86 protein-coding genes and 2 pseudogenes (2 of these 88 cut by a window edge) are annotated in these 115343 nt (G+C 67.1%); 37 read left to right on the top strand and 51 right to left on the bottom strand.

The window, feature by feature from the left end; translation table 11 throughout:
• The 8 genes from JQX13_RS15705 to JQX13_RS15670 form a co-directional block, all read right to left on the bottom strand.
• A protein-coding gene (locus JQX13_RS15705; protein WP_239014770.1) for a carboxypeptidase-like regulatory domain-containing protein crosses the window boundary here: on the bottom strand, positions 1–92 show its beginning. 529 nt of this gene lie to the left of the window's left edge; only the first 92 of its 621 coding nucleotides appear in the window; its start codon is at positions 90–92; its stop codon lies beyond the left edge, outside the window.
• A gap of 51 nt (positions 93–143) precedes the next feature.
• Complete coding sequence (locus JQX13_RS15700) at positions 144–551, bottom strand: hypothetical protein (protein WP_203409823.1); 408 nt, start codon at positions 549–551, stop codon at positions 144–146.
• 560 nt (positions 552–1111) lie between these two features.
• Positions 1112–2632 carry a hypothetical protein gene (locus JQX13_RS15695; protein WP_203409822.1) on the bottom strand — a complete coding sequence of 507 codons (1521 nt, stop codon included), beginning with the start codon at positions 2630–2632 and terminating at the stop codon, positions 1112–1114.
• Positions 2633–3036: 404 nt separating this feature from the next.
• On the bottom strand, positions 3037–3675 hold the full coding sequence (locus tag JQX13_RS55930; RefSeq protein WP_343211151.1) for an ISL3 family transposase: 639 nt from the start codon (positions 3673–3675) through the stop codon (positions 3037–3039).
• Positions 3648–4271 carry a helix-turn-helix domain-containing protein gene (locus JQX13_RS55925; RefSeq protein WP_203409821.1) on the bottom strand — a complete coding sequence of 208 codons (624 nt, stop codon included), beginning with the start codon at positions 4269–4271 and terminating at the stop codon, positions 3648–3650. The genes JQX13_RS55930 and JQX13_RS55925 overlap by 28 nt, the downstream gene beginning before the upstream one ends.
• A 149-nt stretch (positions 4272–4420) precedes the next feature.
• Positions 4421–6517 carry a hypothetical protein gene (locus JQX13_RS15680; protein WP_203409820.1) on the bottom strand — a complete coding sequence of 699 codons (2097 nt, stop codon included), beginning with the start codon at positions 6515–6517 and terminating at the stop codon, positions 4421–4423.
• Positions 6514–7005, bottom strand: a complete 492-nt coding sequence (locus JQX13_RS15675; RefSeq protein WP_203409819.1) for a hypothetical protein — start codon at positions 7003–7005, stop codon at positions 6514–6516. The genes JQX13_RS15680 and JQX13_RS15675 overlap by 4 nt, the downstream gene beginning before the upstream one ends.
• Before the next feature lie 26 nt (positions 7006–7031).
• On the bottom strand, positions 7032–7658 hold the full coding sequence (locus tag JQX13_RS15670; RefSeq protein ID WP_203409818.1) for a peptidoglycan-binding domain-containing protein: 627 nt from the start codon (positions 7656–7658) through the stop codon (positions 7032–7034).
• Positions 7659–8382: 724 nt separating this feature from the next.
• On the opposite strand from JQX13_RS15670, the gene JQX13_RS15665 reads away from it, so the two are divergent.
• Together JQX13_RS15665 and JQX13_RS15660 are read left to right on the top strand one after the other, a co-directional pair.
• Positions 8383–9054 (top strand): hypothetical protein, encoded by a 672-nt coding sequence (locus tag JQX13_RS15665; RefSeq protein ID WP_203409817.1) that lies wholly within the window; start codon positions 8383–8385, stop codon positions 9052–9054.
• Positions 9055–9789: 735 nt separating this feature from the next.
• Complete coding sequence (locus JQX13_RS15660) at positions 9790–11118, top strand: cytochrome P450 (RefSeq protein ID WP_203409816.1); 1329 nt, start codon at positions 9790–9792, stop codon at positions 11116–11118.
• 287 nt (positions 11119–11405) lie between these two features.
• Here JQX13_RS15660 and JQX13_RS15655 read toward each other — a convergent pair whose 3' ends face one another.
• Both JQX13_RS15655 and JQX13_RS15650 read right to left on the bottom strand, forming a co-directional pair.
• Positions 11406–12008 (bottom strand): alpha/beta fold hydrolase, encoded by a 603-nt coding sequence (locus tag JQX13_RS15655; RefSeq protein ID WP_203409815.1) that lies wholly within the window; start codon positions 12006–12008, stop codon positions 11406–11408.
• A 22-nt stretch (positions 12009–12030) separates the two neighbouring features.
• On the bottom strand, positions 12031–12963 hold the full coding sequence (locus JQX13_RS15650; protein ID WP_203409814.1) for a LysR family transcriptional regulator: 933 nt from the start codon (positions 12961–12963) through the stop codon (positions 12031–12033).
• Between the two features lie 73 nt (positions 12964–13036).
• On the opposite strand from JQX13_RS15650, the gene JQX13_RS15645 reads away from it, so the two are divergent.
• Complete coding sequence (locus JQX13_RS15645; RefSeq protein ID WP_203409813.1) at positions 13037–14038, top strand: aldo/keto reductase; 1002 nt, start codon at positions 13037–13039, stop codon at positions 14036–14038.
• A gap of 211 nt (positions 14039–14249) precedes the next feature.
• On the opposite strand, the gene JQX13_RS15640 is transcribed toward JQX13_RS15645, so the two are convergent.
• On the bottom strand, positions 14250–15071 hold the full coding sequence (locus tag JQX13_RS15640; RefSeq protein ID WP_203409812.1) for a hypothetical protein: 822 nt from the start codon (positions 15069–15071) through the stop codon (positions 14250–14252).
• 541 nt (positions 15072–15612) lie between these two features.
• Here JQX13_RS15640 and JQX13_RS15635 point away from each other — a divergent pair.
• The 3 genes from JQX13_RS15635 (at position 15613) to JQX13_RS55385 (ending at position 19664) form a co-directional block, all read left to right on the top strand.
• The gene (locus JQX13_RS15635; RefSeq protein WP_203409811.1) at positions 15613–16620 is read left to right on the top strand and encodes an Rpn family recombination-promoting nuclease/putative transposase; all 1008 of its coding nucleotides are present in this window, start codon (positions 15613–15615) and stop codon (positions 16618–16620) included.
• 425 nt (positions 16621–17045) lie between these two features.
• Entirely contained in the window at positions 17046–19511 is a 2466-nt protein-coding gene (locus JQX13_RS15630; protein ID WP_430384179.1) for a discoidin domain-containing protein, read from the top strand.
• A gap of 21 nt (positions 19512–19532) precedes the next feature.
• The gene (locus tag JQX13_RS55385) at positions 19533–19664 is read left to right on the top strand and encodes a hypothetical protein (protein WP_275424998.1); all 132 of its coding nucleotides are present in this window, start codon (positions 19533–19535) and stop codon (positions 19662–19664) included.
• 31 nt (positions 19665–19695) lie between these two features.
• Here JQX13_RS55385 and JQX13_RS15625 read toward each other — a convergent pair whose 3' ends face one another.
• The 9 genes from JQX13_RS15625 to JQX13_RS15585 all read right to left on the bottom strand — a co-directional run bounded on the left by JQX13_RS15625 (position 19696) and on the right by JQX13_RS15585 (position 34397).
• Positions 19696–22602, bottom strand: a complete 2907-nt coding sequence (locus JQX13_RS15625) for a LamG-like jellyroll fold domain-containing protein (RefSeq protein ID WP_203409809.1) — start codon at positions 22600–22602, stop codon at positions 19696–19698.
• A gap of 74 nt (positions 22603–22676) precedes the next feature.
• Positions 22677–25538: a beta-L-arabinofuranosidase domain-containing protein gene (locus JQX13_RS15620; protein WP_203409808.1), complete on the bottom strand. Its 2862-nt coding sequence runs from the start codon at positions 25536–25538 to the stop codon at positions 22677–22679.
• A gap of 89 nt (positions 25539–25627) precedes the next feature.
• Complete coding sequence (locus JQX13_RS15615) at positions 25628–26326, bottom strand: L-ribulose-5-phosphate 4-epimerase (RefSeq protein WP_203409807.1); 699 nt, start codon at positions 26324–26326, stop codon at positions 25628–25630.
• Positions 26327–26371: 45 nt separating this feature from the next.
• Complete coding sequence (gene yjfF / locus JQX13_RS15610) at positions 26372–27484, bottom strand: galactofuranose ABC transporter, permease protein YjfF (RefSeq protein WP_203409806.1); 1113 nt, start codon at positions 27482–27484, stop codon at positions 26372–26374.
• Complete coding sequence (locus tag JQX13_RS15605; protein ID WP_203409805.1) at positions 27484–28536, bottom strand: ABC transporter permease; 1053 nt, start codon at positions 28534–28536, stop codon at positions 27484–27486. The genes yjfF and JQX13_RS15605 overlap by 1 nt, the downstream gene beginning before the upstream one ends.
• Positions 28533–30068: a sugar ABC transporter ATP-binding protein gene (locus tag JQX13_RS15600; RefSeq protein WP_203409804.1), complete on the bottom strand. Its 1536-nt coding sequence runs from the start codon at positions 30066–30068 to the stop codon at positions 28533–28535. The genes JQX13_RS15605 and JQX13_RS15600 overlap by 4 nt, the downstream gene beginning before the upstream one ends.
• A gap of 33 nt (positions 30069–30101) precedes the next feature.
• On the bottom strand, positions 30102–31073 hold the full coding sequence (locus JQX13_RS15595; protein WP_203409803.1) for an ABC transporter substrate-binding protein: 972 nt from the start codon (positions 31071–31073) through the stop codon (positions 30102–30104).
• 94 nt (positions 31074–31167) lie between these two features.
• Positions 31168–32670, bottom strand: coding sequence for an L-arabinose isomerase (gene araA / locus JQX13_RS15590; protein ID WP_203409802.1), 1503 nt, complete (start codon positions 32668–32670; stop codon positions 31168–31170).
• Positions 32671–32717: 47 nt separating this feature from the next.
• Positions 32718–34397, bottom strand: a complete 1680-nt coding sequence (locus JQX13_RS15585) for a ribulokinase (protein ID WP_203409801.1) — start codon at positions 34395–34397, stop codon at positions 32718–32720.
• 297 nt (positions 34398–34694) lie between these two features.
• Here JQX13_RS15585 and JQX13_RS15580 point away from each other — a divergent pair, with 297 nt between their 5' ends.
• The gene (locus JQX13_RS15580) at positions 34695–35684 is read left to right on the top strand and encodes a LacI family DNA-binding transcriptional regulator (protein ID WP_203409800.1); all 990 of its coding nucleotides are present in this window, start codon (positions 34695–34697) and stop codon (positions 35682–35684) included.
• A gap of 7 nt (positions 35685–35691) precedes the next feature.
• Here the strand turns inward: JQX13_RS15580 and JQX13_RS15575 are convergent, their stop codons facing one another.
• Positions 35692–37068, bottom strand: a complete 1377-nt coding sequence (locus JQX13_RS15575; protein ID WP_203409799.1) for an iron-containing alcohol dehydrogenase — start codon at positions 37066–37068, stop codon at positions 35692–35694.
• 501 nt (positions 37069–37569) lie between these two features.
• Here JQX13_RS15575 and JQX13_RS15570 point away from each other — a divergent pair.
• Both JQX13_RS15570 and JQX13_RS15565 read left to right on the top strand, forming a co-directional pair.
• On the top strand, positions 37570–38760 hold the full coding sequence (locus JQX13_RS15570; protein WP_239014769.1) for a glycoside hydrolase family 43 protein: 1191 nt from the start codon (positions 37570–37572) through the stop codon (positions 38758–38760).
• Between the two features lie 23 nt (positions 38761–38783).
• Complete coding sequence (locus JQX13_RS15565) at positions 38784–40208, top strand: family 43 glycosylhydrolase (protein ID WP_203409797.1); 1425 nt, start codon at positions 38784–38786, stop codon at positions 40206–40208.
• 276 nt (positions 40209–40484) lie between these two features.
• Here the strand turns inward: JQX13_RS15565 and JQX13_RS15560 are convergent, their stop codons facing one another.
• Together JQX13_RS15560 and JQX13_RS15555 are read right to left on the bottom strand one after the other, a co-directional pair.
• Positions 40485–40886 (bottom strand): mannan-binding protein, encoded by a 402-nt coding sequence (locus tag JQX13_RS15560; RefSeq protein WP_203409796.1) that lies wholly within the window; start codon positions 40884–40886, stop codon positions 40485–40487.
• Between the two features lie 223 nt (positions 40887–41109).
• Positions 41110–41667 carry a TetR/AcrR family transcriptional regulator gene (locus JQX13_RS15555; protein ID WP_203409795.1) on the bottom strand — a complete coding sequence of 186 codons (558 nt, stop codon included), beginning with the start codon at positions 41665–41667 and terminating at the stop codon, positions 41110–41112.
• A gap of 89 nt (positions 41668–41756) precedes the next feature.
• On the opposite strand from JQX13_RS15555, the gene JQX13_RS15550 reads away from it, so the two are divergent.
• The 4 genes from JQX13_RS15550 (at position 41757) to JQX13_RS15535 (ending at position 50307) form a co-directional block, all read left to right on the top strand.
• Positions 41757–43271 carry an MFS transporter gene (locus tag JQX13_RS15550; protein ID WP_203409794.1) on the top strand — a complete coding sequence of 505 codons (1515 nt, stop codon included), beginning with the start codon at positions 41757–41759 and terminating at the stop codon, positions 43269–43271.
• Positions 43272–43489: 218 nt separating this feature from the next.
• A complete protein-coding gene (locus tag JQX13_RS15545; protein WP_203409793.1) occupies positions 43490–44671 on the top strand; it encodes an efflux RND transporter periplasmic adaptor subunit in 1182 nt (393 codons plus the stop codon).
• 11 nt (positions 44672–44682) lie between these two features.
• The gene (locus JQX13_RS15540) at positions 44683–47817 is read left to right on the top strand and encodes an efflux RND transporter permease subunit (protein WP_203409792.1); all 3135 of its coding nucleotides are present in this window, start codon (positions 44683–44685) and stop codon (positions 47815–47817) included.
• A 147-nt stretch (positions 47818–47964) separates the two neighbouring features.
• Positions 47965–50307 carry an acylase gene (locus tag JQX13_RS15535; protein ID WP_203412038.1) on the top strand — a complete coding sequence of 781 codons (2343 nt, stop codon included), beginning with the start codon at positions 47965–47967 and terminating at the stop codon, positions 50305–50307.
• Between the two features lie 137 nt (positions 50308–50444).
• Here the strand turns inward: JQX13_RS15535 and JQX13_RS15530 are convergent, their stop codons facing one another.
• The 3 genes from JQX13_RS15530 to JQX13_RS15520 all read right to left on the bottom strand — a co-directional run bounded on the left by JQX13_RS15530 (position 50445) and on the right by JQX13_RS15520 (position 58269).
• Positions 50445–51719, bottom strand: a complete 1275-nt coding sequence (locus JQX13_RS15530; RefSeq protein ID WP_203409791.1) for a hypothetical protein — start codon at positions 51717–51719, stop codon at positions 50445–50447.
• A 560-nt stretch (positions 51720–52279) separates the two neighbouring features.
• On the bottom strand, positions 52280–56401 hold the full coding sequence (locus JQX13_RS15525; RefSeq protein ID WP_203409790.1) for a protein kinase domain-containing protein: 4122 nt from the start codon (positions 56399–56401) through the stop codon (positions 52280–52282).
• Between the two features lie 242 nt (positions 56402–56643).
• Positions 56644–58269 (bottom strand): hypothetical protein, encoded by a 1626-nt coding sequence (locus JQX13_RS15520; protein WP_203409789.1) that lies wholly within the window; start codon positions 58267–58269, stop codon positions 56644–56646.
• A 188-nt stretch (positions 58270–58457) separates the two neighbouring features.
• Between JQX13_RS15520 and JQX13_RS15515 the strand changes: the two genes are divergently transcribed.
• Both JQX13_RS15515 and JQX13_RS15510 read left to right on the top strand, forming a co-directional pair.
• Positions 58458–58667 (top strand): hypothetical protein, encoded by a 210-nt coding sequence (locus JQX13_RS15515; protein WP_343211096.1) that lies wholly within the window; start codon positions 58458–58460, stop codon positions 58665–58667.
• The gene (locus tag JQX13_RS15510) at positions 58621–59715 is read left to right on the top strand and encodes a phosphotransferase (protein ID WP_343211150.1); all 1095 of its coding nucleotides are present in this window, start codon (positions 58621–58623) and stop codon (positions 59713–59715) included. The genes JQX13_RS15515 and JQX13_RS15510 overlap by 47 nt, the downstream gene beginning before the upstream one ends.
• A gap of 11 nt (positions 59716–59726) precedes the next feature.
• Here the strand turns inward: JQX13_RS15510 and JQX13_RS15505 are convergent, their stop codons facing one another.
• Positions 59727–61424, bottom strand: a complete 1698-nt coding sequence (locus tag JQX13_RS15505; protein WP_203409788.1) for an RICIN domain-containing protein — start codon at positions 61422–61424, stop codon at positions 59727–59729.
• 153 nt (positions 61425–61577) lie between these two features.
• Positions 61578–61900, bottom strand: a pseudogene (locus JQX13_RS15500) (RCC1 domain-containing protein).
• Between the two features lie 222 nt (positions 61901–62122).
• On the opposite strand from JQX13_RS15500, the gene JQX13_RS15495 reads away from it, so the two are divergent.
• Entirely contained in the window at positions 62123–64207 is a 2085-nt protein-coding gene (locus JQX13_RS15495; protein ID WP_203409787.1) for a M16 family metallopeptidase, read from the top strand.
• Between the two features lie 51 nt (positions 64208–64258).
• Here JQX13_RS15495 and JQX13_RS15490 read toward each other — a convergent pair whose 3' ends face one another.
• Positions 64259–65824, bottom strand: a complete 1566-nt coding sequence (locus tag JQX13_RS15490) for a phytase (RefSeq protein WP_203409786.1) — start codon at positions 65822–65824, stop codon at positions 64259–64261.
• 347 nt (positions 65825–66171) lie between these two features.
• Between JQX13_RS15490 and JQX13_RS15485 the strand changes: the two genes are divergently transcribed.
• Together JQX13_RS15485 and JQX13_RS15480 are read left to right on the top strand one after the other, a co-directional pair.
• Entirely contained in the window at positions 66172–66972 is an 801-nt protein-coding gene (locus JQX13_RS15485; RefSeq protein ID WP_203409785.1) for a gasdermin, read from the top strand.
• 44 nt (positions 66973–67016) lie between these two features.
• Positions 67017–69272, top strand: coding sequence for a CHAT domain-containing protein (locus tag JQX13_RS15480; protein WP_203409784.1), 2256 nt, complete (start codon positions 67017–67019; stop codon positions 69270–69272).
• On the opposite strand, the gene JQX13_RS15475 is transcribed toward JQX13_RS15480, so the two are convergent.
• Positions 69249–70196, bottom strand: a complete 948-nt coding sequence (locus JQX13_RS15475; protein WP_203409783.1) for an alpha/beta hydrolase — start codon at positions 70194–70196, stop codon at positions 69249–69251. The genes JQX13_RS15480 and JQX13_RS15475 overlap by 24 nt on opposite strands.
• Before the next feature lie 199 nt (positions 70197–70395).
• Here JQX13_RS15475 and JQX13_RS15470 point away from each other — a divergent pair, with 199 nt between their 5' ends.
• Positions 70396–73599 carry a lantibiotic dehydratase gene (locus JQX13_RS15470; RefSeq protein ID WP_203409782.1) on the top strand — a complete coding sequence of 1068 codons (3204 nt, stop codon included), beginning with the start codon at positions 70396–70398 and terminating at the stop codon, positions 73597–73599.
• Entirely contained in the window at positions 73596–74831 is a 1236-nt protein-coding gene (locus tag JQX13_RS15465) for a lanthionine synthetase C family protein (RefSeq protein WP_203409781.1), read from the top strand. Before JQX13_RS15470 ends, JQX13_RS15465 begins: the two co-directional genes overlap by 4 nt.
• 164 nt (positions 74832–74995) lie before the next feature.
• Here the strand turns inward: JQX13_RS15465 and JQX13_RS15460 are convergent, their stop codons facing one another.
• The 6 genes from JQX13_RS15460 to JQX13_RS15435 form a co-directional block, all read right to left on the bottom strand.
• Positions 74996–75937, bottom strand: coding sequence for a DUF455 family protein (locus JQX13_RS15460; RefSeq protein ID WP_203409780.1), 942 nt, complete (start codon positions 75935–75937; stop codon positions 74996–74998).
• Positions 75938–75960: 23 nt separating this feature from the next.
• Entirely contained in the window at positions 75961–77943 is a 1983-nt protein-coding gene (locus JQX13_RS15455) for a carbamoyltransferase family protein (RefSeq protein WP_203409779.1), read from the bottom strand.
• 18 nt (positions 77944–77961) lie between these two features.
• Positions 77962–78936: a hypothetical protein gene (locus tag JQX13_RS15450; RefSeq protein WP_203409778.1), complete on the bottom strand. Its 975-nt coding sequence runs from the start codon at positions 78934–78936 to the stop codon at positions 77962–77964.
• Complete coding sequence (locus JQX13_RS15445; protein WP_203409777.1) at positions 78933–80153, bottom strand: lanthionine synthetase LanC family protein; 1221 nt, start codon at positions 80151–80153, stop codon at positions 78933–78935. The genes JQX13_RS15450 and JQX13_RS15445 overlap by 4 nt, the downstream gene beginning before the upstream one ends.
• Before the next feature lie 78 nt (positions 80154–80231).
• Complete coding sequence (locus JQX13_RS15440) at positions 80232–80414, bottom strand: hypothetical protein (protein ID WP_203409776.1); 183 nt, start codon at positions 80412–80414, stop codon at positions 80232–80234.
• A gap of 97 nt (positions 80415–80511) precedes the next feature.
• The gene (locus JQX13_RS15435; protein ID WP_203409775.1) at positions 80512–82308 is read right to left on the bottom strand and encodes a carboxypeptidase regulatory-like domain-containing protein; all 1797 of its coding nucleotides are present in this window, start codon (positions 82306–82308) and stop codon (positions 80512–80514) included.
• Between the two features lie 314 nt (positions 82309–82622).
• Between JQX13_RS15435 and JQX13_RS15430 the strand changes: the two genes are divergently transcribed.
• Complete coding sequence (locus tag JQX13_RS15430) at positions 82623–84218, top strand: LVIVD repeat-containing protein (protein WP_203409774.1); 1596 nt, start codon at positions 82623–82625, stop codon at positions 84216–84218.
• Positions 84219–84268: 50 nt separating this feature from the next.
• On the opposite strand, the gene JQX13_RS15425 is transcribed toward JQX13_RS15430, so the two are convergent.
• From JQX13_RS15425 to JQX13_RS15415, 3 genes are all read right to left on the bottom strand, one after another.
• Positions 84269–84739, bottom strand: a complete 471-nt coding sequence (locus tag JQX13_RS15425) for an NUDIX hydrolase (protein ID WP_203409773.1) — start codon at positions 84737–84739, stop codon at positions 84269–84271.
• 22 nt (positions 84740–84761) lie between these two features.
• A complete protein-coding gene (locus JQX13_RS55920; protein ID WP_343211095.1) occupies positions 84762–85739 on the bottom strand; it encodes a DUF2380 domain-containing protein in 978 nt (325 codons plus the stop codon).
• A gap of 788 nt (positions 85740–86527) precedes the next feature.
• Positions 86528–87397 (bottom strand): SDR family NAD(P)-dependent oxidoreductase, encoded by an 870-nt coding sequence (locus tag JQX13_RS15415; protein WP_239014768.1) that lies wholly within the window; start codon positions 87395–87397, stop codon positions 86528–86530.
• Between the two features lie 62 nt (positions 87398–87459).
• Here JQX13_RS15415 and JQX13_RS15410 point away from each other — a divergent pair, with 62 nt between their 5' ends.
• Entirely contained in the window at positions 87460–88416 is a 957-nt protein-coding gene (locus JQX13_RS15410; RefSeq protein ID WP_239014767.1) for a GlxA family transcriptional regulator, read from the top strand.
• Here the strand turns inward: JQX13_RS15410 and JQX13_RS55380 are convergent.
• The 3 genes from JQX13_RS55380 to JQX13_RS15400 form a co-directional block, all read right to left on the bottom strand.
• A complete protein-coding gene (locus tag JQX13_RS55380; protein ID WP_275424997.1) occupies positions 88399–88533 on the bottom strand; it encodes a hypothetical protein in 135 nt (44 codons plus the stop codon). The two genes, JQX13_RS15410 and JQX13_RS55380, sit on opposite strands and share 18 nt — an antisense overlap.
• Before the next feature lie 231 nt (positions 88534–88764).
• Positions 88765–89067, bottom strand: coding sequence for an Mpo1-like protein (locus JQX13_RS15405; RefSeq protein WP_203409772.1), 303 nt, complete (start codon positions 89065–89067; stop codon positions 88765–88767).
• 258 nt (positions 89068–89325) lie between these two features.
• The gene (locus tag JQX13_RS15400) at positions 89326–90210 is read right to left on the bottom strand and encodes a LysR family transcriptional regulator (protein WP_203409771.1); all 885 of its coding nucleotides are present in this window, start codon (positions 90208–90210) and stop codon (positions 89326–89328) included.
• A gap of 174 nt (positions 90211–90384) precedes the next feature.
• On the opposite strand from JQX13_RS15400, the gene JQX13_RS15395 reads away from it, so the two are divergent.
• From JQX13_RS15395 to JQX13_RS15345, 11 genes and pseudogenes are all read left to right on the top strand, one after another.
• Entirely contained in the window at positions 90385–90981 is a 597-nt protein-coding gene (locus JQX13_RS15395; protein ID WP_203409770.1) for an NADPH-dependent F420 reductase, read from the top strand.
• 44 nt (positions 90982–91025) lie between these two features.
• Entirely contained in the window at positions 91026–91841 is an 816-nt protein-coding gene (locus JQX13_RS15390; protein WP_203409769.1) for an SDR family NAD(P)-dependent oxidoreductase, read from the top strand.
• Positions 91838–92278, top strand: a complete 441-nt coding sequence (locus JQX13_RS15385; protein ID WP_203409768.1) for an ester cyclase — start codon at positions 91838–91840, stop codon at positions 92276–92278. Before JQX13_RS15390 ends, JQX13_RS15385 begins: the two co-directional genes overlap by 4 nt.
• Positions 92279–92557: 279 nt before the next feature.
• Positions 92558–93064 (top strand): annotated as a pseudogene (locus JQX13_RS15380) (DUF2169 family type VI secretion system accessory protein); the annotation flags it as partial.
• A gap of 59 nt (positions 93065–93123) precedes the next feature.
• Positions 93124–93483, top strand: a complete 360-nt coding sequence (locus JQX13_RS15375) for a DUF6484 domain-containing protein (RefSeq protein WP_239014766.1) — start codon at positions 93124–93126, stop codon at positions 93481–93483.
• 4 nt (positions 93484–93487) lie between these two features.
• Positions 93488–94804, top strand: coding sequence for a TIGR02270 family protein (locus JQX13_RS15370; protein WP_203409767.1), 1317 nt, complete (start codon positions 93488–93490; stop codon positions 94802–94804).
• Between the two features lie 32 nt (positions 94805–94836).
• On the top strand, positions 94837–95865 hold the full coding sequence (locus JQX13_RS15365; RefSeq protein WP_203409766.1) for an AHH domain-containing protein: 1029 nt from the start codon (positions 94837–94839) through the stop codon (positions 95863–95865).
• A 32-nt stretch (positions 95866–95897) separates the two neighbouring features.
• Positions 95898–96494 (top strand): imm11 family protein, encoded by a 597-nt coding sequence (locus JQX13_RS15360; RefSeq protein WP_203409765.1) that lies wholly within the window; start codon positions 95898–95900, stop codon positions 96492–96494.
• A 5-nt stretch (positions 96495–96499) separates the two neighbouring features.
• The gene (locus JQX13_RS15355; protein WP_203409764.1) at positions 96500–97285 is read left to right on the top strand and encodes an immunity 49 family protein; all 786 of its coding nucleotides are present in this window, start codon (positions 96500–96502) and stop codon (positions 97283–97285) included.
• Between the two features lie 42 nt (positions 97286–97327).
• Entirely contained in the window at positions 97328–98419 is a 1092-nt protein-coding gene (locus tag JQX13_RS15350; RefSeq protein ID WP_203409763.1) for a hypothetical protein, read from the top strand.
• A 72-nt stretch (positions 98420–98491) separates the two neighbouring features.
• On the top strand, positions 98492–99088 hold the full coding sequence (locus tag JQX13_RS15345) for an imm11 family protein (RefSeq protein WP_203409762.1): 597 nt from the start codon (positions 98492–98494) through the stop codon (positions 99086–99088).
• 20 nt (positions 99089–99108) lie between these two features.
• Here the strand turns inward: JQX13_RS15345 and JQX13_RS15340 are convergent, their stop codons facing one another.
• From JQX13_RS15340 to JQX13_RS15325, 5 genes are all read right to left on the bottom strand, one after another.
• A complete protein-coding gene (locus tag JQX13_RS15340) occupies positions 99109–104379 on the bottom strand; it encodes a trifunctional serine/threonine-protein kinase/ATP-binding protein/sensor histidine kinase (RefSeq protein WP_203409761.1) in 5271 nt (1756 codons plus the stop codon).
• A gap of 185 nt (positions 104380–104564) precedes the next feature.
• Entirely contained in the window at positions 104565–104750 is a 186-nt protein-coding gene (locus tag JQX13_RS56300) for a hypothetical protein (protein ID WP_430384206.1), read from the bottom strand.
• Between the two features lie 53 nt (positions 104751–104803).
• A complete protein-coding gene (locus JQX13_RS15335; RefSeq protein ID WP_203409760.1) occupies positions 104804–106120 on the bottom strand; it encodes an aminotransferase class V-fold PLP-dependent enzyme in 1317 nt (438 codons plus the stop codon).
• Between the two features lie 145 nt (positions 106121–106265).
• Positions 106266–107258 carry a cytochrome-c peroxidase gene (locus tag JQX13_RS15330; protein ID WP_203409759.1) on the bottom strand — a complete coding sequence of 331 codons (993 nt, stop codon included), beginning with the start codon at positions 107256–107258 and terminating at the stop codon, positions 106266–106268.
• Between the two features lie 3 nt (positions 107259–107261).
• Entirely contained in the window at positions 107262–108065 is an 804-nt protein-coding gene (locus tag JQX13_RS15325) for an MbnP family protein (protein WP_203409758.1), read from the bottom strand.
• A gap of 653 nt (positions 108066–108718) precedes the next feature.
• On the opposite strand from JQX13_RS15325, the gene JQX13_RS15320 reads away from it, so the two are divergent.
• Both JQX13_RS15320 and JQX13_RS15315 read left to right on the top strand, forming a co-directional pair.
• Positions 108719–109489, top strand: a complete 771-nt coding sequence (locus JQX13_RS15320; RefSeq protein WP_203409757.1) for a zinc-dependent metalloprotease — start codon at positions 108719–108721, stop codon at positions 109487–109489.
• Positions 109490–109630: 141 nt separating this feature from the next.
• Positions 109631–110263, top strand: a complete 633-nt coding sequence (locus JQX13_RS15315; protein WP_239014765.1) for a trypsin-like serine peptidase — start codon at positions 109631–109633, stop codon at positions 110261–110263.
• A 28-nt stretch (positions 110264–110291) separates the two neighbouring features.
• Here the strand turns inward: JQX13_RS15315 and JQX13_RS15310 are convergent, their stop codons facing one another.
• The 3 genes from JQX13_RS15310 to JQX13_RS15300 form a co-directional block, all read right to left on the bottom strand.
• Positions 110292–111299: a DUF3089 domain-containing protein gene (locus JQX13_RS15310; protein ID WP_203409755.1), complete on the bottom strand. Its 1008-nt coding sequence runs from the start codon at positions 111297–111299 to the stop codon at positions 110292–110294.
• A 5-nt stretch (positions 111300–111304) separates the two neighbouring features.
• Complete coding sequence (locus JQX13_RS15305; RefSeq protein ID WP_203409754.1) at positions 111305–112321, bottom strand: hypothetical protein; 1017 nt, start codon at positions 112319–112321, stop codon at positions 111305–111307.
• Between the two features lie 209 nt (positions 112322–112530).
• Positions 112531–112836, bottom strand: coding sequence for a hypothetical protein (locus tag JQX13_RS15300; protein WP_203409753.1), 306 nt, complete (start codon positions 112834–112836; stop codon positions 112531–112533).
• A 333-nt stretch (positions 112837–113169) separates the two neighbouring features.
• Between JQX13_RS15300 and JQX13_RS15295 the strand changes: the two genes are divergently transcribed.
• Complete coding sequence (locus JQX13_RS15295; RefSeq protein ID WP_203409752.1) at positions 113170–113889, top strand: hypothetical protein; 720 nt, start codon at positions 113170–113172, stop codon at positions 113887–113889.
• A gap of 179 nt (positions 113890–114068) precedes the next feature.
• Positions 114069–114722: a hypothetical protein gene (locus JQX13_RS15290; RefSeq protein ID WP_239014764.1), complete on the top strand. Its 654-nt coding sequence runs from the start codon at positions 114069–114071 to the stop codon at positions 114720–114722.
• Positions 114723–114977: 255 nt separating this feature from the next.
• On the opposite strand, the gene JQX13_RS15285 is transcribed toward JQX13_RS15290, so the two are convergent.
• Positions 114978–115343 carry the end of an immunity 52 family protein gene (locus JQX13_RS15285; protein ID WP_203409751.1) on the bottom strand. The gene runs 393 nt beyond the window's last position, so the window shows 366 of its 759 coding nt (coding positions 394–759); its start codon lies beyond the right edge, outside the window; its stop codon occupies positions 114978–114980.

Genomic DNA, 115343 nt, shown 5'->3' with positions numbered 1-115343 from the left:
ATACGTTCTCCCCTGGCGCTCGAGCCACGAAGGATGACGTAGTCGGAAAATCGCCCAGGTACTCGCCAACGCGAGTGAAAGATGTGCGCCATGAGAGCCCCCCTCGTTGCGAACTCTACGCCGGATTCGGCTCCTTCGCTCCCCTATTTCTCCTGGAGCAGCAGCTCATGCGCGAAGACGAGCAGTGGCTGCATCGCAGCTCGAGGGAAATGCTCGCAGTAGGGTTTCAGGTCATCAGTTGAGACGTTGAACCCTGGTGCTGCGAGGTCCAGCGAACGCTCGTGCAGGAGACGATCCTCCTCATCCGCATCGGCTGGAGGAGGGCAGGGGCGCGCGATGAGCGCGGTAGCCTCCGCACGTACGGGCGCGAAGTCCTGCGTGTCACAACGCGGCCCCTGGTCTCCCTCGGGAGCGGTCACCTGTTCGACGAAACGGGCGAGGAGATCTTCCAACCGCAGCAGCGCGAGCGTCTCCCGCTGGTCGTAAACGAGGTCTTTTCGCGGGCTACACTGCTCGCGCAAGTTGTAGAGGGTACTGATGAAGGCTTGCATCCGGGGGCGGACAGCATCCACCCAACGACGTTCCTGGCGCGGTAGCCTGGCAAGCAGAGAGCGGTACCCTTCGACCCGGCATTTCTTGTAGTAGGCAGCAATGTCTCGCTGCACGTCGAGCAGATAAGGCCGCCCCCGATAGGGGGGGTGTAGCGGATAAGGAAGCCCTCGGGCCCGAGTTGTAGCACCTGCTCACAGGGCACGGACTCGATCCGGGCTTTCACCGCGAAGTAGCTTGACGGAGGATCATATGGGTCAGCGACCAGGTCGCGAACTCCCGCGCCCCAGGCGCCGATGTCAGCGGGCTTCGCGGGCGCTGGAGGCGCAGTCTGTGCCTGTGGGGCTGGCGCTGCGCCCACACACGCACCGGAAGGAGCGGTCTGAGTGACCGCAGGCGTCGGTGCAGTAGGGGTGGATGGCGTTTTCGATGAGGCATCCGCTCCCCGGCAAGCCCCGATCGCTACGAGGAGCAACACCCCAGGTAGAGACGGCGTACGAGACCAGCTCGACATTGTGGACCTCTCTTGCGTTCGGCTCGCCGGCATGGCCCGGCGGTGGTGTCAGTTGCCGGCCCCACCAGCCAGCGGTGGGGGGCGGGCGGCGGACTTTGCACGCTCGGGTAGTTCAGCCTTGGTGCTCTCGTTTTCAAGCATGAATCCGATGACGCCACCGCCCTTTATTTTGCCCAACTCGTCGCCCTCAGCGAAGTCCATGCCTCGGCTGAGATAACGGCGGGGGAGGATATCACGCAGGGGGAGGGCTGGGGCCGAGAGGACCGGGTATCCGTAGCCAATCTCGGTAAGCAACTGGCCCCAGGGCGTCCGGTTGGCGTGCTCAGTCTCATAGTGCCACCACTCGAGAGCTCGGCCGATGCCCGGCGTCGGGATCTCAAGCAAATCCCCAGGGTTGAATGTGAGCGCACCGACCTTCGCCTCGTTGTCCTCGAGCAGTTCCGGCGTGAGTACGGTCTCGGCGCCGGGAGGTGGGCTGTCCAGGTCGAAGTAGGGCTGGAGCACGAACGTCCAATCATCCCGCAACCGGGGAGCGGACTTGAACGGTTTCACCCGACGCTCGGCCTTCTTGCCGGCCTTGCGTGCTTCCTTCTCCTTCTGTGCCTCTTCCTCGCGGGCATCAATAGTCGAGATGAATTTGGCAAGAGCCGTCTCGAACTGAGCAAGCACCGTCTGCCCCTCTATTACATCACTCACATCGATGCCTTCCACGCTGCGCCCTACGCGAACGAGCTTGAAGCGCTTGCTTGAAAATGTATTGAGCAGTGTACGCACCTGCTCCTGCTCGTCTTCACGCATTGAGAGGCTACATACCATCCTCGCACTGATGAACATTCCCGCAGGCTCTGGATAGATGGCCGCTGGCTCCCGAGTCCTCTTTTGTCTGACTTTAACCTCGCTCGCTTTTTTGAGCGTACGCGCCCACATGAGGAGAAAGGACCTGTCGACTGAATGTACCCAATGCGCGACTCGCCCCTTTTTGGACGTAACGAAGAAGAAATCGTCGTCACCGTCAGTCCCTTCCGAGCCCATGCGCTCGATGATGCCTGCAAGTGGACCAAGATGCCCATCCACGCGAATTTTCTGGAAGGGCGTTTTGACCTTGGCCCCCGGGTCGGTGCGAGGATCGCGCCAGCCGCCACGGTTGGCCCCGATGCGCAGCAACCCGCACATGAAGCCGAGCGCTGTCAGGTTGAGGAATGAGCACGCCTTATCAGGGACGCCCGCGCGCTTGAGCACCTCCGTCTGGTCAAAATAGTCGAGCACGCCGTTCTTGATGTCCGCCGAGGCTTCCACCTTGGCCCCATCATGTCCGCCATCCGCCTCGAACGGGTTGTAGACGAATTGCGTCACGTTCAACCGGAAGAGAGCGCGCAGGACGCCTTCACCCCCCATATCGACGAGCGCCTCGGCCACCTCGCGGCAGCGCTTGAGTTCGGGTCGCGAGACGATAGCTACCTCGACCAACTCTTCCCATGAGGCGGTCTCCCGTCGCGCGAGTTCCTCGGTATCGGGCACCGGCTCCACGCACTCCGGCAACATGGGGCCACCCCACAGTTCATCGGCCACGGAGCTCTTGTCGGGCGGTAGGCTGTAGTTCTCTGATGGCCCGAGAAATGCTTCGCCAGAGATACGGGCTTCAAGCTCAGGAGAAGGCTCCGGTACGTAGCTACGCAGCACCTGACGGAATCTGGGTCTTCGGTACGTCGAGTGGGCAGGGTCGAGGAACCGAGGCCGTGCGCACGGGGAGGACTTGGGGTTCAAGGGTGTGCGGAGCCGCGCGATGGCCATGGGACGCAAGTCCCCGCGAGAGTTCGAGGCATGAATGAGACAGGGGCACGACCTGGGGTGCCAGAAAGCCGCGGCTGTGCATGACAGGGCGCCTGGCTCCGCTGCCCTGCTGGCCGGGTTGCAGTCGAATCTGTCGGCGCTCCGGAGCTCGGTCCCCAGCTGCCTGCTTCTACTGCGAGGGGCTACGCCGCTACTGGCAGGGGCGGAGTGAACTCCATGCCTCCGCAGCACAGCAGTATCATCGCCCTGAATGCCTTGGGATTGCGGAAGCCATAGGCGCGACGGATGAGGGCTCGAATCTTGTTGTTGATTCCCTCCACCACTCCGTTGCTCAGCCCCGTCTCGACATAGGCGAGAATGCCGTCCTTGTGCCGCTGGACTGTCTTCGCCAGCTTCGCGAAGGGGGCGAGCCTGGAGTGGCTGGCCCACTGACACCACTTGTCCAGGTGCTCCGAGGCCCGCTTGGGCTGCACGTAGTCCATGCCCCGTGCCAGGCTCTCCTTGAGCAGATAGGCCCGGTAGAGCGTCTGGTTCGTCTTCTTCAACTCGCTGAGCTTCTCTCCCTGGCGCACCGTCAGGTTCCACGGATTCTTCAGCAGCGCCCAGCGGCTGTGCTTGAGCGCCTTGCCCTCCTGGCTCCCCGCCTGCTCCCGCACCTGCTGCCGGCGCACCGTGTCCAGCGCTTCGTTCGCCAGCTTCTGCACGTGGAAGCGGTCGAACACCTTGCGCACGTGTGGGGCCCGGTTGCCCACCGCCTTGCTGAAGGCCGCCGACAGGTCCATCGTCGCGTGCGTCAACTCCTTCGTCCTCTCCTCTCCCAGCTCGTCGAAGAAGCCGTTGAGCGTCTCTTCGCTCTTCCCTCCGCCACCCAGACGACTCGCGAGCGCAGGTGGTCCACCACCAGACTCACGTACTGGTGCCCGGCGCGCCAGCCCAGCTCGTCCACCCCAATGACTTGCAGCCCCTCCAGGCGCCCAGGCGACAGGCGCTCCTCCACCAGTCGCTCGATGATGGTGCCCACCGTGCGCCAGTTGATGCCCAGCAACCGGCAGATGGACGACTTGTCCAGACGTTGCGCCTGCCAGGCCACCAGCTCCTCGAAGGCGTGCGTGAAGCTCGAGCCGTGCGCCGCCCAGGGCACCCGCTCCACCCTCACTCCATGCTCCCGGCAGCGCACCCGGCGCGGGGCGTACCGCAGCCAGAAGATGGTTTCTCCCAGCGCCAGGTGCCGCCACAGTCGTCCAGGTTTCGTGTCGTAGCCTGGGGCGGGCCGGCCGCACACTCCACAGCGCGGCTTGCGCTGGCGGGGGCGCACCTGCACCACCAGTCCCCCGGGCCGCATCTGCACCCCGCGCACGCTCATCCCCTGGATGCGCAGCACGCGCCCCATCACCTCCCCCACACTCGGCCCCGCCACTCCCCGCCTCCCCGCCAGCACTCGCAGGGGCGGCACGCACTGCAACTCCGCGACCAGGGCTCTTGCGAGAGTGACAGCCACCTCTCCGCACTGCCCCTCTCCTGTCTCTCACCGGAGACCCTCCGTCCATCCTGTCGCGCCCACCTCAGCTACAGAAGATCCCGGAATCTCTCCTCGATCTTCCACAAGATGGTTGGGTCTGCCCGCAGTTCCACGGGTGGAGCGCCGAGTCGATTCTCCACCTCCTGGGCAAGCTGTGCCGGGTCAGCCAGATAGCGGAACGGGTTGAAGATGGAGTGACCGTAAAGCCGCCAGCTGATGCGGTAGGCACTGCGGACCGGAGTGTCCGTCTGCTGAGCGCGGTCAAACTGCTCTTTCGCTACTTTCAGCCGAGCCTCCGCCGCCCGGACTTTGACCACCTCGGGTAGCTCCGGCTCCCCTGGTACCGCTGCTCCCAGTGCCCCTTTTTCCAACGTGGTGGAGATTCGCTCGAGGTGGGCAAGCCGGGTCTCGCACATCTCCAGGTGCGACTGGAGGCCGGCTGCGTCCAGCCAGACCTGGGTTCGCCTTGGCCGGAGGTCGTCCTTGAAACGAGGGACCTTCACCTTGCGCCCGGCTCCCTCCACTTGCTTCGCGGACGCATCCGCGATGTCCTGCCGGGTGTTGGTGATCCGCGAGCGCAGGGCCTTGCTCGCGCCAGTCCTCGCAGTCTCGAGTTTCTTTCTAGCCCCGTCGAGCTCGCGTTCGAGCCTACCGATGGCAGAGCGGGCATCCCAGTTCCAACTCGCCTCGAAGCGGATGGGGAAGTGGGCCGCCGGCAGCGAGAAGTCGACCACGTTGTCGTTGCCACCGACGAGTGTGCCCTTGACAGCAAGGTCGACGGCATTGCCAGTCTTGTGGATGGAGCACTCGGCACGGCCTACTCCACCGGCTGCCTCGGCGTTGCGGAACACGTGGGTGAAGGACAGGCCGTACTCGCAACCCAAGGACTGCGAGAACTCGCGCCACAGCTCAAAGGCGAACGCGAGTTCGGGCCGGGCCCAGTCAACCCAGCGTGCGCCGCTAGCCTTTTCATCCGTTGCGGGAAGTTCGATAAGCACCACGCCGGGCTTGCGCAGGCCCTCCTCCAGCCACGTTCGGATGGCCGTCGACGTAGCCACGTCCACCACCCCTTGCTCGTATCCCCGTTCGTCCAGCACTGGGGCGCGCTTGACCGTGGAACCAATGAGGTATGCCCAGCTGTTCTTGGGCTTCTTGCGATCGCCGCTGCGCGAGGGTTCGAGCGCGAAGGCATAGGCGAGCGCCTTGTCCGCGAGCTTGAAGGCCCATGGGCCGGACGCGTCGTACTGGAAAGCCGTGACGGCGGAGGCACAGACCAGGTCGAAAGTACCGCGATTGGCTGATGCGATCCTGGCACCGCCTTTCGACTTCCAGCCTCCGTAGGGCGAGTTTCCGCCCACCGGGTAGCGCAGCCGACCGAGGTCGTCCTTCAGACGACCCACCGCCTCCTGTACCGAGGGAAGGGAGGCGTGCGGCATGTCGACGTAGAGCGTCCAACCGCCATAGCGCTTGGGGCCGGGTGGGAAGTAGTCGGCGGGCTCGCTGGTCAGCCCGTCGAGGTTCAGGGCATCGACGGCGGTGTCCTGCTTCGTCTCGAGAGTACGCAGCAGCGTCTCCGGTTCTCCCCACTGAGCGAAGCCGTACTCGTGCGGGTCCTCACCACCGCTGAGCCAATCGCACAGGGCCCGCGCGAGGTGGGCGCTGGGATGACGGATGAGACACGCCTGCATCCGGGTGCCCAACGACAGCTTGACGCTGTCGGGATTGCGGTTGACCGGAGGGAGGGGAGGCGGCGGCACGCCCCGGTTCTGCTTCTTGGCGTTCCATTGCTTCTCGTGGCGGGCTTGTGCCTCGGCCTTCGCCTGCAACGCTGCGTGGATTTCGTACCAGGGGTTGACGTTGGTGACAGGCTGCAGGAAGCCGTCGGGGTCCACGAACGCGAGGCTGAACTCCTTCTCCGCGCGTTCGCGGGCAGAGCGCTCCTCCGCCCACTCGTCGGGGGCCGCGTACGCCAACTCCACCACCTTGTCCGTGGGTGAGCCACTCCCGGCCGGTGGCAGCACGCGAAAGGCCATGAAGAGCCCGGTGAGTGGCTCACCACCAGACAGGGCGCGTACCGCGTACTTCATACCCAGGTAGAAGCGCTTGGGCGTGAACGCCTCGGACCAGCAACTCGACTGGCTCACAGGTCCTCCTGGTCGAGATAGACCCCGCCATCTTGCGGCAGCAGCGCAAGCGCAGGCTCCTCCGAGGGTTGGGTTGGCGAGGACTCCGAAGGCGCGGGGGGCACGGAGGGCGGTTGGCGTGCCGTCCAGGACGAGGCCAGCTTCTTCCCACCGAGCAGCACACCCTCCCGACACACCACGAGACCGCGAATGGCATCGTAGAGTTGATCCCCCACCTTCACCGACACCGTATAGACGCCAAAGGGGACGTCGCGGAATCCGAAGAAGAACAGCCGCTGTTCTTCGTTGCGCTCCACGTCCGGATCATTCGAGTAGAGCACCTGGACCACACTGCCGTCGGCCCGGCGCAACCACACCTCGTCGTCCTGGAGCGGGTCGTCATCGAGGTCCATCTCGAGCGGGACGACCACATCCATCCCACCCAGCACGAGCACATTGCCGGCCGTGTCTCCGGGCGCCCCCACCATCACGTCACGTACATCATCCACTGCACTCCCCCTCTCACTGCGTTGAATCAACTGGTGTGCAGCTCCTCGAGCTTGCGGAGCGTCACATCGTCGGGTTTGCCAGTCACCTCGAGACCCTGGTCGGCCTGGAAGAGCGCCAGCGCCGCGCGTGTGGACGGCCCCATGCGCCCCTCACCCGTGCCTCCGTCATAACCGAGGTTCCGCAACCGGGCCTGTACACCGCTGAGGTTCCCCTCCGGTATGTCCCGCAGGGGGTTGAGGTGGGACAGCCTCAGTCCCACCTTGAAACCGCCTGTCGCGAGCACGACCGACCGCGCACCCACCGGCACAGGCACCTTGAGCAAGCCTTCGCCGTCCGTGGTCCAGGCCTCCTGGCCCTCGGGTGGAGGCCAGGAGCGGCCGTCCACCTCCAGTTCCACATGAGCGTTTTCGAAGGGCTTGTCGCGCACGTCGCGCAACGTCAGGCGGAGCTCCTTGCGCGGCAGCGTCACCTGAAAGGTATGCGTACGGCCGGTGACGCGATTGACCGTCTTCGGCTTTGGGTCCGGAACGACGACTACGTCGCCAGGGAAGAGCACGTTGGGGTTGGGCCGATTGCGGCGCAGCGTCTCGTTGTCCGGGTGCTCGTAGAGGGTGCGCCAGTTCGCGAGGCCGTACTGGCGCGCGATACTCACGAGACACTCCCCCTGCTGCACGATGTGCTGTCTCGGCACGGTGCCCCCCTTCCGGCGCTCGACCGCGGCACGAGTGGTCAGGCCGTCACTTCAACGAGGGGGGAATTCGTACCCCACGGAGTGCCCTTTCGCCACCCCCACCTCGTGGGCTCAGGACCCGGGCAAGGACCGAGGGGGCTCGCTCCCGGAAGACCACCGCAGCGCAGGGGACACCTCGAGCGAAGGGCTGGTGCCCCAAGAGAAATATCATCTCTCGAGAAAGCATCATCCCGGGGTCCTACGCCGCCGAAGGAGGCAAAATCATTTCAGAGAACGCTTGGATGTCCGGGAATTCAGGAGCAAGCTCGGCTACCACCACAGCACGGACGGAATAATGAACCCACTGAAGAAGAGCCTGCCACTGTGTGCACTCCTGGCCCTCGCGGCGTGTGGGCCTCTCGAGGATGAGGTGCCGTTCTCCGGAGACGAACTCTCCACCCGGGAACAGGAAGCGCTCTCCGCGTGCCAGGCGCCCGCCGACGCGAAGTGCTGGGCGATGCTCCCCACGGACACCAACTTCGGTGGAAGGACGACGTCCTGGAACCGTCCCCACTACGCGCTGCGCCCCAACACCCCCACCAAGAGCAACCTGGTCGTGATGCTCCACGGAGCGGGCTCGAGCGCCGGTAATTTCTATCACATCAACGAGTACACCACCGCGCAGACCAGCTTCTTCGCGAGCGCCGTGAACAAGGGCTATCGCGTGGTTGGGATTACCCACCGGAACTCTCCGAACATCCGGGAGGTGTGCGGCACGAACGTGGATTGCCACCTGCCCACGCGCCGCACCTTCATCACGGGCGTCGTGCAGCCGGGCTCCGCCGTGACGGATATGGGCTACTACGACGGCATCGAGGCCCGCCTCATCCGGCTGCTCGTGTTCATGCGGGACAGCCAGGATCCGGCCGGGGGATGGGGCGCCTACCTCACGCCCTCCAACTGTACGGGAACCAAGAACACGGCCATTCCCTGTGGCATCGTCTGGAACAAGCTCATCGTCGCGGGGCACTCCCAGGGCGCGGGGCATGCGGCAGTCATCGGCAAGGATCACCTGGTGGACACGGTCGTCATGCTGGCGGGCCCGACGGACCGCACCCCCGTGCAGACGGTCCCCAGCTACACGCTCTCCTCGAGCGGACTGGCGACGCCCGCGGGTGGAGGGAACTACCGGGGTCTGGTCCATACGAAGGACAGCTTCCTGACGGCGTCGACCACGCATTGGGGCGCCACCCGGTTGAACGCGGGCTCCTACGGGAAGACGACCTCGAGCACGGACGTCCGCTGCGTCGAGTCCCCCCACACCTGCGTCATCGATAGCGACTCGTTCTACACGACCTGGCAGGGCTTCTGGCCCTAGTGAACAGGGAGTTGTGGGTCGTGGCCGCGCCAGGCTCAACACCACGCCTGCTGGGGTGACCCCTGCCCCAGGGCCCGCTTCGCAGGCCGCGTAGGCAGCCCCAGGTGCTCCACAATGGCGCGCCCCCGATGGGTGCTGTCACACCCGGCGCATGCCTCCACACCCGGCACGGAATGCCCTCCATCAGGCAGGCAATTTTTCGTTCGTGGCCAGACAGGAACAGCCGTTCGGCCCACGCGGCCAGCGGCTCTGACGTGTCAGCCAGCACCGCTGACGCGTCAGCCCTTGTCTTTTGACGTGCCAATCATGCGGCACGAGGGAGTGCCTGGCACGGCATGGGCTCTGCATCGATAGGCGCACTGTCTGGACGCGAATATCTGGAGAGACCTCATGCCTCCTCTCGGTTGGCTTGTCTTTGCTTGCTCGTTGTCTTCGTGGCGCAAGCCAATGAGGCATTGACAGACATGACAGACCTGGCGCTATCATCCTGGCGGGCTGAACAACTTCAAAGCCCAAACAAGGAGGATCGATCATGAAGGCTTTCTTCTACATCGCGGTGGCGCTGGGCTTGTCCAATCCGAAGAAGCTGACGCGCCAGTACCAGGCCATCACGCCTGGCGGCGGGTACTGAATCAGCGGCAGAAGTCATGACTCGAATCGGCCAGCGGCGAGCTCATGCTTCTGGCCGATTCTCATCGCGTGAGCGCCGGCTGTCGGTGAGAGGGGAATTTTCGCATGACTACGCTTCATGGAGAGCCTCCCGGCCCCGAGGGTGCATGGGGCATCGCCAATGTCGCGGACTTCCACGCCGACCCGCTCAGGTTCGTGACCCGGTGCGCCCGGGAGTTCGGGGATGTCGTTCGGTTGGGCCAGGACAACTATCTCCTCTGCCATCCCCGCGACATCGAGCACGTCTTCGTCAACAGCCAGCGGAGCTTCGCGAAGGAGACCGGGCAGAAGCCAACCTGGGCCAAGACCGGCTCGTATCACTATGCGCTGATGCACACGGACGGGAAGGATTGGCTCTACAAGCGCAGGCTCCTCCAGTCTTTGTTCAAGCGTGATCGCGTCGACACCCGCGCGGAGCCGATCGTCGAAGCCGCCGAGGAGATGATCGCTTCCTGGCGCCCTGGGAAGGTGCGCGCGCTCGAGGGCGACGTCGCGCCCCTCGCGGCCCAGGTGGTCGGGCGGTTCCTCCTGGGTTCGGACCTCAGCGCCAACGAGGTCCGGCGGGTCACTTCCTTCCTGGCGTGGAGTTTCCGGCCGCTCCCGATCCGGATACCGCGCTGGCTCCCCACGCCGCAGAACCTCCGGTTCAGGTGGTCGGTCTGGCAGTTCGACCGGGCGGTCTACGGGCTCATCGAGCGACTCCGGGAGCGGAGCCGCGGCTCGTCCAACCTCCTCGAGCTGGTGCACCAGGCTCGCGATGGGGAGGATGGATGCCTGGCCCCCCCGTGGTACCCCCGCGACGAAGTGGCCATCATGCTCCTCGCCGCACACCAGCCGACGGCCATCGCGCTGGCGTGGACGCTCTACCTGATGGCGCTGCACCCGGAGGTGGATGCGCGTGTGGCAGCCGAGGTGGAGCAGACGCTGGGCGGCCGGCGCGCCACGGTCGAGGATTCGGACCGCCTGGTCTACACGGCGGCGGTCATCAAGGAGTCACTGCGGCTCTACCCCCCTGTATGGATGACGGCCCGGGATTCCCTCCAGGAAGGAGAGCTGGGCGGCTATCGGATTGCCGCGGGCGTCAGCCTGGCGCTGAGCCCCTGGGTGACCCACCGGGACCCGCGGTGGTTCGTGGACCCTGAAGCGTTCCGCCCGGAGCGCTGGCTCGATGGCTCGCTCGAGCGGCTCCCCAAGTTCGCGTACTTCCCCTTCGGGGGTGGCCCGCGCCTCTGCATGGGCGCCTCGCTCGCGAAACTGGCGCTGGTGCTCGTCATCGCGACGGTGACCCGCCGTTACCGCCTCACGCTCGCGGCAGGCGCGAAGGTCTCTCCCTTCGCGGCGGCTTCCTTCCTCATTCCTCAGGGTATTCGCCTGGTGCCAACAGCTCGGACCTGAGGCGAGCAGGGGCCCACATCAGCCGCGGGGTCGTCCGCGCCCGGTTGAACCGGGCGTGGGCGTTGGCGGGGTAACGCGTCCCGCATGCCCTGCGAGACCTTGGCGCCCGGCCGGTTGGCACCAAAGAAGGGCACGCTGAGGTCCTTGAAGAACTGCGAGCGATCGGCGACGACATGGGCCCGGATGCCGTCGAAGACTGACGTGCACAAGGGATGAATCGTGATTCGAGGGTCCCTGGAGGCGCCTCCCGGTGGGTGTCGGCGTCGTTGCCTCCGGGCCCGGCTCGGTCACGCGCGGAGATGCTCCGTGACCCACGTCACAATCTCGTCCGCGCGCTCTCGGGCGAACATGTGGTCCCCACCCGCGAGCACCCGCAGCCGGGCCCTGGGCAGCAGTTGCTCGAGACGACAGCCGACCGCCACGGGACTGAGGGGATCCGCATCGCCCCAGAGCAGCAACGTCGGGATGGAGATCCGGTGGAGCTCCGCCGAGAGGTCCGTCCGGTCGTTCAGGAGCCAGTCCGCCGCCTTCGGGTACTCCGCGCGATAGGGACCGCGCCAATCGCTGGCGCCGAGGCTCGCGACATCGATGCCGCCGGAGGTGGCCGTCAGGACCAGATGGCTGATGCGCTCCGGATGGGTGAGCGCCAGCCGCACGGCGACGACGCCGCCCATCGACTGCGCCACGACCACGCTCGGGCCTTCCAACCCGCGGGAGGCATGGGCGACCGCATCGTCGAGGCTTCGCACCGACGGGTCATGCGGCTCGAGGCCGAGGCCCGGCCAGCTCAGATAGGTCTTGCGCCAGCTCGCCGGCAGCAGCGCGCCGAGCGGATGCCAGAAGGACGCGGCACCTCCAGCGCCAGGAAGGAACAGGATGTGAGGGCTCATGGGGCTGACGACCATGCCATGCTCAATCAGCCAGGTGCACCGTCTTCTCCTTCGCCACGCGGACCACCAGGCCGCGGATGAAGCGGATGGCCTCGTCGTCCTCGACCGTATTCCGCCAGAGAAGCTCCATCGGCGCGCTCCCCAGGCCCAACGGCACCGGCAGGGGCGCTGTGCGGAGGTTCGGACGCAGCGACGTGAGCTCCCGAGCGACCACGATGGGAATCGTGGCGAGCAGGGCACTGCCCTCCACCAGGGCACCGATGCTGTGGAACGTCGGCACCGACACCCGGACGCGCCGTTGGATGCCCAGCATGTCCTCGACGATGCCTCGCAGGTCCGCGTTGTACGAGACGATGACGTGCTCGTGCTCGAGGTAGCGCTCCATCGTCAGGCGCTTCCCCAGCCGGGCGTGCCGGGGGTCGTAGAGACACACGAAGCCTCCCGTGTAGAGCGAGAGGCGCCGCGTATCGGCCGGCAACTCGTCCGCCACCGTCACCGCGAGGTCCACCGCCGAGGAACCCAGCGCCTCGGCGATGGTGCGGAACTGCACCGGAATCACGATGAGCCTCATGCGCGGAGCCTCCTCGGCGAGCACCCGGAGGAGCGGCGGGAGGAGCCACGTCTCGTTCACGTCCGACAATCCGAGCCGCACCGTCCGCTCGCTCGTCTTCGGGTCGAAAGTCCCTGGAGAGACAGCCGCCTCGACGAGTGCCTGGAGGTGCGGCCGGGCCGAAGCGAACAGACGCTGCCCGCGCGCCGTGAGCGCCAGCCCGCGCCCCGCTCGGACGAACAGGGGCGCCCCCACCGCCGACGTGAGACGCCTCAGCGCCGCGCTCACCGCGGGCTGCGTGAGATAGAGACGACTCGCCGCCTCCGTGACGCTGCCCGCTTCCGCCACGACGACGAAGACACGGAGCAGGTTGAGGTCGAGATCCTTTTCATAGACGCCGTGCATGATTCGGATACATCCTATTCATTGGATTTCAGCGTGTCGATCCATAGTCTTTGCGCAGAAGGAGAGACGAACGATGAGCACGCACGAAGCGAAGAAGACGCAGCGGACGGTGAAGCTGGGCGCCACGGGACCCGAGGTATTCCCGCTGGGGCTTGGCTGCATGGGAATGTCGGGCATGTACGGCGCGACCGATGACGCCGAGAGCATCCGGACCATCCAGGCCGCGATCGATCGCGGCGTCACGTTGATCGACACGGGTGACTTCTACGGAATGGGCCACAACGAGCTCCTCGTGGGGCGTGCCATCGCGGGCCGGAGGAACCAGGTGCAGCTCTCCGTGAAGTTCGGCGCGCTCCGAGGACCGGATGGGAGCTTTGGCGGGAATGACACGCGCCCGGTCGCCGTGAAGAACTTCATCGCCTACAGCCTGACCCGGCTGGGGGTGGACGTCATCGACATCTACCGCCCCGCCCGGTTGGACCCGTCCGTCCCCATCGAGGACACCATCGGCGCGATCGCGGATCTGGTGAAGGCGGGCTACGTGCGCCACATCGGGCTGTCCGAAGTCGGCGTCGAGACCATCCGCCGCGCCCACCGCGTCCACCCCATCGTCGATCTGCAGATCGAATACTCACTCGCGAGCCGCGGCCCCGAGGCGGAGATCTTCCCCGTGCTCGAGGAGCTCGGCATCAGCGCGACACTCTACGGCGTCTTCTCGCGAGGCCTGCTCACCGGCAGCAAGCCGCGGGGACCCAGGGACTTCCGCGCCCACCTCCCCCGCTTCAGCGGCACGAACCGGGAGAAGAACGAGGAGACCGTGGCCGCCCTTCACCGCTTCGCCCAGGAGCGCGGCATGACGCCTGGGCAGCTCGCGGTCGCGTGGGTGCTCGCACGCCAGCCGGCGTTCGTCCCCGTGGTCGGTGCGAAGACCCTCATGCAGCTCGAGGACTCGCTCGGCGCCCTGGACCGGCCGCTGTCGAAGGACGATCTCACGGCGCTCGATGCGCTCGTGAAGATCTCCGGCGAGCGCTACTCACCGGAGCAGATGAAGCACCTCGACAGCGAGCACGGGTGACGCGCCCGCCCTCCCGTGGCAACTCGCGCAACCTACTTCTCGTGGGACTCCAGGGAGTATGACGACCCCCTGGACGCGGAGTAGGTGCGGACCTCGTGGAACGCCCGAAGTCCCGCGGGCCCTCACCGACACTGCCCCAAGCGTGGGCTCGTACTGTCGGCGTCGATGTCGTCAGCCTCGATGCCGGAGAAGAGGGCCTGCGGGCGGCAGTTCATGGTCCAGCGATCTCAGCACTCCACCGGCCTCCGCTCTTCTCGATGAGCCGCAAGAGAACTTCATCTCCAGCCGATAGATGCCTGGCCCCCATGGGAGCTTCCGCATACCCGTGTCCAGAGGGAAACGAGATCGTGAAGATCGCCCGATGGCCTTCCACGCGTTTGAGCGCGGCCCAGACCAGGTCGTCAGCGCGTGACCAGGAAGAAAGCCAGGAAGCGTCCTTCTTGAGAAGGTTTCCCTGCGCTCCCATCGCCAGGTCAGGGGTTGCATCCATGCGCGGCCAAAGGCTCACAACAACAGCCGGTCTTCCGCTCGCCCCCCATTCGCCGCGAATCCCCTGGTGCCCCTCGGGGCGAGGCAGGCGAAGGAAGCGAACGCCGTAGAGGCCTGCCCGCACGGAAACCTCGGCCATGGGTTCCTCCACGGCGTAGGCCCTACGTGCACACAAATATCCCGCCTCGACAACAACGACATCGCCTGATGGTAGGCGAAGACTTCCCCCACCCGAAGCCAGACCATCCGGCATGGACGTGCTACCCACCTGCTCCACCTCCACCCCACCCCAAAAACGTCCGGGGCCCATATTGGCAAACCAAAGCCCGCCCGCCGTGCACAGTTCCCTCAAGCGGAGCGTTTCCCTGTCATAGACGTGCTGCCAGGAAACCCCGGGGTAGTCGAACGCCAACTCCGACGTCCCCTGTTCGTCGAGGGCGACCATCATCGAGAACAGGTCTTCGTCTGACAACGCATTCAGCGTCTCCCGATCAGCAACGACCAGACCCCCATCCACCTCGCAATCCGCCTTGAACTCGAGCACTGGCCACCTCACATGGGCCGGAAGGTTACCACCGGGACGTGACCTTCGAAGCCCCTGGAGCATGGAAAGGAGAGCAGAGAATGGGCGACGGCCCGGTTCCCTCCGAGGGGAAGGCCCTGCGCTTGAAGCATCGCTCACAGACAACCTCGAGGTCGTCGAGGATGCCGTGATACTCGCGCGTCTGCTCGGTTTCGCTGAGCTCCCGCTCCGGAACTGGGAGCCCCCTTCGCGCAACACATTCGTGGCAGAAGTAGAGGACCAGCCAGACCTCGGGGGAGGGACCGTCCATCAAGAGCGGGTACTTCGCGAAGGCTGGGAGCTCGGACCCCACGTCGACCGCATGGCGAAGATGCTCGCAGACGTGCTCGATTCCGCGCAGGCCATGGTCCTCGCAGCGCATGATACCCATGTCATTCCTCGTGATGAGGGTTTCCCCGCGTCAAATACTCCCGAGCAGGGGGCCGTCGAGTGGCGAATCCGTCACTTACGGGGAAGGTGTCCGACTCCCTTGGCCCGCCGCATGCTTGGAGTGGGGCTCGCCATGTCTGGACCGCATGACCTCTTCGCCCGCTACACCTTCGGCCACCCCGAGCGGGCCGCCGCCGAGCTGCGCGCCGTGCTGCCCTCTCATGTCGTCTCCGAGGTGGATTGGGCGTCCCTCCGGCGAGAGCCCGGCAGCGTGGTGGACCCGGAGCTGAGGGAGACAGAGAGCGACCTGCTCTTCACGGCTCGACTGCGCACGGGCCACCCGCTGCTGCTGTATGTACTGCTGGAGCATCAGTCCTCGGTGGACAGGTGGATGGCGCTGCGCATGCTGCGCTACGTGATGCGCCAGGTGGAGCACTGGCGCCAGGAGCACCCGGAAAGCGCGCAGCTTCCCCTCATCATCCCACTCGTCATGTACCACGGACCGGATGGAGCCTGGACCGCGCCGCGCCGAGTGGAGGATCTCTTCGAGTTGCCGGAAGGGGAGGAGGAACATCGGGCGAGGTGGCGAGCGCTAGTGCCGCGCTTCGAGTACCTGCTGGATGACCTGACGGTGGAGCGGGAGGAGGCGTTGAGAGCGCGCCCAGGACCACCGCTGGCCCGGCTGGCCTGGCTGGTGTTGCGTTACGGACGCACCGACGAACTGGCCCGGAGGCTGCCGGACTGGGTGGCGCTCTTCGCGCAGGTGCAGGCAACGCATGAAGGGGCCGAGCACCTGGTGGTGCTCATCCGTTACCTGCTGTGGGTCGGGGACGCGGCCGTCCATGAAGCGACCGGGCGGATGTTACATTCGGTACTGGATGAGCAACGAACGGAGGAACTGATGCGGAGCTATGGCGAGGAACTCATCGAGCGCGGACGCCAACAGGGCCGGGAGGAGGGACAGACCCTGGGGCGTGCCGAGTACGTCCTGCGGATCCTCACCGCGAGGGGTCTGCACGTCGATGAAGCGGCCCGGCAGCGCATTCTCACCTGCACGGATCTGGCGACCCTCGATCGCTGGTTCGACCGCGCCCTGAACGCCGCCACCCTGTCCGACGTGCTGGACGACCTGGCACAGTAGAAGACCGGGCGACCCGAGGGAGGCCTCGGGACTCCTGTGTGTACTGGAAGACGTCGTCCCGCGGACGAAGCGCCTTCCCGCGGCCCCGCCGATTCGCCCCTCCAGGGGCGGCTCCTTCCTCATGAGGCATTCATGACGTGGCACGTCGGAAGACGCGTGTCCGCGCATGTCCCATGGGAACTTCGGGCACCAGGGAAGCGTGTCCCCGTCCCCACCTGGGCCGTCATGACGCATCGCATCGCCCCCCTCTACTCCCAGTGCACGTTCCCCAACACGCCGGGTCTGTCGCATCGCGTCAAGCTTTTCGCGTTTCCCAGGGCTGGATATTGGTATAAGACATTTTTTTGCTCGATTTACTATTTCTTCTCGTATTCGAGCGCTCCCCCCTGGAAGGACATGCAATGCTCAGAAGAGTCGCATCGACGATGTCCGTGATTGCCACCGTGGCAGGCGGTATCGGCTCACTGATTCCGGGTGTATCCCTCGCGGCAACACCCATTTCGCAGGCGAACACCACCCTCTTCGGTCCCCGGGTCTATGTCTTCGATCCGACCATGGCGGCCTCCGACATCAACGCGCTCGCCAACTCCATCTTCGCCCAGCAGGAGGCCAATCAGTTCGGCGAGGAGCGCTATGCCCTGCTCTTCAAGCCGGGCTCGTATGCCGTCGACTTCAAGGTGGGCTTCTATACCCACGTCGCCGGTCTGGGGCAGAACCCCGACGACGTGAACATCAACGGCGGCGTGAACGTCAATGCCGCCTGGATGCCGAACGCCAACGCCACCTGCAACTTCTGGCGGGCGCTCGAGAACTTCGCGGTCACCCCGTCGAATGGCCAGACACGGATCGCCGTCTCCCAGGCGGCCCCCCTGCGGCGTCTGCACATCAAGGGTGAGTTGCACCTGTTCGACTTCGACTCGAACTGGAACGCCGGCTGGGCCAGCGGCGGATTCCTCGCCGACTCCGTCGTGGACGGTCAGGTCGTTCCCGCGTCGCAGCAGCAATGGCTCTCGCGCAACAGCAAGTGGGCCAGCTGGGGCAACGCCGTCTGGAACATGGTCTTCGTGGGTGTCAACAACGCGCCGACGGGACAGTTCCCGGAGCCGCCCTATACGGTCATCGAGAAGACGCCCATCATCCGGGAGAAGCCCTACCTCTATGTCAACAGCGCCGGCCAGTACAACGTGTTCGTCCCGGCCCTGCAGACCAATACCCAGGGCGTGAGCTGGGCCAATGGCCCCACCCCGGGTCAGTCCATCTCCATTGATCAGTTCTACGTCGCGCGGCCGGAGACGGACAGCGCGGCCAGCCTCAACAACGCGCTGAGCCAGGGCAAGCACCTCTTGTTCACCCCCGGCATCTACCGGCTGAACGACACGCTGCGCGTCAACAATGCCAACACCATCGTCCTGGGCATCGGCCTCCCCACGCTGATTCCGACCAGCGGACAGCCGACCATCTCGGTCGCCGACGTGGACGGCGTGAAGCTCGGCGGTCTGCTCCTCGAGGCCGGTACGGTCAACTCGCCTTCCATCCTGGAGGTCGGTCCCACGGGCAGCTCGAGGGACCACTCGGCCAACCCCACCTTCCTCTACGACCTCACCGTCCGGACCGGTGGCGCCTTCGCCGGCCGGAATGACGTGGGCATCAAGATCAACAGCCACAACGTCATCGGCGATCAGCTCTGGCTGTGGCGCGCGGACCACGGAGAGGGAGCCGCGTGGACGACCAACCCGACCAAGAACGGCCTCGTCGTCAATGGCAACAACGTCACCATCTACGGCCTCTTCAACGAGCACCACAACGAGTACCAGACGCTGTGGAACGGCAATGGCGGCCGGGTGTACTTCTACCAGTCCGAGATTCCCTATGACGTCCCCAACCAGGCGTCATGGATGAGCAAGAATGGCACGGTGAACGGCTTCGCCTCATACAAGGTCGCCGACACGGTGACGAGCCACGAGGCGTGGGGCCTGGGCGTGTATTCGTACTTCCGGGACGCGGCCGTGAAGTCGGAGAACGCGATCGAGGCGCCCAATGTGCAGGGCATCAAGTTCCACCACATGACGACCATCTGGCTCAACGGCACCGCCGGCAGTGAAATCACCCACGTCATCAACGGGCTCGGTGGCCGGGTCTACGCGAACTCTCCCGCCGAGGCCATGCGGCAGACCGTCACCGAGTACGCGGGGACGGGGACGCCTTCCACGGGCGATACCCAGGCGCCGACCGTGCCGGCCAACCTGACGGTCGCGTCGGCGACGAGCAGCCAGGTCACCCTGAGCTGGACCGCCTCGACGGACAACGTGGGCGTCACCGCCTATGACATCTACCGCTTCGGCATCATCATCGGCTCCACGTCGACGACCTCGTACACCGACTCGGGTCTGTCGCCCTCGACGCCCTACAGCTACACGGTGAGGGCGAGGGACGCGGCCGGCAACGCCTCGGCGGCCAGCAGCACCGTCAGCGTCACCACGCCGAGCGGCAACACGGGAGCGGCGCTGTCGCGGACCGGCTGGACGGCCAGCTCGTCGCCGTCGAGCAGCGAGCCCGCGTCGAACCTGCTGGACGGCAGCATGTCCACGCGTTGGACCACGGGAACGCCGATGGCCAATGGCCAGTCGCTCACCATCGACATGAAGGCCACGAAGACCTTCAACAAGATCACCATGGATTCCACCGGCAGCGACGGGGACTATGCCCGTGGCTATCAGGTGTTCGTGTCGAACGACGGAACGAACTGGGGCACGGCGATCGCCACCGGAACGGGCACCGGACCGGTCATCACCGTGAGCTTCACGGCGCGCTCCGCCCGCTACATCAAGGTGGTGCAGACCGGCACGAACTCGTCCTGGTGGTCCATGCGCGAGTTCAACGTGTACAACTAATCCTCCTCAGGGAAATGACGGATGCACCCTCTCCCCCCGGGAGAGGGGAAGTCTTCGGCGCATGGGCCCATGTCCGTCTCGGGCTCGGCGCTCTCGAGCGTTGGCGACACCGGGTACGTCCAGGGACCGTGGATGCTCGTGGCCGCCGCGTAGCCGACGCGGTAGTTCTCCGAGCGGGTGTCGTCTATCGGCTGGCATTCGCGACGGCCGTCTTGTTACCGGACAGCACCAGCACCTCGGACGCGCTCAGCGCCCGGTTATAGAGCGCGAATTCACGGTACTGGCCGACGAAGTACTTGTCGGCGTTGTACAACGACCTGCCCAGGTAGTTGGACACCGTCATGCCGCCGCCGATGTCGCCGGGCTCTATCGTCACACCGGTCTTGACCGCGACCACCTGGCCATTCAGGTAGAGGGTCGCCGTCGAGCCCTCGAGCGTGTACACGAGGTGCACCCACTGCTCGCGCGGCAGCGGGGCGCTGCTCGCCGCGGTCTGCTCGGTCTGGTAGTTGCCGGTCGTGATGCTCGCCCGGTAGACGGAGTTGCCGGTTGCGAAGAGGTAGCCCTTGCCAGCACCAGCGGCGTCCGTGTTGCCGAGGCCATACACGAAGTACGCGCCCGATTGTGAGGCATCCAGGTAGACCTCGGCTTCCACCGTCACATCCGTGACGCCCGCGAGAAGGTTCCGCGGCATCTTCACGTAATCGTCGACGCCGTCGAACCGGAGGGCGCCACTCGCCTGCCACGTTGCGCCACCGACGATCGTGCCATCCTGGCCATTGCCCGAGACATCGTGAAGCACGCTGCCCGCGCCGTCCTCGAAGTTGTAGCGCAGGATCTCTCCAGCCGCGTTGACCGGCGCGGGCTCCGGGACGCCAGCGGTCAGCGCCTCCAACTCCGCGCGAGTGACCGGGATGACGGTGCCATGGCGAGGGCTCGCCGGCAGGTCGTAGTCGTCGGGGACCACCCACGCCGGCTGCGAGATGTCACTCGTCGCGAGCGGGATGTAGCCGCGGCCCGAGTACTCGTCGACGAAGAGGTAGTAGGCCGCTCCGTTCACGTCTCCAGGGTTCGCCTTGAAAGCGGTCGGACCTTCCACGGCGCCAGTCCCCGCGCCGCGCCCGATGCAACTGGCGATGGTCGTCCAGGCCGCCGACGGCGAGAAGGCGCGGAGGTCGGTCGACTTCTCCTGGATGATGTCACTGCAGCCCGTCGAGCGCCCCTCGTCCTTCGTGAACCGGTAGTACGTCTCTCCCTCCTTGAGGACGGTCGAATCGATGACGGACATACCGGGGTCCTGCCACAGGCGAGGCTCGCTGAAGGTCACGAAGTCCCGGGTCGTGGCGTACAACATCCGGTTGTAGGACGTTCCCGTGTGATTCGTATCGCTCGGGTCGTAGAGCTTCGATGCCCAGAACACCACGTAGGCGCCGATGCTCTCGTCGTAGTACGCCTCCGGCGCCCAGGTGTTGCCTGCCGTATCGGGAGACACCTTGACGTGGCGTTGCTCCGACCAGGTGACGAGGTCGTGAGACTCCCAGACCTCGATGTACTTGCTCCCCGTGCGCTGGGCCGCATCCCACGACGTGCCGCTCCCGATCGAGAGGTCCGTGGCGATCAGGTAGAACGTGTCTCCCTCGGGTGAGCGCACGATGAACGGGTCTCGGAGGCCCTTCGTGCCGAAGCTCGAGGTGAAGACCGGAAGCCCGCCATGGAGCTCCGTCCACCGTAGAGCGTCATTGCCCTGGCTCGCCGCGAAGAAGATGTTCTCCCCCGCGAGCGAGCTGCCCGTGAAGTACGCGAAGGCATACCCCTCGAAGGGAGCCAGCTTGACGGCGGCCCGTACGGTCGCGGTGAACACGCGCTGGGCCCTCGCCCCGTTGTGGACGAGCGTGGCCGTGAGGCGCACCTGGGTGTCAGCCGTCTGCCGGTGGACCTCACCGGTGGCCGACACGATCGAAGGGTCGGAGCTCCGCCAGGACACCGGAATTCCATCCTGTGTCGTGGGCAACGTGAGATTGCCGCGCACGTCGTCGACGTTGACCACCCGGAGCGCCGCGGCGGCGGCGTCGACGAGGCCCTGGTCACCCGGAAGCGCGAGCACCGTGACGGTGAAGTCCCTGCGAGTGCTCGCGGCTCCCCGCGTGAGGGTGGCGGACAGGGTGATGGTCGCGTTTCCTTCGCCGACGTCCGGCCGCGTGACGTCACCCGAGGCACTGAGCACATCCGGGTCACTCGACGTCCAGGTGATCGCCGCGCCATTCGGCCCGGACAGGGGAAGGATCAGGCTGCTCTCGACGGCCGAGAGGTCTCCGAGCGTGAGCGCGGCGGCATCCCGGTCGACCCGTGTCTGCTCGCTCGCGACGAGTCCCGCCACATCGGCCGCGCTCAGCGCCGCGTCGTAGATGCGAAAGTCGCGGACGTTGCCGAGGAGGTACGCATCGCTCGCGTACACCGAGCGCCCGATGTAGTTGGCCGTCGTCGTACCGCCGCCGATGCTCGCGGGCGTGACGGAGACCCCGGTGCGCTGGGCGACCTGCTCTCCATCGAGGTAGAGCGTCGCGACACCACCGGACAGCGTATAGGTCAACGTCTTCCACACGCCGCGAGCGAGAGCGACATGGCTGTTCGCGTCCTGCTCTCCCACCTGGTTCGAGCCGGTGATCGCCGTGCGGTAGTCATTGCCCGTGGTCGACAGGTAGCCGGTTCCCTGGGAGCCCGTGACCGGGTTCCCGAGCCCCCAGATGAGGTACGGCGTGGTCTGAGCCGGCTTGATGAGGACCTCCGTGCTCACGGTGATGGAGGTCAATCCGCCGAGAACGTCATTCGGGAGCTGGACGAAGTCGTCGACACCGTCGAGCGCCAACCCCTCGCTGCCCTGCCAGGCGGCCCCTCCACTGACGGTGCCGTCGCGGCCATTGCCGGAGCTGTCGGTTGCGACGGTGCCGGAGGTCTCGTTGAGGGCGTAGTGGACGACGAGTCTCGGGTCCGGTTCCGCCGCGGGAGGCTCTGCCTTGCAACCGAACAGCATTGTGCCGAGCAGAACCGATGTCACCGACGCAAGGGTGGAGCGAGCCTCGTTCCGTATCATGACGCCACCTTTCTTGAATGCCGGCCGCTTCGACCCGCCGGACAGGGTTCCGGCCGCCCTGGCAGCCCCCAGCGTCATGGCAACACCCGCGCCCTGCCCGCCGTCGTCAGGAGTTTCTGGTGGTCCGCATTGCTGATGAAGCCGCCGGCGAGCCATGCCGCCGAGGTCTGTCTGACGTGCTCGACCCAGTCTCCCTTCGAGGCAAACGGCGCGTTTCGCCAGACCGCATCCAGCAGCCGCAGCCCATCCGCCCCCCGCACGTTGCCGACACCGCTGTCGAGGCCGGCGAACACGACGGTCGGTGTGACGTTCTTGACGTATGAGTGGAACGGATCGGTCGTTCCCTCCAGGAACGGCACGAATTCCGTATCGCCCACGGTGAAGTGGAGTGCCTTTCCGGCCACCGGCGCGAATGCATCCACGAGATCCCCAGACAGCCGGGTGAGCCGGTCCAACGAAAAGGACAGCGTCGTCGTGGACGCAGCCCGGGCCACCAGATGGATGGGGCCGTAGAAGACCGCCCGCAGGTCCGGGTCGTCAGGAGTGGCCTCGACCCGGAAGCTGAACGGCATGTCGACCGTCACGGTGTCCCCGTCGGACCAGACCCTGTCGATCGAGTGATACGAGCCGGGGCGGGTCGCGGACGTGTCGACGACCGTGCCGTTGACACGCACCCTGTAGCCCGTGGTCGCCCAGGCGGGCCTGCGGAGCCGGAGCGAGAACCCACCAGAGCCAACGATGGTCAGTGTGGTCCCCTGCTCGACCGGGAAGCCCGTCGTCTGGGTCACGGTGATGCCCTTCGTGTCCCAGCGCAGCACCGAGGGGCTGAAGAGATTGACATAGAGGGCATCGTCGCCCGCGGTCCGGAAGTAGACCGAGTCCTGATACTTCGTGGCACTCTCCATGCCGGTGCCCTCGCAGCAGGTGGTGCCGGACTTGGGAGTGAAGTCTCGTTGTGACCCCGCGGCCAGGCCGATGAAGTAGGTGACCAGGGGGTACTCCGAGTCGGCCTTGTCCTGTTTCGACCCCAGGATCTGGTTGAACAAGGTGCGCTCGTAGAACTCCATGTAGCGCGGATCCTGCTCGTGAAAGAAGAGCAGGCGCGAGAGCTTCAGCATGTTGTGGGCACAGCAGGTCTCGGCATTGACCGAGGTGAGGGTGCTGGCGATCGCGTCCCGGGCCTTCCAGAACTCGCCATCGCTGGTCCCACCGATGCTGTAGGTCCTGTGCTCGGCCACCATCGGCCAGAAATTCCGGGCCGCCGTGAGGTAGCGCTCCTCTCCTGTCTCGTCGTAGAGCCGGACGAGGCCGTTGAAGATCGGGATGTGCTGGTTCGCATGCAGCCCGTTCAGGATGTCGGTGTTGCTCGCGCAGGCGTCGATGAGTGAGCTCAGCTGGAAGAAGCCGGCCAGTTCCAGGTGCTCCCGCTTCCCGGTGAGGGAGTAGGTGTCGACGATGGCCTCGACGATGCCTCCGAACTCGCCACTCGAGAAGAGGCTCCACATGCGCTGGCGAACCGCCTGGCTCAGGCGGCTCAGCCGGGAGTGCATCCAATCGCAGAGGCCAGACGCGAGCTCCAATGCCTTCGCCCGGGTGCCGGCGTCATCGCTGTTGAGATGTGCGTCGACCAGACCTTTGAGTATCTTGTGCGCGGTGTAATAGGGCGCCCACACGACCTGGTAGTTGCTGGCCGTCATGGACTCGAGGGTGATGAACTGCGTCTCCGGATACGCCGCGAGGAAACCGGGATGACTGGGGGCGCCCCAGGTACGCCGTAGGCCCGCGTGGCGGCCTGCCCCGGAGGAGTCCGCGATCGTCGCCGTGTCGGTGTCATCGAAGTCGTACGACGCCAGGTCGCCGCGACCGACGGGACCCGAGGCCGCTGGAGCCCACTGCAGCTCGGCCACCTCTTCGGCCGAGAGCGCCCGGCTGTAGAGGTTGAGCTCGTCGATACCTCCGACGTAGAGCGGGTCGGCGCCGTAGTGCGACCTGCCGATCCAGTAGTCCCGCAGGGTTCCCAGCGCCGCGGGGGTGAGGCTCACCGCGCTGTTGGAGCCCACCAGGACACCGTTGACGTACAGATGCGCCGCGTGTCCATCCAAGGTGACGGCGATGTGGCTCCAGGTGTCGAGCGGCAGTGGCGCGCTCCCATTGACTGCCTGCTCGCCGCCGGCCCCGCTGGTGGTGATGGCGAAGCGCGGAACGCCACTGCCGTTGCGCTGGGCCAGGTAGAAGTACCTCGTCGTGTCGTTGCCGGCATCGAAGAGCCTCGCCCATGCGTCGGAGCGAGTGGGGCGGACCCACATCGACAGGGTCAGTTGGTCCGCTGTCCCGACCGCCGCGGGCGGTAGCGTGACGTACTGATAGGAACCGCGAACATTCTCGATGGCCCCGCCAAACCGACCGGGCACGCTGAGGACCCAGGGGTTCGTCCGTGCCAATGCCTCCCGGCACGCGTGAAGACCCGCCACCATCGCGGTGAGCTTGTCATTGAAGACCGCCTCGCCGGTACTCGCGTAGGCCTGGGCGAGCATCGAGAGGAAGTGGCCTCCATAGTGGCCGCGCAGGTTGCCATTCGCTTCGCCATCGAGCCCTTCCCACCCCCCGGGAGCCACCGCCCGCCCGGGATCCAGCCCGGCATTCGCACGAAACACCGAGAGCAGGCGGTTGACGTCGTATCCCCGCCCGTAGTCGAGCATCAGGTCGCGCTTGCGTGAGAAGACCCCATCCGCCAGCGCGACGTTCGCCAGGGGAAAGGGAAGCAGCCTCTCGGTGGTCGGCGGCATCGACATGCCCTGGGACAGCGCCGGCACGGCACCCGCCGCCCTGCTCCTGAATGCGCCAAGGCCCGCGGCCACCCCTGCCCAGGCCGTGTAACGAAGCACGCTACGGCGATCAATCCGCCACGTCGAACGCCAGGAGGTATCGGATTTCATCGGGCCCCTCTCTCGGGACAGAAGGGATGTTAACGTTCACATTCGGAAGCAAAAAAGAAGAAGCCAGCGGCCAGGAGCCGGCTGAGAGACTATTTCTGGCCGTAGTACGCGTTCTGGCCGTGCTTCCTCTCGAAGTGCTTGCGGATGAGGCGGTCGGAGAGGCGGGCCGCGTCGGGAGAGAGGCCGCGGGTGATGAACGCCATCTTCGCGAGCTCCTCCAGGACGGCGGCGTTGTAGACCGCCTTCTCGGCGGTCTCACCCCAGGCGAAGGGCGCGTGCCCGGCCACCAGGACCATGGGGGTATGCAACGGATTGCGGTTCCGGAAACACTCCAGAATCTGGTTCCCGGTCTCCGTCTCGTAGTCGCGTCCCACCGCCTCGTCGGACATGAGCGCCGTGCAGGGGACGTCTTCGGCCAGGTGGTCCGCGTGGGTCGTCCCGTAGATGGGAATGGGCATGCAGGCCTGGGCCCAGCCCGTGGCGTAGGTCGAGTGGGTGTGGACGATGCCCCCGAGGCCCTTCAGGTTCCGGTACAGGACGACATGGGTCCTCGTGTCGGAGGAGGGGCGGAGCGTGCCCTCGACGATCCTCCCCTCGAGATCGACCACCACCATGTCGTCCACCTGGAGCTTCTCGTAGGCGACCCCGCTCGGCTTGATGGCGAAGACGCCCGCCCCGGCATCCAGGGCGGAGACATTTCCGAAGGTGTAGATGGCGAGCCCGCGCCGGGGGATCTCCATGTTCGCGGCCCAGGCTCGTTCCTTCAATTCACGGTATTTCGATTCCATGAGACCTCGCTGCGGTTCAGAGCTGTGCTCGAGAGTGTTCGCGGCCTACCCGCCGGCATGGGCCGTCCGCTCGGTGGACGCGGACGCGGGGAGCTGCTGCCCGTTGACCTCCCGGGTCGCGGGGATGGGCCCCTTGCTCCGGGGACCACGCGCCAGCGCCTTCTGCAACAGACAGAAGACGAGCAACAACAGACCAATGACGATCTTCGTCCACCAGGAGCTGAGACTGCCCTCGAACATGATGAGGGTCTGGATGGTGCCGTAGATCAGCACGCCGACCAGGGTGCCCACGACATAGCCCGAGCCCCCGGTGAGCAGGGTTCCACCGACCACCGCCGCCGCGATGGCGTCCATCTCCATTCCCTGCGCGTGCAGCCCGTACCCGGACAGCATGTAGAAGGTGAAGGCGATTCCCGCCAGGGCGGAGCAGAAGCCGCTGAACGTGTAGGTGAGGATCTTCGTCCTCGCCACCGGAAGGCCCATCAGCAGGGCGGACTGTTCGCTCCCGCCAATCGCATAGAGGGTCCTCCCGAAGCGCGTGTAGTGAGCGAGGTAGATCGCCACCACCAACATCCCCAGCGCCATGACGACGTTGACGGAGATGGAGGTATCGAATGGCAGCGGGATTTGAACCGCGGAGATATCGCTGAAGAACGGATTCGTGATGGAAATCGAGTCGATGCTGATGAGGTAGCAAAGCCCTCGCGCGAGGAACATGCCCGCCAGCGTGACGATGAAGGGCTGGACTTCGAAGTATTGGATGACGACCCCGTGGACCAGGCCGATGGCCGCCCCCATCAGCAGGACCAACGGAATGACCAGCGCGGGGCTCCAGCCCCGGTTCTCGACCAGGGTCGCCAGGACCATGGTCGTCAGCGCGATCACCGAGCCCACCGAGAGATCGATGCCTCCGGAGATGATGACGAAGGTCATCCCGATCGCGGCGATCAACAGGAAGGCGTTGTCGACGAAGAGGTTGAGGAAGACCTGGAGCGAGAAGAAGCCCTCGAACGCGACCGAGCCCGCCCCGAACATCGCCACGAAGAGCCCCAGGGTGACCACGAGCGGCAGGTAACGCGGATCCAGGCGGGGCCTCGAATGCGCCGGCGTCAGGGCGGGGAGTGCCGCGGCGGAAGCAGCGGTGTTGCCATTGTCCATCACAGTGCCTCCCGAAGCTTGCCCAGCGTGGCGATGCGATTGCGCACCTTGTCGGACTGCAGGATGCTGACGAGGAAGACGACGACCGCCTTCACGACGAGCGTCACCTCGGGCGGCACGCCGACGGAGTAGATGGTCGTGGTGAGCGTCTGGATGATGAGGGCGCCCAACACACTGCCCACCAGCGTGAAACGGCCGCCGTTGAGCGCGGTTCCACCCAGGACCACCGCGAGGATGGCGTCCAGTTCGAAGAGCAGTCCCGCGTTGTTGCCGTCCGCGCTCTTGACGTTCGAGCTGACGATCAACCCCGCGATCCCCGCGCACAGGCCACTGAAGGCATAGGCCCAGAAGGTGATGGCGCGCGCGCGGACTCCCGCGAAGCGGGCGGCGACGGGGTTGAGGCCGACCGCCTCGATGAAGAGGCCCAGCGCGGTCTTCCGGGTGAGCAGCAGGAGCAGCGCCAACACGGCGGCCACGATGAAGAGCGAGAACGGGAGCCCCGCGAGGAAGCCATTCCCGATGAAGAAATAGGGGGTGTAGTAGATGGTGATGATCTGGCCCTCGGTGATGAGCTGGGCCACGCCGCGCCCCATCACGAGGAGGATCAACGTGGCGATGATGGGCTGCATGCCGAAGAAGGAGATCAGCATGCCGTTCCACATCCCGAAGAGCATCGCCACGGCCAGTGTGACGATGATGACGAGCACCAGGGGATACCGGGTCGCGTCCTGCGCTCCGCCGCTCAGGTCCAGCTGGCCGCCAATCATCGTCGCCGCCACCGCCCCAGCGATGGCCACCACCGCCCCCACGGAAATATCGATGCCGTGTGTGGCGATCACCAACGTCAGCCCCATGGCGACGATCATCAGGGGGGCGGCACGGTTGAGGATGTCGATCAAACTTCCGTAGAGGTGCCCCTCCCGGATGGTGATGGAGAAGAAGTGCGGATTGAAGGCCAGGTTGAACAGCAGGAGCAGGGCCAGGGTGACCAGCGGCCAGAAGACCCGCTTCTTGGCCAGACCCCGCACGAGCTCGGACGTCGAGACGCTCATGCCTGACCTCCCGCGATGATCTTGAACACCGTGCTCTCGTCCGCCTCGCCCGCCTCGATTTCGCCCACCTTGCGGCGGTCGCGCATGACCGCGATGCGGTCCGAGTAGCAGAGGACCTCTTCGATTTCCGAGGAGATGAAGAGGATGGCCATCCCCTTGTCACACAGCTCCATGACCTTCTCCATGATCTCGAGCTTCGCCGCCACGTCGATGCCGCGGGTCGGCTCGTCGAGGATGAGCATTCGCGGGTCGGTGGCCAGCCAGCGCGCCAGGAGCACCTTCTGCTGGTTTCCGCCCGAGAGCTGGGAAATGGGCTTCTCCGCATCGGGGGTCTTGATGCCGAGGGCCTTGATATAGGTTTCCGCGAGCTCGTCCTGCTGCTTCCGGGAGAGCGTACGGAAGATGCCCCGCTTCGCCTGCAGGGCGAGCACCATGTTCTCGCGGATCGACAGCTCGCCCACGATGCCCTCGTGCTTACGGTCCTCCGGGCAGAAGCCGATGCCGTGCTGGATGGCCTTCAGGGGCGAGGAGAGCTGCGCCGACTTCCCCTCGATCTTGATGGAGCCCTCCTCGGCCCGGTCGATGCCGAAGAGCAGCCGGGCGATCTCCGTCCGCCCCGAGCCCAGGAGACCTCCCATGCCCAGGGCCTTGCCCCGCTTCACCTCCAGGCCCACGTCCTGGACCGAGCCCCTTCGTCCAAGTCCCTCCGCGCTGAGGAAGGGCGCCTCGGCCTCCTCGCCCTGGGCCACCTCCGCCGACGGGAGGCGGACGCTCTTGGCCCTGCTCGGACCTGCCTCGGCGACCTCGCGGCCGACCATCCGGGTCACCAGCTCGATGCGCGACAACTCGGTGACGGGGTATTCGCCGACGAGCTCGCCGTTCCTGAGGATCGTGATGCGGTCGGAGATCTCGAAGATCTGATCCAGGAAGTGGGTGACGAAGAGGATGGCCATCCCCTGGGCCTTGAGCTTCCTCATGACCGACAGGAGCATCTTCACCTCATCCTCGGCGAGGCTCGAGGTCGGCTCGTCGAGGATGAGGATCTTCGCCTGCGTGCTCAGCGCGCGGGCGATGGCGCACACCTGCTGCACCGCGATCGAATAGGCGGAGAGCGGAGCGGTGACGTCGATGTGGATGTTGAGGTCCGCCAGGAGGGCCTCCGCCTTCCGGTTCATCTGCTTCCACCGGATGGCGAAGGCCTCGGAGGGGTCATGCCCGAGGCAGATGTTCTCGGCGACCGACAGGTTCGGGCAGAGGTTCACCTCCTGGTAGACCGTGCTGATCCCAAGCTTCCGGGCCTCGCTCGGGCTCCTGGGCTTGATTTCGCCCCCCTGGAGGAGGATGCGTCCCGCGTCCGGGCGATGGACGCCCGTGAGGATCTTGATCAACGTCGACTTGCCCGCGCCATTCTGGCCCATCACCGCGTGGACCTCGCCCGGCAGGAGGCGGAAGTCGACCCCCCGGAGAGCCTGGACACCGGAGAAGCGCTTCGAGATTCCCTTCACTTCGAGCACCGGAACGGCTTCAGTCATGGACCCCTCTCCTCCACGCACAAGGCCTGGGTTTCAGTACTTCCGGTTCGGGAACTCCTTGGCGGCGACCTCCTGCGGGAACACGCCCTCCTCCGTGACGATGCGCCGGGGCACCGACTTGCCGGCCACCACGTCCTTCACGAGGCTCATCAGCTGCGGCCCCAGCAGCGGGCTGCACTCCACCGTGCAGTTCAGCTTGCCGGCCATCATCGCCTCGAAGGCGCCCTTCACCGCGTCGATGGACACGATGACGATGTCCTTGCCGGGCCGCAGGCCCGCCTCCTCGATGGCCTGGATGGCGCCAATGGCCATGTCGTCGTTGTGCGCGTAGAGGACGTTGATCTTCTTGCCCTCGGCCTTGAGGAACGCCTCCATGACCTCCTTGCCCTTCGCACGGGTGAAGTCGCCGGTCTGCGAGCGGATGATCTTGAACTTCGGATGGCCCTTCAGGACCTCCTCGAAGCCCTTCTTGCGGTCGATGGCGGGAGCGGAGCCGACGGTGCCCTGGAGCTCGACGATGTTGACCTCACCCTTGGCGGCCAGCTCCTTGACCGGCGCGTAGTCGACCAGCCACTTCGCGGCGCGGCGGCCCTCCTCCACGAAGTCCGAGCCCAGGAAGGTGACCCAGAGCGACTCGTCCTTCGCGGAGACGGCGCGGTCGGTCAGGATGACGGGAATCCTGGCGCGCTTGGCCTCCCGGAGGACAGGCTCCCAGCCCGTCTCGACCACCGGCGAGAAGGCAATCACATCCACCCGCTGGGCGATGAAGGAGCGGATCGCCTTGATTTGATTCTCCTGCTTCTGTTGTGCGTCGGAGAACTTCAGGGTGATACCCGCCTGCGCGGCGGCATCCTTGATCGACTGGGTGTTGGCCGTGCGCCACTCGCTCTCCGCACCCACCTGGGAGAAGCCAAGCACTATCTTGTCCTTGGCCAGGGCAAGTCCCGGGCCAAACGCAAGGATGAGAAGGACTGCGGACGCTACGTTGAACAGGGCTCTCTTCATGGGTCGCCTCTCACTTCGTGTTGTCTGGGGTGTGACAACGGCCGTGCCATGACGAGCGACAGTCCCGCCATGACACGGCCCACATCGCTCTCACCTACCGGGACAGCCGGTACGCGAGATCATTCCAACGAAGCTCGTTCTTGAGGGTGGAGAGCTCCGTCCCACGCCCGATGTGGATGAACTCGATGCCCACCATCCCCGCGAAGTCCTGGAGCTGGGAGACGGTGATGGCGCGGCTGAAGCCGGCGTGGTGGGCGCCACCCGCGAGGATCCACGCCTCGCAGCTCCGCTTGAAGTCGGGCAGGGGGCGCCAGACGGCGTGCGCCACGGGGAGATTCGGCATCGGGTTCTCGGGCTTCACGACGTCGAGCTCGTTCACGATCATCCGCATGCGGCCGCCCATGTCGACGAGGGTCGCGTTGACCGCGGGACCGGCCCCGGCCGCGAAGACGAGGCGGCAGGGATCGGCCTTGCCGCCGATGTCGAGGGGATGGACCTCGAGCGAGGGCTTGCCCTCCGCGATGGACGGGCAGACCTCGAGCATGTGCGCGCCGAGGACGAGCTCGTTCCCCTTGGCCAGGTGGTACGTGTAATCCTCCATGAAGGATACACCACCGGGGCGCCCCGCGCTCATCACCTTCATGATGCGGATGAGGGCGGCCGTCTTCCAATCTCCCTCCGCCCCGAAGCCGTAGCCTTGCGCCATGAGCCGCTGGCAGGCGAGGCCGGGCAGCTGCTTGAGCCCATGCAGGTCCTCGAACGTGGTGGTGAAGGCGCTGAAGCCGCCCTCCTCGAGGAAGCCGCGCATTCCAATCTCCTGCCGCGCGGCATCGCGGAGCCCCATGCGCCGCTCGCCCCCCTTCCTGAGGGCCGGAACGAGCGAGTACGTGTCCTCGTACTCCGAAATCAGCGCATCCACCTCGGAATCGCTCACGTCGGCGATGCGTCCGACCAGGTCACCCACGGCGAAGCCATTCACGGACCAGCCGAACTGGATTTGAGCCTCGACGCGGTCACCACCGGTGACGGCCACCTCCCGCATGTTCATGCCGCCGAAGCGGACGATCTTCATGCGCCGCGACTCGGCGAGGCCGCAGGCCGCCCTCGCCCAACCGTCGAGCTTCGCCAGGACGTCCTCGTCCTTCCAGTAGCCAACGACGATCTTCCGCTCCAGCCGCAAGCGGGCGCCGATGAACCCGAACTCGCGGTCACCGTGGGCGGACTGGTTCAGGTTCATGAACTCCATGTCGATCTTGTCCCAGGGGAGCTCACGCTCCGTCTGGGTATGGAGGTGGGCGAGAGGCTTCTGGAGGCGCGAGAGCCCGGCGATCCACATCTTCGACGGAGAGAAGGTGTGCATCCAGGTGATGACACCGACACAGTCCGGCGAATTGTTCGCCTCCAGACAGACGTTGAGGATCGCCTCGGGATCCGTGAGCGTGGGCTTCCAGACCACGCGGACGGGAAGCTTCCCGGAGGCGTCGAGGAACTCGGCGATCTTCCGTGAATCAGCGGCGACCGTCGCCAGCGCCGCATCACCATAGAGATGCTGGCTTCCGGTGAGGAACCAGACTTCCTGCTTCTTCAACTCGATCATGACCCTGCTCCTGTTTCTCGTCCTGGCCCAGGCCCGGACATGGTGGCCTACCGCGTCAGCTGCCGCTCCACGAAGCCGCCGAGCGCGAGGTAGTCCTGATAACGTGACGCGTAGTGCCTGGCGCGCGGCGGGTCGGGCCGGTAGGTCCGCTCGACGCCGGGCGACATGGCCTCCTGCGCGGCCTCGACCCTGGGATGGAGGCCGGCGGCGGTCGCCGCGAACATCGCCGCCCCCACCGCCACGGCTTGATCGCCCGCCGAGACCGCGATGTCCATGTTCATCACGTCGGCCAGGGTCTGCATGATGAAGGGGCTCTTCCTGGCCACGCCGCCCATGGCGATGACACTGTCCAGCCGGATGTCCGCCGACCTGAAGCGCTCGGCGATGGCGCGCGAGCCGAAGGCCGTGGCCTCGACCAGGGCACGGTAGAGCCGCGGAGCGTCCGTCCCCAGGTTGATGCCCGTGATGGCGCCCTTGAGGCGCTGGTTCGCGTCAGGCGTCCTCCGCCCGTTCATCCAGTCCAGGGCCAGGAGGGAATTGTCTTCCAACGGGAGGTCCTTCGCGGCCCGCTCGAGCTCCGGAATGACACGCTCCAGGAGCGCGTCGGCGAGGGGCTGTTTCGTCGCCGTGTCCCCTCCGGAGAGGGCGGGGAGGATCGCCTCGAGAGGCCAGCCGAGGAGCTTCTTGAACCAGGCATAGACGTCACCGAAGGCGGACTGCCCCGCCTCGTAGCCGAGCATTCCCGGGATGATGGAGCCATCGACCTGGCCGCAGATGCCCGGGACCAGCTTCTCCGGCTCCTGCGTCCTGGGCACCACGACCATGTCCAGGCAGCTCGTCCCCAGGATCTTCAACAACTGGCGCGGTTTGATGTTTCCGCCCACGGCGCCCATGTGCGCATCGAAGGCGCCCACGGCGACGACGGTGTCATGCGGCAGACCGAGCTTCGTCGCCCACTCCGCGCAGAGGGTGCCGAAGGGGATGTCCGAGGTGAAGGTCTCCCGCCCGAGAGAGGCCTTGAGCTCCACCAGGCGCGGATGGAGCCGGGCGAGGAACGCGTCCTCGGGGTACCCGCCGAACTCGGCGTGCCACATCGCCTTGTGCCCCGCGGCGCAGCGGCTGCGTTTGATCTTTCCAAGATCATCACACCCCGTCAGGACGGCGGGAACCCAATCACAGAGCTCCAGGACACTGACCGCGGCCTGGGCCACGGAGGGATTGGTCTCGACGACCCGGAGGGCCTTCGCCCAGAACCACTCGCTGGAGTAGATGCCGCCCTCGTACTTCGTGAAGTCGGCGCCGCCCCAGGTCCGCGCCGTCTGGTTGATGCGCTCCGCCTGGGCCACCGAGGTGTGGTCCTTCCACAAGATGAACATGGCATCCGGGTCCTCCCGGAACCCAGACGTGAGGGAGAGAGGCACGCCGCGGCGGTCGGTGAGGACAGGCGTCGAACCGGTCGTGTCCGCCGCGATGCCACGAACCCTGGACGCGACGTCCTTCCCCGCCCGAGCAAGCGCTTCCGTGATGGAAGCCTGCATCGTCTCCAGATAGTCGAGGGGGTGTTGGCGGAACCGGTTCTCGCTCGGCTCGCAGTAGAGCCCCTTCGCCCAGCGGGGATAGTGTTGGACCGACACGCTCACCACCTCCCCGTCCGACGCGTCAACGACCACCGCCCGGACGGAGTCCGTTCCAAAATCAATCCCGATGACAAACGCCTCGCGCTTCATGGGGAGGGACCTCCAGGTGAACCGAATTGAGGGGGAGCAGCGGGCTCGAGCGAACCCGGGAATGGCGGCGAATTGTGAGCGCTCACATGCGGGGCGTCAAGCGAAGCGCTTACATTCGTGACGTTTGTATCGCATGATGCGATGCGCAACGCATGACGCGTCGCACAAACATCCCGGCCCACCTGGACAGGCATCATGTCTGCATCCATGAGCGGAGGGCAATGAGGATAGGCTGTCAAAATGAGTGGACCCCAGACGGGACGCAGAACCCCAGATCGCAAGAGCCGCCCGCCCGTGATGGCGGACGTCGCCAAGCTGGCTCGTGTCTCCCATCAAACAGTTTCCCGCGTGCTGCATGACAGCCCGCATGTGAAAGGCGACACCCGCCAGCGCGTGCTCGACGCCATCCGGCAGCTCAACTACCGGCCGAACACGGTGGCGCAGGCGCTGGTCACGGGGCGGACGATGGTCATCGGGGTCGTCAGCTTCGACACCGCGCTCTACGGGCCCGCGTCGACCCTGATTGGCATCGAGGAGGCCGCGCACGAGGCGGGTTACGCGATCAGCATCACCAGCCTGCGGTCGCTGAACCGGGCCTCGGTGCTCGACGCGGTGCTGCGCCTGCGCAACCAGGGCGTGGATGGTGTCGTGGTCATCGCGCCACAAAAGACGGCGGTGGAGGCACTGCGGCACCTGCCACCCGGCGTTCCCGTGGTCACGGTCGAGGCCGGCGCCAACAGCCCGGTGCCGATGGTCGCCGTGGACCAGCGCGGCGGCGCGATGGCCGCCACGCAGCACCTGCTCGACCTGGGACATCGGACTGTCTGGCACATCGCCGGGCCAGCGGATTGGATCGAGGCCGAGCAGCGGGTCGCCGGTTGGCGAGCGGCGCTGAAGAAGGCCGGCGCCCCGGCGCCTCCCCTGCTCCGCGGCGACTGGAGCGCCCACTCCGGCTACGAGCTCGGACGGCAGTTGGTCCAGACGCCCGACGTGACGGCCGTCTTCGTGGCCAATGATCAGATGGCCCTGGGGCTCTTGTGCCAGCTCCACGAGGCCGGCCGTGAGATTCCACGGCAGATCAGCATCGTCGGGTTCGACGACATCCCCGAAGCCGCGTACTTCACGCCGCCGCTGACCACGGTGCGCCAGGACTTCGCCGAGGTCGGGCGGCGCTGCATCCATCTCCTGCTCGGCCAGCTCGAGGGCTCCGCGCGGACCAGGGAGCACGTCGTGGTCCCGACGCAGCTCATCCTGCGCAAGAGCACCTCCCCGGCGAAGAGGCGCTGAGGCCGCCTCACCCGGGCAGCACGCCGCGAGAGATCGCGGCGACGAGCGCCTCCTCCTGGCCCAGCTCGTGCGCGAGATCGAACGTCGTATAGCGATTCCGGAGCAGACGGACGTTGCGCACGGGCAGCAGCCGATAGTGCTCGTCGATCCCCAGCTCGTCGAGCGAGAAGGGAAAGCCAGCACCGGCCAGCAGGTCGATCGCGTCGGAGAGCTCCTTCAGCAGGGGCTCGGCCATGCCCTGAATGGACTCCCTGGCTCGGGCAAACGCGCCCAGGCGTTGGGCCAGCGTCGCGCGGTCGAGCACCCGGCCCCTCATCTCCTCCGAGATCTTCTGCCGGAAGGGGCGCATCCTCGCCTCCAACCGCTCGTCCCATGACGGCTCACGCTCGAGCGCCACGAGCCTCCCCTCCAGGTCCACCTCCGCCTCCGCCAGCCGGCGGTACCAATCGGCATAGCCGGGCAGGACGAGTCGGCACGCGGCGCCGACCAACAGCCCGTGCAGGTCGTGCTCCTCCTCGGCCACGGCGCCCGCCATTTCCCAGAAATGCGCGAGGGTGTGCTCGGCCGAGGCCGCCGGCCGCGAGCTGCCCAGGGCCTGCATCGCGAACCCCGACACGAGCGCCGCCTCGGTGAGAGAGCGAACCGCCGCGAGGGGATGGGTCTGCCAGGTGCGCGCGGCCGCGAGCGCCTCCCGGGCGGACCCGAGGGCCAGGCCGGCGATGGTGTCGCAGAGGGATTCGCGCGCCACCACCCGGGCGAGGTTCCAGTCGAGATGGGCCAGGTACTTGGCCAGCAGATCTCCCAGGCCCGCGAGGAACAGCGGGCGGGGGGCCCGGCCAATCACCTCCAGATCGCCCACGATGACCTCGGAAGGCCGGGCCGGGACGGCCTGATGGTACCCCGCGATGCGGATCGCCGCGGTCGCCGAGCTGTAGGCATCCACCGAGGGCGCGGTCACGACGCACCAGTTGGGTATGCCGGTGTCCAGGGACACCTTCTTCACCAGATCGCTGATGACACCGCTGCCCACGCTGACCAGGAGCTCCGGGGAGAGCGCCCGCACCTCGGCGGAGAGCTCATTCACCAGCGCCAGTGTCGGGACCGGCCTCGGCTCCCCGGGAAGGATGCGCGCGGCAATCCGGCTGGCGCTGACGGCCGTCTTCCACCGCTCCGCCGCGGCGGCTTCCGTGTGCTCGTCACTCAGCACCCAGAGCACCGGACCGCTCCCCCGCTCCCGTCGGAGGAGCCCGGCCGACTCCCGCAGTGCATCCTCGCCGACGAGGACCTGCTTCACCGAGATGCGGTGCTGCTTCCCACAGGTACAGGCGAGCACCCCGTCCGGACCGAGGCGCTCGAGGAGTTCTCGCAGAGATGAAGTGGACATTCGCGCAACCTAACCAAGGCGGGAAGCGACGCGCCATACACTTTGGTGAAGCGCCGGGCGGGCGTCGAACCGAGGCAAGCGGTTGAGGCAGACATCGCTCGGCCGCAACCGGCGCCGCCCTGAATGTTGGCTTCAGAACGGGCGCGGGAAGCAGCACGGGAGCTGCACTCACCGCCTGACAGTCTATGCCGCAATGCGTTGCATGGATGATGCGGCGCGTTGCCTGAATTATCTGGATTCAGCGTCTTGACCGTCGGTGCGGAGTCCATTCACCCTGACACGATTCGAGGCGTTCGCCCTGATGTTCGCCTCGATGTCCCGCCACCCCAACCCCGAGGAACTCCCATGTGTCGAAAGCAAGTGGTGAGCAACTCCCGGCCCGGCATGTTAGCGCTCACATGCCGGGCCCCCCCTCTGGCCCTCCTTCCGGTTTTGTGGGCCGCTCTTCTACTGTTCGCGCTCCGGCCAACCCCGGCGAACGCGAACACGAGCGTGTACACCATGAGCGCATTCACGAGCTCCAGTGAATCGAACATGTATGTGTACCAGTCCTATAACGGAACCCATTACGGGCTGATGAAGGGACCCGCGTACACCCCCCCGTCGGGGTTGATCCGGGATCCCAGCATCCTGAAGCACACCGACGGGATGTACTACGTCACCTACACCACGAACTGGGAAGGCAACACGATCGGCTTCGCCCGAAGCACCGACCGCGTGAACTGGACCTTCCTCCGGAATGTCACGCTCCCCGTCGCGAACCTGCAGAACACCTGGGCGCCGGAGTGGTTCAAGGACAGCGATGGCAGCGTCAACATCATCGTGTCCCTGCGCACGACGGGCACGAGCAACTTCACCCCCCATGTCATCAAGGCGCAGAACAGCTCCCTGTCCGCCTGGTCCGCGCCCGTGCCGCTGGCGGGATTGAGTCCCAATTACATCGACACCTTCATCGTCAAGATGGGGAGCACCTACCACGCGTTCACCAAGAACGAGACCACCAAGTACATCGAGTACGCGACGTCCTCCAGCCTGACCGGCCCCTACACCTTCCGAGGCACCGGAGATTGGGCGGGCTGGGGAAACTGGGTGGAAGGCCCGGCCCTGTACCAGCTGGACGATGGCACTTGGCGGATCCTCTTCGACGGGTACACCGCCGGGAAGTACTACTACAGCGACTCCACCAACACCTTCGCCTCCTGGTCGGCCAGGAAGGAGCTCCCCTCGCTCACGGGCTTCGTCCGGCACCTCACCGTGCTGAAGGAAACGGGGCAGCCCGGCGATATCAGGCGTCTCCAGTCCTTCAACTTCCAGACCCGCTTCGCCCGCCATTACAACTATCAGGCCCGCCTCGACGCGAATGTGTCACCGGTCGAGGACTCGCGGTTCCGGATCGTCCCCGGCCTGGCCGACAGCGGCGCCATCTCGTTCGAGTCCGTCAACTTCCCCGGCTACTTCCTGAGGCATGACAACTACCTGCTCGTCCTCGCGAAGAATGACGGCACGAGCCAGTTCAAGCAGGACGCCACCTTCAGGGACGTTCCCGGTCTGGCCAACTCAAGCTGGTACTCCTACGAGTCATACAACCTGCCCGGTTACTACATCCGACACTACGACTACGTGCTCCGGGTGGATCCCATCTCCACCTCGGTCGAAATAGCGGACGCGACGTTCAAGGAAGTCTCCCCCTGACCCGACAAAAGGAAGGAATTCCCATGACCCCGTCATCCTTCGCCAGGCAGTTCGCCCCCGCTCTATTTGTCGCATCCCTGGTCTTGCTGCTGACGGCGGGTACCGCCGGAGCCGCGGCCCCGCAGTACACGAACCCCCTGATTCAGCAACGGGCCGATCCCCATATCTACAAACACACCGACGGCTATTACTACTTCACCGCGTCCGTTCCGGAGTACGACCGGATCATCCTGCGGCGCGCGAAGACGATCCAAGGCCTGGCGACCGCTTCGGAAACGGTCATCTGGAGGAAGCATGCGTCCGGCGAGATGGCCGCGCACATCTGGGCGCCGGAGATCCACTTCATCAATGGCAAGTGGTACATCTACTTCGCGGCGGGAGCCTCCAACGACATCTGGAGAATCCGCATCTATGCCCTCGAGAACGCCAGCGCCAATCCCCTGAGCGGCACCTGGACCGAGAAAGGCCGCGTCTACACACACGTGGATTCGTTCTCGCTCGATGCGACCACCTTCGAGCACAACGGACAGCGGTACATGCTCTGGGCGCAGAAGGACCCGGAGAGCAACCTGTACATCGCGAAGATGAGCAGTCCCACCACCATCACCCTGCCCGCGGTCCTCATCGCGAAGCCCGAGTACACCTGGGAGACCCAGGGCTTCTGGGTCAACGAGGGCCCAGCGGTCATCAAGCGGAACGGAAGGATTTTCGTCGCCTACTCCGCCAGCAAGACCGATGACCGCTATTGCATCGGACTGCTGACGGCCTCCGCGAACAGCGATCTGCTCAATCCGGCATCCTGGACGAAGTCGCCGAATCCCGTCTTCACCAGCAACGAGAAGACGAGCCAGTACGGCCCTGGCCACAACTCCTTCGTCGTAGCCGAGGACGGGCAGAGCGACATCCTCGTCCACCATGCGCGGAACTATAAGACGATCGTCGGAGATCCCCTCTACGACCCGAACCGTCATACCCGCGTGCAAAAGCTCTATTGGAACGCGGACGGAACCCCCAACTTCGGGATTCCGGTCGCGGAAGGGCTCACCCCCTTCCGGTTCAAGTCCCACAACCTGCCGAGCTACGTCATCCGGCACTGGGAGTACAGGGCGAAGCTCGAGACGAACGTCAGCAACCTGGGGGATTCGCAGTTCAGGCTCGTGCCAGGGCTCGCCGGCTCCGGCACGGTCTCGTTCGAGTCGGCGAACTTCCCGGGCTATTACCTGCGGCACAAGAACTTCGAGCTGTGGGTGGAGAAGAACGACGGCTCCACCACGTTCAAGAACGACGCGTCCTTCCACCAGAGAGCGGGTCTGGCGGACAGCGGTGGCTTGTCCTTCGAGTCGTACAACTACCCCGGCAGGTACATCCGCCACTACGACCACCTGCTCTACGTCCAGACGCTCTCCACCGCCCTCGACCGGTCCGACGCGACGTTCCATCTGGATTGATGGCCCTCGAGGCTCCGGCTGCTTCGGCTGGCAGGGCTCGCGGCGCAGGTCCGTCTCCAGGAGGCGGGGCTCGTTCACCTTGATACCCAGCAGGGGATCGCGCCATGCGAAGAGGCAGGACGGCGGGTCATCGCGAGCACCCGGTTGACCATCGCCGTCCGCCGCCGGACGTCCCGTCTTCGCACCGAACACGAGGGACGGGTTATCCCGGAGAGGGGCCCCCTCCAGGACTGGGAAGGGGCGCCTCTCCTGATTGCCAGTCAGGCGGGCTTGCGCTCAGCCGCAGGCCGGCGTGAGGCAACCGCAGACGGTACCGCCACCAGCGGGCGGCGTGTTCGTCCACTGCCCGTTCCAGGTGGCCTTCGCGTTGGCGCACACGGTCGGGCAGCGCTTGTCCGCATCCTGCTGGTTGGCCAGGGGCGTCGTCTTCACGTCCGCGGCCTTCATCAGGTAGCAGTCGCAGACGGGCCCGGCCCCGGAGGGCGGCGTGTTCGTCCACTGCCCGTTCCACTTCTCGTAGCCGGCGCTCGTACAAACCGCCGGGCACCGATTGTTGGCATCCTGCTGGTTGGCGATGGGCGCGGTCTTCGCGTCACAAGAAGGAGCATCCGCCGCACGCGCAACACCGACAGACACGAACACCAGCACCGCCGTCATCACACTCAGCATCCACTTCATGGTTCCCTCTCCTTTTGGGGCTGCGGGAATGAGTGGACAGTTCGGAGAGCGAGGCTCGCGGGATGTGATGGGCTTCATCCGCGAAACGTGACACCCGTCACAGTCATTTATTACTTGTTGGTATGGGAACGGGGGGCCGTGCTCGCCGGCCTCATGCGGTGCATCTGGTGGAGCGGACGCTGCCGCACGTCCATGGCAGGACGCTGACGCTGGAGCCCGTTGGTCACGTCTTGCGCCCATCCGCGTCATCGAGGAGGCCGCGGATGTCGGCATATATCTCTCGCCACTCCCGCTCGCTCACCTTCATGAAGCCGAAGGTGCGCAGCATGAAGATTCCTTCGTTGGCGAGAAAGGCCAGCCGCGCGCGCCGCCCCTCCGGAGTCGACACGTCGATGCCGTCCAACTGCGACGCATACCACTGGTGGAATTGCTTCAGGTACTCGGGCGCATTGAGCAGGGCCGCCATCATGCCCGCCGCTCGGTCCCCCTCGGCCTTGTCGGTGCGGTACGTGACCTCGATATAGGCGCGCAGTCGCGCCATGGGCGACGGATCCTCCCCGACCAGTCGCGAGATTTCGGCGTAGAACTCCGTTCCCCACCGCTCGTACATCGCCGCGATCAGCTGGTCCTTGGTGCCGAAGCTCGATTGCACGCCACCTTTCGAAATGCCCGCTGCCTTGGCCACGGCATCAATCGTCAGCGCCGCGATGCCCCTGGTCCGAACGATCGACTCCGCCGCGTCCAGGACGCTGTCACGGTCCACCGCCTGGTAACGCCCCATTGCGCCTCCTTGCTTTTGAATACGCCCGTATTTATAGTCCACCCCGGGCGCGCGACACCACCGCGGCCAGGACTCCATCGGGTGAGTGCGTGAATTCCCAGAAGAAATGGTTGGTGATGGCGGTAGTTTCCGTCGCGCTGCTGTTGATCGTCGTCGACATGACGGTGCTGTACACCGCCTTGCCCGTCTTGACCCACGCGCTGGGCGCCTCGGCTTCCGCCAAGCTGTGGGTCATCAATGCCTATTCGCTGGTCATGTCAGGCCTGCTCCTCGGCATGGGCTCGCTGGGCGACCGGATCGGCCATAAGCAGCTGTTTCTAGGCGGGTTGGTGGTGTTCGGGGGCGCTTCCGCGTGCGCCGCCTTCTCGCCGTCGGCGGCCGCGCTGATCGCGTCGCGAGCAGCGCTCGGCGTGGGGGCGGCCATGATGATGCCGGCCACCTTGTCCATCATCCGCATCACCTTCACTGATGACCGCGAGCGTGCCGTTGCCATTGGTATCTGGGCCGCGGTCGCATCGGGCGGCGCGGCATTGGGGCCCCTGGTGGGCGGGCTGCTGCTCGCGCATTTCTGGTGGGGCGCGGTGTTCCTGGTCAACGTCCCCATCGTGGTGTTGACACTGCCGTGTGCCTGGCGGCTGATTCCCGAGAGTCGTAGCGAGACCTCACGCCCCTGGGACCTGGCCGGCTCGGTGCAGGTGATGATGGGATTGGTCGGGCTGGTCTATGCGATCAAGGAATGCGGCAAGCGCGCCCCGTCATGGACGACGGCCCTGCTGGCGTTCGCCGTGGGAGCGACCTTCCTGGCGGTGTTCGCGCGCCGGCAGCGCCGCAGCGTCCACCCGCTGCTCGACTTCGCCTTGTTCCGCCAGCCCGCCTTCATGGCGGCGGTGGCGGCGGCTGTCATCGCCTCATCCGCCCTGGTGGGCTGGCAGCTCGTGTTCAGCCAGCGACTGCAGCTGGTGCTCGGACTGTCGCCGCTCCAAGTGGGTTTGTTCACGCTACCCCTGCCGCTTGCCTCCTTCGTCGCCGGCCCGCTGACGGGATGGCTGTTGGCGCGGGTGGGGGATATCCAGGTCATATCGACCGCTTTGCTCTGCGCCGCATTGGGCATGGGCGGCTACCTGCTGGCGCATGACGCTCCTGCCGTCCTACAGGTCGCGAGCCTGCTGGTGCTCGGCGCCGGCATCGGAGCGACCATGACGGCGGCCTCCAACACGATCCTGCACCGAGCGCCGCCAGAGCGCGCCGGCATGGCGGCGTCAGTCGAGGAGGTGTCCTACGAGCTGGGCGGCGCGCTTGGCGTGACGGTGATGGGCAGCATCCTGTCCGCGGTCTATGCGGCGTCGCTTTCCGTCCCGGCAAACCTGGCTCTGCCCACCGTGGTCCAGGACAGCCTGGACGAGGCGCTGAGCGTCGCCGAGGGCCTGCCACCCGCATCGGGCTTGCTCATCCGCGCGCTCGCCCGCTCGGCATTCGACAGCGCGTTCGTGGCCGTGCTGACGACGGCCACGGGCATGCTGTTGGTGACGGCCGCGTGGGTGTGGCGCTGCGGCCAGCGCGAAACCGCTCGCCGCGGCGCTCAGCGGCTCGAAGCACCCTTGTAGGAGCTCCTTTGAGAGGATGAGAAAGGCCATGAGGAGAACGCACTTCTCCGGGCCACGATTCGATTGACCCTCCATCCTCCGGCCGCTAGGTAGGGGGCCTCTTCGAAATACCGAGCCTTCCCACCTGACCACGAGCCTCCGCGTGGCCGGTGCGCGCCCTGGCTCCGATTCACCCTCACCCGTCACAGTCCATGTCCTGGACCGTCCAGGAACGCTCCATGCACTCCGCCCGAAACCGGACGCCCTTCTTCCGCACCCTCGCCCTCGTTTCCGTCCTGGGGGGTGCGGCCTGCAAGCCCTCCGAAGCGCCTCCTCCGGCCGCACCTCCAGCCGTGGAGGTGGGGACGATCACCGTGCAACCCTCGAGCATTCCGGTGCTCGATGAATTGCCGGGGCGCATCGCTCCGACACGGAGCGCCGAGGTGCGTCCGCGCGTGTCCGGCATCATCGTCGAGCGCGTCTTCCGGCAGGGTGGCAGCGTGAAGGCGGGGGACGTGCTCTTCAAGCTCGACGCGTCGATGTACGAGGTCGAACGTGCCAGCGCGAGGGCCGTGTTGGCGAAGGCCGAGGTGACGGCCGCGGAGGCCCGCCAGCAGGCGGAACGGGGCGACACGCTCCTGGCCAGCGGCGTCGTCACCCAGGAGCAGCACGAAACGCTCCAGGCCGCGCTCCGGCGTGCCGAGGCCGATGTCGCGGCGGCCCGGGCGGCGGTGCGCCGCGCGGAGCTCAACCTGGAGTACACGACGATCCGCGCGCCCATCGGCGGAAGGATCGGCCGGGCCCTGGTGACGGAAGGCGCGCTCGTGAGCGCGGGAGAGCCCACCGCGCTCGCGCTCATCCAGCAGCTCGATCCGGTCTACGTGGACTTCACCCAGCCCGCGATGGAGCTCCGCCGCCTGCGCCAGGCATTCAAGGACGGGCGCATCCAGGGCAGCACCCCCGAGCAGGCGAACATCCAGCTGGTCCTCGACGATGGTTCCCTCTATGCGAAGGCGGGGCGGCTGCTCTTCTCGGACGTGACGGTGGATCCCGGCAGCGGGCAGGTGACGGTGCGCGGTGAGTTCCCCAATCCGGATGCCGAGCTCCTTCCTGGCATGTACGTGCGGGGACGCATCGAGCAGGGCACCCTCAGCGAGGCGCTCGCCGTGCCCCAGCAGGCCATCCAGCGGGACAACGCGGGCAAGTCCCAGGTCTTCGTGGTCGCGCGCGATGGCACCGCCGAGGTGCGCCCGGTGCGCGTCTCCCGCGTCTATCAGGAGCAGGCGGTGATCCAGGAAGGCCTGAAGGCGGGCGATCAGGTCATCGTCGATGGCTTCCAGAAGATCGCCGCGGGCGCACCGGTCAAGCCGGTGGCCTGGACCGCGCCTGGAACCGGAATCAACCCCTCCCAGCCTCGATAGGGCCCACCGCCATGCCTCGTTTCTTCATCGACAGGCCCATCTTCGCCTGGGTCATCGCGCTGTTCATCATCATGGGGGGCGTGCTCGCCATCCCCAACCTGCCCGTGGCGCAGTACCCCAACGTGGCGCCGCCGCAGATCACCATCTCGACCTTCTATCCGGGCGCATCGCCCGAGGAGCTCTACCAGAGCGTCACGCGCATCATCGAGGAGGAGCTCAACGGCACGAAGTCGTTGCTCTACTTCGAGTCGACCAGTGAGGCGACGGGAGCGGTCACCATCACCGCGACCTTCGCGCCGGGGACGGACCCCTCCCTGGCCGCCGTGGATCTCCAGAACCGTGTCAAACGGGTCGAGCCCCGGTTGCCGCTCGCCGTGTCACAGCAGGGCCTGCAGATCGAGGAAGCGGGCAGCGGCTTCCTCATGATGGTGACGTTGCGGTCCATCGACGACAGCTTCGACGAGATCGGCCTGGGGGATTACCTCTCGCGCAACGTGCTCAATGAGTTGCGGCGCATCCCGGGCGTGGGCCGGGCGCAGCTCTTCTCCTTCGAGCGCGCCATGCGCATCTGGGTGGATCCCACCAGGCTGCAGGGACTGGGCCTCACCTCCCAGGACGTGACGAACGCCATCCGCGCGCAGAACGCCCAGGTCGCGGCGGGCTCGCTCGGAGCGCAACCCGGACCGGCGACCCAGAAGGTCGCGGCGACCGTGCTGGTGAAGGGCCAGTTGACCTCGCCGGAGGAGTTCGGAGCGATCGTGCTTCGCGCGAACGCGGATGGTTCCTCCGTGCGCCTGCGGGATGTGGCCCGCGTGGAGCTGGGCGGTCAGAATTATTCCATCTCCTCTCGGCTCAATGGTCAGCCGAGCGCGGCGATCGGTGTCCAGCTGTCCCCCACGGGCAATGCGCTCGCGACCTCGACGGCCGTCCGCGCGAAGATGGAGGAGCTGTCCCGGTTCTTCCCGGCGGGCATCGCATACGACATTCCCTATGACACGGCCCCGTTCGTGGGCGTGTCCATCGAGAAGGTCCTCCACACGCTCGCCGAGGCGGTGCTCCTGGTCTTCCTGGTGATGTTCCTGTTCCTCCAGAACATCCGCTACACGCTCATTCCCACCCTCATCGTCCCCATCGCCCTGCTCGGCACCTGCGCGGTGATGTTCGCGATGGGCTTCTCCATCAACGTGCTCACCATGTTCGCCATGGTGCTCGCGATCGGCATCCTCGTGGACGACGCCATCGTGGTCATCGAGAACGTGGAGCGCATCATGAGCGAGGAGGGCCTGTCTCCACGCGAGGCCACGCAGAAGGCCATGAAGCAGATTACCGGGGCCGTCATCGGCATCACGCTCGTGCTCAGCGCCGTCTTCGTGCCCATGGCCTTCTTCCCCGGTTCCGTCGGCGTCATCTACAAGCAGTTCTCGCTGACCATGGTGGTGTCCATCCTGTTCTCGGCGCTGCTCGCCCTGTCCCTGACGCCAGCGCTCTGCGCGACCTTCCTCAAGCCCGTCATCCGAGGACACGCGCACGCGAGCTCGGGGTTCTTCGGCTGGTTCAACCGCGGCTTCGAGCGCACCTCCCACGCCTACCGTGGACTCGTGAGCCGCACCCTGCATCGTGCGGGCCGGTTCATGCTCATCTACGCCGCGGTGCTCGCGGCCCTCGGCTGGCTGTTCGTCCAGCTCCCCTCGTCCTTCATCCCGAACGAGGACCAGGGCTTCATCATCCTCGGCGTGCAGGCGCCACCGGAGGCCACGGTCAACCGGACGCTGGATGCGGTGGTCCAGATGGAGAAGACGCTGCTGGCCGAGCCGGGAGTGGCCCGGGTCGTGGCCATCCTGGGCTTCAGCTTCTCCGGCCAGGGGCAGAACGCGGCCCTGAGCTTCGCGACGCTGAAGCCCTGGGAGGAGCGAGGAGCGGATGACAGCGCGGAAGCCATCGCCGCGCGGGCGAACGCGGCGCTTTCGGCGGTGCGGGATGCCTTCATCTTCGCGCTCTCGCCTCCGCCCATCGAGGGACTGGGAAACACGGGCGGCTTCTCCTTCCGGCTGGAAGACCGGGCGGGCCTGGGACAGGAGGCGCTCGCCGCCGCGAGGGATCAACTGCTGGCGGCCGCCGCCCAGAGTCCCGTCCTCACCGGCGTGATGTTCGAGGGTCTGGCGAACGCACCGCAGGTCGAGCTGCGCATCGATCGCGAGAAGGCCAGCGCGCTCGGGCTCACGTTCGCGGAAATCAACGAGACCCTCTCCACCAACCTGGGCTCGGCCTACTCCAATGACTTTCCCAACGCGGGCCGGATGCAGCGGGTGATCGTCCAGGCGGAGGGAAGCCGGCGCATGCAGACGGAGGATCTCCTCGCGCTCAACGTGCGCAACCGCGAGGGCACCCTGGTGCCCCTCTCCGCCTTCGCCACGGTGGACTGGCGGGTGGGGTCCTCCCAGGTCATCGGCTACAACGGCTACCCCGCGGCCCGCATCAGCGGCAACGCGGCTCCCGGTCATTCGAGCGGTGAGGCCCTCCAGGAGATGGAGCGCCTGGCGAGCCAGCTCCCCCGGGGGTTTGGCTTTGATTGGAGCGGACAATCCCTGCAGGAAATCCAGTCGGGCTCGCAGGCCCCGTTCCTGATCGCCCTGTCCATGCTGTTCGTGTTCCTGTGCCTGGCCGCCCTCTATGAGAGCTGGTCCATTCCCCTGGCCGTGATGCTCGTCGTTCCCCTGGGAGTGCTCGGCTCGGTGCTGGCCGTCATGCTCCGGGGAATGAGCAACGATGTCTACTTCAAGGTCGGGCTCATCACCATCATCGGCCTGTCGGCGAAGAACGCCATTCTGATCATCGAGTTCGCCAAGGAGCTCCGGGAACAGGGCAGGCCGCTCCTGGACGCGGCCCTCGAGGCCGCGCAGCTGCGCTTCCGTCCCATCCTCATGACCTCGCTCGCCTTCACGCTGGGCGTGGTCCCGCTCGCCATCGCGAATGGACCCGGCGCCGCCAGCCAGCGCGCCATCGGCACGGGGGTGCTCGGGGGGATGCTGTCCGCCACGGTGCTCGCGGTGATCTTCGTGCCGGTCTTCTACGTCTTCATCATGCGGCTGCTCAGCCCGAGGACCGTGGAACCCCGAGAGGCGCGTCTTCCAGAGCCCACGAATTGAACGGGGGGGGGGCGGCGTCGCTACACTTGGGGCCATCCCCATGCACACCGCCCCTCCTTCGGACTGCTTCGTACGGTCTGACGCGTCCGCGCGTCCGCCTCGCTGGCCCACCCTCCTCCTGTCCCTGGCCCTGGTGGCCTCCACGGGCTGCCCGGACCCGGAGCCGAAGCCCCCGAGCCCCGTTACCGGGCCACCATCCGCCGCACCGCCCACGGCATTCCCCACATCACCGCCCCCAACCTCGGCGGCGCGGGCTTCGGTCAGGGGTATGCCTTCGCCCAGGATCATGCCTGCACCCTGGCGGATCAGATCATCAAGGTTCGCGGCGAGCGCGCCCGCTTCTTCGGGGCAGGCCCCGGGGACGCCCATCTCTCCAGCGACTTCGCCTACCACGCCCTGGACCTGCTCGAGCGAGGCCGGGCCGGCCTCGAAACCCAGCCCGAGGACTCCCGTCAATTCCTCGAAGGGTTCACCGCCGGCTACAACCACTTCCTGGAGAGCCCCGGGGCCACGCGGTTGTCCTGCGCCGGGCAGCCCTGGCTGCGCCCCATCGGCGCGGACGAGATGGTGGCCTACCTCATCAACATCACGCTGACGGCCAGCGGCTACCGCCTCATCGACACCATCGCCGCGGCGCAGCCCCCCAGCCCGAAGGGCGTGCAGTCCGTACCGCCCCCCCTGCCTCCGCGCGAGGAGGCGGGCCTCGCCAGCAACGGCTGGGCGCTGGGCGCCGAGCGCACGGCCAACGGGCGCGGCATGGTGCTGGCCAACCCGCACTTCCCCTGGGAGGGCGAGCTGCGGCTGTGGGAGAGCCACCTCACCGTGCCCGGCCAGCTCGACGTCTACGGCGTCTCCCTGCTCGGCGCGCCCGGTGTCCTCATCGGCTTCAACAAGGACGTGGCCTGGACGCATACCTTCTCGTCCGGCTCGCGCTTCACGGCCTACCTGTTGAAGCTCGTCCCCGGAAGGCCCACCACGTATGAGTATGAGGGCCAGGAGCGGGAGATGACGGCCCGGACCTTCACCGTCCAGGTGCTGCAGCCCGATGGCTCGCTGAAGGACGTCTCCCGTACCCTCTACAGCAGCCACCACGGCCCCCTGCTGGCCCTGCCCGGCCTGGGGTGGACCGGCTCCACCGCCGTCAGCTACCGGGACGCCAACCTCGACAACACCACCTTCTTCACCCAGTTCCTGGACATGGGACGGGCCACCAGCCTCCAGCAGTACCAGGAGGTCTTCGCCACCGCGCAGGGCAGCCCCTGGGTGAACACCATGGCCGCGGATCGCGAGGGGAACGTCTGGTACACGGATGCCTCACCCACGCCCAACCTCAGTGCCGAGGCTCTGGCGAGGTGGCGGCAGGCGGTCGCCACGCCCGGCTCGCCGCAGGCCGCGCTGCAGGCCCAGGGCATCGTGCTGCTCGACGGGAGCACCGCCGTCAACGAGTGGGTGGTGGAGCCCGGAGCGCGCAGCCCGGGGCTCGTTCCCTTCTCGCGGGTGCCACAGCTGTCCCGCCGCGACTTCGTCTTCAACGCCAATGACAGCTATTGGCTGGCCAACCCCGCGGAGCCCCTGGAGGGCTTCTCCCCCCTGCACGGCTTCGAGCGCGTGCCCCAGTCGCCCCGTACCCGGATGAACCTCGTCGCGCTCACCGAGGTGCGCGAGGGAGGCGCCTCCGGCCCCGATGGCCGGTTCACCCTCGAGGAGCTGCAGGCCACCGTTCTCGACAACCGCGGCATGACGGCCGAGCTGCTGCGCGCGCAGGTGGTCCAGCGCTGCCAGGGCAACCCCATGGGCACCGCCCGGGGCCAGGGGGTGGACCTCACCCAGGCCTGTGCCGTGCTGGCGGCGTGGGATGGCCACTACGACACGAGCAGCGTGGGAGCCCCCCTCTGGCGCGAGCTGATGGGCGTCTACGGCACCGCGGCCCTGCAGAACGCGGGCACCCTCTTCGCCACGGCCTTCTCTCCCTCACAGCCCATGGAGACGCCGAACACGCTCGTGCCAGCGCCCGCGTCGGGGGCGGATCCGCTCCTGGACAAGCTGGCCGAGGCCGTGCTGCGCCTGGGAGATGCCGGCATCGCGGTGGATGCACCGCTGGGCCAGGTGCAGTTCTCGCCACGAGGTGGCCGCACTCCGCTCCATGGTGGCGTGGCGGTGGATGGCACGATGAACGTCGTCAGCTACCGCACCCTGAAGTCCACGCTGGACGAGCCGACACCGCGCGGTACGGTCATCAATTCCACGACGGGCCTCACCACCGACGGCTACGTCATCAACCATGGGACGAGCTTCCTCATGGCCATGCGCTACACCGACAGCGGCCTGGAGGCCCGGGCCCTGCTCACCTACGGCGAGTCCGAGGACCCGTCCCACCTCAACGACCAGCTCCAGCTCTTCGCCCAGAAGCAGTGGCGGCCCATCCTCTTCTCCGAGCAGGAGATCGCCAGCTCGCCAGTCCTCGAGACGACGACCGTCACCCGGGAGTGAGCTGACGCCGCCAGAGGCACCAGGCGGCGGCTTCGATTCCCGCCGCTTCCATGCAGAGCAACCCGCCGCTTTGAACCGAGTTTGGACCAAATCCGGAGGCGTATAAGAAGCCGTGGATGGCGTTAGCTGTGGTTCGCTCAAGGGCAGGCGTCGAGCTGGACGTTCACGTTCTCGATGCGGCTTCCGCTGTTGCAGACCTTCCCGGTGACACCGGACAGATTCTCGTAGTTGGTCAACGAGACGTCTCCCGCGATCGGGTTGGAGATCGAGTTGTCGAAGATCTCGACCCGCATACCGGTCGACCGGAAGTCCGCTGCGATCCCTCTCGCCCAGGTCTGGCCCTTCGATCCATCGGGCATCGTGCCCGGACTGACGATCGTGTTGTCGTGAATCTTTATGGTGCTCTGAACCCTGCCGATGATCTCGATGGCGTTGCCATAGCCCCTTTCCACCCGGTTGTGGTGAATGGAGCCATAGGTTTCGTAGCCGTAGGTGATGCCTGAATCCCAGCCGGTGTCCTTGTTGAGGGCGTATCCGTAGACATCGTTATAGGCCGTCTCACAACCCTCCAGACAAAGCCTGACTTTGATGGCGTTGTTTCCGTTGTTCCGGAAGATGTTGTTGAGGGTCTTCACATTCGCAAGGCGCGCGGCCTTCACCTGCACATCGGAGCCATTGCAGCTCATCGTCATGCTCTCGGCGTTGTGGAAACCAAAATAGGTCCCTTCCCAGAGCGTGTTCTCGAATCGATTGTTCTTGACCACGAAGTTTCTCATGACGAAAGGGTGCCAGGCCTTGGGGCGACTGCAGCGAGGATCCTCTTTGATCATGATCCCGTGTGCGGCTTCCGCGACGTGGACACCGCTGATCTCCATGTCGTGGGAGGTGCCGGACACCTCGAACCCGCCGCGGCCGACGGAGTTCCTCACGTAGAAGCCGTACTCACCGGGAACGGCCGAGCGGAAGACCACATGAGAGCTGTTCTCGAAGCTGATACCCCAGTTGCCCTGCTGGGTGCCGACGACCTTCACCTGCCCGCCATGATTCGCGATGGTGATCGGGTTACCGGCGCAGCCGTTCACGCCGACGATGCCAATCCCGTAATAGGTTCCTGCTCGAATCCCCACGACGTCGCCGCAGTTCACTCCGGAGATGCCAGAAGGCAGGTGGATCTGTCCGCTTCCGGTGCCGATGATGACGTCGAAGTGGGTGATGGGCTTGTCGGAGGGGTCGGTGCTGCCCGCATCTGGCTCGACTTCCGGTGGCGTTCCCGCGTCCGCCTCCGGCTGGCTCGTCCCAGCATCGTGATTCGGACCGGGCTCGGAGGCATCAGTGCCGCCGGAGAACACCTCTCCTCCACACCCGATGAGCGAGAGTGAAGCGAACGCTGCGACGACCGCGCGACCAAACATGGAAACTCCGTGCGTGAAAGGGCCTGAGACATCAGGACGCCCGTGCCGTTACGTCAGCCCCCACGATTGCACGCGCGCACGCGGTCTGCACCCCCTGTCTTAATAACCGCAGCGGCCATGCACCAAGCCTCCACCCGTCGACAGCCGCCCGAGAACTTCGCGCTCTTGCAGCGGAGCACGGACGAGGTGGAGCCTGCGCGCATTTTTCACGCGCGTCCCGGTGAGCCGTGGGGGATTCGGCGGACATTCTCGGCGAGCCTGTTCTGCTATCCGACGCCGGACGACCTGCTTGCCGCGCCCTTGAGGGGCGCGCGCCCCTGGGCAGGCGCAAGAGGTAGTCGCTGGCCAGGGAACCGGAGCGGGTCGGCTCCACCGTCGTACGCCGTCCGCGGCTTCCCGATTCCGCTTCACCGCGCCCGGTGAGACGCCGATGAATCGCGTGAAGGCGTGTCAATACGTTGGATGGATTCAAACAGGGAAATAATGTTTGACGGGCACTGGTCGGACTATTGCCTTCGTGCCACGTGGTGCCGCTCAACTTCCCTGACACCCTCCGCCCGTCACCGGGCCTCAAGGCCCTCCTGCGGCGTCGAGAACTGCTCGAGCAGGACCCGGGCATCCTGGAAGTCCACGGCCTCGGAATCCACCCTGGACCCGTAGAAGGCCCGCACCAACCTCCGGCGGGCCTGCACGTCGTGCCCCGTGTCCCGCAGCAGCCGAGCCAGAGCGACCGTCGCGCGCAGCTCGAGCAGGGCGGCCCTTTCGCGATGGGCCATGATGCAGGCCCGGAGGAAACAACGCATCGCCTCGCCGTTCTCTCCGCGCAACCGCAGGAGTTCCCCCCGGATGCGGTGCATTTCGGGAACGACAAAGCGGTCACCGAGCTTGTCCATGCATTCCAGGGCCTCCTCCACCGAGGCCAGTCCCTCGTGTACCTGCCCCAGACTCCCCTGCACCTCCGCGAGCAGTCCCTGGAGGTAGGGGACGAAGCTCCAGGCCTCCATCCGCCTCAACTGCCCGAAGCTCTTGCGCAGAGCTTCGAGCCCCTCCTTGCGTCGCCCCAGTCTGGCCAATGCCCAGCCACGGAAGCCCCTCAATACCTCCTCCGAGGGCCTGAGCCAGACCCTGGACGCGGCGAGCATGCCCTCTTCCGCCCACTCCAGGGTACGTTGGACATCCCGGTGGAGCTGGGCGGCACTCGTCAGGCAGACCAGCACGAGGTTCAGGGTCCCGGGGTGGTTCATCCGTCTGGCTCGCGCCAATGCCTCGAGGCCGAGCTGCCACGCCCGCCGCACATCGCCCAGGGCCAGCCGGGTGAGACAGATGAAGCTCGAATCCAACACCTCCAAATCAACCCAAAGACCGCTGAGGGGAAAGGCCAGGAGCGACTCTTCCGCGGAAAGCACCCTCGCCTGGTCGAGCAGTTCCAGACTCTCGAGGAGCTCCCCCCGTTGGCGGGAGATGCTCGCCAGATTCCGGTAGGCATGGGCACTCAATCTCTTGTCTCCCCGTCTCTGGCCCAGGGTCAGGAGCCGCACGGCCAGCTCGTGCGCCAGCGAGAGACGCCCGCCGGAGATGAAGTAGGTGCACAACCACGTCCACAGCAGCTCGAGGTACGGGAGAGACTCCCCCTCCTGCTCGAAGAGCTCCAACGCGCGGGTGTAGGTCTGCTCGATCTCGGGCACGCCATAGCCCTGGGTGCTCATCAGCGCGATGCCGAGCGAATTGAGCAGCATCATCTCTTCGCCGCTCCGTCGTGAGGCATCCGGAAGGCTTCGCAGCAGAGCCAGCGCCCGCCGCACATGCACGATGGCCTCCAGGTTGGCCGAACGCTGGAACGCAAGAGTCACAGCGCGCATCCGGTAGCGAAGGGCCCGCTCGAGCTCCCCCGCCTCGGTGTAGTGATGGGCGAGCACCTCGGGCTGGGCGCCCACCACGCCGGGGAACCGCGCCTCCAGCACCTGGGCGATGTGCCGGTGGAACTCCCGCCGGCGACCACGCGGAAGGGATTGCCAGGCCACATCCTGCAGCAGCGCATGGTGGAACTGGTAGCCCGGCTCCTCGGAGTCGTCCCGCTGGAAGATTCCGGCCGCCACCAGGGACGCGAGGTCCTCACGCAGCTCGGCCTCACTCCGTCGAGTGAGCGCGGCCAGCAAGGCCCCGGTGAAGCGGCGGCCCACCCCGGCAGCGAACCAGACCAACGTCCGCTGCCGGGGCGCGAGCGCGTCGAGCCGGCTCGCGAGCAACTCGTGAAGGGTGAGCGGTATCGCGCCAGGTGCCCGCTCGATCATCAGGCGAGCCATCTCCTCGATGAAGAGCGGGATGCCCTCCGTCTTCGCCACGAGCTGCGCGAGCCGCTCTTCCGGCAGCTCCCGGCCCCTGGCCACCTCCCGCACCAGGGCAGAAGTGGACTCCTCCGACAGCCGGCCGAGCTCGAGCCGATGGAACCCGGGCCGCGGCGGCCAGGGAGGCTCGAACCCGGTGCGCGCGCTGAGCACGACGAGCACCCGCTCCTTCCCGATGTGCTCCAACATGACTCCGAGCAGCTCCAGGGTGGACGGATCAGCCCAGTGCAGGTCCTCCATCACGGAGAGAACCGGCCGATGTTCCGCCATCCGCAAGAGCAGGGCCCGCAGCGCATCGAGGAGCCACCGCTTGCTCTCCCGCTGCTCCAACGAGAGCCCAATGGACGGAGTCTCCTCCGCGCCGGCTGGCGAGAGCAGGGACGCGAGACCGTCGATGTACCGCGCATCCAGTTTGGGCTCGCGAAGCAGACCCAGAGCACCCAGCAACGACTCGAGATGGCCGCGCAGCTCCCGCCGCGAGCGCACGCGGGGTTCGCCAGGAAAGAAGCGCCGCCATAGCAAATCGATGACGGGAGCAAAGGCGCTGCTCTCGAGCCGCGGCCAGCACTGGCCCTGGACGAGGTAGGCCGACTCCGGGGAAAGCCGGCTGCTCAGCTCCTGGATGAGACGGGACTTACCGATACCCGCCTCCCCACGGATGAGCACGAAGGAGCCCCGCCCTTCCCGGGCCTCCTCCCAGAGAGCGAGGAGCATCCGAAGCTCCCGCTCCCGCCCCACCATGCGGGAGACGTGACCGGTGGCGAGCACCCGCTCGAAGCGCATCACCGCCTCGCGCTCGCGCAGCACACGCCAGGCGTCCAGGCGCTGTCCGCCCACCGGCCCAGGGGGATCCTGGTTGACGAGAGGCTCGGTCTCGAAGGCGCCGCGCACCAGCAGCAAGGTGTTACCGCCGATTGCCACGCCTCCAGACCCCGCCAGCTCCGCCAGCCGGGAAGCGATCTGCTGTGCCTCTCCCTGGATGGCGGGTGCTGTCCCTGACGACTGCTGGGCGGAGACGGTGAACACCACCGCGTCGGTGTGGATCCCCACCCCCACGGAGAGCGCGTGCCCCGGCAGGCGAGGCGGCTCCTCCTGAAAGCACCTGAGCAGGTCGAGCCCCGCACGCACCGCACGTACCGAATCGTCCTCACGGGCCACCGGGTAGCCGAAACAGGCGAGCACCTCCTGGCCGAGCCAATGGGTGACGAAGCCCTCGTGCCGCTGGATGACCCGCGAGCACCTGCGGTGGAAGTCTTCCTCCATCTCGAGGGAATCCTCGGGGTCGGGCTTCTCGGAGAGCCGAGCCAATCCCACCAACCCGCAGGACACGAGCGCCACCTGCCGGCGCTGAGGACCCAGGGCATGCGGCTCCTCGCGCCACGGCCCGAGTTGCGTCTCCAATTGGTGCAGCCGCTCGGCCAACGCGGTCGCGCTGGGCAGCCGCCGGCCAGGCTCCTTCTCCAGCAGCAGGGACACCAGCCGCGCTACCTCTTGGGACAGCTCTGGAGCCCGCTCGCGGACCGAGGGCACCGGCTCGGGAGAGAGCACGCGGGCACGCAGCTCCTCCAGGTTGACGCTTGGATAGGGCAGCTCGCCGGTGAGCAGCTCGTAGAGCATCACCCCCGCGGCCCAGAGATCGGTGCGCGCATCCTGCGGCTCACCCCGCCACTGCTCCGGTGCCATGTAGGGGGGCGTTCCGGCCGTGGGGAGGAAGGGCACGTGCGAGCCGGACCCCAGGAGGTGCGCCAGTCCGAAGTCGAGCAGCTTCACCGTGCCTTGCCGGGTGAGGAAGACATTGCTCGGCTTGAGGTCACGGTGGACGATGTGGCGCTCGTGCGCATGCGCCAGCCCCCTGGCCACGCCCTGCATGATGCCCAGCACACGCCGCAGCCCCGGACGCTCCCGGCTGAGGAGCGAACCGAGTGACTCCCCGTCCAGACACTCCATGACGAGGAAGGGGACCAGGGGCTCCCAGGGTGCGCCGCCCCACTCGCCCATATCGAAGATGCGGACGATGTTCTCGTGGTCGAGCTGAGCGATGGCGCGTGCTTCCTGACGCAGCATCGCGCCAAGCGCCTCCTCCTTCGTTCCCGCGACACGTGGCAGGAAGAACTTGAGGGCCACGACGCGCTGCAGCTCCGCGTCCCGAGCACGGAAGACCTGCCCCATGGCGCCGCCCCCCAGCGCGTCGAGAACCTCGAACCGGCGCTCGTCCCGGCCACCCAGCAGTGAGCCAGGCGCCGGCATCCGGGAGGGAACGGGCGCCCGAGCGATCTCCTTCAGGAAGGAGTCACTGAAGTCAGTGAAGTCCTCGAGTTCCTCCGCACCATCCCCCATGGGCGACTCCTCGCGCTACAGGGAAAGGTAGAGTCCCGAGGCCCTGGTTCGTGAGGTGGAGGCGGGGACGAAGCAGAGCAACGCTCGCGCTCCTGGCCCCCCTGTGAGCCTGCCGCCACGGAGGGCACAGGCGAAGACGTCCAGTGCGATCTGGAAGCACCACCTCCAGCACCTTGAAAGGGCTGGTTCCAAAGGCCACCCTTTCAAAAGACCTCAGCGAGGGCCCTCCTCGCTTTCGCTGATCAGTTGTACCAATCACCGATCAACTGGAGGAACCTACTTCCGAACTCGATCAGCTTCTCCTGATCGCTGCCGCACGTATTCAACGCCTCGCAGACCCTCTGCCTCACATCTTGATGGTCGGGCTTGTCAAGGCCGTACTTCTGCCATACACAGCGCAGCAGATTCACATCATAAGGCCTTGAAAAAAGCCCCTTCGCGATGGGCGTTGCCCGCTTCTTGACGATGAATTTCGCTCCAAGGGAGCAAAAGTCCGTAAGGACCTGGATGCGAAGCGGCTTTCGCTCCACGGGCAGTGCGCCAGTCTTCATCTGGTCGAACAAATCCAGAAGCACGCGCAACCTCGCGCACTGGATTGCTTGCTCGACCGTCAAGGACTCGATGTTCTCGATCCACTCTCCGAGCGTACTCAGCTGAGTCGTCATGTCCAGTGAGACCGGGAGCGCTTCGACTCCCGGTGCGAGTGTCACGATTCTTCCCGCGAACTTGCCGCTGTACATCATCCGCAGAAGTCCGCTGCTGTGCAAACCATACCGGACCTCCTGCAGGCCAGCGGTGTCTGGATCAACGGGGCTCCCCCCGTACACGACGCTCGAGCGAAGTGTCTTATTTTCCCCCATGGCCTTGTCCAAGGCGCTCTTGGGAGCCTCTGATCCGTTGAAGAGGGCGACCTGGTAGAGGCTGGGCCTGTTGCAAGACTTCAGGAACCGGCTCACCACCCGCTCGATGGCCCGCCATCTCTCCAGAACCGCTGTCTTGGTGTCTTGCGGAACGCCCCCGCCGAACGCGAGGTTGGTGTCCTTCATCTCGATTTCAAGACGAAGCATCTTATCGCCAGTGAGCTCGGCTGAATGCACCCCCACATAAGCCTCGACGATTTGAAGCCATCGATCGAGAGTGAGGAACCTCGGCGGCAGACTGTTGGCGTTTACCTGGTTGATCCGCACCCCACCAGAGGGCAACCGGGTCTTATCCTGCTCTTGCTGATACAGCGCCTCAATGTGTTGCGTATGGGTGACAACGGGAACTCGATCCTGACTGAACCAGACGTCGCATTCGACACCGCTCAGCTTCTTTTGCCGCCATGCATCGAGCGCCTTGACCACGGCCGCTTCGCTGTTCTCGTTCTCGTGCGTATAGAAAAGACTGTCGAACAGTTGCCGCTCGTATACCTTACGAACCTTCTCGAAAGTGGCACCGTCTCCACGATGCGCGATGACGATCACGTTCGAGCGCAGGTTTCGCTCCTTCCACTGCGCATCAAGCCTGTCGGTAAGCTCGCTCACGACTTCGTCGTCCGTGCCAGCAGCGGCCATCGCCGTGAGCAACTGGTTGTTGATATAAAACTGCTGCTCGTTCGGCTTTTTCTCCGAGCACCAGAATCGCAACAGCGCGTAACGGCCAAGGATGGTCGCATCGAGCGACGCCGCAACATCGGCTGCATTCTGGAATTGAGACACCGCGCCACGCTTCAGGCGGCCGCTAATGCGGTTCAGCTTGCGCATCCCTTTGTCGGCCAGGACGATACCAGCAACCGGGGCCCTCCACTCTTCGGGCAAGGAACTCCACAGCGAGGGGTTCTCCTGCATCTTTGCTGCAAGCTTCGACGAATCCCAGATCTCCGCCACGGCACACCTCTTTTCGCTACGGCGCCATTGACGGAGGATACTAGCAAGGCCGTGCGCGGCGCCGGTATGCTGAGGCATCGGACGTGTCCATCGGGCGCTGCTGACGCGTCATGGGCGTGTCAGCCGCGACGCCACGCCCGGAGGGTAGACACAGGCCCGAGGCGCCTGGCGCTCTAAAGCTCACGCTCGTGGCACATCAGACGATCGTCTTTGGCATCGCTCCCGCAGCACGCAGCAGGCTCAACGCCGTGTTGTTCGTCAGCGTGTTCATCGGAGCGGCAAGCGGCAGCCTCATGCTGGCCCGGTGGGGGTGGGTGGCGGTGACGTTGCTGGAGACCGCCTCGGCGCTGGCTGCCCTGCTGGTCCGCCTGTTGCCGCGGGCACGCACGGCCCGCTGATTCAACGCGATGCAACCGCCGGGGCGGCCGTGGACCCGAGCCGGCCAACGCATGGTATAGACTCCGCCTCGCGCGACTGACCCGCGCCCCTCGCGCCGGAGTCGAACATGACCGTCGCAGACTGCTTGCCCCGGACCTCAGAGGACCCACCACCACCATCACCCGGATCGCCGCGGGGCTCTCGGGCGCCGGCGTCTACCGCGTCGAGACCGCCGGTCAGTCATTCGTGCTCAAGATCGCCGGCGAGGCAGAGAACGATGCCGACTGGCGCCCCGCGCTCCATATCCAACGGCTCGCCGCCGACGCGGGCCTCGCGCCTCGCATCGTCCACGTCGACGAGGCGCGGCGCGCGGTCTTGACCGCATTCGTCTCCGACCGCTCGTTCGGGGCCTTCTACGGGGACCCGCGCACCCACGAAGCCGCGCTCACCCAGCTCGGCCGTACCGTGCGCCGCATCCACGCGCTCCCCCTCCCCGCCGATGCGCGCATGCGAGAGCCCCGCGAGTTCCTCGCCCAGGTCTGGGACGGCCTCCTGGCCGGCTTCGCCCTCCCGGACTTCGTCGGCGACACGGTCCAGCGCGTGCTCAGCGAGAATCCACCCACCCGCGAACGTGCCCTGGTCCTCGGCCACAACGACCTCAACCCCACCAACCTCGTCTACGACGGCGAGGCGATCCTCATACTCGACTGGGCCACCGCCGGGCCGATGGACGCCTACTACGATCTCGCGGTGCTCTCCGTCTTCCTGCGCATGGACGAAGGAACCTGCATGCGCCTGCTCTCGGCCTACGAGGGCACGCGGTTCGCGGAGCTCCCCCACCGCTTCACCTACACCCGCCGGCTGGCGGCGGCACTCGCCGGCTCGTTCCAGCTACACCTCGCCCGCCAGCTGAAGCACGCGGGAGCCACCGGCGAGGAGACGCTCGACTCCGTCCCCTCGCTCGGCGAGTTCTATCAGCGGATGCGGGCCGGCGCGCTGAAGCTCGGCACGGCGGACGGCCACTGGGGGTTCGGTCTCGCCCTGCTGAAGGACAACCTCGCGCGCTAGAAGCCGACCCGCTACTTGAACTTCCAAGCCCGGATGTAGCGGATGTCGAACGCGTTCCCCTGTCCTGTCGGCGTCGACGCATCGCCCGAGCCGCTGGCACTTCCGAACTGGAAGCTCAGCAGGATGTACATGCGGTCGGGCATGCTCACGTTCGCGGTGTAGACCAGGTTGCCATCAAGATAGAAGGACTGCCTGTTGGGCTCCCACTTCACGGCGTACTTGTGGTACCCGGCCGAGAGATCGACGCCAGCCTGGACCATCTTGGCGCCGCCTTGAACCCCGGGCTCTCCCGTCCAGATGGTCGCGCCATACGCCGTGGGACGCAGGCTCGAGTTGGACCAGCCGCTGGTCGGACCGCCTCCGGGATAGGCCTCCATGATGTCGATCTCGGGGCGATAGGGATCCGCGTAATCGTGGTTGTAGAGCCAGAACGCCGGCCACGGCCCCCTTCCATACGGCAGCCGGGCTTCGATCTCGAAATAGCCATAGGTCTGGTAGTACTTGCCGTCGGTCGTGATGTGCCGGTAATCGCGGATGTACGGGGTGCCAGCCACCGGGAAGATCTTGAGGCTGCCGCCACCGACCGTGTAGTTCGGGGTCGGGTCCGAGGGCAGATACCAGAGATGGTCGACCCACTTGCTCGTGTCGAGGCTGGTGCCCTCGAATTCGTCGGAGAACGTCAGCGTATAGAGGCTCGCGTCCTGGCCGAAGGGGCCTGGAGTGCCACCAGGGGGCGGTGGGGTGGTCGGCGCACCGATCGTCCACGTCTGGTTGGCCTCACCGGTACAATCCCAGAGCTCCAGCGGCGCGCCATCTCCGGTGGCGGTGGGGCCGCCGGTCACATCCAGGCAGCGGCCACTGGGCACGTGGACGAACCTGTACTCACCCGCGGCACCGGCACTCTGCATGCTCCACAATTGCCTGGGTTGGCCCGTGCAGTCCCACTGCTGGATGCCGGTCAGGTTGGCGGTGCCGCCGTTGATCGCCTCGATGCACTTGCCGCTATTCCTGGCGATGAGCTCGTACTGCCCGCTTCCCATGTCCTTCAGCGTCCAATCCTGGTTGGACTGGCCGGTGCAGCTCCATTGCTCGATGCGGTCGCCGTTGGCGGTGGCCGTCACCCCGCCCCTCACTCCCATGCACTTGCCGGAGTGCCTCGCCACGAGCGGTTTCGCGGAGGTCGAGGTCGAGGGCGGAAGCGTCAGCGCCCACGACTGGTTGGCCTCGCCGGTGCAATCCCATAGCTCGGTCAGTACGCCATCCCCGGTGGCGGTGGGGCCGCCGGTCACATCCAGGCAGCGTCCCCCGGAAACGGCGACGATTTCGTACCGGCCCGACCCCTTGCTCCTGAGATTCCAGAGTTGTCTGGCCAGGCCCGAGCAGGTCGCTTGCTGGATTCCCGCTCCATTCGCGGTCGCGCCATTGATCACCTCGACGCATTTGCCGCTGCTGCTCGCGACCAGTTGATATTGGCCGTTGCCCTTGTCGGTCAGCGTCCATGCCTGGTTGGCCTCGCCACTGCAACTCCATTGTTCGATCAGCGCGCCATCCGCGGTGGCCGTGGGCCCACCGCGAACATCCAGACATTTGTTCGAATGCTGAGCGACGATGGTCGTGGTCGCCGCGAGCGCGGAGGGGGCGGCGAATACCACCCCCGTGACGACGGCTGCCGTGCCACATCGCCGAAGTAGCTTCTTGAATGATTCCATCGGGTACGCATCCTCCTGGAGTGTCAGGATTCAAGCACACCCATGAAATTCAATTAAAACATAGATTGCTTGTTTTTCAACGAAAGAGTCGTATAGACGACGGAGAAGGGGACCCGCGCGGGCTCCAGGGCGCCCGCGCGTCGCGCTCACCGCCTACAGCAGGGAGCGAACGGGGGTGGGGACGAGCGGAGGGTTTTGATTGCCGAGCTGGCCGGCGCCGTTGTCGCCCCAGGCCCACACGGTGCCGTCGGAGCTCACCGCCAGCGAGTGGCTACCCCTGCCGCCATGGCCACCACCCCGTTCAATCCTTTCACCTGCACCGGCGTGGGGCTGCTGGTCGTGGTCCCATCCCCCAGTTGACCATTGTTGTTATTGCCCGCTGCCCAGACCGTGCCATCCGGACGCACCGCCAGGGAATAATCCCCTCCTGCTGCAATACGGGCCCGCGCCTGTGTATGCCGCAGAGAAGAGCCCATCGCCTCCAGCTCTTTTCCCCATAGATGACTCGAGAAGCGACGAAATACAACCCGTGACGGCCAGTGACATCTCGGCAACACCTTCCAGGTCATGCACGAGCGCCCGGCCCGGCCATTCACAGAACTGTCACCCTTCCCGCTGTAACCACCGGCTGGATTTTCTGCTCCAGGGGGTAGCCACCCACTTCCGTGAAACACGGAATCAACCCTGGACTCTCCATCATGAAAGTTCGTCCCAGCCCCCGCTCCCGTACCGCGGCCCGGCTCGTCTGGATGATGCTCACCGCCGTCCTGCTGCTGCTCGTCCCCTCGGGCTGCGCGACCTCCTCGTCCTCTCGGAGCGAGCCACCGCTGGAGCCCCCCGCCGTCCGGGGTGCCTTCGTGACGTACCCCAGTGGGATGCGCTTGCTGGTGAATGAAGTCCCCGGTGCCGCCGAGGTCTCCATGACCGTGTCCTACCGGGTGGGCGCCACGGATGACCCCGCGGGCAAGGAGGGTCTGGCGCACCTGTCCGCCTTTCTCACCCTCACGCGCCACCAGAAGCACCCGTCCCTGCCACTCCAGCCGCAATTGGAATTCGAAGGCGCTCGAATCCACCCCTCCTTCACCCATGACACCACGGATTTCATCCTCACGATTCCCCCGGAAAAGCTCTCACGGGTGCTGTCGGTGGAGGCACAGCGGATGAAAGACCCCCTGGGCCAGCTCACCGAGGCCGAATTCCTGCACCAGCGCAGCCTGCTCGCGGAGAGGCTGCGCCAGCAGGACCTCCCCGGTGGCATCATGACGTGGTGGCTGTACGAGCGACTGCTGCCAGGCCATCCCTATGGCCGTGTCCCCATGGGCACTCCCGAGTCGGTCGAGCGCCTCACCCTGGAGGACGTGCGCGCCTTCGTCAAACAACACTACACCCCCGCCCACGCCGTGGTGGTGGTGGCCGGCCCCCTGTCCGCCACGGATGCGAAGTTCGAAGTGGCGCAGGCCTTCGTGGGCCTCACCGGAACGGATGCATCCACGCCTGTTCCCCCGGTGCGGCGCATCGCACCTCCCATTCCCCAGGAGCCGCCTCCCGGTACTCCCATGGTGCAGCTGGAAGGGCCCGTGCAGTCTCCACGTCTGTACATGGCCTGGACGATGCCCGGCGTCTTCTCGGGAAAGGTCTTCCATTTCCAGTTCACCCGAGCCCTGTTCGAGGAAGTGTTGCGAAGAGAGCTCGAAGCCTCTCCCCGGGTCCTCCATTTCGAGGTCAAGGACCACATGACGGATGGCATGATGCTGCTCGCCGCGCAGGTGGACGTTCGAGACACGGATGAGGCGCAGGCGCTCGTGCGACGGGTCCAGGAAAGGCTCGCTCGCGTGTTGAGCCCGGACAGCATCGACCATGCGAGACGCGCACTTGCCGCGTACGGAAACCAACTCCTCCAGGAGTTGGCGAAAAAAATTCCCACCGACCACATGGCCATGACCCTGCGTGCAACGGGTCGGCCGGATCACATCAACATCCAGCGGCAGCAGATTCAGACCCTCATCACCTCCGAGACGGAACTGGCCGATTACCTGCGCACCTACCTGCGTCCCGAGCGCGTCCGGCTGATGCTGGTCAGACCGCAGCCCGCGGGGTGGCACGAGGCCCTCGCACGCGCCAAGAAGCACTCCAACCGGGGAGACACCCTCAGGGGCCCCCATCCACAAGAGCTCGGCACGGCAGGCCTCGAGCGGGCCGTCGCCGCCTATCGCTCGGCCCTGAGCGAGATGCCCCGGCAACATGCGCCCCTATTGTGGGCAGAGACCCAGACCCACCTGGGAGACACACTCCTGGTGCTTGGAATGCGCCAACCCGGGACGCGCCTCCTCGAAGAGGCGAAGGCCGCCTACCAGGCTGCCCTGGAGGAAAGGACCCGGGAGCGAGTTCCCTGGCACTGGGCCCTGACACAATACGCCCTGGGCAACACCCTGCTGGCGCTCGAGAGCCGGAGCCCCAACCGGGCGCAGCTCCAGCAGGCGGTGGAGGCCTTGCGTGCCTCGCTCGAGGTCGAGCTCCCCGAGCTGACGCCCCAGGAGTGGGCATCCCGCCAGGGCAACCTCGGCGCCGCCCTCCTCATGCTGGGCCAGCACACGCGGAATGCCGCACTGCTGTGCGAATCCCGCTCGCGATACGCCCTGGCCCTGAGCAGAGCCAGGGGCGAGGACCCCGCGCGTGACACCCGGCTGGAACAGGGGCTCGAAGCGGGGACGAAGCTCCTCCGGCACCAGTTCGGGGAGCGGGCGCTCCGCGACTGCATGAAGAAGACCGCCAGCTCGCCCTGAGTGCCGGACACCTGGAGGGCCCCGGGAGGGTGTCAAGGCACCTCTCGGGGCTCAGTCGTCGTGCGGGTCACGCGGGTCGTAACCGTCCGTGTCCACCTTGAAGCCGGGAGGCACCGCCTCCGCGATGTCGTCCCAGCGCACGAGCTTGAACTGCGTCGAGCCATCGTACTCGTAGCCATTCACCGGCTCGGTGCTCGGCGGTGGCGGGGCCTTGCCCGTCTGCAGGACGACGAGCCCCCTCGGGAAATAGGGCCCCATGGGCACGTTCACCACGTCATGCCCATCCGTCTCGCCCACGCCTTCCACCTGGAAGCTCCCGAGATGGCGATTGCCGCGCTCGCGCGTCCATCCCCCCTCGCGGTCATAGATGTGGAGCGTGTCGTCTCCCTGGCTGGAGACGAGGAGGTAACCCTCCTCGTCCTCCCTGTAGTACAGCGCGAGCCCCTCGACGTCCGCCTCCAGGTGCTTGCCACCTACCGCCGGGTTGCCCGGCACGGCGATGGTTCCCTCGGGCGCCTCGGCCGGAGCCTCCAGCTCACAGGCGTATTCGCCGTCATCCGGGACGGCCCAATACGGAGCCCCGAAGGACTTCACCGGCTCGATGAGGCGGCTCGGCGGGACGTCCACCACGCGCGGGAGCGACGCGCTCAGCGGCACCTTCCACAGCCCCACCACCTCCTGCGCCGCGTAGAGGATGCCCTCCCGCTGGTCCACCACGAGCCCCTCGAACTGCGGATCCTCCGCCGGCTCCTCCCGGCAGGGCGACCACGACAGCTGTCCGCGGCCGTCCGGCGCGGGGAGCGAGAAGCGCGGGTTGAAACGGAACTCGCGCACCTTCCGGTAGCCCACCTGCTCCGTACCCGCCTCGTACAACTCGAGCCAGGCGACCACACTGCGGCTGCGCTGCGTCACGAACGCGTGAAAGCGGTCGGAGGGGTCGTGGTACAGCCCGAGCCCGTAGGCCGTGCTCTGGTCATCCAGCGGATTGGGCCGCGAGCCCACCGGCTCTCCGGTGGGCTGGAAGGGAGACGGCTGCACGTACCGCTCTGGAAAGACGCGCCCCGCCGTGCGCGCGGTGACATCGAACAGCGGTCCGCCCGCGCGCCCGGGCTCGATGGCATAGATGCGAAGCCGGTCACACCCACGGTCCGTCACCACCGCCAGGTCCACCTTCCGGACCCGTCCATCCGCGCCGCGCAGCGGAAAGCCGTACTGGATGTCCACGTTGTTGAAGCGTCCGAACGTCTCGCCGCTCTCGCTCTCCGGGCACGCGGAGGTCCCCGCCTCGGGCCTCGGACCGGGAGCCGCGGGGTCCTCGGCCGAGAGCGCCGGGCGGTTCGGCGGCAGAACCGTCTGCACCACCCGTCCCCGCAGATCGTAGACCTGCAGGCCGGCCTCCTTGAGCACGCCAATGACGAGGCCCCGCTCCGGACGACTCGGGTGGACCCAGATGGCCGGGTCATCCGAGTCCGGGGTGCGCGGTGCGTCGTCATACCCGTGCAACACGGGTGTCTCCGCGCTCGGAGGAATGACGACGGGAGACTCGGCGAGCGACACGAGCGGAACCAGCACGAGCGCCAGTGAGGTGCTTCCCAGGACACAACGCTTTGCGAACATGGACTCCTCAACTGTGGATGCACTGCACATGCAGCGCGAGCGGCGCATGGTGGTGGAACGGGCCCGGGGGCCGAGCAACAAATCCGTCAAGAGAACCCCCAAGCTCGCAGAGCCCGGAGTGCGTATCTCAATGGGCGAAGCTTCACCGTCTACCCGGTGGTTTGACGGGTGCGGGTGTAGAGGCGGTGCGGCCCCCTGGAGGCACTCGCCTACCCGGGCCTCCCTCCCCTGTGGCTGTAGGTGAGTGACGAGTCGAAGTGGCGTGCTAGGTTCAAGCGCCCGCGTCAGGCGGGTGTTCCCTGGGGGGAGCCCCGGATGTTTCCTCATCACTCTCGAAGGAGCAGTCCATGGGTTTGTGCACCGATCCCGCTACCACCTATCTCAAGCGTCTCGGCTACAACGTCGTCCGGCTCCCGCGTGAGAACATCCAGCCGCTGCACCTGCTGGGGCGTCAGAACGGGACCGTGGAGTACCTCGGTTCTCTCGAGAAGCTCATCACCCGGCCGCCCGCCGATCCCCCGGTCACCACCCGCGACCAGGCCGCCGCGGGTATCAACGGACAGAAGACGGACAACCTGTCGCTGAGCATCGGAATCAACATCCTCAAGGGCATCCTGGCGCAGTTCGGCGCCGGGGCCGGCATCGAGGCCCAATACCAACAGGCGCGCAAGGTGCGCTTCGAGTTCAGCAACGTCCTCGCGGACTCCGTCGAGCCGCTGGCCGTGGGGCAGTTCCTCAAGAAGGCCGAGGTGGACGCCGACAACCCGGTACTGAAGCAGTACGTGCTCGGCAAGGGCCGGTTGTATGTGATTACCGAGGTCATCAAGTCGAACGAGTTCACCGTCTCGGCCGAGAAGTCGGGCGGCGGCGACGTCCAGCTCGATGTGCCGCAGCTCCAGGACGTCGTCGGCGGCAAGCTGAAGGTGGAGGCCTCGGCGGGCCAGCAGAACACGGTGACCTACAAGGGCGACAAGCAGCTCGTGTTCGGCTTCAAGTGCTTCGAGGTGGGCGTGAAGGACGGGGACATCACCCTGTTCACCGCCCAGCCCGGTGCCGTCGCGATGGCGATCAACAGCTCCACCGGTGTCGTGCCGGGCGATTCCACCCTCCTCGACGAGGGCGGCCTGCTGGAGCTCGAGGGCATCTAACGCTGACACGGGCTGAGTGAGGCTGGAGCGGAGAAGGACCGACCATGGCGAACCCAGACAAGCGGCACCTGGAACTGGCGCTGCTGCTCGAGTCCCTGTTCCCAGGAGAGGCGTTGAGGGACTTCCTGGATGACCTCCTCCGCTCCCTGGGAAGACCCTCCCTCCGGGATTGGAGGGAGGGATACCGGCGCCCTTCCACATCCGAGCTCACGCGAGTCATCGTCAGCCTGGAGCGCGAGGGGCACATCAACCTGTTCTTCTGGAGCCATCTCCAGCAGAGCAGGCCCTCGAGGAAGGCGGACATCGAGCGGGTGGCCAACTCGTGGAGAAGTGCCCCGAGGGAGAAGGACGGGGAGTTCCGCTCTCCGCTCCCTGGGGTGACGGGTCCCAAGGCGGTGCCGGTGGCGCGCTTCACCAACCCGCCCCCGCAGCCGCCCATGGACTTCTCCTTCGCGGAGCCTCCCTTCCGGCTCGTGAACACCGGCCTCAGTGAGGCCGAACGGCCCGAGAGCCCGCTGAGCCAGGACCAGTGCCTCGTCACCGACCACGCGTATTGCTTCTGGTTGGAGGTGGGTGCACTCGTCGAGGGGTCCATCGAGGTCCAGCCCGTGTCCCTCCCCGAGGACCTGCCGGCCGGAGCACGGCTCCAGGTGCTCTTGTTCAGCAACCCGGGAGGGCTCGCGCTGCAGCCGGGTGCGGAGCGGGGCGTGCTGCGCATCGAGGGCGATGGCCGCATCGTGGTGGAGTGCCCGGCCTGGGTACCGCCGCCACTCGCGACGCGGGAGCTGCTGGCCCGGCGGCTGTTCTTCCCGGTCCGTACGCCCCAGGAGCCCGGCTCCTACCGGCTGCGCTGCAACATCCACCACGAAGGACTCCTGGTGCAGTCACGTGACGTGGTGCTCACCGTGGCGAAGCAGCCCCAGCGACAGAGCGGTGCGTTGCGCTCCCGGGTGGACTACGCCCTCTCCCGGACGCTCCATCCCTCCCACCTGCGGGAGCTCGGCTCCGCCACGCTCAGTGTGCTGCTCAACGACGGCGATCAGGGCACCCATGGCTTCCGCTTCGTGGGAGGCGGTGACTACCACGCCTCGGTGCACCTCGATGACCCCATGCTCCAGGAGATGATTGCCCTGTCGCGACAGGCCTTCCGGCAGGCCTCCTGGGGAAGCACGGAGCGTTACGAGGCGGTCTCCCCACCTCCCCCCTACCGCTACCAGGGCACGCAATCGGTGTCTCGGTTGCGCGAGGACCTCGTGCGGATGGCACGCATTGGCTATCGCCTCTATGATCTGCTGGCCGAGCGGCTCGGCCAGGGGGCGAATGGAGCGGACGCGCTGCGCGAGCGGATGCGCCGCCCCGGGCAGATCCAGCTCGCCCTGCGGCAGGGGGCCCGCCACCTGGTCCCCCTGTCGATCTTCTACGACCATCCCCTCGATACAGCGGTGAAGGAGCTCGCCCTGTGTGATGCGTTCGTCCGCGCCTCGGCGGCCAGCGAACCGCTGGAGACGAGCGCCTGCTTCCAGGGTGACTGTCCCCACCGGGGAGACCTGGAGGTGGTCTGCCCGAGCGGCTTCTGGGGCTTCCGGCACACCCTGTCGCTGCCCTTCGGCATGGCGACCCAGGGCGAGCAGGGGCAGTTCGACCTGCCCGGCGTGCTGCGCTTCCGTGAGACTCCCGGAATGCTCATCGCCGTCTCCGAGGATCCCAACTTCGTGTTGCGCGACAACCATGTCGCGCGGCTGCGGGTCCTGTCCGGCGTCGCACCCATCCAGGTGGCCCGCAGCCGCAAGCAGACCCTCACGCTGCTGCGCCAGCCGGGCCACCTCGTGTACTTCTACTGCCATGGGGGGATCGACCCCACGACTCGCGCGCCCTACCTCCAGGTCGGCCCACTCGAGGACCCGTACATCTTCCGGGACAACCTGAGGACCCATGGCATCCAATGGAGCGAACCAGCGCGCCATCCGCTGGTCTTCATCAACGGCTGCCACACCACCGAGCTCGAGCCCGAACAGGCCATCGAGCTGGTGTCGGGCTTCGTGGAGCGGGCCGGAGCCGCGGGAGTCATCGGGACCGAGGTCACCATCTTCGAGCCGCTGGCGGTTGCCTTCGGCAGCCGGTTCCTCGATGCATTCCTGCGGCGCAAGCTGCCGCTGGGGGCAGCCATTCGCGAGGCGCGTCTCGGCATCCTGCAACACGACTTCAACCCACTCGGGCTGGTGTACCTGCCCTTCGCCTTGTCCGCCCTTCACCTCGAGCAGGAGGCCGCGCCCTCATCACCTCTTGCCGAGAGCACGTGACAAGGCGCCGTCGAGGTCCCGATTGAAGCTCTCCGTCATCCACGCGCCAGGCACCGAGTTGAAGCCATGGATGGCGCCGGGGTAGCTGTGGAGCTCGACGGGCACACCCGCCCGGCAGAGCCGCCGCGAGTACTCGAGTATCTCCTCGAAGAAGAGGTCGAGCGAGCCCGTCGCGATGAAGGCGGGCGGCAGGTTGGAGAGGTCCCGCCCGAGCGCCGCGGAGAAATGGCCTGCTCGCGCGTCGGTCGGGACGTAGTCGCCGCGGAGCGCATTCCAGCCGAAGCGGTTGTTCTCGCGCGACCAGGAGAACTCGCCCGTAACGGGATTCGGGTGCGGGTCGTCCTTGCTCCCCGTGCGGTGATCGAGCATCGGGTAGATGAGGATCTGCGCGCGGGCCCGCGGGCCTCCCTCGTCTCGCGAGAGCTGGGCGAGCGACGCGGCCAGGCCCCCTCCGGCACTCTCCCCCATCAGCACCACCCGGGACGGGTCGACGCCGAGTTCGGATGCATTGGCGAACAGCCACTTCAGGCCCGCGAAGCAATCTTCAATGGCGCCCGGAAAGGGCGTCTCCGGCGCGAGGCGATAGTCGACGGAGACGACGACGGCCTCATGCCGCAGTGCGAGCGCTCCATGGACGCTCTCGCCCATCGCCGCATCGCCGAGCACCATGCCTCCGCCATGGATGAAGAAGATGGCCGGTCGATTCGTACCACCACCGTGAGGGGTGTGGATGATCAGACGGACATCCGGGCTTCCGTCGCGGGTGCGCACCCGCACCACGGAGCGAATCGCCGGGCTGGGCCCCGAATCGAACAGGTGGACCACCGCGGCCCGGACATCCTTCAGGTTGGCCGCTGAGAGGGTCGGGAAGTCATTCTCGAGCATCGGCGCGAGCGCGGGGTCGACGAGATGGCGATAGGTCATGATGTGTCTCCAGTAGCACGGGTTGACTTCGCGAAATGAATAGGCCGCCGCGTACCTTCGCGGAACTTGATCGTGGAAAAGCCCATGCTTCACGGCATGAATGTCTCGGCCTTCGATTCGAACCACGCGCGAGCCCTTCACCGTCGTTGAGGCTCCGCCACCTGTGCGTCGCGAGGTCGTTGGACTATAAGCGGGGACGGTGAGCGATTCGCACTCCCACCATCCCGACGGCTTCTTCGCGCTGCGCACACCGCTCCTCCCGCTCGCCGAGTGGCTGGACTGGGGCCAGGGCTTGGAGGCCTGGCGCTCCGGGTCCTCGGAGAGCGGGGCCGCCGTGCAGAGGGACCGGGAACGCGTGCGGGAGCGGCTCCGTGTCCTGCTCGAGCGCCCGGAGGTACGCGACGCGCTGTGGATCGCCTCTCCGGACCTGGAAGCGAGTCTGCCGTACTGGCTGTCGGCGCCGGAGGGCGAGCGGGGCCAGAAGGTGGAGCGCGCGCTGGTGCGCTACCTGTCGCGGTTGTGCTCGCGTCCCACGCCGTTCGGCTTGTTCGCCGGCTGCTCCATGGGCCTGCTCGGCGAGGAGACCCGGCTGCGGCTCGCTGGCCGCGAGGCCTACCGCCGACACACGCGGCTGGACATGGACTACCTCTTCGCGCTCGCCGAGGGGTTGGCTCGGGAGCCGGAGCTTCGGGCCGCGCTGCCGTGGCGGCCGGGTTCCAGTCTGTACCGCGCGGCCGGGCGTCTGCGTTACGCACGCGCCCATCTGGAGGGCAAGGCACGCGCGTACCACCTCGTGGCCGTGGAACCCTCCGATTATCTGCTGGAGACGCTCGAGCGCGCACGTCCCGGCGCGAAGCCCGGCGAGCTGGCCGCCGCCCTGGTGTCGGAGGACATCTCCGCCGAGGAGGCCGCCGGGTTCATCGACCAGCTCATCGAGGCCCAGCTCCTCGAATCGGACCTGCCTCCGCGCGTGACGGGTGAGGAGCCCATCCACGCGATGATCTCCCTGCTGCGCGGGCTTCCCCCGGGCGGTGGCGCGGCGGCGAGGTTGGAGGCCGCGCGCGACGTGCTGGCGGAAATCGATGCGGCGGGGCTCGGGGTGCCTCCCTCGCGCTACCGGGACGTGGCTCGAGGGTTGGAGGGCCTGCCAGCCCCGGTGGAGCTGCCCAGGCTCTTCCAGGTGGACATGGTGAAGCCCGCGCCCGGAGCCACCCTGGGCCGGCGCGTGGCGGCCGAGCTGTGGCGCGGTGTGGAGGTGCTGCGCCGGCTCGTCCTGCCGCAAGACGAGGAACTGGCTCGCTTCCGCGACGCCTTCCGCTCGCGCTACGAGGGGCGTGAGGTGCCCTTGTTGGAGGCCCTGGACGAGGAGTCCGGGATTGGATTCGGCAACGCGGATGAACGTCTGGCGGAGGGAGCGCCGCTCCTGGAAGGTCTGCGCTTCCCCTCGCCCGAGCCCACCGTGAGTGTCCGCCCCGCGGTGGCCGGACTGCTCCTGCGCAAGGTGGACGAGGCGCGCCGCGCCGGGGCCCTGGAGCTCCAGCTCTCCCCCGAGGAGCTCGACACCCTCCTTCCCGGGACGCCGCCGCGGCTGCCCGACTCGCTCTCGGTCATGGCCACCCTCATCGGGACGCCCGAGCGGCTCGCGGAGGGTGACTATTCGGTGGCCCTGGAGGGAGTCGCCGGCCCCTCGGGGATGCGATTGCTCGGGCGGTTCTGCCACGCGGATCCGGAGCTGCATCGCCACGTGGAGGCGCACCTGCGCGCGGAGGAGGCGCTCCGGCCGGGTGCCGTCTTCGCGGAGATCGTCCATCTGCCCGAGGGGCGGATCGGCAACCTCCTGTGCCGGCCGGTGCTCCGCCAGCAGGAGATTGCCTTCCTGGGGAACTCGGGCGCGCCGCGCGAGTCACAGCTCCCGCTGGCCGATCTCCGCCTCCGGGTGGAGGGAGAGCGGGTGGTGCTGCGCAGCGCGCGGCTGGGCCGTGAGGTGATTCCCCGCCTGACGAGCGCTCACAACTACGGGCTGAGGAGTCTGGGCGTGTACCGCTTCCTGTGCGCGCTCCAGGCCCAGGGGGTGGTCGAGCGATTGGGGTGGAGGTGGGGCGTCCTGGAGCAATCCCCCTTCCTGCCGCGGGTGCGTTGTGGCCGGGTGGTGCTGGCCCGGGCGCGTTGGCGGCTCGACACACGGGAGTTGCAGTCGCTGGGGACGCTGGCGGGAGCCGCGCTCGTGGAGGGCCTGCGCACGCTGGTGGAGCGGCGAGGCCTCCCTCGCCATGTGGCCCTGGTGGACGGGGACAATGTCCTGCCGCTGGACCTGGAGAACGTGCTCTGCGCGGAGACCTTCGTCCAACTCGTGAAGGGGCGGGAGCTCGCGGTGCTGCGGGAGCTTCTCCCCGGGCCCGAGGCCCTGGCCGTCCAGGGTCCCGAGGGCGCCTTCGTGCACGAGCTCGTCGTTCCCTTCCTGCGCAACCCGCCCGAGCCGTCGCCCACCGTGGCGCCACAGTCCTCGAGCACCTCCGTCCCGAAGCCTCGCTCGTTCGCCCCCGGCTCGGCGTGGCTCTACGCGAAGCTGTACACGGGCACCGCCAGCGCGGATGTGCTGCTGCGCGAGCACCTCGCGCCCTTCATCGAGGAGGTGAAGGACTCGGGCGCAACCGGGCGCTGGTTCTTCCTCCGTTACGGTGACCCGGACTGGCACGTGCGCCTGCGCTTCCTGGGCGAGCCCGCTCGGCTTCTGGGCGAGGTGCTACCGGAGCTGTCCTCGCGGGTGGAGTCCCTGACACGCGAGGGGCTCGTCCGGCGGTTGGTGCTGGACACGTACGAGCGGGAGGTGGAGCGCTACGGCGGGGACGAGGGCGTGGAGCTGGCCGAGCGGCTCTTCCACCATGACAGCGAGGCCGTGCTGGCGCTCATGCCGATGCTCGCGGGCGGAGAAGAAGGGGCGGACGCGCGGTGGCGGCTCGCGCTGTATGGGTGCCACCGGTTGCTGGTGGAGCTCGGGTTGGAGCTCGAGGCAAGGCTCCGGGTGGTGCGTCAGGCGCGTGCGTTGATGGCTCACGAGCACCGTCTGGACAAGACGCTCGGGGCGCAGCTCTCGGCGCGTTACCGCGAGGAGCGGCGCTCGCTGGAGGAGCTGTTGCTCGCGCCGGCCGGTCATCCACTCGCGCAGGGGTTCGGAGTGCTGGAGCACCGCTCGCGAGCCCTGGCGCCCGTGGTGTCGGAGTTGAAGGCGCTCGAGCAGCGGGGCCACCTTCGCGTGCCCCTCGAACTGCTCGCGGGCAGCTACATGCACATGCACGTCAACCGGATGCTGCGCGCCGCTCACCGTGCGCAGGAGCTGGTGCTCTACGATTTCCTCTCCCGCCTGTACGAATCGCAAGCGGCCCGAGCCCGGAGGCTCCCATGACACCACTGCTCTCGAGCGACGAGGCCCTGGCGCTCCAGGTACGGCGGACCGTCGAGGAGATCTCCACCGCCCTGAGCGGTGTCACCCGGGAGCTCCCCGGCCTGTCCTCGGGACTGGCGGGAATGGCCGTGTTCCACGCCTACTTCCACCGGACGTTCCAGCACGAGCCCTCGGCGGAGCGGGCCCAGGAGCTGATGTCCCGAGCGATGGAGCTGTTGGCCGAATCCCAGCAGCCGCCCTCCCTGTTCGGAGGCTTCACCGGTGTGGCCTGGGCACTGCTCCACCTGAGCCGGGAGCTGGGCTTGTCCGAGGACGAGGAGCCCACCGCCGACGTGGATGAGTTGCTGCTCACGCATGTCGGGCGGAGCCCCTGGCGCGGCGCCTATGAGCTGATCGACGGCCTGGTGGGGTATGGCGTGTATGCCTGCGAGCGCATCGGCTCCCCTCGAGGGCGGGCCATCCTCGAGCAGGTGGTGCTGCGGTTGGAGGAGCTGGCGGTGTCCCGGACGGAGGGCCTCTCCTGGTACACGCCCCCGGAGCTGTTGCCCGAGTGGCAGCGGGCGCTCTACCCCCAGGGTTACTACAACCTGGGCGTGGCCCATGGCGTTCCAGGAGTCATCCTGCTGCTCGCTCGGGCGTGCGTGCATGGCGTCGCCGAGGAGCGGGCTCGGATGCTCCTGGAGGGCGCGGTGCGGTGGCTCCTGGCGCAGCGCGATTCGCGGGACGCTCGGGCCAGCTTCGGAACGGTCATCTCCGCGGGCGCCCCCGTGCGGCGCCCCTCGCGCATCGCCTGGTGCTACGGAGATCTCGGACTGTCGGTGGCGCTGCTCCAGGCCGCTCGGAGCGTGGGGAGGAGCGACTGGGAAGATGAAGCCCTGCGCACCGCTCGACGCGCCGCGGAGCGGCCTTCCGGGGAGTCGGGAGTCCGGGACGCCGGCCTGTGTCACGGCGCCGCTGGAAACGCTCATCTCTTTCATCGCTTGTACAGCGCCTCGGGGGAAGCTGTGTTCCGTGAGGCCTCGCGCGCCTGGCTCGTGCACACGCTGGAGCTCCGACACGAGGGCGAGGGCTTCGCCGGGTTCCGCGTCTGGCAACAGGACGCGAGCGGGGAGTCGTGGATTGCCTCTCCCGGGCTGCTCAGTGGTGCCTCGGGGGTTGGACTGGCGCTGCTCGCGGCCCTCGGTCCGGTGGAGCCAGAGTGGGATCGGTTGTTCCTGGCCTCGGCGCGTTGAGCCCGGGTTGAATCCGTGGATGTCCCCTCTCCCTCCGGGAGAGGGCTAGGGTGAGGGTATCTGCCTGAAGTGTGTCCCCACTCGGGAACCCGAGACAGCGGGCACCGATGGGACACGGACGTACCGCGATTGAAGCCAGGTGAGGAACACGGAGTCGAATACCCTCACCCCCCGCCCTCTCCCAGAGGGAGAGGGAGCGCCGCCGCCCGTGCGCATCGCATCAGCTCCGCGTGCACCTGCGTGAGGCTCCTCCGGGTGATGTACAGCTCCGCCAGTCGCAGGGCGAACCGCTGCCGCTGTCCCTTGCGCGTGGAGGCTTCCACGAGCGGCTCGCTCTCCAGATAGCGCTCCACGAGCCGGTGAAAGACGCTCGCGGGCAAGGACTCGTCGAGCTGCTTCAACACCATATAGCCAGTGAGCGCGTGTCCGGTCTCCTCGACGAAGATGCGATGGGCCACCCGCGTCGCGGTGGGGCCCGCGCCGGCTTGCTGGAGCTGCCGCCACTTCTCCGCCGCCGCGATGCTGCCCTCCGCTTCCGACAGGCAGTGCTGGAGGAAGACATACGAGAGGAGATCCTCCGTCCGCCGGAGCTCGTGCCAGAAGGGCTCGCGCTTGGGGGTGATCCACGGCTCCTTCTCCTGAGGGATGGCCAGCAGCGAGCTCAGGGCCGTGAGGTGGAGGGCCTCGTCGTAGAGGACGCCGCAGAGCTGGAGGGCCACCGGAAGCGGGGGCTGGAGCCGGTAGAGGGCATGGGCGATCGCGCTCATGGCCATCTTCTCGACGGAGTCGACCTGGTGGTACGCGCGAGCGAACAGCTCCCGATCGGTCCCGGTCAGTGGCCCGAGGGCGAAGCCATAGGAGACGGAGCGGGCCGCCATCGCCTCGTCGAAGTGGGCGTGCATCTGGGAGCGCAGGTGCGCGGGTGAGCCGAAGGGTCCGCCGAGGCCGGCGTCCTCCGACTCGAGGAACGGGTTGTCGCGCATGCGCAGCGAATAGTAATCGCCGAGCGCCGACAGCCGCGCCGCGCGTGCCTGCCAGTCCGCCACGTATTCACCGTGGGCAAGCGGCTCCACCAGGCCGCGGATGGTGTCGAGGAGATCGATCATGGGAACCCGGTCCTGGCGTCGGCTCACTCCAGACAGATGAGGCGCAGCCGCAGGAAGCGTTCGAGGAGCGCGGAGAGGCTCGCCGCGACTTGCGAGCGCTCCTCCCCACCCGAGGCCAGCTCCTCCAGCAGGGCGGCCACGGTCTTCGTCCCATCACATGCGAGCAGCAGGGCCGCGGCATCCTCCTGGAGCTCGGCCTGGAAATGGCGGCGGCTGACGACGGTGTTGCGCCACACCACCCCTTCGCCCGGAGCCGTGAGCGAGGTGCGCAGCCGCACGCCCTCCTGGAGACGCGGGCGCAGCGGGAGGAGGTCCTCCAGACTCAACGCACGCCGCTCGATGAGCCTGTCACCGAGCACCAGGGCATCGAGCTCCGTGGACAGGAAGCTCTCGATGGCGTCCTCCGGCGTGCACACGATGGGCTCGCCATTGACGTTGAAGGACGTGTTGAGCAGGGCCGGGACGCCCGTCTCCTCGTGGAAGCGCTGGAGCAACCGCCAGAAGAGCGGGTTCTGCTCGGCGGAGACGGTCTGCACGCGCGCCGTGCCGTCCAGATGAACAGTCGCCTCGAGCGAGCCGCGGCGCTCCGGGTTCACGGGCACGGTCATCAACATGAACGGAGACTCCGCGACCGGCCCCATGGCGAAGTACTCGGAGGCGTGCTCGGCGAGCACCGCGGGCGCGAAGGGGCGGAAGGACTCACGGTGCTTCACCACGTGGTTGATGCGATCCTTCATCCCCGCTTTCCTCGGATCGGCGAGGATGCTGCGGTTGCCGAGCGCGCGCGGCCCGAACTCCATGCGCCCCTGGTACCACCCGAGGATCTGCCCCCGGGCCAGCCGGCGCACGGTCTCGGAGAGCAGATCCTCCGGCCGGGTGACGACGAGCTCCGCCTTGCGCCGCTCACAGGCCGCGTCGATGCGGCTCTCCGGAAACGCGGGGCCGAGATACGCGGAGAAGGAGCCCTTGCGCCGGCCGCTGTGCCGGTGGGCCTCGAAGAGCGCCGCTCCGAGCGGGGTGCCGGCGTCATTGGCGGCGGGCTGGATGAAGAGCCCCTCGAAGAGGCCCGAGCGCGCCAGCTTGCCGTTGGCGGTGCTGTTGAGGGCGACACCTCCCGCGAGGCACAGGTGGCGCTCCCCCGTCTGCTCCCGGACGACCCGGGCCAGGTGGAGCATCTGCTCCTCCAGACACTCCTGCAGCGCGGCGGCGATGTCCTGGTGCTCGGCGGTGACGGGCGTCCGGGGGAGACGCCGGTAGCGGGTCAGCTCGAGCACGGCGGCACGGGAGCGCTCGTCGCTGACCTGCTCCACACCGGTGGACGTGGGGCGCCACTGGCAGCGGAACAGCTCGCGGAAGCGCTCCGGGGAGCCATGAGCGGCCAGACCCATGACCTTGTACTCGTCCTCGCGGCTGTGGAAGCCGAGCAGGCGGGTGACGTCCGCGTAGAGCACCCCGATGCTCGTCGGCAGCAGCGTGTGCTCCATGGGCTCCAGGTGCGTGTCCCGGCCCCGGCCGTACGAGGTGCTGACCATCTCACCGTATGCATCCACCACCAGGTACGCGGCCTGCTCGAAGGGCGAGCAGAAGAAGGTGCTCGCCGCATGGGCCAGGTGGTGGGGCACGCGGCGGCGACGCTGCTCGGGGACGGTGAAGCCGAAGTGGGCGCGGAACCCGTCGAAGAGCTCGGCGTGGACGAGCGAGCGCAGGCTGTGACGGTTGAAAATCAAGGACAGCTCGATGTCCGCGCGCGCCACGTTCTGCCGGTCCAGCTCCGGGTTCCAGGGGAAGCAGAAGCAATCCACCTGCTCCAGGCCGATGCCGGCCGTCTCCAGGCAGTACGTAATGGCTCCGGCGGGGAAGCGGGAGGTGTGCTTGACGCGCGCGAAGCGCTCCTCCTCGGCGGCGGCCACCACCTTCCCGCCGATGACGAGGGCGGCCCCCGCGTCATGGCCGAACGGCGTCTCCGCGTCACCGACACCACCGTGGTTGAAACCGAGGACGATCATCTCGAGTGCTCCTGCTGCTCACGAAGGGAGGGCCACCGGACCGAGGACACTCTCGAGGCCCTGGCGATCGGGGAAGTTCTGGCGGAAGAAGGGGCCCTGGGGCTGGCGCGTGTCCGACAGGCCGAACAGGCAGTAGCCGCCCCCGGAGCGGCCGACCACGAAGTGCGTGTGCCGGTTGTTGTCCATGCGCACGAACAACGTGGCCCCCAGGGGCGTGGGGCCGCGCTGGTACTCGTCGATGAGCGTGTTGGTCATCCGCCGCCCCGGGACGAGCGCGACCCCTTCGATGTAGGCGCGCTCGACCTCGAGGATGCAACGGCCCAGCGCATCGTCCTCGAGGTGCGTGCGGGGACGGGGCTGGTGCGGGAAACGCTCGGGCTGGCGCATGCGCTCGCGGGTGGTGCGCATGAGCGCGGCGGTCTCCGGGTAGGAGCCCTCCAGGGTGCGTGCGATGCCCTCGAAGCCGTGGGGATCCTCCCCGGTGGCGGCGATCGCGATGTAGCCGCCAATCCCCTTCGCCGCCGAATAGAGCAGGCGAAGGATGCGAGCCGACGCGCCCTCCCCTCCCGAGAAGTAGAGCGACATGGCGGATTCGAGCTGGGTGCCGATGAGCACGGCGCAGCTGCGGATCGTCGTGAGGTTGGGCCTCAGGTCGAGCCCGCTGGCGATGAGCGCCTGGAGGTTGCGCAGGAAGCCCTGGGGATCATGGCGCACCTGCCCGGACTGCAGGGCGGACAACCAGAACATGTCCCCGGCGGTGATGCTCGCGATGAACTCGCGCGGGGGGATGAAGGTGTAGCTGTAGCCGAGATCATTGGCCACATCCCGCAGCGGCTCGTGCGAGATGACGATGAGATCCAGATCGCTCTGGCCGGGCACGAAGTCCGCCGGGCGCAGCGAGCTGCCGTACTGGATGATGGCCAGGGTGTCCTGTTGGCGGAGGCTCTCGAGGAAGGCCTCCACCCGGTGCGCGAAGTCCTGCGCGGGAGTCATGGTGAGCCTCGAGTGGAGAGCAACAACAGGCGATCCCAGGCCGGCGCCTGGGACGAGGTGGCCGCCAGGAGCGCCAGCGCCGTTCCGGCTGCCCCATCGAGCAGCCCCAGCCGCGTCTGCCGTGCGGCCCGCTCCATCGCGTGCAGCAGCCACGCGCGGGCCCGTTCGGCGAAGACCGCCTCTCCGGTCCGCTGGTGGAGCCGGTTGTAGAGGTGGCCCAGCCCCGCGGCGCCGCGGCGCAGCCCGACGTCGTCGCCCGAGATCTCCGTATTCGCGAGCGCCGTGGCGCGGAGCCAGGACAGCAGCGAGGAGGCCCGCCCCGTATCCCCGAGCGCGTCCGCGGTGACGAGCAGCGCGCTCCCCAGGCCGATGGCGCCATGCTCCCAGCCCTCGGGAGCGGGAGGGTGGGGCACCTCCGAGCCGTCATACGCGGGGAAGCGGGACGGCTCCTCGGACGTGCGCCTCGACCAGAGCCACTCCATGGCCTTGGAAGCCACCCCCTGGCTCTCCGGCCGGGCGATGCCCGCGGCGGACACCTGGCCCAGGAAGCCGAGGATGCCGGGGACGCCGTGAGCGACGCCCAGGTCATAGTGGCCGAACCGATGCCGGGAGCGCAGGGGCTCGGGCAGGAGCTGCCGCATCGTCCACCAGGTGCGGCCGAGGCCCTGGGTGGACCAGGCCCCCTCGAGCAGGTGCAGGACGATCCGCTCCAGGCCCGCGCGAGCCCGGGGCGAGGGAAGCCGCTCCAGGAAGTAGGCGCCCACCCCCGTCAGTCCCTCGAGGTGTCCCCAGGGCTGGAGCCACGCGTCCCGGGAGACATGCCGCAGGAGCACGTCATCGAGCATCTCGTTGGGATCATCCCCGTCGCCCCACCCGAGCTCCTTCCGCAGGTGCTCGATGGCCCACCCCACGCCGGCGAGGCCCTCGGCGAAAGCCGGGGACATCTGGCGCGCGCCCGCCTGCTCGATGGCCGAGGACAGCAGGGTGACGGCGTCGTCGACGAGCGGCTCCTCACCGATCGCGGTGCCCACGTAGGCCAGACACAGGGCGGCCCCCGCGGAGCCACTGCCGAGCGAGGGAGTCGGATGACTCGAAGGGGAACGCAGGGCCTCCGCCAGGGAGCGGAGGAGGGTGGTGGCGGACTGGCGCGCCTGTCCCTCCAGGAGGGGGCGCCACGCTCCGTCACCCGGAAACTGCTCACCGCCGATGGGGACCATTCGGTTTCTCTGCGACGAGCCACGCGAAGGGGATGGCCGCCGACGGTGAGCCGGCACGTCGCTCGCTACGGGCCGATACTAGCAGCCGCAGACGAGGAAGATGGAGTCGCCGCAATAGTCGGAGCCGGACGGACGGGGGCCGGCATCGCGGCCGACGCCCGGGGCCGCCGTCTCGGACTGGGTGAGGACGCGCACGGTCTCCGTGTTCAGGACGAGCTTCTTCAGGGACTTGGTGGGCTTCGAGTTGTTGGACGGGTTCATCGGCTCTTCTCCTCTTCAACTCCGGGTGAAGACATCCATTAGAAGTCCGCCACGAGTTATCCAGTCAAGCCGGAAAAGCCCAATACCGTGGAAGGGCTCAGCGGCATGTCGCCTGGGGCTCCACGGCGGTCCCGCGCGGCGCGGCCTCGAAGTCCAGCGTCACCTTCCCGCTCGCGGGCACCTCCACGGAACGGGGGAGGAAGACGGGGGGCGGCTCGTCGGAGGAAACGTTCCCCACCGCCACCTGGAGGGTGTAGCGCCCCGCCCTCAAGGGCCCGGACGAATACGCTCCCTCGTGGATGACGGCGAGCACGGAGGGCCCTCCGTCCGGCGAACACAACAGCACCGTGCCGCTGTCGACAGCGACCGTCCCGGCCCGCACGGTGCCCACCACCCTGGCCCCCGCGTTCAGCGGCACCACCACCTCCCGCTGCTCCGCTCCGAGCGGCACACGCGTCTCCAGGAAATCATCATGGCGCGCGATCAGCAGCAGCGGTTGCGACTCCACATGGGGGAGCACCCCCACGCCCTCCTCGTTCGTCAGGATGAGGCGCGTCGACATGCGGAACCGACCGCTGTACCGAGAGATCGCCGTCTCCCGGAAGAGCAACGAGCGCGTCGAAGCCGCGCCCCCCTGCTCGGGCGTCCGCAGGTCCAGGAGGGCGCCGCGCACCGGCCTGGCGCTCTCCGCGTCCACCACCCGCACGCGCACCTCGCGCCCGAGCCGCAGCACGATGTCGCCCAGGTCCACGGCCTCGCCCCGCCGCACACGCTCCTTCCGCTCCGTGCCCGCCAGGTCCTGCGCGGCGAAGGTCAGCACCAGCTCTCCATCCTCTTCGATGGGCCAACGGAACACGCCCTGCTCGTCCTCCACGGGAAGGTCATTGAGCCGGAAGCGGGTCACCGGCGAGCCATCCGCACGGACCACCCTCCCCTTCACCATACCCAGGAAGTCGAGCACCAGGCGGACCTCGCGCGCCCCGGCGGACACGATGACGCTCGGCGTGGAGTCCATCTCCCCCTGCGCCGTCGGCGCTCGGAGGACATACCCCTCCTTCAGCACCGTCACCTGGTAGTAGCCCGGCCTCAGATGCTTCATGGTGAACCGCCCCCGCGCATCCGTCAGGAGCGGACGCACCGACTCGGAGTCCCACGCATCCGCCAGGGACTCGGGAACGGACTCCTCCCGTGTGTCATGCCCCTCACGCGAGTCCCTCAGGGGAACGGGCGCCAGTTCGACCCGCGCGCCCTCCACCGGCAGGCCCTCGCCATCCACCACCACCCCCGAGAGCTCCAGGCCCGCCTCGAAAGACAGACGCACCCGTAGCAACTCCGCGCCGCGGGACTCCACGCTCCGACGCACCCTGCGCAGATGCCCCTCCAAGGGGAGCTGGGCCGTCACCACGTACTTCCCGGGCTCGAAGCCCTTCAGCGTCACCTTGCCGCGCTCGTCCGTGGTGCCCGTCTTCTCCTCATGGGAATCCTCGGCGCCCGCGACGCGGACGGACACCTCGGCCTCGGCGACGGGCCGTCCGGACTCGTCCACCACCTCGACCTCCACGTGCGTGCCGGAGCGCAGCACCAGCCGAGCCCCCTCCACCGGAGCCGACACGGGCCCCTCGGTGACGAGGAAGTCCGGGTGCGACAGGTGAGCGGTGTAGTCCCCGGGCTCCGGCGCATCCAGGCTGAACGTCCCCTCCGCGTCGGACACGGTGGAGACGAAGACAGGCGCATCCTCCCCTCCCCCTGGAGGAGGACGGCTCAGCGCCACTCGAACCCCGTCCACGGGGTGTCCGGCCTCGTCCACCACCCTGCCACGCACGAGCACGCCGTGCGGCAACGTGATGTCGAGCGTCCGCGACTCGCAGGAGTCGAGCTCCAGGCAGCGCTCCATGCTCCCGGACGGCGCCAGGGAAACACCCCGCTGTGACGAGTCCCGCGCATCCTCCGCTCGTACGGAGGCCCCGTTCCCGGAGGTGACCGGCGCACGGGTGGCCGGAGCACGCGGGGGGACGACGGAAGGAGCCGGCTCCGAGGGCCGCCCCGCGAACCAGAGCACCCCGGCCAACAGGACGGCTCCGATGAAGAGGCCCCACCCTTTGCGAGAAGACCGCATGGCCTGGAATCTACACCGGTGCCAATGACTTGCACCGTGAAGGAGGACCTGGAGAGGATGTCCCCCTTTCCTCCTGGAGCAATTCGAATGAATTGGACCCGTGTCACCCAGGTGCACCTGCTCTCATTCCTCTCGTCGCCCTCCTGGGCTGCCCGGACAACCCGAGCCAACCCACGCCCGATGCGGGGCTCGATGCCGGGAGCGCCTGGGATGGGACGGCCACGCCCCTCGAGGAGTTGGGCGACCTGGTGGACCCCGGCCGCCTCTCCGCCTGCCGGATCATCAACGACGGAGGCACCTCGGAGCATTGCGGTGACCCCAGCTACGTCGACCTCTCGGCGTGCAACCGGGACACGCTCGCCCAGGTGCCGCGGGGCGGTCACTACAACCTGGTCCTCCGCAGCGAGGCGGCGGGCACGCTCTTCGGAGGCAACGTCCTCTTCTCGGCGGACGGGGGGACCGGCCTCGCCAATGGCAGACCCATCACCACCCTCCTGCAGGATGGACGGACCCTCCATTTCTCCGCGCAGACCACCCAATCGGACGGAGGCACCCAGAGCTACAACTTGGCCGCCTGCGAGTCCCCTGGCGGCACGGACTTCACCGGCTGCTACTTCACCTGCACCAATGGGCGGGTCAACGGCAAGGGGAGCACCTTCCGCGCCACCCGTCTGACGTGGCGCGAGGGCGAGTCCGAGTCCTCCGGCCTGCGGCTCGTCTCAGAGAGCCACGTGGCCCTGGGCCGGCCGGCGGACGTCCATGTCACCCGGGGATACGCCTACGTGGTGTCCATGGATTACAAGGGACGCACGGGCGGACTCACCGTCTTCGACGTGAGCGACAAGAGCGCCCCGGTCCTCAAGAAGGTCGTCACCCTGCCCAGCGACAGCTATTGGAACAGCGCCTGGACCCAGGACAACACCCTCTACGTGGCCAGCGACGAACGCGGCGTCCTCGTCTTCGACATCTCCCAGCCAGCGGACCCGTGGCTGTTGAAGGACGTACCGGGCAGGTCCATCAACGTCCACACGGTCTTCGTCGATGGCAACCGCCTGTACGCCGCCACCACCTCCGACTCGGGCGTGCTGATCTTCGACATCTCGACGCCCCAGTCTCCCACCCTGCTCAACCAATACCTGGCGCCCAACACCGTGGGCTTCCCCGCTCCTCACGACATGTTCGCCCGGGATGGGCAGCTGTACGTCGCCCATGGCTCCGTGGGCCTCGTCGTGGCCGATGCGAGCAATCCGAGCGATGTCCGCACGCTCGGCACCTACAGCTTCCCCAACCAGTACAGCCACGCCACCGTGGTGGGCACCTTCGCCGGCCGCACCATTGCCTTCGAGGGCGGGGAGAACATCGACGCGCACCTGCGCGTGCTGGACATCACGGACCCGGCCCGGATGGTGAAGATTGGCGAGTTCCGCCTGCGCGACGCCATCTCCATCCACAACATGGTGTTGGTGGGCCAGCGCCTCTACATCGCCTGGTATCAGGAGGGCCTGCGGGTCCTGGACGTCTCCAATCCCACGAAACCCACCCAGGTGGCGTACTTCAACACCTACCGGGAGACGGACCCCGGCCGGGACGACTTCCTCGACGGCGCCATTGGCCTGCGCGTCCCGGGAGACGGCTACGTGTACGTCGTGGACATGGCACGCGGACTCCTCATCCTCCGTGAGGAGTAGCGCGCCTCCTACCGCCCCCTGGAACTCGCTACCCTCTCCAGGGGTGAAGTTCAGACTTCCTCATCGGGAAGGAGCGTACGCAGCAGCTCGTCGTCAGGCCCGAGCGGGCGCCAACCTGGTGGCGGCGGTGTAGCGATGAGCGCATCGCCGATCTGCTTTACACGCACCTTATGGGTTTCTGGGGAGTAGGCAGTCCAGCGGCCGAGTGCCTTGGCGACCTTGAAGCGGTTGGCATCGTCCAGTACGGCCGGCCAGCCATCAGGTACACTCTGCGACAGCTCGCGCGCGAGCACATCGCGCACAAAGCGAGTGACCTGATGGCTTCGCTCCGCCTCCGCGAGCAATCCACTCAACACCTGCACAGCGGCGACATCGTCCGGACCAAGCTCCTCGGCCAGCAAATACAGTGGAACGGCAGGGCGAGCCTTTGCAAAGGAGGTGAGCGAATCAAAACCACGCTCTCGGACCCGCTCATAGAGGCGGACCTTCCAGTTGCCGTCCCAAGAACGGTCCTCGTTCATCGCGCTCCCCAAGGGATGAATTTCATCGGAATACGGTAGTCCCGCATGTTCTCCGCGACGAGATGTTCAGGATCTCGCCCCGCGTCAACATCCGGCCCGCCTTGGTCTCGGCATCACGCAGGGTCTCCATGATCATCTGGTTCCATTCGCCGGGCCATGTGCGACCGAGGCGCCAGTTGCCACCTCCATGAATCGCCTCGTGACGTGCCTGCTCCATTCTGACGCAGAACTGATCGATGCTCATGTCGCCGGTAAAGCCGCGCTTCTCGAACCACTCACGGAACTCTCGCGGCAGGACATGGTGCCGCGGTGGCTCGGTCATGCCGGCCCCCGCTCTGTCCGTCACACGCATTCCCCGCACCTCTGGCCCGTCGCCGAGCGCGTTGCGCACGCCCTGCGGTAACTCGTCGTGCGCCTGCGCCATCATCACCTGACCGGCCTGAATCCGCACAGCGGCGCTGACGGCGGGAAGAGAGATGACTCCCGCCCTCACGAGCCGGCGCATCATATCCATCCACTCGGCTGACACGACGATTCGCGTGCCCATCATCACGCCGTCGCCCCCCACCATCAGGCTCATGCCGAGCGTGGCGGGGGCGGATGGCGGCAGCGAAGGCAACGAAAGCTTCATCGCCGATAACATGGTGACCATCTCAAGGAACTGCGCCAGCAGCATCGCCTGCTCACCGCGCTTCATCGCCACGCGAATGGTCTCAGCGGTCGAATTGAACTCGCCGGAGAGATGGCCCATCAGCGCGAGAATGTCGTTCGCAACAGCCTCCACATGCCCTCGCTCCAGAGAGGAGAGAGCCCTCATGGAGGGCTCGAGCATCTTCTGCCAGCGCTCCATGCTCACGAACAACGTCTCCACGCTGATAAAACCCTGTTTGAGCACCACATCGACAAGATTGAGGAAGTCGAGCCATGCCGCGAGCAGGATGGAGCCGAGCATGGCAGCCTCGAGTCGTGGGCCAGCGAGGCGCAGGAGGGCAAGCTGCATGTCCGGGTCATCCAGCTCTGAAGCGGAGGTGGCAAGCCGGGTGGCGGCGGCAAGTTCGGCGTCAATCCACCGCAGTTGACGTTCGCCATAATCGAGGTAGCGGACGAAGAGGCCGGCGGCATTGCCGGCGATGCCCCACTTGCTGGCCTACAATCTGGAGAGCTCACCGGAGATGCGGAGGGTCGAGCCCGAGACGTCGTGAACGGCACCACGAAACGCCAAGTGAGTCGCGAGAGCAGTCTGCCGCGCAGCTCCCGTAGCGCCCGGCACGACCTCTCGGGAAGCCCGGCGTCGGCGTAGCCGCTCCGGCTCCTCGGGCTCAGGCTGCGAGGTTGGCGGGGAGAGGCGGGCGAACGAAGATTCCTCGCCCGGCCCTTCAGCCAACGCAGGTCTTACGACCTCGAGCGGCGTATAGCGCAGGTCCATCTCCCGGCTTGGCGGTGGCGTCAGCGAAGCGCAGCCGACGGACAGCAGAGCCATGGTGATCAGCAGGCCCGCCCACGGTGCCCGTGACGACTCAACGACCATTGTCCACCTCCCAGCCAACGAAGCGAAAGCCCTCGGGCGCAGCGCACCTTTTCCTTCCGGAAACAACCACGTGCCGCCCGTGTCGATGCGTACAGGAGTTCCCCGAAAAGGCGCCAGCACTCTTCCGCCGCGGCAAGGTCGCACGCTTCGGGCTGCCCAACCCCACCGTAGTGCCCTTCACGGCAACCTCAATAATGCTGCAAGCCGTCATAGGAGCGCAGCATGTGCCCAAAAGGCGGCTGCACCGCCTCTACACCAGCCTAGCACACAGTTCTTGAGGCCCTGCCCCCCTCTTCAACTGGGCCCTCATCCGTCTCATGCGCCGATGGCTCGCTCTTCGATCTAAATGCTGGAAATTCTGGCAGCGAGGGGATGGTCACGAGCTCGCCTTGATCGAGGCCCGCGAGCGCGGCACCGACCATGTCCGACGCGCTCATCACGATCTCATTCGGGAGGGTGTGAACCGGTGCACCGGCGATGTCCCAGAACTCCGTTCGCGTCGCCCCCGGCAGCACCGCCTGGACACGCGCGCCCTTGTCGCGCAGCTCATGATGCAAGGACTGCGTGTAGGCGACCACGAAGGCCTTGGTCCCGCCGTACACGCCGTTGAGCAGCTCGGGTTTGATCGCCACGATCGATGCGATGTTGATGATCGTTCCGCCACCTCGCGAGACGAACCCCGGTGCGGCAGCCATCGTGAGCCGCGTGAGCGCCAGGACATTGATCGCGATCATCTCACTCATCTTGTCGGGGTCGGACTCGAGCAGGGGAGCGACCGCGCCGACGCCGGCGTTGTTGACCAGCAGGGTGATGTGCGGATCGGAGCGCAGGACCTCTTCCACGCGACGCACGCCCTCGGGCGCCACCAGGTCCGCCTCGACCACCTCGACCTGACGTCCCGTCATGCCGTTCAGCCGCGCCGCGAGCGCATCCAGCCGGGCCCGATTACGAGCAACCAGGATGAGATCGTAGCCACGCACGGCCAGCTGCAGGGCGTACTCGGCTCCGATGCCCGACGACGCGCCAGTGATGACCGCCTTCCCCTTGTTCGAGACGCTGCCCATCTTCGTTCTCCCTTTCGGCCAGCTGTGTTGCTGGTTGATGGTGAGAAGCGTAGCGTGCTGCCGCATGTCCCGAATGTCGTAGATGCCACCTTTTGGGACATTCGAACATGGTTCATCCAGGAGCCTCCATGCGGACGATCGGACTGGTTCTCTACCCCTCGTTTTCGGCCATGAGCCTCGCCGTCACCTCCGTGTTCGAGATGGCGAACCAGCAGACCGGGACGACCGAGTACAAGCTCAGCCTGCTTTCGGAGCACGGCGGGCTCGTCGCGACCTCGCTGGGATACGAGCTCCAGACGGCGGCCTTCAAGCGCCGCGCGTTCGACACGTTGATCGTCGCTGGCAACAGCGAAGGCGCGTCGGCCTCGGCGGGCCTGTTGAGCTACCTTCGCGGCGCCGGAAGCCGGACACGCAGGATCGCGTCCATCTGCACCGGCGCATTCATCCTGGCCGAGGCGGGTCTGCTCGATGGCCGGCGAGCGACCACGCATTGGCACTTCGCACGCACGTTGCAGCAGAAGTACCCGAAGATCGAAGTGGACGCGGATCGCATCTTCGTCGTCGACGGGCCCATCTGGACTTCGGCCGGCATGAGCGCCGGTGTCGATCTCGCGCTGGCGCTCGTGGAGAAGGACCTTGGCACCGAGACGGCGCGGATGGTCGCCAGGAAGCTCGTCGTCTACCACCGGCGTGCCGGCGGCCAATCGCAGTACTCGGCGTTGCTGGACCTCGACGCGAAATCCGACCGGGTCCAGACCGCCCTCGCCTACGCGAGGGAACACCTCGGCGCCGAGCTGTCCGTCCGGGAACTGGCCCGCGCCGCTCACCTGAGCCCGCGACAGTTCAGCCGCCTGTTCCGCGAGGAGACGGGGCAGTCTCCGGCGAAGGCCATCGAACGGCTGCGCATCGAGTCCGCGCGAGTGATGATGGAGTCCGGCCGCTTCTCGGTCGAAGAGGTGGCCCGCGAGAACGGCTTCGGCAATCGCGAGAGGATGCGGCGCTCGTTCGTCCGGGCGTTCGGGCAACCGCCTCGAGCGCTTCAACGCGCGGCCGGTGTGCCGCGCGCCTCAGCATCCAATTACTGAGCTCGCGCCGAACGCCGGGGTGAGCACGGCACCCGGGCGCACCTCGCGCGCGCTAAGGATCTGCTCCAACTCCTGGAGGTGCCGCGTGGTCTTGGGAGCAGCGACTCGGCCGTTCATGATTCCTCCTCGTTGGTCCGGGCGAGAAGCCCCGGGAGAAGGCGCTGGCGCTGCTCGCCCTCATGTATGGCGCGCTGTCGTTGTCACGAGCCGTTCGCGGCACGCGCCTCAGTGACGAGCTCCTCGAGGCGGCCAGGAAGGTCGGCGCGCAGGTGCTGGATGAAGGCGCTGCCTCGTCCGGGAGCCGGTGACGAGGCGCACGGGGGCCGAGCCCTCGAGGCGTCGTATGCGTCAGGCCCGGCCGGCCATCTTGGCGGCCCACCAGCGCAGGCCCACGAAGAGGAAGCGCCAGTCCTTGAGGAACTCGGGTGGCTTGCGCTCGAAGGCGTGGCCGGCGAACTGGAAGCCCCAGCCCACCGTGAAGAGGCTCGCGGGGACCTTCCACAGCCCCGGGACGAAAGGCGAGGCGAGCGCGAGCGGCACCGAGGCCGCGATCATCGGAATGCCCAGGGTATGGCAGAAGCGATTGACGGAGTGGGTATGACTCTTCGAGTACTCTGAAATCCAGTCATCCCACGTTCTGTTGCCGAGCATGAAATCACCCTGTGCACTGCCCGGGATGGCAGGGAGCCATCCCCCGATGCTCGCCCGCCATCCATACGGGCAGGTTCGCGGGCCACTTCTCCCGTCGTGGGATGCCCGAGGAGTTGGCTCAATGCCTGCTCCAGCCCCTGCTTGTCGTGGCAGTACTCGTCGACATCGGCGTACGTGATGGAGACGGGGTAACCATGAAAGGAGAGCTTATGCTCACAGAGTTCCTCTCCAGTGGAGGGCGGCTCTCTCCAGTCTGGCCTACTCCGAAGCCTGGCCCTTGAAGCGGGAGATGAGCCAGGAGGCGGCCGGCCCCGGCGGAGTGTCCGCCCGGTAGATGGCATCGAAGGTGTAGATGCCCCCCTTGTAATCGGGCATGTCCAGGTGGACGAGGCGTCCGGATTCGAGGTCCTCTCGAATCATCTCGATGGGCATGTTGCCCCAGCCAATCCCCTCTCTCAGCAGCATGTGCTTGGAGCCCAGGTCCGCAAGCCGCCACGTCCGGCTGCCCAGGACCGCGAAGTCCTTGCCTTGCGTGAGCTGTGAGCGGTCCGTCAGCACCAGTTGGACATGCTCGCGTCCGGCACCGGGGCGATTCCGCTTCGCCTTCGCCAGCGGGTGATCCGGTGCCGCGACGGGGAGCATCTGAACACTGCCAATCCGGATGCGCTCGATCTCGTCGGCGGCCACTTCGATGGGTCCGCAGACGCCGACCGTCGCCGAGCCATCGAGCACCCGCTGTGTCACCGCGCCGAGCGCCTCGATGTGCAGGTGCAGCGACACCGTCGGAAACTGCTCCCGGAAGGCCTTGAGCGCGTCGACCACGCGCGACGCGGGCAGCAGCACGTCGAGCACGACGTGGAGCTCCGCCTCGAGTCCCTGGAGAAGGCCCCTCACCTTGGCGCGCAGCCCATCCACGCTGTTGGACACGGTGCGCGCCTCCGCCAGCACCGTCCGCCCCGCCTCCGTCAGCTGCGGCTTCCGCGTCGACTCGCGGTCGAACAGTGACACGCCGAGCTGCGCCTCCAGGTTGGCGATCGTGTAGCTGATGACCGACGTCGCCCGCCCCAGCTGGCGCGCCGCCCCGGCGAAGCTGCCCACCTCCACCACCGTCAGGAAGACCCGCAGCTGGTCCAGGGTCGGCATTCCAGGCTCTGAGAACATATCGATTTCCTCGAACGTTTCGACCCAACTTATACCCGTTTCGTCGTCACGTGAATGGCCTTACATCTTCCTCATCAACCCCAACGAACCGGGGCGAGGACGTGAGGCCCGAGGCGAACCTCGACCCACGCGCCTCTGCCCGGTCGGGAGCTCGTCATGACCTACGCCATCATCGGTTCCGGTGCGATCGGCAGCGCCCTCGCCCGTCAGTTCGCCCGCAAGGGCATCGACGTCCTCATCGCCAACAGCCGTGGGCCCGAGTCACTCGCCCGCCTCGAGAAGGAGCTGGGCAAGAACATCCTCCCGGTCTCCGTCGAGGAGGCGACCCGGGCGGACATCGTCATCCTGGCCGTGCCGTTCAAGGCCGTGCCCGACGTCGTCGGAAGCGTCGCGAGCTGGGGAGGGAAGATCGTCGTCGACGCGACGAACGCGATCAACTTCTCCAACTTCAAGCCCAGCGACCTGGGCGGCCGTCTCTCGAGCGAAGTCGTGGCGGACGCGGTCCCGGGTGCCCAGGTGGTGAAGGCCTTCAACACGCTCCCCGCGGCCCTTCTGGCCAGCGTTCCGGAGATGGATGGCGGGCGGCGGGTCCTCTTCCTGTCGGGCAACAACGCGCGGGCCAATGCCGAGGTCGCTGGATTGATTCAACAGCTCGGCTTCGCGCCCATCGAGCTCGGCAAGCTCGCCGACGGCGGCCGGCTCCAGCAGTTCGGCGGGCCGTTGATGGTCCACAACCTGCTCAAGCGCGACTGAGCCCTTCCTCTGACACTCAATCCCTTGCATCCAGGAGAAGAACCATGTCGAACGATTTCAAGGAGAAGGTCGTCCTGGTCACGGGCGCTGCTTCCGGCATCGGACGTGAGGCGGCCCGCGCCTTCGCCAGCCGCGGCGCGCTCGTCTACGGCGCGGACCTCGACGAGAAGGGCCTGGCCGAAACCCAGACGCTCATCGTGAAGGCTGGCGGGAAGGCCCGGATCGCTCGCATCGACGTCTCGGCCGAGGAGCAGTTCTCCGCCTTCGTGAAGCGCATCGAGACGGAGGCGGGACGGCTGGACGCGGCGTTCAACAACGCCGGAATCACCGGAGGGGCCCACCGGCTCGAGGACTACCCCACGGACGACTTCGACAAGGTGCTCCGGGTCAATCTCCGCGGCGTGTTCCTCGGCATGAAATACGAGCTGCCGCTGATGAAGCGCGGGGGTGGCGGCGCCATCGTCAACACCGCCTCGGTGGCCGCCCTGACCGGGCCCGGCGGCATGAGCGCCTACGCCGCCTCGAAGCACGGCATCCAGGGCCTGACGCGCGTCGCCGCGATGGAGAACGCGGCCCATGGCATCCGCGTCAACGCGCTCGCCCCCGGCTGGACGGAGACGCCGATGGTCATCGCCAACAGCGCGCAGAACCCCGCCTTCGCGGAGAAGGCCCGCGCCGCCATCCCCTCCAGACGCGGCGGCCAGCCCGCCGAGATCGCCGCCGCGGCCGTGTGGCTGTGCTCGCCCGAGTCCAGCTACGTCATGGGCCAGATGCTCGTGGTCGATGGCGGGATGACGATCGGCGGCTTCGAATTCCAACCCAACACCCAGACACCCGGTTCCACAGGAGAAACACCATGAATGACAATGCACTGAGTGAGGCCGCGAAGGCTGTCGTCCGCCGCAATACCGAGGAGGTGCAGAGCCGCGGGAACTTCGAGCTCTTCGAGGAGCTCTTCGCCGACGACTTCCTCGACCACACGCCGCAGCCGAACCGCTCGCCGGACAAGGAAGGTGCTCGCGCGCTGTACCACGTGCTACGGGCCGCGTTCCCGGACTTCCGCGCGGAAATCCATTGGCAGACCGCCGAGGGCGACCTCGTGACGACGTACAAGACGTACCACGGCACGCACCTGGGGACCTTCCTGGGCGTGGCGCCGACGGGCCGGAAGATCCACTTCGAGACCGTCGACGCCATGCGCGTGCGCGATGGGAAGATCTCCGAGCACTGGGGAGTCGCGAACCTCTTCTCCCTGATGCAGCAGCTCGGCGCCGACCCGGCCGGGACGAAGCCGTAGGCTCCCGGCCATTCCCGTGGAGCGGAGGAGCGCTCGTCCTCGAGCAGCGCCGGTCCACATGCCACTCCCGCCAGGGTGGTCAGACTCAGCGCCCCCCCCACTTCCCCTGGGGAAGTCGCGGGAGATTCCCGCGCCCGGAGGAGTGACGGAGTCCGTTCGATTTCCTACCTCCCCCGTTCGTCGGGGCCGTGGTCGTGGGCCCGGCCTCCGCCCCACGTGGGTGCTACGCTGCGGGGCCCGCCCGATGGGCCACCCCATTCAGGCGGACCCGAACACATCATGGGACACCCGACCGTCGACAACGAAACCCCCTTCGCCTTCGACATGATGGGCCTCGCCGACGAGGAGGGGCGGCCGTTGCTGCTGCTCGTGGTGAAGGCCACCTACGCCTTCGATGCCTCCGGGTTGAAGCTCGCGGACACGCAGGTGCCGGTGAAGTGGGGCGGCGAGTCCTGGGGCGAGCCCGGCGAGTCCAGCGACAAGTACGAGCCGGAGAGCGCGTTCATCAAGCCCACCACGGACGTGGTGCTCATCGGCCACGCATACGCGCCACAGAAGGGCGCCACGGAGGGGATGGTGGCCCTCCAGGTGGGCCCGCTGAAGAAGGCCGTGCGCGTGGTGGGCGAGCGGACGTGGTTCCGAAGCATGGGCAGCGTCGCCGCGACGAAGCCACTGCCCTTCGACAAGCTGCCCCTCACCTGGGAGCGCGCCTTCGGCGGCTGGGATCGAACGGATCCGGCGAAGCCCTCCTTCGAGCCGCGCAACCCCGTGGGCACGGGCTTCCGAGCCAGCTCGCGTCACTTCGAGGAGGGGCTGAAGCTGCCCAACCTGGAGGATCCGGCGGAGTGGTGGTGGACGCCAGGACGCTTCAGTCCGCCGTGGCCCAGCGACAGAAAGTGGTCCTCCTCTTCGAGAATGGAGACCCACGTCTGCCGTTCATCATGGGGCTCATCCAGGAGCCCACCGCCACGCCCCTACTGGACGCGCTGCTGGAGAGCCCTCCCGCGCAGTCCCGGCCTTCGATGGAAGCCCGTGTGGATGGCAAACGGGTGGTCATCGAGGGCCAGGACGAAATCGTCCTCAAATGCGGAGAGGCCAGCATTACCCTGCGCCGCAACGGCAAGGTCATCGTGAAGGGCACGAACCTCGAGTCGAAGGCCACCGGCACCCACCGCATCAAGGGCGGCTCGGTGGAAATCAACTAACGCGATGGTCGAGCACATCAGGCGGTCGCTGCGCTGGGATATCTACGAGACGCACCTCGATGAGGCCGCCTTCCGTTGGAGCCAATGGGAGGCAGCACTCGACGCGCCCGACTTCACCCTGGCGGACACGGCAGAGTTGGAGGAGCGGTTCGCCGCGCACCCGGACGGCCTGATTTTGGGAGGAGCGCCCGTGGCCCGGCGCCTCCTGGAGCCCGCGCTGGCCTCGGACGAGCCCGAGCGCATCGTCACCGCCGCGCGGGCGCTGCTGCGCGCCGAAGAGCCCTCCGGGTCCGCCGCGGTGCTCGCCGCGCTCCCCCTGGCCGAGCCACCTGCGCTGGCCAGCCTCCGGCGTGCGTTCGAGCTGGCCCCCTCCTCCGCCATTCCGGCCCCTCTCCCTTCGCTTCTCGAGAAGGAAGACGCAACCCCCGCTCTGTGTGCCCTCGTGCTCGACACGCTGGGCGTACATGGGCTGGCCACGGCCGCGCGGTGTACGCCGTTCCTCTCGCACCCCGAGCCGGAAGTTGCCGCCGCCGCGCTGCGCGCCGCCAGCCGCGCGCGGCTGCCACTGGAGCCCGCCCTTCTCCAACGCACACTGAATTCGAAGGTGCCCGCCTTGCGCGATGCCGCCATCCTGGCGGGGCTGATGGGGAGCCACCCGGAGGCATGGGCGGCTTGCAGGGCCGCGGCTGATTCACGCGTGCCCGATGGCCGACTGCCGCTGCTGCTGCTGGGATTGGGGGGCGACGAGCGGGACCTGAAGCGGCTGTTGGAGCTGCTCTCCGACGAGACACTCCGGGCGAACGTGCTATGGGCACTCGGCTTCTCCGGGCGCGTGGCCGCGGCCGACGCCTGCGTGACGCTGATGCGGGAAACGCCTGTCGCCGCGCTCGCTGGCGAGTCCTTCAGCGCCATCACCGGGCTGCGCATCGAAGGCGTCCATTCCACCGCGAAGGAGGAGCAGGAAGAGGATGCTGGAGACGACCTCGACGCGGACCTCAGCCCCAAGCCCGAGGACGCACTGCCAATGCCCCACCCCGAGCAGGTGGCGGCGTGGTGGCGGGAGGCCCGGGTCCGGCTGGACTCAAGGCAGCGCTATCTGGCGGGTCAGCCCTTCACACCCCAGGCGTTGCTCGACGCGCTCGTCAGCGCGCCCATGAGGCGCCGCCATGCGCTGGCCCTGGAGCTGGCGCTGCGCAGCCAGGGCGCGCATCAGGTTCCGACACGTGCGTTCGTGGAACACCAGCTCGCCCGTTGGAGGGCCATCCGCGCGGCGCCAACCACCGCATTCAGCCGCCCCTTCACCGAGAGGCTTCGCGGCTGAGGTACACTGACAGGCCGTCGAAGGAGTCCTCCATGGCCAAGAGGAAGCACTACAAGTCACAGCCAGCGCTGCTCGCGGAGCACAAGAAGGAGCCCAAGACGACCGGCTGCATCTGGGAGCATGCCGACTTCGGCAGGGGGGACAGTTGGAAGACGCACCCCTGTCACTATCAGAACAACGGCTTCGAGGAATCGAAGGGCTCCCGCTTCAACATGTACGTCCCGCCCCAGGACAAGGTTGACGAAGTCAATCGCGACAGGAAGAAGATTCGCGAGGACACGGCGGGTGAGTACCGGGGGGAAGTCAACAAGGCCCGCGAGGAGATGGCCCGACAGCAGGAGCGCCGCGCCAGCGGAGAGAAGCTCGTGGGGCGTGACTATTTCCGCTACTTCGCAGCCGAAGGGCGGTTGAGGGAGCTCACGACCAAGGCCCGTGACTTCCTCCAGAAACACATCGCTGGCTATGGCCAGCCCCTGCACCGCCTCTCCCTGAACAAGGAAGCCTGGAATGTGGGGCACGCAATCAATAGCTCACTCGTCACAAGGGAGTACCTCGGGGGCCATGGCTACATGCAGGCGAAGACCAAGGGCATCAGCCAGCCCGTGAACTTCGCTCCGGATCGGCATGGCCAGCGACTGGGTGCGTGGTTCCCGTACGACCACGAGTACCACCACATCATTCCGCGCGCGGCGCTCAGGTCCGCGATCCTGCGTCAGCCGACGAGCGTTCCCTTCGAGCGCCGACTCGCGACCGTCTCGGAGTCGAAGTGGAACATGCACAACCCGCAGAACATCATCCTGCTGGCCGAGAACCCAATTGTTGCGAGGATCATCAGTCTGCCCGCCCATTGCCCGTGGGGCGCGAGGGGGCACATGGTCTATTCCAACATGGTGGAGAGGCGCCTTACTGAAATCGCGGAAGAGATGGAAGGAGACCTCAGCGAAGAGGGAGAGCCGCACGACGTGGAAAAACGTGCCGGGGCCAAGCTGTACAAACGCTTGAATGCCTTGGCAAAAGACCTTCTGACCCAGATAAAGACGAATCAGGTCCTCCTCTCCTGAGAGGAACCCTCCGCGTGACGGACGAGCCATCCATGACCCAAGCACACTTCTCGTATGTCGTCGTCCCCTACTTCCCTGGACCGGAGATCGCCGCGACTGACCCCGTGAGCAAGGCCCTGCCACTCCCCGTCATGGCGCGGCGGGGCGTGCCGCTGGCCGCCCAGTTTCCGCCCTCGACGGAAATCACCCTGTCGACCAGGTCCGGCAACCGCTTCACGGACTTCATCTACACGACGACCGGCGTCATCCTCGCCTCTCCACGAGCATGGGACTTGATGAGGGCGGAAGGCGTGAAGGAGGAACATGTCGAGTACCTTCCCTTCGTCCTCAAGGACCGGAAGGGAAAAACCCGGCCCGAGAAGTACGGTTTCGTCAATCCGCTATTGAAGGTGCCCTGCTTCGACTTCGAGAAGTCCGACTACACCCCGCTCTCCGATGAGCCCGGGGCCGGGTTCGCGGGCATCTCTCGGCTTCAAGTCATCCCGGACAAGATTCCCGAGGATGCGAAGCTGTTCCGCCTGGCAGAGCACCCCAACGCCACGCTCATGCGCACGGACCTGCTGGAGAAGCTCCAGGCGGCGGGCATGGAAGGGCTGCGCGGCATCGCCCTCGGTGAGTTGCTGGAGTAGGACGCATGGGCCTCAAGAAGCTCGAGCTCCTCATCCACAGCATGGAATCCCGGCTGCGGGACAACCTGGGGCGCCTCTCCGAGGACGGGCCCGTGCCCGACCTCACGCTCGAGACCTGCCGCCTCTATCGCCGCATCGGCTGTGGTGTCCTGCTGGCAAGCCATGACACAGGCACCTGCCGCGAGCGGCTCTCCGAGAGCGCGCGGATGTTCCTGATGTTCCTGCGGGCGCACGAGCCCCTCTCCGAGGTGGACGACAAGACCCGGTATTACCTGGCCCGCGGCCGGGGAGAGTTCCTGCTGGATGCGCTCTGCGCCGGTGACGTGGCGCTCACCCGCGAAATCGATGAGGCCCTGCCCGCGGCGTGGATGCCCGACTCGGAGAACGAAGAGGACTTCCTGTACCTCAAGCTCCTTCCCGCGCTCACGCCGGGCGTGGGCCCGGAGTCACCACCGGCGGAAGACACCCAGCGGCTGGCGCGGCTGCTCGCGGAGCTCGATACTCCTCGCCTGAAGGCCCTGGACGCACTGCTGCGCAACCACGAGCGCGACTTCGAGGATGCGCTGGAGGCGGTCACCTCCGAGTGGCGGGAGGGTATCGAGAGCGAGCGCGACTCAGGCACGGTGGACCCCTTCCATGACCGGACGGAGGCGAATGTGTTCCTCGAGGGAACCGCGCTCGTCCGGGTCGCCCGCCTTCGAAAAATCAAGACCGCGGAGCAGTACCCCTTCATCCCCGCCGCGCTCCTCCGGCCTCCCAGGAGCGCGTCCTCGCGGAGGGGGGCCCGATAACCGGGCCGCATTCCCTCCTCGGCCTTTCTTCGGACACGCCACGTGAGACTCGCCATCACCGGGTTGGGAATGCTCAGCACCATCGGGGAAGACGTCATCACGGCGTGCGCCTCCCTTCGGGCCGGGCTCTCGCGTCCAGCACCCCTTCCCTTCGAGGTGTTCTCCGAAGACGAGGAGGAAGGCGCGGCCCTCGTGATGGGACATCCGCTGAAGGGCATCGCAGACGGATACGAGGGTGTCGGCCTCTATACGCGACTGGCGGCGCAGGCGCTCCAGGACCTGATGCGGTACGCCGGCCTGACACCCGGCGACTCCGCCTTCTGGCGCTCCACCGCGCTCTACCTCTGCCTGTCTCCACCCCGGAACGACGAGTTGGGCTCCGTCATCGAGGAGCTCTTCTCCGAGCACCTCATCCCCTCCATCCTGGGCGAGGTCGAGCTGCCCATTGCTCCGGCGCGTACATGTCTGATGATGCAGGGGCATGCCTCGGTCCTCATGGCCATCCACGCCGCGGGCGAGGAAATCGAGGCGGGGCGCATCTCACGGGCCCTCATCGTCGGAGTGGACAGCCTCGTGGGAGCGGATGAGCTGGCATGGCTCGCCCAGCGTGGCCGACTCAAGGTGGGAGAGCAGGTGGTGGGGCTCATGCCGGGGCAGGCGAGCGCGGCGGTGCTCGTGGAGCATGAGCCAGAGGCCCGGCGTCGCCAGGCCCGGGTGGAGGCACTCATCGAGGGCGTCCAGATTGGCAAGGAAGCACAGAGCCGCGCTCGCCAGCAGAGAGGCTCAGGAGAGGGCGTGGCCGGCGTCGTGGCCCGGACGCTCGAAGGCCGCCAGCACGTCGCCGAGGTCTATGCCGACCTGAATGGCGAGGAGGCACGAGCCTACGAGTGGGGGACCGCGCTGGTTCGCCTGTCCCCGGCCCATGAGCTTCCCACCAGCATTCAGTGTCCCGCGATCTCCCTGGGCGACACGGGGGCCGCGAGCGGGGCCATCTCCATCGCCGCCGCCGTGCGCTCGCTGGTACGCGGCTATGCGCGGGGAGACGAAATCCTGGTCTGGTCCAGTTCGGACACGGGCGAGGTGGCCTCGGCGCTCATCACCCGCGTGAAGGCGAATCCGGGTTCCGGTCGCTGAGCACCATGGCATGTTGTCTCCCAAGCGCCCTCTCCCGAGTCCAAGAGGGTGCACTTCACGGACGAGCACCTCATGACCCAGACTCGCTTTTCCTATGTCGTGGTCCCCTTCTTTCCGGGGCCGGAGATCGCCGCGACCGAGCCTGTCAACAAGGTCCTCCCCCTTCCAGCCCTGGCCCGGCGGGGCGTGCCGCTTGCCTCCAAGTTCCCTCCGACGACGGAAATCACCCTGTCGACCAGGTCCGGCAACCGCTTCACGGACTTCATCTACACGACAACCCGAGTCATCCTGGCCTCCCAGCGAGCCTGGGACCTCATGCGAGCGGAAGGCGTGACGGAGGAGCAGACCGAGTACCTGCCCTTCATCCTCAAGGACCGCAAGGGGCGCGTCCGGCCCGAGAAGTACGGCTTCGTCAATCCGCTGCTGAAGGTGCCCTGCTTCGACTTCGAGAAGTCCCTTTATGGACGGCTCCCCACGGAGACACCGGGACGCCTTGCTGGAATCCGGCGGCTCCACATCCTCCCCGAGAAGGTCCCCGAGGATGTGAAGCTGTTCCGCCTCGCGGAGAACACCAACACCACGCTCATGCGCACGGACCTGCTGGAGAAGCTCCAAGCAGCGGGCATGGAAGGGCTGCGCGGCATCGCCCTCGGTGAGTTGCTGGAGTAGGACGCTTACCTCCCCGTTCGTCAGTGGAGCGGAAGCTCCAGCGTGGACACGGCTCCCCGACCCGGTCCATCGCTGTCGAGCCCGAGGCGGCCATTCAGGAGCTGTGCCGCCAGCGCGCTGGAGTGCAGTCCGAAGCCATGGCCGTCCTTGCGCGTGGTGAAACCGTGGGAGAACAGCTTCCCCTTCACCTCGGGGGAGATTCCCACTCCATCGTCCACCACCTGGATGCGTGCCATCGACCCCTCCGCCCTCAGCTTCACCCACAGGTTGCGCTCGCCCTCGGGCTTCGAGTCCAGTGCGTTCCTGGCGTTGCTGATGAGGTTGATGAGGATCTGCAGCACCTTGTGCTTGTCCACCTTCACCCGGGGCACCGCCTCCAGCTCCCGGTGCACGGTGACACCGTGGCGCTGCAATGCCCCCGTCTGGATGCGCAGGGCGTCGTCGATGAGCTGGGCCAGCTCGCACTCCTCCGTCATCAGCGAGCTCCGCGCATACGTCTGTTGCACCTGGATGATGGCGCGGATGTGCTCGATGTGCCGGTTCATCGCCTCCATGTCCTCCATCAGGCGCGTCTGGTCGTTCACCAGCTCCTCCCCCAGCGCCGTCAGGTAGTCCGGCAACTGTCTGCCCCGGGGGCTCGTCGTCAGGAAGTCCGCCAGGTTCTCCCGCTGCTCCACCAGGAGCGCCGCCGCCTGTCTCAGACGGCCCACGCGCAGCGAGCCCACCGCCTTGCGCATCACCTCGAGGCTGACGACGGCGCTGGTGAGCACATTGCCCACGTTGTGCAGCACGTTGGAGGCCACCTCCGTCATACCCACCTCGCGCGCCGTATCCACCAGCCGGGCCTGGGCCTGCTTGAGCTCGCGCGTGCGCTCCTCCACCCGCTGCTCCAGTTCTTCATTCGCCCGGCGCAGCTCCGCCCTGGCGCGCTGGACGTCCTCATAGAGCCGGGCATTCTCGATGGAGATGGCCGCCTGCGAGGCCAGGTGTTCCAGCAGCGTCAATCGCGCCGGGCTGAAGGCATCCGCCGCCAGGTCGTTCTCCAGGTACAGCACTCCGGAGAACCGCTCCTGCCTCAACAGGGGCAGGCACAACACCGAGCGCGCTCCGCCGCGCGCCAGGTACGCATCGGCGAAGAAGGGGTGCGGCCTGGAGGCATCGCCGATGAGCACGTGCTCCCGCGTGCGCCGCACATAGGAGAGGAGCGTCCAGGGCAACTCGGGGGTCGCCCCCTCCGACGGAGCATCGGAGATGGCCGCCACCGACAGCGTGTCCCCGTCGGGGAGCAACAGGGCGCCTCTCTGGGCTCCGGCGTTCTCGATGGCCGCGCGCAGCAGCGTGGTCACCAGGTGCTCCAGGACGATTTCGCTGGAGACGGCCTGCCAGGCCTTGACGACCGTGAGCGCGTCGATGCGGGTCGAGGCCGTGCTGCTGGTGGTCAGCTCGTCCCGGGTGGACGCCTCGGAAGAGAGGTGGGGCCACTGGGCCTCCATGTGCTGGACCTTGCCCAGGGCACCCCACCGCAGGTACGCCGCCCGCGCTTCGCGCGCGAAGCCCTCGGCGACGAGCGGTGCATGACGCGTGCGCCAGAAGTTCGCCGCGAGCTCGGCGGCCAGTGCCACGTAGTGGGTGGCCCCATTCTCCCGAGCCGAGCGGATGGCTTCCTCGTAGGCGCGTATCGCCTCCTCCAGCCGCCCCTCGAGGCGGGCCAGCTCCGCGGCCACCATGCGCTCGAGCGCGTGGAAGTTCTCGGGGCAATTCTCCGCCCACTCCGCCAGCTGCCGCTGGTGACGCTGCATGGCCTCGAGGAACTGGCGCTGCTCCTCCGCGGTGACGCCCTCGAAGCACGCCGCCAGGGCCAGGGCGCGGTAGAGGTTGAATTCGCGGAAGAAGAGGATGCCATTGTTGGTCTGCAGGAGCTCGGCCGCCTTGTCCGCCGCTCGGCGGGCTTCCGCGTAGTCGCCGCACATGAATCGCGACTGGAGCCGGGTGACCCAGAAGGCGCGCGTGCTCCTCCTGGGGACTGGCGGCAGTCGGGCCTCGAAGGCCCGCTCATCGAAGCCTTCCCCATCGAGCGTGCCGAACGAGAGGGAGCAGCCACGCATCTGCTGCACGTAGCGCTGCGCCAGGAGGAGCGACTCCTGGGGATCCAGGAGGCCCGTCTTGCTCAAGAACTCGCCGCGGACGAGCGACTCCCGGTGCACCTCCTCCAGGTTGTGTCCCATGGCCAGGCGGTTCAGGACGAGCTCGAGGCCGCAGTAGGCGGCGGTAGCCGTGCTCCCCACGTGAAGCGCGTGTTGGAAGCCGCTGACGACGAGCTCCTGCGCCTTGGGGAGGGGCTCGGACCAATAACTGCTGAACTGTGAGCTGAGGAGGACCTCGCCCCGTTTGGCGGACAGGTCGTTGCGCTCGACGAACTCGCGGGCGAGCCTCGCGAAGGCAAGGCCGTCCCGGTACCGCTTGAAGAACGAGCCGGTGATGACACCAAACCAGCTGAAGCCGGGCACCGCGGCAGCCACGAAGCCGTGGCGCAGGGAGAGGGAGACCATCCGGCTCAAGAGGACGATGAGCAGGGGGGGGTTGGTGGAGTACGCGGAATTGAAGAGTGTGAAGAGGGCACGGATGACCAGCTCCACATTCGGCTCGGTCATGGGGGGCAGGTGGATGAGGCTCTCGATGGGACGCCCCCCCAGCAGGGCCCATGTCTCCTCATGGGCGGCCACCGCCTCCTCCCAGGTGGGGTGCCGCGAGAGCGGCATGCCCAGCAACACCAGGCATTCCAACATGCAGGTGATGCCCTCCTCGCGCTCACCCGAGGCGAAGTGGACGTCATGCTTCAGGCCATGGACGGCCTCGATGTCCGAACGGGAGCTCGCCCGGGGGAGGAGATTCTCGACCAGGCGGCGCGCCTCGGCGATGTTGCCGCTCATGAGCGCACAGCGCGCCTGGGAGAGCTTCAGCTCGAAGGCCAGCGCGCGGTCCGTCTCCCAGGGGTCGCCGGGAATGAGCGAGAAGGCCGTCGAGAAATAGGAGATGGCGGGGCGGAGCGCGGCCGCGGCCCTGGCCTTGTCACCCGCCTCGGCGTTCAGCCGCGCGAGGTGGAGGCGTTCGGCGGCGTCCTCGATGAGCCCGGCCCCGGCGTTGAGCTGGCTCACCACGTCGAAGAGCGACTCGCGCAGTTGTTCCTGGGACAGGCTCCCGAGCAGCAACCGGCCGATGCGCAGGTGGACGGCCTCGAGCTCCGACGCGGAGCTGAGGCTATGGGCCGCCTGCTGGATGCGGTCGTGCAGGAACCGGTAATCCGCCGGGCCGGAGCGCACCAACATGCCCTCCAGGAGCGCGGGCTCGAGCCCCTGTTCCACGTCTCCTCCCGCTCCGAGGCCGGCGAGGACGCCCAGCATCTGGAGTGAGAAGACCTTGCCCACGCACGCCGCCAGGCGCAGCAGGTGCTGCGTGCCAGCGGGGAACTGGCGCAGCTTGCCCACCATGAAGTCGACGATGTTCTCCGAGTAGTCGCGCGTCCGCACCGCCTCGGCATCCCAGTGCCAGCCGCCTCCAGGCACCCGCGCCAGCAGGCCATCCTGGTGGAGCGCCACCAGCAGTTGCACCAGGAAGAAGGGGTTGCCTCCCGTCTTCCCGTGCACCAGCGCCGAGAGGGGAGCGACCACCTCCCGTGTCGCGCCCGGCAGCGTGTCGGCCACCAGCTGCTCCACCTGCGCCACGCTCAGCGGCTCCACGCGGAGCTCCTTCAGATTCCCCCCCGCCTTGCGAACCCCCTCCAACATCTGCATGAGCGGGTGCGAGGCGCTCACCTCGTTGTCCCGGTAGGCGCCCAGCCACAACATCGGGGGGATGTCCGACTCGGAGAGCAGATGGGAGAGCATCTGGAGGCTGGCGGGGTCCGCCCACTGCAGGTCATCCAGGAACAGCACCAGGGGATGCGCCGGGGTGGCGAACACCGAGAAGAACTGGCGGATCGCCCAATAGAAGCGGCGCCGGGCCTCCTCTCCAGGGGGCAGCGTCTGGAGCGCGGGCTGTGGGCCCGCCAGCACTTCCAACTGGGGCACCAGGTCCACGAGCACCTGGCCGTGGCTTCCCCAGGCCTGGTTCACCTGCTGGCGCCACCGGGCGATCTCCTCCTCGTTCCTCGCGAGCGCCTGCTGCACCAGCGCCCGGAGGATCTGCGCCAGGATGTCATAGGGGATGTCCCGCTGGAACTGATCGAACTTGCCGCTCAGGAAGAAGCCACGGCGCTCCACCACGGGCTTGTGCAGCTCATGCACCACCGCGGACTTGCCGATGCCCGAGTACCCGCTGACGAGGAACAACTCCGGCCTGCCCGTGCGCCTCACCCGCTCGAAGCCCTCCAGCAGGGTGGACACCTGGGCCTCACGCCCGTAGAGCCGTTGCGGCAATTGGAACCGGATGGGCGTGTCCCGAGTGCCCAGCGCGAACACCTCTCGCACGTCCTGGCCCGACGCCTCGCGGCACCGCTCCAGGTCCGCCCGCAGTCCCTCGGCGCTCTGGTAGCGCTCCTCCGCCGTCTTCGCCAGCAGCTTGAGGACGACGGCGGACAAGGCCGGGGGCACCCGCGGGTTCAGCTCGTGCGGAGGCCTGGGCGCCTGCGCCAGATGGGCGTGAAACCACTCGAGCGCGTCCTTCCCCTGGAAGGGCCGCCGTCCCGTCAACAACTCGTAGAACATGACGCCCAGCGAGTAGAAGTCCGTGCGGTAGTCCACCGCCCGGTTCATCCGCCCCGTCTGCTCCGGCGACATGTACGCCAGCGTCCCCTCGACCAGGTGCGTCGGAGCCGCGTCCAGGTACTCCACCTTCTGCAGCGTGGCCACGCCGAAGTCGATGAGCCGTGCGGCTCCCGAGGGCTCCAGGATGATGTTGGAGGGTTTGATGTCCTTGTGGATGACGTCGCGACAGTGGACCTCCCCCAGGGTGGCCACCAGCGAGAGGGCCAGGTCCAGGAACCGGGAGGGCTCCAGGGGCTCACCCGTGGACTCGGACAGGGGATGACCCTGCACCCGCTCCAGCAGCAGCACGGGCCGCTCGCCGAGCCATTCACAGGCATAGGGCCTCGCCACGCCCCGCACATCGCGCAGCCGTTGCAGGATTCCAAACTCCCGCCGGTACCGCTCGCCCTCCAGGCGACCCGGAGAGGCCATCATGGGCGTCTTGAGGATGACCGGCAGGCCATCGGCCTCACGAACTGCTTGGAACAGCGCATTCGAGCCCGTGCCCCGGATGAGGCCAACAACCCTGTACCCTGGAATACCGAGCATCGATGAGCACACCCGCTGGCGAGAACCGGTCCCCGTGACCTCGTCGCGCCCGTACGCCGCAGCATAGGCGCTCGGGCGGGAACAGAGTGCTCGCCCCGGTTATTTGGCACTCCGCGTCCGGGTGGCCCGCGTGGACGCGTCGAAAATCCAGACACACAGGGAACATGGCTCGCCCGGCCGACTGGCTACGAGCCGGGCCCGCCCGCTGTGGCGCAGGCTCCGCCCGAGGGAAACGCCATGGGCCGAAGATGCACCGGAAGCCGCCGGAGCTGCCACTCCCGTTCCCTGGCGGTGGCGGCGTCGGCATCGGAGGCCGCCTGGGCCTCGCTCATCGCCATCTCACCCCGCGCCCGGGCGCGCCCCGCCTCGATGGCCTTCCGGGGCCGCTCGTCTTCCGGGTACTTCTCCTCGAAATGCGGCAGGCTCAGGCGAGCGCTCGAATCTCCCGCATTCCCGCCTCGACATCCTCGGGCGTGTTGAGCAGCCCGAGCGAGATGCGGACGTACTTCGTCGCATACGGCGTCTCGGTGGCGATGACGCGCTTCTGCTCGAGGAGGTGGACGACCTCGTCGGGTTTCCTCCCCTCCACCTCGAAGCAGATGATGCCCGCCGAGAGCTCGTCGGCCATGGGCGTGCGCAGCCGGACGTGCCGCATCTTCGTCAGCTCCTCCTTGGCCTGGCGGTTGAGCGCATGGATGCGCTCCGTCACGCGCGAGCGGCCCAGGCGCTGGTGCAGCTCGAAGGCCTTGCCGAGCGCCCAGCGGTGCTCGAAGGCGTGGAAGCCACCCGGGCTGCGCAGGGGGCCCGGGGGCAGCTCCTGCGGAGGGATGTCCTTGGCCCAGATGCGCACGGCGGGGGAATAGAAGGTGGGGATGGTGGGCGTCAGGACATCCCAGGCGGACGTCCTGCCCCAGATGAAGCCCGTGCCTCGCGGGCCGAACATCCACTTGTGGCAGCCGGCGATGAAGAAGTCGCAGCCGAGCTGGGGCAGGGTCTCCACCTCCGAGCCGAGTCCATGCACGCCGTCCACGCACAGCAACACGCGGTCTTCCCCGGCCCTGTTCCCGTTCACCCCCGCCAGTGCGTCCGAGATGGCGCGGATGGGCAGCTTCACGCCCGAGCACGAGTGCACCCACGTCAGCGCGAGCACCCGGGTGCGGGGCGTGATGGCCGAGAGCAGGGCCTGGACGATTTCGCCCTCGGAGGCGGCCTCGGGCCGGGTGTAGAGGGACACGTGCCGGAGGGTGGCACCGGTGCGCTCCGCGCGCAGCCGCAGGGACGTGTCCGTCGAGTAGTGCTCGTGGGGAGTGGTGAGGACCTCCTGGCCCTCGCGCAGCTTCAAGCCCCCGTAGACGAGCCCCAGTCCCATGGTGGTGCTGGTGGTGATGGCAATCTCCTCCGGCTTCACGTCGAGATAGCTGGCGGCGGCGCGGCACGTCTCGGTGTCCGCCGCGCGCGAATAGTCCTTCAACGCCTTGAAGGGGTTGGCGTCGAGGGCCCGGCGATACACCTCGATGGCCTCGCGCACGGAGCGGTGATGAGGCGCGAGGAGGAAGCCGCTGAGGTCCACCTCGTCGTGGGTGCGGTCGAACCCGGCGCGGAAGGCCGCCCAGGAATCCGTGGACGCGGGGGCGGGCTGAGAAGGGTTGGCGGGGAGTGGGGCAGTGGCACAGCCGGGAGTGGAGGCGAGGGCGGCGCCGCCGAGCGCGAGGCCCGTGCGGAGGAAGTCTCTGCGGTGCATGAATGGCTCCTTCTGGGCCCACCCGGTGAACGGGGCTCCGTTATTGTAGTTGCCTGGGCGCGCCGGACGAAATGTCACCAGGGACGCGGAGGGCCCCAGTAGAAGCTGATGCTCGCAGCTCGAAATGTATTTGAATGGCTGTCCATCACCGGCCGGGTTGGAAGCGAGGGTCCTCGAGGAACGCCTCGTCGGTGAGCGAGCGGAGGAACGCCACCAGGTCCGCCTTCTCCTGAGCGCTCAGCTCGAGCGGGTGGATGGTCGGGTCGGTGTTGGGATGTCCCTGCCCCCCCTTCGCGTAGTGCTCGACCACGTCCTCCAGCGTCTCGAGCGAGCCGTCATGCATGTACGGCGCGGTGACGGCGACGTTGCGCAGGCTCGGGACCTTGAACTTGCCACGGTCGGACTCCTTCTCCGTGATGTGTTCGCGCCCGAGGTCCGGGTCGTCGGGGCGCGTCCCGTTGTTGTGGAAGCCATTGTTGGTGAGGTTGAAGCCGACGTGGCAGTGGAAGCACTCGGCCCGCTCGGAGAAGAAGAGGTCCATGCCGCGCTTCTCCGACTCCGACAGCGCCGACGTCTCCCCCTCCTTGAAGCGGTCGTAACGGCTCTCTCCGCTGACCATCGTGCGCATGAAGGACGCGAGCGCCTTCGTCACCCCCTCGGGGCCGGGCTTCTGGTCGAAGGCGGCCTCGAACTGGCGCACGTAGGAGGCGTCGGCCTCCAGCCGGCCGACCACGTCCTCCATCCGCATGTCCATCTCGAGCGGATTGACGATGGGTCCGATGACCTGGTGCTCGAGCGTGGGCGCGCCGCCGTCCCAGAAGAACGACTTGTTCCAGGCGAGGTTGAACAGGGGCGGCGCGTTCCGGGTGCCCTGTCTGCCCTCGATGCCTTCGCTCACGCGCCGGGGGTCGGCGAACGCGTGCTTCTGCTCATGACAGCTCGAGCAGGAGACCTCGCCGGTGCGAGAGAGCCGCCGGTCGAAGAAGAGCCGCCTTCCCAGGTCGACGCGTTCGCGGGTCAGCGCGTTGTCCGCCGGCACTCGCATCGCGGGGAAGCTCTTGGGAACGGTGACGAGCTCGTCGGAGCCGCAGGCGGAGAGCAGCACGGACGAGAGAACGAGGAGGGAGATGGAGCGCATGGCCTACTCGTGCTCCTGGGCGAGACGGAGGAACCGGGAGCCGCGGATGTTCTCGGCGAGTGAGTCCGCCAGGGCGCCGCCGTGGACACCCCGCTCGTCCGGGTCGGTGATGTCGGGCCTGGACGCGCCGGTGGGCGACACGAGGAGTTGGTTGAAGTCCGCGATGAGCTCGGGACCGGAGCCGCCCTCGGGCGGGATGGAGAACGGCGCGTCGAGCTCGAGCGAGGCGAAGCGCTCGTCATCGCCCACGTGGTAGAAGAAGCCCTCCCAGCCGCCGGCATCCTTCACCTGCCCCTCGAACTTGAGGAACACGTAGCCGGAGTTCCAGCTCCAATACATGTCCGAATCGACGTCGAGCGGAGCCTCCATCGCCGACGCATCCGCGTGATTGAGACCCTCGCCCGACGCGCAGTCCTCCGGGACGCCGACCGAGACCGCCATTCCTCGGTAGTTGCCCGCGGGCGCCTGGACGTAGACGTTGAGGGAGTCGGGGTTCTCGAGATCCACCAGGGTGACGCCGTAGGGCAGCCGGTTGCCCTGTTCGTCGACCAACTCCGCGGAGACGCGCTCGCCCCCCTCGCCCAACAGCGCGACCTGGGAGAGGTACATACGCGCCTTGGAGGTCTTGAACGTGGCCCCGTTGGCCGACGACAGCTCCGTCCCCATGCGCAGCGGAGCCGAACCAGCCCTGAAGTGGACACCGAAGCGGGTGATCGGCGCCGAGGCGTCGACCGAGGGGGAAGACAGGCACGCCTCCGGAGCCTCGACACGCTCTCCGCACGCGAGGAGGAGCGAGGACGCGAGCATGACGGCAGCCCCGAACCGTGCCGAAGGTCCCCCCAGGCGGCCGTGCCTGCCCGCTCCCACTGCCACCGTCGTCTCACCACTTGCCAATCATGCCGCTCTCCGTGAGTGTGCCGAGGCCGTCATGGCCCCGAGTGCACCCGGAGACGAGGAGGGTCGCGCGGAATTACAGGTGGATTTCGGAAGCGCACTCCCCGAGGGGAAGGATTCCTCCGGGGAGGGTGGAGCTTCACGCGCGTACCCGTCCTCATCGGAGGCTACACGGGCTCGGCCGGCTACCTCGGCGCCCCCCCCACTGGGTCTCGCTGTCGCCCCTGCTCGTCCCTCGCGGGTTGCATGCCGCGGTGGCCCCCGGGATGTGGACCCGCTGTCCGATTGGAGGGCACACCGTCCGAGACTCGGACAATCCGGGTGTCGTGCGCACAACTCGTTGAGCCAACAAACAATTCACCAGGAAACGTCAGGACTCTTTACAAGAAGAACCAGGACGGCGGGTGTATCCGTGCTCCAGGGCTAATCAGGGATGGTCCGCCAAGTCCCTGTTTTCCGGTGTGCCTCTGTGTTGGCCCGAGGGTTGCTCATGGCATGGGGCGCGCGGTCGTGGCTGGAACCCCCCAGGCGACGGCGTCCAACCCCCGTCTAGAGGCGAAACGAACATGTTCAAGAAAGCGGCAGTCCTCGTGGTGAGCTGTGGCGCGGTGCTGGCTGGCTGCGGTACCGACCCCCAGGCCGAGAACCAGGAGATCATCTCCAACCTGATCGAGGCCGGCTTCCCGGCCGACGACATCATGGTCTTCGAGGATGCCGTGTACGTGGGCCGCGACGCTCACGTGACCCTCGAGGCGTCCCGCGAGATGCTCCAGCACGGCCATGACAGCGCGGAGCAGTACCGGACGACCAATCTCGTCGGCACCAGCGTGACGAAGATCTGCATCAACCCCACCTCCACGTTCAACAGCTACACCCGGCTCAGCCAGGGCCTGGATCAGGCAATTGCCAACTACAACAGCCTGGGGCTCCGCATTACCATGGCGCGCGGCCCGACCACCGGCTGCACCGCGAACATCACCGCGCAGACCATGTCCGGCACCGGCGGCTCCGCTGGCTTCCCCTCGGGCGGCAAGCCCTACGGGACCATCAACATCGGCACCGGGCTGAACAGCTACAGCCTTGATGTGAACGAGCACGTCATCACCCACGAGCTTGGCCACGCGATCGGCTTCCGCCACTCGGACTACTACAACCGGTCCATCAGCTGCGGCGGCACCGCCACCAATGAGGGAACCTCTGGCGTGGGCGCCGTCCTCATCCCCGGCACGCCGAGCACGGCCACGGTGGGCGGGTCGATCATGAACTCCTGCTTCCGGTCGACCGAGACCGGCGAGTGGACCAGCTCTGACAGGACCGCGCTGAACTACCTGTACTGAGAAATGAAGCGACAGCCCCCTGGTCCGTTCCTGACTCTGTGGGGCCCGCTCCTCGCGGGCACCGTCACCCTGAGCATTTCAGCCTGTGGAAACGCGGTGCCCGCGGCTCCCCTGGTCTGCGAGGAGCCGAAGAAACCGGAGGTGAGCAGCCTCTGGCAGTGCGGTCCGACCCTCGACTTCACCCCCATCAACAGCTACCAGGGCGAGTTCGCCGACGTCATCCAGGACAGGGAAGACGCGGTCGTGCTGATCGACGGACGCTGCACCGGAACGCTGATCGAAGCGAGCGCGGGGCCGGTGGTGGTGACCGCGGGACACTGTGTCGGGCTCGGGGACCGGTCGCTGCTGGTCTTCAACTTCGAGGACGAGCCCGACGGCGACCCGCTGGTGACCGAGGGCACCGTCATCGAGCAGTCGCTCGAACCCGACTACGCGCTCATCCAGCTCGACGTGCTTCCCGAGGTCACGCCGGTCTTGCTGTCGACCCGGGCCAGCGAGCGGTTGGCGATCATCCAGCATCCCCGGGGCCGGCCCAAGGTCATCGCCGAAGGCAGCTTCCTGGACTCATGTAGCCAGCTTGTCTACTACACGGACCTGGACACACTGGTCGGGAGCTCCGGCGCGGGCGTGCTCAACCGTCAGGGACACCTGATGGGCATCCACACCGACGGCGATTGCGACGAAAAGGGCCACGGCGCCAACAGGGGCTGGACCGTGGAAGCGATTGTCGAGGCGTCCCCGTACCTGCGGAGCGCAGACATCGTCGAACGCTGAGGCTCCGCGGAGACGGCCGGGCCCGGCGCTAGGGGTCACCGCGTGTGTTCGGGGTGGCGCCCGTGAGCAGGAACGCCGCCACCCGCTCGGACGCATTGCGGCGGATGTTCATGTAGAAGAGCTGGAACTCCACGGGATGGTGGTTGCCCCTGCCCAGCGCGTGATCGAGCAGCCGGCTCATGAGGTCCCGCGGCAGCCCTCCGCCGACGAGGACCTCCAGCCTCCCCTCCTTGCATTGCGCTCCGGTGAGGCCTGGCATCACCCGGGGTGGGGTTGCATCGATGAGACATCCGGTCTGCACGGGGGACGCGCAGAAGGGAATGTCGGGAAGGCCCCGCCGGAGCGCGCTTTCCGACATCGGAATCCCAATGAGATACGCGGCGACGAGCTGGTGTCGCAGGGGCGTCCCGCTCACGAGCTCACGGAGCAGGCGTCTGGCATGCACGGTTCCCTGACTATGTGCCACGAGGATGAAGGGCCGTCCGTGATTGTATGTCTCCCGCCAGGAGCGGAACGCCGCGGCGACGTCCTGGTAGGCGAGGTCCACCGCCGCCCTCCCCTCCTCGCTCTGATGGGTGAAGGCGGTCAGGTTCGCCTGCCGGTAGCGAGGCGCGTAGATGGCGCAACAGGCGTTGAAGGCGCTTGCTTGAATGAGTGTCGCCACCCGGTCGGTCGCCGTGTTGAGCGGGACATCATCAATAGGGCCATTCCACTCGCCACCGACATACGTGGTGGGATGGATGTAGAAGACATCCACGGGCGCCAGGGATTGCTCGAGGCCCGGGCTCGACGGGAGCACCGTGTCCGCGAGGTCCTGGAGCTCGGGAAGAGCGCTCCAGGCGGAGGGCTGGGTGTAGTCGGGAGGCGCGGGGGGACGTGCCTCGCGGAAGGGCTTCCTGGGGGTGATCGACCACAGGAAGATGGACGCGAAGTTCATCACCAGCAGCACCCCCAAGAGGGTGCACGCCGAGAGCGTGGCGACGAGGACGCGCCGGAAGCTGTTCCGCATCCCCGGGACGGTAGGGAGGCCGCGCAACCTGTTCAACCCCAACGGCGGCGAACCCTCCACATGAGGGTCAACGTACCGAGGAGCGCCAGGAACGCCGTGGTCCTGGTGCTCGCCGTCCCCCCGGCCACCGCGCAGCCCAGGAGCCCGGGAGGCTCCACCGTTTCCTTCAGGCATACGGGCGTGCCCTCCAGGATGTGCCCCGCGGGGTCTCGCACGCGCCAGGCGAAGCACGGTGTGTAGGAGTCATCGTGCTCGGGCATCGGGATGAGGGTCTCGGCCGGCCCACCCGAGCTGTTCACGCCCCAGATGCCCTGGGATACGTCGTGCTCCAGGTGCTGGTCCGGCTCGTCGAATCGGTAGGGCGTCCGGTCGGAGATCCAAAGTTCGAAGTGATAGGTGCCGAGCGCGGCTCCGCCCCGGACCTCGGGCACGCGCACCCTCGCGCGGGTGCCCCTCTCCGTGCCGACCTTCCTGCAATCGCACGAGCCACTGTAGGGCCCTCCGCAGTCGAGCTTGTCCTTTTCGAAGGACTCGAGGCTCACGTCCAGTCCGCCGAGGAGCTCGAGGGGAGGAGACACCTGCGTCCCGGTCGAGAACGTCTCGCGCAGCGCGGTGGGCCCCTGGGCCTCCGCGGGCCGGGCGTGGCTCTGCCGCAGCTCGCCCACGAGCTCGTAGCGCCGGTTCGGGAGCAGGGGATTGTCGGGCTGCCAGGCAACACCGGCGGGCGCCCCCCACCAGGAGCGGAGCTTCCCGGGAACCACCACGCCCGTCTCGCCATCCGTGACGGTGACCGTGAGGACGTTCTCGAACATCTCCGGGGTATGCGTGGGTTTGCTCTCGATCCGCCAGGCTCGCGAGGTGAGCAGCACCACCCCATCCAGGGACACCTCCGTCTCCCCGTCTCCAGGGAGGCTCCCGGTGAACGTGTAGTAGAGACTGGGGGACGGCGGTGGAGAACAGGACTCGGCGGGTGAGGCCTTCAGCAACACCGCGAGGGCCATCACGGTCTGGACGAGACAGACTCCGTACAGGGAGGGATTGAGACGCACCAGGGCTCCTGGGAAGAGGGTTCGCCGGCGCGCTCGTGCAAGGCTCGAACCATGGGCGCGGCGCGGGCTCCCCTGGCGTCGGGCTGGCGTGAAGCGCGACACCGGCGTCAGGGCGGCCTTGAATAAGCTGCGTGCAGCCGCCGGAAATGCCGATGGAGTGGAGGCACCCAGGGAATGGTCATGCCATCCCCTGGTCGTCTGGACGAACCTCAGCCCCTGATCCAGCCGCTGTCAACGCAGGTGGCAACGCACGAGGCATTGCACACATCACGAGCCTCGAGCCTGTTCAGATCCTCGTTGGAGGGACAGGCGAAGTAGAGCCAGTCGAACCCATCATCGGGGCACGTCCACCAACCGTAGTCCCCACAGCCGCTCGCAGCCACCTCGCCAGCAACAGCCTCCGACCGCTGCGGCTCGTTGCCCGGCGTGGGCTCCTCGATGGAGCCGCCGCATCCTACAACCATCAATCCCACCAGAGCACTGCCCACCCCGAGCCACTTGCGAATATGCGACATTTTCAATCCTCTTGTTTCCAGCGGGCCCGAAGGCTCCGCTGCACCCCCTGCGCGTGATTGCGAGCGGTGCACCCTGTCTACCGGTCAGGCGTGATGGGAGCGTGACGAGCCACTGGGCCCCATCCCCCCCTCCGCGACACGTCCCAGGGCGATTTCCCCAGAAATGCCGCAATCCCATTATCGCCTTCCTGGTATTCAACACCGCCAGGGCATCGAATCCGATGAAGGAGGGAAAAAGAGAGAATACGTACCCTGAACAAGGTTCCAGCCGCGGCGGTATTGGGTCTGTTTCTAGGTGGTTGAGGAGGCCGTCGAGGGCTTACGGTACCGCGAATGGCCTCCAAGATTTCCGACGCGTGGCAGGTGCTGCCGCATGGCCCCATCGAACAGCTCGCCGAGAACCTCTGGCGCGTGGAGGGGTCGCTGAAAGGCATGTCGCTCAAACGCGTGATGACGGTCGTGCGCACGAGGGACGGCTCCCTCGTCATCCACAGCGCCATCGCCCTCGCCGAGCAGGAGCAACGCAAGCTCGAAGCCCTGGGCACTCCCTCGGTGCTCCTCGTTCCCAACCGGGCGCACCGGCTCGATGCACCCGCCTACAAGAAGCGCTATCCCGCCCTGCGCGTGTTCGCTCCCCGGGGAGGTCGCAAGGGCGTCGAGGAGGTCGTGCCCGTCGACGGCACGTACGAGGACTTCCCGGGCGACGACACCGTCCGGCTCGAGACGCTGAAGGGTGTGGGTGAAGAGGAGGGGGCGATGCTCGTGCGTTCGAGCGACGGGACGACGGTGGTGCTCAACGACGTGGTCTTCAACATGGACCGGAAGAAGGACCCGCTCGGCTGGTTCTTCACCACGGTGCTGGGCTCGGCACCCGGGCCGCGCGTCTCCCGGCTGTCGAAGCTCCTGTTCGTCAAGGACCGGAAGGCACTCCGAGCCGAGCTGGAGCGGCTCGCGGCGCTTCCGGACCTCGTCCGGCTCATCGTCGCGCACGAGAAGGTAGCGAGCGGCGGTGAGGCGGCCAGCGCCTTGCGGCGGGCCGCGACGTATCTGTAGGACCCCGGAAGGCCCTCGGGGAAGGTGTCAGGCCCGACTTTCTCGCGGGACTTCGCCCGCGCCCGGCACTTGTGGAGTAGGCAAGCCCGGAGCCACCATGCACCTCCTGGAGCGAGGGCACCGCTCGATGCGAAGGAGGGCTCCGGGCCTCGAGTGCTCGGGGCCAGCGAGGAGCACGCGTGGACGAGACAGACGAGTCGAGCTGGGAGGAAGTGGAGCGGTTGGGGCCGTACCAGCTGCGCGAGCAGGTTCCGCTGGACGAGCCTGGCCGGGGCGAGCTCTTCCGGGCCAGGAACGAGACGAGCGGGACGACGGCCCTGCTGTTCAAACCCGCTGAAGCGGACGGCGCGGAGCCGCTGACGGACTGGCGGGAGCGCTGCGTGAGCTCGGCCTCGCCGGGCTACCTGGCACTGGAGGTGGAACAGACGCCCTGGTCCGTGGCCCCCGACAAGCAATCCACGGAGACGCTGCTGTGCACGTTGGAGGATGTGCTCGCTGGCGTGCGTCGCATGTCCCAGGCCGTCTCCTCCAACGACCCTCGTCGGTGGCGGCACCTGGGATGGGTGATGGCGGGCGTTGCCAGCGCGTGTGTCCTGGGCTTCAGCGAGCCGGACGCCGTGGCAAGCGCACCAGCGCCCATGGACCAGGAGGCGCCCCCGGACACCGCGGTGTTGGACGCGTTCACCAGCAGCCTCGGGGACACCAGACCCCGGGACTCCCGCTTCTCGCCCGGCCCCTGCCTCGCGAGCCCTTCAAGGGGCAGAAGCGTCCCCCCTGCGCTCGCTACGCGGAGGTCGAGTTGGTGGGTGCTTGCTGGGTACCTCACGAGCTGAAGGCACCCTGCCCGGATGCCATCTTCGAACATCAGGGCAAGTGCTACACGTGCCCGTCTTCAGCGCCAGGCCGCCCCCCCAGTCACTCGAGCCGTGAGTGTGGCGCGGGGCTCGTGAGCCGAGCCCCGCCACCACTTCGATTTGCTTCTTCGATGGCGAGTTCGGCAACCGCTTGATCAACTCCGCCCCATTGCGGTGCAAGCAAGCAGCTCATGACTGAGGCCATCGTCAGTTGTCCGTGTAGGTTGGCATTGCTCAGGTGCTTGCTGGTCCCGTCGGACTGTCTGTAACCGCCGCTCGGACCCGCTCACCCACCCGCTTGAGCAATCCTGCCTCAGCAAGCACCTGCTGAACACGGCGGCCGAGCGCCAGGTGATTGGCATTCGCCGCTTCCAAACGTTCAGGAGTGAGAACGACGAGCGTGCCTTTGTCCCCCACGGGCTCGATCTGTACTGGCTCCGGCAAGGTTGGCACCTCCCCCCACTGTCCCGAGTAATATGTCAGCCAACCTATGAAAGTGCCGGGAAGCTCCGTCTTAGAGACCTGCTCTCGGAAACCCCGAGGAGTAACGACTGCCCAGTCCGGCTCCCAGGCCGACACCATGGCCCTCACCACTCCAGA

This window comes from Archangium violaceum (genome assembly GCF_016859125.1).
Classification (GTDB): Bacteria; Myxococcota; Myxococcia; order Myxococcales; family Myxococcaceae; genus Archangium; species Archangium violaceum_A.
The sequence above is the reverse complement of the archived record's forward strand: the minus strand, read 5'-3'. Positions and strand labels throughout refer to the sequence as shown.

Coding starts and splice junctions, on each gene's coding strand:
- JQX13_RS15340 (WP_203409761.1), bottom strand. CDS start 104,379: ATGCTCGGTATTCCAGGGTACAGGGTTGTTGGCCTCATCCGGGGCACG.
- JQX13_RS15570 (WP_239014769.1), top strand. CDS start 37,570: ATGAGCGCATTCACGAGCTCCAGTGAATCGAACATGTATGTGTACCAG.
- JQX13_RS15645 (WP_203409813.1), top strand. CDS start 13,037: ATGAGCACGCACGAAGCGAAGAAGACGCAGCGGACGGTGAAGCTGGGC.
- JQX13_RS15415 (WP_239014768.1), bottom strand. CDS start 87,397: ATGCGGCAGCACGCTACGCTTCTCACCATCAACCAGCAACACAGCTGG.
- JQX13_RS15525 (WP_203409790.1), bottom strand. CDS start 56,401: ATGGGGGATGGTGCGGAGGAACTCGAGGACTTCACTGACTTCAGTGAC.
- JQX13_RS15635 (WP_203409811.1), top strand. CDS start 15,613: ATGTCTGGACCGCATGACCTCTTCGCCCGCTACACCTTCGGCCACCCC.
- JQX13_RS15455 (WP_203409779.1), bottom strand. CDS start 77,943: ATGATCGTCCTCGGTTTCAACCACGGTGGTGTCGGTGACGCGGAGACG.
- JQX13_RS15330 (WP_203409759.1), bottom strand. CDS start 107,258: ATGCGCTCCATCTCCCTCCTCGTTCTCTCGTCCGTGCTGCTCTCCGCC.
- JQX13_RS15560 (WP_203409796.1), bottom strand. CDS start 40,886: ATGAAGTGGATGCTGAGTGTGATGACGGCGGTGCTGGTGTTCGTGTCT.
- JQX13_RS15575 (WP_203409799.1), bottom strand. CDS start 37,068: ATGTCCACTTCATCTCTGCGAGAACTCCTCGAGCGCCTCGGTCCGGAC.
- JQX13_RS15585 (WP_203409801.1), bottom strand. CDS start 34,397: ATGAAGCGCGAGGCGTTTGTCATCGGGATTGATTTTGGAACGGACTCC.
- JQX13_RS15600 (WP_203409804.1), bottom strand. CDS start 30,068: ATGACTGAAGCCGTTCCGGTGCTCGAAGTGAAGGGAATCTCGAAGCGC.
- JQX13_RS15460 (WP_203409780.1), bottom strand. CDS start 75,937: ATGATCGATCTCCTCGACACCATCCGCGGCCTGGTGGAGCCGCTTGCC.
- araA (WP_203409802.1), bottom strand. CDS start 32,670: ATGATCGAGTTGAAGAAGCAGGAAGTCTGGTTCCTCACCGGAAGCCAG.
- JQX13_RS55385 (WP_275424998.1), top strand. CDS start 19,533: ATGCACCCTCTCCCCCCGGGAGAGGGGAAGTCTTCGGCGCATGGGCCC.
- JQX13_RS15630 (WP_430384179.1), top strand. CDS start 17,046: ATGTCCGTGATTGCCACCGTGGCAGGCGGTATCGGCTCACTGATTCCG.
- yjfF (WP_203409806.1), bottom strand. CDS start 27,484: ATGGACAATGGCAACACCGCTGCTTCCGCCGCGGCACTCCCCGCCCTG.
- JQX13_RS15355 (WP_203409764.1), top strand. CDS start 96,500: ATGGGCCTCAAGAAGCTCGAGCTCCTCATCCACAGCATGGAATCCCGG.
- JQX13_RS15400 (WP_203409771.1), bottom strand. CDS start 90,210: ATGCCGACCCTGGACCAGCTGCGGGTCTTCCTGACGGTGGTGGAGGTG.
- JQX13_RS15540 (WP_203409792.1), top strand. CDS start 44,683: ATGCCTCGTTTCTTCATCGACAGGCCCATCTTCGCCTGGGTCATCGCG.
- JQX13_RS55920 (WP_343211095.1), bottom strand. CDS start 85,739: ATGCAGCTTGCCCTCCTGCGCCTCGCTGGCCCACGACTCGAGGCTGCC.
- JQX13_RS15505 (WP_203409788.1), bottom strand. CDS start 61,424: ATGGAATCATTCAAGAAGCTACTTCGGCGATGTGGCACGGCAGCCGTC.
- JQX13_RS15565 (WP_203409797.1), top strand. CDS start 38,784: ATGACCCCGTCATCCTTCGCCAGGCAGTTCGCCCCCGCTCTATTTGTC.
- JQX13_RS15595 (WP_203409803.1), bottom strand. CDS start 31,073: ATGAAGAGAGCCCTGTTCAACGTAGCGTCCGCAGTCCTTCTCATCCTT.
- JQX13_RS15490 (WP_203409786.1), bottom strand. CDS start 65,824: ATGTTCGCAAAGCGTTGTGTCCTGGGAAGCACCTCACTGGCGCTCGTG.
- JQX13_RS15320 (WP_203409757.1), top strand. CDS start 108,719: ATGTTCAAGAAAGCGGCAGTCCTCGTGGTGAGCTGTGGCGCGGTGCTG.
- JQX13_RS15605 (WP_203409805.1), bottom strand. CDS start 28,536: ATGAGCGTCTCGACGTCCGAGCTCGTGCGGGGTCTGGCCAAGAAGCGG.
- JQX13_RS15485 (WP_203409785.1), top strand. CDS start 66,172: ATGGGTTTGTGCACCGATCCCGCTACCACCTATCTCAAGCGTCTCGGC.
- JQX13_RS15620 (WP_203409808.1), bottom strand. CDS start 25,538: ATGAAATCCGATACCTCCTGGCGTTCGACGTGGCGGATTGATCGCCGT.
- JQX13_RS15615 (WP_203409807.1), bottom strand. CDS start 26,326: ATGGAATCGAAATACCGTGAATTGAAGGAACGAGCCTGGGCCGCGAAC.
- JQX13_RS15335 (WP_203409760.1), bottom strand. CDS start 106,120: ATGCACCGCAGAGACTTCCTCCGCACGGGCCTCGCGCTCGGCGGCGCC.
- JQX13_RS15395 (WP_203409770.1), top strand. CDS start 90,385: ATGACCTACGCCATCATCGGTTCCGGTGCGATCGGCAGCGCCCTCGCC.
- JQX13_RS15495 (WP_203409787.1), top strand. CDS start 62,123: ATGAAAGTTCGTCCCAGCCCCCGCTCCCGTACCGCGGCCCGGCTCGTC.
- JQX13_RS15365 (WP_203409766.1), top strand. CDS start 94,837: ATGGCCAAGAGGAAGCACTACAAGTCACAGCCAGCGCTGCTCGCGGAG.
- JQX13_RS15530 (WP_203409791.1), bottom strand. CDS start 51,719: ATGTTTGGTCGCGCGGTCGTCGCAGCGTTCGCTTCACTCTCGCTCATC.
- JQX13_RS15580 (WP_203409800.1), top strand. CDS start 34,695: ATGGCGGACGTCGCCAAGCTGGCTCGTGTCTCCCATCAAACAGTTTCC.
- JQX13_RS15700 (WP_203409823.1), bottom strand. CDS start 551: ATGCAAGCCTTCATCAGTACCCTCTACAACTTGCGCGAGCAGTGTAGC.
- JQX13_RS15405 (WP_203409772.1), bottom strand. CDS start 89,067: ATGCTCGGCAACAGAACGTGGGATGACTGGATTTCAGAGTACTCGAAG.
- JQX13_RS15450 (WP_203409778.1), bottom strand. CDS start 78,936: ATGACTCCCGCGCAGGACTTCGCGCACCGGGTGGAGGCCTTCCTCGAG.
- JQX13_RS15435 (WP_203409775.1), bottom strand. CDS start 82,308: ATGGAGCGCTGCCTGGAGCTCGACTCCTGCGAGTCGCGGACGCTCGAC.
- JQX13_RS15445 (WP_203409777.1), bottom strand. CDS start 80,153: ATGGTCCCCATCGGCGGTGAGCAGTTTCCGGGTGACGGAGCGTGGCGC.
- JQX13_RS15325 (WP_203409758.1), bottom strand. CDS start 108,065: ATGCTCGCGTCCTCGCTCCTCCTCGCGTGCGGAGAGCGTGTCGAGGCT.
- JQX13_RS15385 (WP_203409768.1), top strand. CDS start 91,838: ATGAATGACAATGCACTGAGTGAGGCCGCGAAGGCTGTCGTCCGCCGC.
- JQX13_RS15555 (WP_203409795.1), bottom strand. CDS start 41,667: ATGGGGCGTTACCAGGCGGTGGACCGTGACAGCGTCCTGGACGCGGCG.
- JQX13_RS15440 (WP_203409776.1), bottom strand. CDS start 80,414: ATGAACCCGTCCAACAACTCGAAGCCCACCAAGTCCCTGAAGAAGCTC.
- JQX13_RS15295 (WP_203409752.1), top strand. CDS start 113,170: ATGGCCTCCAAGATTTCCGACGCGTGGCAGGTGCTGCCGCATGGCCCC.
- JQX13_RS15465 (WP_203409781.1), top strand. CDS start 73,596: ATGACACCACTGCTCTCGAGCGACGAGGCCCTGGCGCTCCAGGTACGG.
- JQX13_RS55380 (WP_275424997.1), bottom strand. CDS start 88,533: ATGAACGGCCGAGTCGCTGCTCCCAAGACCACGCGGCACCTCCAGGAG.
- JQX13_RS15345 (WP_203409762.1), top strand. CDS start 98,492: ATGACCCAGACTCGCTTTTCCTATGTCGTGGTCCCCTTCTTTCCGGGG.
- JQX13_RS15410 (WP_239014767.1), top strand. CDS start 87,460: ATGCGGACGATCGGACTGGTTCTCTACCCCTCGTTTTCGGCCATGAGC.
- JQX13_RS15425 (WP_203409773.1), bottom strand. CDS start 84,739: ATGAACGAGGACCGTTCTTGGGACGGCAACTGGAAGGTCCGCCTCTAT.
- JQX13_RS15300 (WP_203409753.1), bottom strand. CDS start 112,836: ATGTCGCATATTCGCAAGTGGCTCGGGGTGGGCAGTGCTCTGGTGGGA.
- JQX13_RS15475 (WP_203409783.1), bottom strand. CDS start 70,196: ATGACCTATCGCCATCTCGTCGACCCCGCGCTCGCGCCGATGCTCGAG.
- JQX13_RS15370 (WP_203409767.1), top strand. CDS start 93,488: ATGGTCGAGCACATCAGGCGGTCGCTGCGCTGGGATATCTACGAGACG.
- JQX13_RS15650 (WP_203409814.1), bottom strand. CDS start 12,963: ATGCACGGCGTCTATGAAAAGGATCTCGACCTCAACCTGCTCCGTGTC.
- JQX13_RS15545 (WP_203409793.1), top strand. CDS start 43,490: ATGCACTCCGCCCGAAACCGGACGCCCTTCTTCCGCACCCTCGCCCTC.
- JQX13_RS15660 (WP_203409816.1), top strand. CDS start 9,790: ATGACTACGCTTCATGGAGAGCCTCCCGGCCCCGAGGGTGCATGGGGC.
- JQX13_RS15390 (WP_203409769.1), top strand. CDS start 91,026: ATGTCGAACGATTTCAAGGAGAAGGTCGTCCTGGTCACGGGCGCTGCT.
- JQX13_RS15360 (WP_203409765.1), top strand. CDS start 95,898: ATGACCCAAGCACACTTCTCGTATGTCGTCGTCCCCTACTTCCCTGGA.
- JQX13_RS15655 (WP_203409815.1), bottom strand. CDS start 12,008: ATGAGCCCTCACATCCTGTTCCTTCCTGGCGCTGGAGGTGCCGCGTCC.
- JQX13_RS15480 (WP_203409784.1), top strand. CDS start 67,017: ATGGCGAACCCAGACAAGCGGCACCTGGAACTGGCGCTGCTGCTCGAG.
- JQX13_RS15625 (WP_203409809.1), bottom strand. CDS start 22,602: ATGATACGGAACGAGGCTCGCTCCACCCTTGCGTCGGTGACATCGGTT.